This window comes from Parapedobacter brassicae (genome assembly GCF_051400755.1).
Classification (GTDB): Bacteria; Bacteroidota; Bacteroidia; order Sphingobacteriales; family Sphingobacteriaceae; genus Parapedobacter.
The window spans coordinates 654728-770070 of sequence record NZ_JBLFFL010000002.1; the positions used below are offsets into that span (position 1 = coordinate 654728).

Annotated in this window: 104 protein-coding genes and 3 tRNA genes (2 of these 107 running past the window's edge); 56 read left to right on the plus strand and 51 right to left on the minus strand. The window is 51.4% G+C overall.

Going from position 1 to position 115343, the window contains the following annotated elements:
- Window positions 1–79, plus strand: partial view of a YdeI/OmpD-associated family protein gene (locus ACMGDE_RS08210; protein WP_436832294.1) — the 3' portion only. 449 nt of this gene lie to the left of the window's left edge; 79 of the gene's 528 nt are visible here — the last part of the coding sequence; its start codon lies off the left edge, out of view; it ends in the stop codon at window positions 77–79.
- Window positions 72–536, plus strand: coding sequence for a peroxiredoxin (locus tag ACMGDE_RS08215; RefSeq protein WP_436832295.1), 465 nt, complete (start codon window positions 72–74; stop codon window positions 534–536). The genes ACMGDE_RS08210 and ACMGDE_RS08215 overlap by 8 nt, the downstream gene beginning before the upstream one ends.
- Here the strand turns inward: ACMGDE_RS08215 and ACMGDE_RS08220 are convergent.
- The 7 genes from ACMGDE_RS08220 to rsmI form a co-directional block, all read right to left on the minus strand.
- Entirely contained in the window at window positions 533–1150 is a 618-nt protein-coding gene (locus ACMGDE_RS08220) for a hypothetical protein (protein ID WP_436832296.1), read from the minus strand. The two genes, ACMGDE_RS08215 and ACMGDE_RS08220, sit on opposite strands and share 4 nt — an antisense overlap.
- A 53-nt stretch (window positions 1151–1203) precedes the next feature.
- A complete protein-coding gene (locus ACMGDE_RS08225; protein ID WP_436832297.1) occupies window positions 1204–3528 on the minus strand; it encodes a TonB-dependent receptor in 2325 nt (774 codons plus the stop codon).
- Between the two features lie 185 nt (window positions 3529–3713).
- Window positions 3714–4607 carry a site-specific tyrosine recombinase XerD gene (gene xerD, locus ACMGDE_RS08230; protein WP_436832298.1) on the minus strand — a complete coding sequence of 298 codons (894 nt, stop codon included), beginning with the start codon at window positions 4605–4607 and terminating at the stop codon, window positions 3714–3716.
- Between the two features lie 3 nt (window positions 4608–4610).
- Window positions 4611–5201 carry a riboflavin synthase gene (locus ACMGDE_RS08235; protein WP_436832299.1) on the minus strand — a complete coding sequence of 197 codons (591 nt, stop codon included), beginning with the start codon at window positions 5199–5201 and terminating at the stop codon, window positions 4611–4613.
- Window positions 5202–5248: 47 nt separating this feature from the next.
- On the minus strand, window positions 5249–6865 hold the full coding sequence (gene lnt / locus ACMGDE_RS08240) for an apolipoprotein N-acyltransferase (protein ID WP_436832300.1): 1617 nt from the start codon (window positions 6863–6865) through the stop codon (window positions 5249–5251).
- Window positions 6866–6867: 2 nt separating this feature from the next.
- Window positions 6868–7419, minus strand: coding sequence for a PH domain-containing protein (locus tag ACMGDE_RS08245; RefSeq protein ID WP_436832301.1), 552 nt, complete (start codon window positions 7417–7419; stop codon window positions 6868–6870).
- Window positions 7420–7447: 28 nt separating this feature from the next.
- A complete protein-coding gene (gene rsmI / locus ACMGDE_RS08250) occupies window positions 7448–8113 on the minus strand; it encodes a 16S rRNA (cytidine(1402)-2'-O)-methyltransferase (protein ID WP_436832302.1) in 666 nt (221 codons plus the stop codon).
- A 120-nt stretch (window positions 8114–8233) separates the two neighbouring features.
- On the opposite strand from rsmI, the gene serS reads away from it, so the two are divergent.
- The 6 genes from serS to ACMGDE_RS08280 all read left to right on the plus strand — a co-directional run bounded on the left by serS (window position 8234) and on the right by ACMGDE_RS08280 (window position 21057).
- Complete coding sequence (gene serS, locus ACMGDE_RS08255; protein WP_436832303.1) at window positions 8234–9508, plus strand: serine--tRNA ligase; 1275 nt, start codon at window positions 8234–8236, stop codon at window positions 9506–9508.
- A 431-nt stretch (window positions 9509–9939) separates the two neighbouring features.
- Entirely contained in the window at window positions 9940–13083 is a 3144-nt protein-coding gene (locus ACMGDE_RS08260) for a SusC/RagA family TonB-linked outer membrane protein (RefSeq protein ID WP_436832304.1), read from the plus strand.
- A gap of 33 nt (window positions 13084–13116) precedes the next feature.
- Window positions 13117–14685: a SusD/RagB family nutrient-binding outer membrane lipoprotein gene (locus ACMGDE_RS08265; RefSeq protein WP_436832305.1), complete on the plus strand. Its 1569-nt coding sequence runs from the start codon at window positions 13117–13119 to the stop codon at window positions 14683–14685.
- Between the two features lie 10 nt (window positions 14686–14695).
- Entirely contained in the window at window positions 14696–15667 is a 972-nt protein-coding gene (locus ACMGDE_RS08270) for a DUF1735 domain-containing protein (protein ID WP_436832306.1), read from the plus strand.
- A gap of 807 nt (window positions 15668–16474) precedes the next feature.
- Window positions 16475–19552 (plus strand): SusC/RagA family TonB-linked outer membrane protein, encoded by a 3078-nt coding sequence (locus tag ACMGDE_RS08275; protein ID WP_436832307.1) that lies wholly within the window; start codon window positions 16475–16477, stop codon window positions 19550–19552.
- An 11-nt stretch (window positions 19553–19563) separates the two neighbouring features.
- Complete coding sequence (locus ACMGDE_RS08280; protein ID WP_436832308.1) at window positions 19564–21057, plus strand: RagB/SusD family nutrient uptake outer membrane protein; 1494 nt, start codon at window positions 19564–19566, stop codon at window positions 21055–21057.
- Between the two features lie 36 nt (window positions 21058–21093).
- Here the strand turns inward: ACMGDE_RS08280 and ACMGDE_RS08285 are convergent, their stop codons facing one another.
- The 4 genes from ACMGDE_RS08285 to ACMGDE_RS08300 all read right to left on the minus strand — a co-directional run bounded on the left by ACMGDE_RS08285 (window position 21094) and on the right by ACMGDE_RS08300 (window position 25135).
- Window positions 21094–21798, minus strand: coding sequence for a class I SAM-dependent methyltransferase (locus ACMGDE_RS08285; RefSeq protein ID WP_436832309.1), 705 nt, complete (start codon window positions 21796–21798; stop codon window positions 21094–21096).
- A 1-nt stretch (window position 21799) separates the two neighbouring features.
- Window positions 21800–22963 carry a nicotinate phosphoribosyltransferase gene (pncB, locus tag ACMGDE_RS08290; RefSeq protein WP_436832310.1) on the minus strand — a complete coding sequence of 388 codons (1164 nt, stop codon included), beginning with the start codon at window positions 22961–22963 and terminating at the stop codon, window positions 21800–21802.
- A gap of 13 nt (window positions 22964–22976) precedes the next feature.
- A complete protein-coding gene (locus tag ACMGDE_RS08295) occupies window positions 22977–23732 on the minus strand; it encodes an SGNH/GDSL hydrolase family protein (RefSeq protein ID WP_436832311.1) in 756 nt (251 codons plus the stop codon).
- A 92-nt stretch (window positions 23733–23824) separates the two neighbouring features.
- Window positions 23825–25135, minus strand: a complete 1311-nt coding sequence (locus ACMGDE_RS08300) for a DUF6600 domain-containing protein (RefSeq protein WP_436832312.1) — start codon at window positions 25133–25135, stop codon at window positions 23825–23827.
- Between the two features lie 205 nt (window positions 25136–25340).
- Between ACMGDE_RS08300 and ACMGDE_RS08305 the strand changes: the two genes are divergently transcribed.
- Genes ACMGDE_RS08305 through ACMGDE_RS08315 form a run of 3 tightly spaced genes read left to right on the plus strand, consistent with a single transcriptional unit; the run spans window position 25341 to window position 27868 of the window.
- Window positions 25341–26102 (plus strand): MlaE family ABC transporter permease, encoded by a 762-nt coding sequence (locus ACMGDE_RS08305; protein WP_436832313.1) that lies wholly within the window; start codon window positions 25341–25343, stop codon window positions 26100–26102.
- A 2-nt stretch (window positions 26103–26104) separates the two neighbouring features.
- Complete coding sequence (locus ACMGDE_RS08310; protein ID WP_436832314.1) at window positions 26105–26878, plus strand: ABC transporter ATP-binding protein; 774 nt, start codon at window positions 26105–26107, stop codon at window positions 26876–26878.
- A gap of 3 nt (window positions 26879–26881) precedes the next feature.
- Window positions 26882–27868, plus strand: a complete 987-nt coding sequence (locus tag ACMGDE_RS08315) for an MlaD family protein (protein ID WP_436832315.1) — start codon at window positions 26882–26884, stop codon at window positions 27866–27868.
- Here the strand turns inward: ACMGDE_RS08315 and mtaB are convergent.
- From mtaB to ACMGDE_RS08340, 5 genes are all read right to left on the minus strand, one after another.
- Window positions 27846–29165, minus strand: a complete 1320-nt coding sequence (gene mtaB, locus ACMGDE_RS08320) for a tRNA (N(6)-L-threonylcarbamoyladenosine(37)-C(2))-methylthiotransferase MtaB (protein WP_436832316.1) — start codon at window positions 29163–29165, stop codon at window positions 27846–27848. The genes ACMGDE_RS08315 and mtaB overlap by 23 nt on opposite strands.
- A 170-nt stretch (window positions 29166–29335) precedes the next feature.
- Window positions 29336–29410, minus strand: a tRNA-Val gene (locus ACMGDE_RS08325).
- Window positions 29411–29481: 71 nt separating this feature from the next.
- Window positions 29482–32646, minus strand: a complete 3165-nt coding sequence (locus tag ACMGDE_RS08330) for an error-prone DNA polymerase (protein ID WP_436832317.1) — start codon at window positions 32644–32646, stop codon at window positions 29482–29484.
- Complete coding sequence (locus tag ACMGDE_RS08335) at window positions 32630–34132, minus strand: Y-family DNA polymerase (RefSeq protein ID WP_436832318.1); 1503 nt, start codon at window positions 34130–34132, stop codon at window positions 32630–32632. The genes ACMGDE_RS08330 and ACMGDE_RS08335 overlap by 17 nt, the downstream gene beginning before the upstream one ends.
- A 6-nt stretch (window positions 34133–34138) precedes the next feature.
- Window positions 34139–34903, minus strand: a complete 765-nt coding sequence (locus ACMGDE_RS08340) for an ImuA family protein (protein ID WP_436832319.1) — start codon at window positions 34901–34903, stop codon at window positions 34139–34141.
- A 292-nt stretch (window positions 34904–35195) separates the two neighbouring features.
- On the opposite strand from ACMGDE_RS08340, the gene ACMGDE_RS08345 reads away from it, so the two are divergent.
- A complete protein-coding gene (locus tag ACMGDE_RS08345) occupies window positions 35196–36491 on the plus strand; it encodes an alpha/beta fold hydrolase (RefSeq protein WP_436832320.1) in 1296 nt (431 codons plus the stop codon).
- A gap of 27 nt (window positions 36492–36518) precedes the next feature.
- On the opposite strand, the gene ACMGDE_RS08350 is transcribed toward ACMGDE_RS08345, so the two are convergent.
- Entirely contained in the window at window positions 36519–38543 is a 2025-nt protein-coding gene (locus ACMGDE_RS08350; protein ID WP_436832321.1) for a M3 family metallopeptidase, read from the minus strand.
- Window positions 38544–38677: 134 nt separating this feature from the next.
- Between ACMGDE_RS08350 and ACMGDE_RS08355 the strand changes: the two genes are divergently transcribed.
- On the plus strand, window positions 38678–38932 hold the full coding sequence (locus ACMGDE_RS08355) for a DUF6364 family protein (RefSeq protein ID WP_436832322.1): 255 nt from the start codon (window positions 38678–38680) through the stop codon (window positions 38930–38932).
- Entirely contained in the window at window positions 38929–39351 is a 423-nt protein-coding gene (locus ACMGDE_RS08360; protein WP_436832323.1) for a PIN domain-containing protein, read from the plus strand. The genes ACMGDE_RS08355 and ACMGDE_RS08360 overlap by 4 nt, the downstream gene beginning before the upstream one ends.
- Here ACMGDE_RS08360 and hrpB read toward each other — a convergent pair.
- Window positions 39325–41838: an ATP-dependent helicase HrpB gene (gene hrpB / locus ACMGDE_RS08365; RefSeq protein WP_436832324.1), complete on the minus strand. Its 2514-nt coding sequence runs from the start codon at window positions 41836–41838 to the stop codon at window positions 39325–39327. The two genes, ACMGDE_RS08360 and hrpB, sit on opposite strands and share 27 nt — an antisense overlap.
- 57 nt (window positions 41839–41895) lie before the next feature.
- Between hrpB and ACMGDE_RS08370 the strand changes: the two genes are divergently transcribed.
- Window positions 41896–45261, plus strand: coding sequence for a DEAD/DEAH box helicase (locus tag ACMGDE_RS08370; protein WP_436832325.1), 3366 nt, complete (start codon window positions 41896–41898; stop codon window positions 45259–45261).
- Window positions 45262–45279: 18 nt separating this feature from the next.
- Here ACMGDE_RS08370 and ACMGDE_RS08375 read toward each other — a convergent pair whose 3' ends face one another.
- From ACMGDE_RS08375 to ACMGDE_RS08390, 4 genes are all read right to left on the minus strand, one after another.
- Window positions 45280–46506 carry a nucleoside permease gene (locus ACMGDE_RS08375; protein ID WP_436832326.1) on the minus strand — a complete coding sequence of 409 codons (1227 nt, stop codon included), beginning with the start codon at window positions 46504–46506 and terminating at the stop codon, window positions 45280–45282.
- A 14-nt stretch (window positions 46507–46520) separates the two neighbouring features.
- Window positions 46521–47129, minus strand: coding sequence for a bifunctional nuclease family protein (locus tag ACMGDE_RS08380; protein ID WP_436832327.1), 609 nt, complete (start codon window positions 47127–47129; stop codon window positions 46521–46523).
- A 111-nt stretch (window positions 47130–47240) separates the two neighbouring features.
- Entirely contained in the window at window positions 47241–48215 is a 975-nt protein-coding gene (locus ACMGDE_RS08385) for an electron transfer flavoprotein subunit alpha/FixB family protein (protein ID WP_436832328.1), read from the minus strand.
- A 73-nt stretch (window positions 48216–48288) separates the two neighbouring features.
- Entirely contained in the window at window positions 48289–49026 is a 738-nt protein-coding gene (locus ACMGDE_RS08390; RefSeq protein WP_436832329.1) for an electron transfer flavoprotein subunit beta/FixA family protein, read from the minus strand.
- A gap of 135 nt (window positions 49027–49161) precedes the next feature.
- Between ACMGDE_RS08390 and ACMGDE_RS08395 the strand changes: the two genes are divergently transcribed.
- Window positions 49162–49494 (plus strand): tetratricopeptide repeat protein, encoded by a 333-nt coding sequence (locus ACMGDE_RS08395; RefSeq protein ID WP_436832330.1) that lies wholly within the window; start codon window positions 49162–49164, stop codon window positions 49492–49494.
- Here ACMGDE_RS08395 and ACMGDE_RS08400 read toward each other — a convergent pair whose 3' ends face one another.
- Window positions 49495–49692, minus strand: a complete 198-nt coding sequence (locus tag ACMGDE_RS08400) for a hypothetical protein (RefSeq protein WP_436832331.1) — start codon at window positions 49690–49692, stop codon at window positions 49495–49497.
- A 97-nt stretch (window positions 49693–49789) separates the two neighbouring features.
- Window positions 49790–50926 (minus strand): cysteine desulfurase family protein, encoded by a 1137-nt coding sequence (locus ACMGDE_RS08405; protein ID WP_436832332.1) that lies wholly within the window; start codon window positions 50924–50926, stop codon window positions 49790–49792.
- Between the two features lie 151 nt (window positions 50927–51077).
- Here ACMGDE_RS08405 and ACMGDE_RS08410 point away from each other — a divergent pair, with 151 nt between their 5' ends.
- The 5 genes from ACMGDE_RS08410 (at window position 51078) to trxB (ending at window position 54554) form a co-directional block, all read left to right on the plus strand.
- A complete protein-coding gene (locus ACMGDE_RS08410; RefSeq protein ID WP_436832333.1) occupies window positions 51078–51623 on the plus strand; it encodes an RNA polymerase sigma factor in 546 nt (181 codons plus the stop codon).
- Window positions 51624–51722: 99 nt separating this feature from the next.
- Complete coding sequence (locus tag ACMGDE_RS08415) at window positions 51723–52118, plus strand: hypothetical protein (RefSeq protein ID WP_436832334.1); 396 nt, start codon at window positions 51723–51725, stop codon at window positions 52116–52118.
- An 11-nt stretch (window positions 52119–52129) separates the two neighbouring features.
- Window positions 52130–52354, plus strand: coding sequence for a hypothetical protein (locus ACMGDE_RS08420; RefSeq protein ID WP_436832335.1), 225 nt, complete (start codon window positions 52130–52132; stop codon window positions 52352–52354).
- Window positions 52355–52527: 173 nt separating this feature from the next.
- Window positions 52528–53514 carry an exonuclease domain-containing protein gene (locus ACMGDE_RS08425; RefSeq protein ID WP_436832336.1) on the plus strand — a complete coding sequence of 329 codons (987 nt, stop codon included), beginning with the start codon at window positions 52528–52530 and terminating at the stop codon, window positions 53512–53514.
- Window positions 53515–53600: 86 nt separating this feature from the next.
- The gene (trxB, locus tag ACMGDE_RS08430; RefSeq protein WP_436832337.1) at window positions 53601–54554 is read left to right on the plus strand and encodes a thioredoxin-disulfide reductase; all 954 of its coding nucleotides are present in this window, start codon (window positions 53601–53603) and stop codon (window positions 54552–54554) included.
- 14 nt (window positions 54555–54568) lie between these two features.
- Here trxB and ACMGDE_RS08435 read toward each other — a convergent pair whose 3' ends face one another.
- Window positions 54569–55072 (minus strand): rhodanese-like domain-containing protein, encoded by a 504-nt coding sequence (locus ACMGDE_RS08435; RefSeq protein WP_436832338.1) that lies wholly within the window; start codon window positions 55070–55072, stop codon window positions 54569–54571.
- Window positions 55072–56412: an MBL fold metallo-hydrolase gene (locus ACMGDE_RS08440; RefSeq protein WP_436832339.1), complete on the minus strand. Its 1341-nt coding sequence runs from the start codon at window positions 56410–56412 to the stop codon at window positions 55072–55074. Before ACMGDE_RS08440 ends, ACMGDE_RS08435 begins: the two co-directional genes overlap by 1 nt.
- Before the next feature lie 71 nt (window positions 56413–56483).
- On the opposite strand from ACMGDE_RS08440, the gene ACMGDE_RS08445 reads away from it, so the two are divergent.
- Complete coding sequence (locus ACMGDE_RS08445; RefSeq protein ID WP_436832340.1) at window positions 56484–57377, plus strand: hypothetical protein; 894 nt, start codon at window positions 56484–56486, stop codon at window positions 57375–57377.
- A gap of 20 nt (window positions 57378–57397) precedes the next feature.
- Window positions 57398–58213, plus strand: coding sequence for an alpha/beta hydrolase (locus ACMGDE_RS08450; protein ID WP_436832341.1), 816 nt, complete (start codon window positions 57398–57400; stop codon window positions 58211–58213).
- A 186-nt stretch (window positions 58214–58399) separates the two neighbouring features.
- Here ACMGDE_RS08450 and ACMGDE_RS08455 read toward each other — a convergent pair whose 3' ends face one another.
- Window positions 58400–58693 carry a hypothetical protein gene (locus ACMGDE_RS08455; protein ID WP_436832342.1) on the minus strand — a complete coding sequence of 98 codons (294 nt, stop codon included), beginning with the start codon at window positions 58691–58693 and terminating at the stop codon, window positions 58400–58402.
- A 114-nt stretch (window positions 58694–58807) separates the two neighbouring features.
- Here ACMGDE_RS08455 and ACMGDE_RS08460 point away from each other — a divergent pair, with 114 nt between their 5' ends.
- The 11 genes from ACMGDE_RS08460 (at window position 58808) to ACMGDE_RS08510 (ending at window position 70445) form a co-directional block, all read left to right on the plus strand.
- Window positions 58808–59968: a tetratricopeptide repeat protein gene (locus ACMGDE_RS08460; RefSeq protein ID WP_436832343.1), complete on the plus strand. Its 1161-nt coding sequence runs from the start codon at window positions 58808–58810 to the stop codon at window positions 59966–59968.
- A 99-nt stretch (window positions 59969–60067) separates the two neighbouring features.
- Entirely contained in the window at window positions 60068–60508 is a 441-nt protein-coding gene (locus ACMGDE_RS08465; RefSeq protein ID WP_436832344.1) for a (2Fe-2S)-binding protein, read from the plus strand.
- A gap of 17 nt (window positions 60509–60525) precedes the next feature.
- Window positions 60526–62679: a xanthine dehydrogenase family protein molybdopterin-binding subunit gene (locus tag ACMGDE_RS08470; protein WP_436832345.1), complete on the plus strand. Its 2154-nt coding sequence runs from the start codon at window positions 60526–60528 to the stop codon at window positions 62677–62679.
- A 19-nt stretch (window positions 62680–62698) separates the two neighbouring features.
- Window positions 62699–63154: a (2Fe-2S)-binding protein gene (locus ACMGDE_RS08475; protein WP_436832346.1), complete on the plus strand. Its 456-nt coding sequence runs from the start codon at window positions 62699–62701 to the stop codon at window positions 63152–63154.
- A 57-nt stretch (window positions 63155–63211) separates the two neighbouring features.
- Window positions 63212–65344: a xanthine dehydrogenase family protein molybdopterin-binding subunit gene (locus ACMGDE_RS08480; RefSeq protein ID WP_436832347.1), complete on the plus strand. Its 2133-nt coding sequence runs from the start codon at window positions 63212–63214 to the stop codon at window positions 65342–65344.
- Window positions 65341–66498 carry a cysteine desulfurase family protein gene (locus ACMGDE_RS08485; protein ID WP_436832348.1) on the plus strand — a complete coding sequence of 386 codons (1158 nt, stop codon included), beginning with the start codon at window positions 65341–65343 and terminating at the stop codon, window positions 66496–66498. Before ACMGDE_RS08480 ends, ACMGDE_RS08485 begins: the two co-directional genes overlap by 4 nt.
- 12 nt (window positions 66499–66510) lie before the next feature.
- The gene (locus tag ACMGDE_RS08490) at window positions 66511–68250 is read left to right on the plus strand and encodes an XdhC family protein (RefSeq protein WP_436832349.1); all 1740 of its coding nucleotides are present in this window, start codon (window positions 66511–66513) and stop codon (window positions 68248–68250) included.
- A gap of 14 nt (window positions 68251–68264) precedes the next feature.
- Entirely contained in the window at window positions 68265–69248 is a 984-nt protein-coding gene (moaA, locus tag ACMGDE_RS08495; protein WP_436832350.1) for a GTP 3',8-cyclase MoaA, read from the plus strand.
- 20 nt (window positions 69249–69268) lie between these two features.
- Window positions 69269–70009, plus strand: coding sequence for a sulfite exporter TauE/SafE family protein (locus ACMGDE_RS08500; protein WP_436832351.1), 741 nt, complete (start codon window positions 69269–69271; stop codon window positions 70007–70009).
- Window positions 70003–70245, plus strand: a complete 243-nt coding sequence (locus tag ACMGDE_RS08505; protein ID WP_436832352.1) for a MoaD/ThiS family protein — start codon at window positions 70003–70005, stop codon at window positions 70243–70245. Before ACMGDE_RS08500 ends, ACMGDE_RS08505 begins: the two co-directional genes overlap by 7 nt.
- Window positions 70246–70357: 112 nt before the next feature.
- Window positions 70358–70445, plus strand: a tRNA-Ser gene (locus ACMGDE_RS08510).
- Window positions 70446–70837: 392 nt separating this feature from the next.
- Here ACMGDE_RS08510 and ACMGDE_RS08515 read toward each other — a convergent pair.
- Window positions 70838–71539 (minus strand): LytR/AlgR family response regulator transcription factor, encoded by a 702-nt coding sequence (locus ACMGDE_RS08515; protein ID WP_436832353.1) that lies wholly within the window; start codon window positions 71537–71539, stop codon window positions 70838–70840.
- Entirely contained in the window at window positions 71526–72569 is a 1044-nt protein-coding gene (locus tag ACMGDE_RS08520) for a sensor histidine kinase (protein ID WP_436832354.1), read from the minus strand. Before ACMGDE_RS08520 ends, ACMGDE_RS08515 begins: the two co-directional genes overlap by 14 nt.
- Window positions 72570–72761: 192 nt before the next feature.
- Here ACMGDE_RS08520 and ACMGDE_RS08525 point away from each other — a divergent pair, with 192 nt between their 5' ends.
- The 7 genes from ACMGDE_RS08525 (at window position 72762) to ACMGDE_RS08555 (ending at window position 81077) form a co-directional block, all read left to right on the plus strand.
- Complete coding sequence (locus ACMGDE_RS08525) at window positions 72762–74615, plus strand: S41 family peptidase (RefSeq protein ID WP_436832355.1); 1854 nt, start codon at window positions 72762–72764, stop codon at window positions 74613–74615.
- Between the two features lie 55 nt (window positions 74616–74670).
- Window positions 74671–74747 (plus strand) — tRNA-Arg (locus tag ACMGDE_RS08530).
- 94 nt (window positions 74748–74841) lie between these two features.
- Window positions 74842–75849: an NAD(P)H-dependent glycerol-3-phosphate dehydrogenase gene (locus tag ACMGDE_RS08535; RefSeq protein WP_436832356.1), complete on the plus strand. Its 1008-nt coding sequence runs from the start codon at window positions 74842–74844 to the stop codon at window positions 75847–75849.
- Between the two features lie 42 nt (window positions 75850–75891).
- Window positions 75892–77592 carry a gamma-glutamyltransferase gene (gene ggt, locus ACMGDE_RS08540; RefSeq protein WP_436832357.1) on the plus strand — a complete coding sequence of 567 codons (1701 nt, stop codon included), beginning with the start codon at window positions 75892–75894 and terminating at the stop codon, window positions 77590–77592.
- An 18-nt stretch (window positions 77593–77610) separates the two neighbouring features.
- Window positions 77611–78513 (plus strand): oxygen-dependent coproporphyrinogen oxidase, encoded by a 903-nt coding sequence (hemF, locus tag ACMGDE_RS08545; protein WP_436832473.1) that lies wholly within the window; start codon window positions 77611–77613, stop codon window positions 78511–78513.
- 34 nt (window positions 78514–78547) lie between these two features.
- Window positions 78548–79792, plus strand: a complete 1245-nt coding sequence (locus ACMGDE_RS08550; protein WP_436832358.1) for a M16 family metallopeptidase — start codon at window positions 78548–78550, stop codon at window positions 79790–79792.
- The gene (locus ACMGDE_RS08555) at window positions 79785–81077 is read left to right on the plus strand and encodes a M16 family metallopeptidase (RefSeq protein WP_436832359.1); all 1293 of its coding nucleotides are present in this window, start codon (window positions 79785–79787) and stop codon (window positions 81075–81077) included. Before ACMGDE_RS08550 ends, ACMGDE_RS08555 begins: the two co-directional genes overlap by 8 nt.
- Window positions 81078–81089: 12 nt before the next feature.
- Here ACMGDE_RS08555 and ACMGDE_RS08560 read toward each other — a convergent pair whose 3' ends face one another.
- The 4 genes from ACMGDE_RS08560 to ACMGDE_RS08575 form a co-directional block, all read right to left on the minus strand.
- The gene (locus ACMGDE_RS08560) at window positions 81090–82367 is read right to left on the minus strand and encodes an anthranilate synthase component I family protein (protein WP_436832360.1); all 1278 of its coding nucleotides are present in this window, start codon (window positions 82365–82367) and stop codon (window positions 81090–81092) included.
- Between the two features lie 7 nt (window positions 82368–82374).
- Window positions 82375–83649: an adenylosuccinate synthase gene (locus ACMGDE_RS08565; protein ID WP_436832361.1), complete on the minus strand. Its 1275-nt coding sequence runs from the start codon at window positions 83647–83649 to the stop codon at window positions 82375–82377.
- A gap of 103 nt (window positions 83650–83752) precedes the next feature.
- A complete protein-coding gene (locus ACMGDE_RS08570; protein WP_436832474.1) occupies window positions 83753–84259 on the minus strand; it encodes a Fur family transcriptional regulator in 507 nt (168 codons plus the stop codon).
- A 65-nt stretch (window positions 84260–84324) separates the two neighbouring features.
- Window positions 84325–86532: a RelA/SpoT family protein gene (locus tag ACMGDE_RS08575; RefSeq protein WP_436832362.1), complete on the minus strand. Its 2208-nt coding sequence runs from the start codon at window positions 86530–86532 to the stop codon at window positions 84325–84327.
- A gap of 201 nt (window positions 86533–86733) precedes the next feature.
- Here ACMGDE_RS08575 and ACMGDE_RS08580 point away from each other — a divergent pair, with 201 nt between their 5' ends.
- Entirely contained in the window at window positions 86734–87357 is a 624-nt protein-coding gene (locus tag ACMGDE_RS08580) for a DUF4294 domain-containing protein (protein WP_436832363.1), read from the plus strand.
- A 64-nt stretch (window positions 87358–87421) separates the two neighbouring features.
- The gene (gene bshB1, locus ACMGDE_RS08585) at window positions 87422–88144 is read left to right on the plus strand and encodes a bacillithiol biosynthesis deacetylase BshB1 (protein ID WP_436832364.1); all 723 of its coding nucleotides are present in this window, start codon (window positions 87422–87424) and stop codon (window positions 88142–88144) included.
- A gap of 24 nt (window positions 88145–88168) precedes the next feature.
- Here the strand turns inward: bshB1 and ACMGDE_RS08590 are convergent, their stop codons facing one another.
- The 3 genes from ACMGDE_RS08590 to ACMGDE_RS08600 form a co-directional block, all read right to left on the minus strand.
- On the minus strand, window positions 88169–88495 hold the full coding sequence (locus ACMGDE_RS08590) for a HesB/IscA family protein (protein ID WP_436832365.1): 327 nt from the start codon (window positions 88493–88495) through the stop codon (window positions 88169–88171).
- Between the two features lie 98 nt (window positions 88496–88593).
- Entirely contained in the window at window positions 88594–89604 is a 1011-nt protein-coding gene (locus tag ACMGDE_RS08595; protein ID WP_436832475.1) for a cytochrome d ubiquinol oxidase subunit II, read from the minus strand.
- Window positions 89604–90944 (minus strand): cytochrome ubiquinol oxidase subunit I, encoded by a 1341-nt coding sequence (locus ACMGDE_RS08600; RefSeq protein ID WP_436832366.1) that lies wholly within the window; start codon window positions 90942–90944, stop codon window positions 89604–89606. The genes ACMGDE_RS08595 and ACMGDE_RS08600 overlap by 1 nt, the downstream gene beginning before the upstream one ends.
- Window positions 90945–91176: 232 nt before the next feature.
- On the opposite strand from ACMGDE_RS08600, the gene ACMGDE_RS08605 reads away from it, so the two are divergent.
- Both ACMGDE_RS08605 and ACMGDE_RS08610 read left to right on the plus strand, forming a co-directional pair.
- Complete coding sequence (locus ACMGDE_RS08605) at window positions 91177–92457, plus strand: sensor histidine kinase (protein ID WP_436832367.1); 1281 nt, start codon at window positions 91177–91179, stop codon at window positions 92455–92457.
- A gap of 36 nt (window positions 92458–92493) precedes the next feature.
- Window positions 92494–93351, plus strand: coding sequence for an aminotransferase class IV (locus ACMGDE_RS08610; RefSeq protein ID WP_436832368.1), 858 nt, complete (start codon window positions 92494–92496; stop codon window positions 93349–93351).
- Between the two features lie 8 nt (window positions 93352–93359).
- On the opposite strand, the gene ACMGDE_RS08615 is transcribed toward ACMGDE_RS08610, so the two are convergent.
- From ACMGDE_RS08615 to ACMGDE_RS08645, 7 genes are all read right to left on the minus strand, one after another.
- Complete coding sequence (locus ACMGDE_RS08615) at window positions 93360–94496, minus strand: P1 family peptidase (RefSeq protein WP_436832369.1); 1137 nt, start codon at window positions 94494–94496, stop codon at window positions 93360–93362.
- Window positions 94493–95107, minus strand: coding sequence for a thioredoxin family protein (locus ACMGDE_RS08620; RefSeq protein ID WP_436832370.1), 615 nt, complete (start codon window positions 95105–95107; stop codon window positions 94493–94495). The genes ACMGDE_RS08615 and ACMGDE_RS08620 overlap by 4 nt, the downstream gene beginning before the upstream one ends.
- Before the next feature lie 11 nt (window positions 95108–95118).
- The gene (locus ACMGDE_RS08625) at window positions 95119–95607 is read right to left on the minus strand and encodes a TlpA disulfide reductase family protein (RefSeq protein ID WP_436832371.1); all 489 of its coding nucleotides are present in this window, start codon (window positions 95605–95607) and stop codon (window positions 95119–95121) included.
- 56 nt (window positions 95608–95663) lie between these two features.
- The gene (locus ACMGDE_RS08630; protein WP_436832372.1) at window positions 95664–96278 is read right to left on the minus strand and encodes a C40 family peptidase; all 615 of its coding nucleotides are present in this window, start codon (window positions 96276–96278) and stop codon (window positions 95664–95666) included.
- Entirely contained in the window at window positions 96275–97288 is a 1014-nt protein-coding gene (locus ACMGDE_RS08635; protein ID WP_436832373.1) for an isoaspartyl peptidase/L-asparaginase family protein, read from the minus strand. Before ACMGDE_RS08635 ends, ACMGDE_RS08630 begins: the two co-directional genes overlap by 4 nt.
- A gap of 103 nt (window positions 97289–97391) precedes the next feature.
- On the minus strand, window positions 97392–97775 hold the full coding sequence (locus tag ACMGDE_RS08640; RefSeq protein ID WP_436832374.1) for a hypothetical protein: 384 nt from the start codon (window positions 97773–97775) through the stop codon (window positions 97392–97394).
- The gene (locus tag ACMGDE_RS08645) at window positions 97754–98167 is read right to left on the minus strand and encodes a HEPN domain-containing protein (protein WP_436832375.1); all 414 of its coding nucleotides are present in this window, start codon (window positions 98165–98167) and stop codon (window positions 97754–97756) included. The genes ACMGDE_RS08640 and ACMGDE_RS08645 overlap by 22 nt, the downstream gene beginning before the upstream one ends.
- A gap of 340 nt (window positions 98168–98507) precedes the next feature.
- On the opposite strand from ACMGDE_RS08645, the gene yihA reads away from it, so the two are divergent.
- Genes yihA through cmk form a run of 5 tightly spaced genes read left to right on the plus strand, consistent with a single transcriptional unit; the run spans window position 98508 to window position 103458 of the window.
- A complete protein-coding gene (gene yihA, locus ACMGDE_RS08650) occupies window positions 98508–99125 on the plus strand; it encodes a ribosome biogenesis GTP-binding protein YihA/YsxC (protein ID WP_436832376.1) in 618 nt (205 codons plus the stop codon).
- Window positions 99126–99134: 9 nt separating this feature from the next.
- Window positions 99135–99983, plus strand: a complete 849-nt coding sequence (locus tag ACMGDE_RS08655; protein WP_436832377.1) for a UbiA-like polyprenyltransferase — start codon at window positions 99135–99137, stop codon at window positions 99981–99983.
- 49 nt (window positions 99984–100032) lie between these two features.
- A complete protein-coding gene (topA, locus tag ACMGDE_RS08660; protein WP_436832378.1) occupies window positions 100033–102363 on the plus strand; it encodes a type I DNA topoisomerase in 2331 nt (776 codons plus the stop codon).
- Window positions 102364–102372: 9 nt separating this feature from the next.
- Window positions 102373–102786, plus strand: a complete 414-nt coding sequence (locus ACMGDE_RS08665) for a hypothetical protein (RefSeq protein ID WP_436832379.1) — start codon at window positions 102373–102375, stop codon at window positions 102784–102786.
- 3 nt (window positions 102787–102789) lie between these two features.
- Complete coding sequence (cmk, locus tag ACMGDE_RS08670) at window positions 102790–103458, plus strand: (d)CMP kinase (RefSeq protein ID WP_436832380.1); 669 nt, start codon at window positions 102790–102792, stop codon at window positions 103456–103458.
- Between the two features lie 5 nt (window positions 103459–103463).
- On the opposite strand, the gene ACMGDE_RS08675 is transcribed toward cmk, so the two are convergent.
- The 3 genes from ACMGDE_RS08675 to ACMGDE_RS08685 form a co-directional block, all read right to left on the minus strand.
- Window positions 103464–104663: a pyridoxal phosphate-dependent aminotransferase gene (locus ACMGDE_RS08675; RefSeq protein ID WP_436832381.1), complete on the minus strand. Its 1200-nt coding sequence runs from the start codon at window positions 104661–104663 to the stop codon at window positions 103464–103466.
- A gap of 108 nt (window positions 104664–104771) precedes the next feature.
- Window positions 104772–105158 (minus strand): DUF1573 domain-containing protein, encoded by a 387-nt coding sequence (locus ACMGDE_RS08680; RefSeq protein WP_436832382.1) that lies wholly within the window; start codon window positions 105156–105158, stop codon window positions 104772–104774.
- A 92-nt stretch (window positions 105159–105250) separates the two neighbouring features.
- Window positions 105251–105874, minus strand: coding sequence for a 7-carboxy-7-deazaguanine synthase QueE (locus ACMGDE_RS08685; RefSeq protein ID WP_436832383.1), 624 nt, complete (start codon window positions 105872–105874; stop codon window positions 105251–105253).
- A gap of 134 nt (window positions 105875–106008) precedes the next feature.
- Between ACMGDE_RS08685 and ACMGDE_RS08690 the strand changes: the two genes are divergently transcribed.
- From ACMGDE_RS08690 to rplT, 6 genes are all read left to right on the plus strand, one after another.
- Window positions 106009–107262 (plus strand): LVIVD repeat-containing protein, encoded by a 1254-nt coding sequence (locus ACMGDE_RS08690; protein WP_436832384.1) that lies wholly within the window; start codon window positions 106009–106011, stop codon window positions 107260–107262.
- Window positions 107263–107272: 10 nt separating this feature from the next.
- Window positions 107273–107875: a hypothetical protein gene (locus ACMGDE_RS08695; RefSeq protein WP_436832385.1), complete on the plus strand. Its 603-nt coding sequence runs from the start codon at window positions 107273–107275 to the stop codon at window positions 107873–107875.
- A 90-nt stretch (window positions 107876–107965) separates the two neighbouring features.
- Window positions 107966–109891 (plus strand): threonine--tRNA ligase, encoded by a 1926-nt coding sequence (thrS, locus tag ACMGDE_RS08700; protein ID WP_436832386.1) that lies wholly within the window; start codon window positions 107966–107968, stop codon window positions 109889–109891.
- 13 nt (window positions 109892–109904) lie between these two features.
- On the plus strand, window positions 109905–110462 hold the full coding sequence (gene infC, locus ACMGDE_RS08705) for a translation initiation factor IF-3 (protein ID WP_436832387.1): 558 nt from the start codon (window positions 109905–109907) through the stop codon (window positions 110460–110462).
- Window positions 110463–110504: 42 nt separating this feature from the next.
- Window positions 110505–110705, plus strand: a complete 201-nt coding sequence (gene rpmI, locus ACMGDE_RS08710; RefSeq protein ID WP_090629323.1) for a 50S ribosomal protein L35 — start codon at window positions 110505–110507, stop codon at window positions 110703–110705.
- A gap of 106 nt (window positions 110706–110811) precedes the next feature.
- Window positions 110812–111156 carry a 50S ribosomal protein L20 gene (gene rplT, locus ACMGDE_RS08715; RefSeq protein WP_436832388.1) on the plus strand — a complete coding sequence of 115 codons (345 nt, stop codon included), beginning with the start codon at window positions 110812–110814 and terminating at the stop codon, window positions 111154–111156.
- Between the two features lie 64 nt (window positions 111157–111220).
- On the opposite strand, the gene ACMGDE_RS08720 is transcribed toward rplT, so the two are convergent.
- The 5 genes from ACMGDE_RS08720 to ACMGDE_RS08740 all read right to left on the minus strand — a co-directional run.
- The gene (locus ACMGDE_RS08720) at window positions 111221–111658 is read right to left on the minus strand and encodes a GNAT family N-acetyltransferase (RefSeq protein ID WP_436832389.1); all 438 of its coding nucleotides are present in this window, start codon (window positions 111656–111658) and stop codon (window positions 111221–111223) included.
- The gene (gene gap, locus ACMGDE_RS08725) at window positions 111655–112656 is read right to left on the minus strand and encodes a type I glyceraldehyde-3-phosphate dehydrogenase (protein ID WP_436832390.1); all 1002 of its coding nucleotides are present in this window, start codon (window positions 112654–112656) and stop codon (window positions 111655–111657) included. Before gap ends, ACMGDE_RS08720 begins: the two co-directional genes overlap by 4 nt.
- Window positions 112657–112929: 273 nt before the next feature.
- Window positions 112930–113553 (minus strand): peroxiredoxin family protein, encoded by a 624-nt coding sequence (locus ACMGDE_RS08730; RefSeq protein ID WP_436832391.1) that lies wholly within the window; start codon window positions 113551–113553, stop codon window positions 112930–112932.
- A gap of 17 nt (window positions 113554–113570) precedes the next feature.
- A complete protein-coding gene (locus tag ACMGDE_RS08735) occupies window positions 113571–114839 on the minus strand; it encodes an aspartate kinase (protein WP_436832392.1) in 1269 nt (422 codons plus the stop codon).
- A gap of 15 nt (window positions 114840–114854) precedes the next feature.
- Window positions 114855–115343, minus strand: the 3' portion of a protein-coding gene (locus ACMGDE_RS08740; RefSeq protein WP_436832393.1) for a DUF3298 and DUF4163 domain-containing protein. 312 nt of this gene lie beyond the right edge of the window; 489 of the gene's 801 nt are visible here — the last part of the coding sequence; its start codon lies beyond the right edge, outside the window; its stop codon occupies window positions 114855–114857.

Here is a 115343-nt window from a genome sequence, read left to right on the forward strand (position 1 = left end):
GACGGTAGAGGCGATGGCTTTAGGACTGGACTTCGGAGCGATGATCAGGTTGGATAAGGCCAGGAGGCAAGATGCGTGAGTTGTTGAAAATCGGGGATCAGATACCCCACTTTGTCTTGAAAGACCAGCATGGACAGGACGTCGATATCAACGACCAGATCGGCCAGAAAAAATTAGTCATCTACTTTTACCCCAAAGATGAAAGTCCGGGCTGTACCAAGCAAGCCTGTGCCATCCGGGATAGTTTTGCTGCGTATGCCGATGCCGGAGCGATGGTCATCGGCATCAATTCGGGCAGCGTGGAAAGCCACAGGGCATTTGCCGAAAAATACCGGCTGCCCTTCACGCTGCTCAGCGATCCGGGCAATCAGGTACTGAAAGCCTTCGGTGTCAAAAATGTACTTTTCCTCACCGGCCGGGAGACCTTCGTCTTCGGGCTTGATGGACGCTTGGCCTTCAAGTACCGGGCAATGATGAATGCCACGGCACATAATGACCAGGTATTGGCATTTTTGGAAAAGAGGGGTGTCAATTAATGATCGTCATCGTGACCTTCTTCTACGACATGTATTTCGACTTTCAGGTCGAGGTCATTCTCACCGCCAAACTGTGTATAGTCGGGATTGTTCCAATCATCTGCAGTGATTCCGGCCTTCACGCCCTCGTTTAAGTGACGCAGGATGTAGTTGAATACAAACCCGTCACCGGCCGCCAATACGTGTAAATAGCCGGTTACCCCCACCCGGGCGTCATTCGGGTCGGCATAGTCATAATCCAACATCCCCTGAGGCGCACCCAGCAAGAATACTTGGTGGACAGCTGCATCATTCACAAACTCCTGCTGGGCTTCCCTGCCGGCGAAATCGTAGGCCGTAAGCGATAGGCGATATGTTTTTCCAGCGTCCAAATGCAGGTGTGTACCTAGCGGAGGCAATCCTTGTCCGTCAAATTCGACTTCTACGATTTCGGGGTTTTCGAGATCGTCGGCGTGATCACCATGCCATTCGACTTCGGTAAATGTCAGTTTAGCGCTGCCAATTTCTTCTTGGGGGATCTCCGGCTCGGGGTCGTCTTTGCTGCAGGAAGATGCCACAACCAAGAATCCAAGAGACAGGAGTGCGACGGAGAATTTTTTGATTTGCTTGTTCATACGAATTTTGATTTAACTAGTGAAACAGTTTTTTGTTAATGGTATCATCTGGATTAAAATGAATAGGATAGGCGGATACCGACCTCCCTGCCTAAGTTATGTCCGTAGTAGCGGAACGTGTTCATGTATTCCTTATACAGCCGGTTGAATAGGTTGTTGATCGAAACGCCTACATCCAATTGATGGTTGCCCACGGCCAGTTGGCTGCCCGCATGCAGTGCGAACACATGATAAGCAGGTGGAGGCGGTGCGTAGTCCGCGCCCGGCTCATACCGTTTCTGCTCGAGTACCCAGCGGTGCTCGATGGTGACGTATGTGCCATCGGCGATCCTGCTGGTCAACGGCAGCTGCCATCGCAGCCGGTGATTAAACCGATCTGCCGGAATGTAGGGCAGGAACACCTCATTGGTGATGTCGCGCGCACGGATGATCGAAGCGCCGAGCTGATAGTGCAATCCATAAGGCAACTGCCGCTGCAAGGAAAGATCGGCACCCAGGAAGGTGGCGTCGGTCTGCCGATACCGGAATACCGGGAATGTGCCGCGGATGGTCTGTAAGAATTCGCCCGGAGCAGGCTGCGCATAAATGTAATCCTGAATGTACTGCGCATATAGATCCAGATCCACCGAAAGCGGTCCGTTTTGATAAGCGGGACTGACCACCCATTTGTAGCCCCGTTCGCTCGCCAATTGATCGTATCCGATTTCGTAGCGGGCGGCACCATGATGAAGGCCATTGCTATAGAGCTCGCTGGCACTGGGCGCACGCCACGCCAGGCCAATGTTGCTCCGCAGCTGCCAGTGCGGATCGGCGTGCCAGACACCGCCGATCGATCCGCTGATGTTGTGGAAATGGCGCTGACCTCCATATAGCTGCTGATCCCGGTCGAATCCCGCAGCGTCGAACGTCTTAAAATCGTAGCGTATACCCAATTCCCATTCATGGGTGTCTTCAATGAGCCGCTGAATGGCGAAGGCCCCGGCGGTGAAACTGTCATAATTGGGGATGAGCGGTGTATTCAGCGTACCCGGAACGTTATTGTTGACCTGCAGCGTGAGGTTGGTGCCCGCCTGTGTCTTCCATTTGCCATATAGGGGCGTTTGGTAGGTCGCATCGACGGTCTGTGTGGTCAGCACCATGTCGAGCATGGGTAGTGCATCGCGGCCGGCCCGGCGGATGTCATACTCTTGGCGGTGGTTGCGTTGAAGACCGTATTGTATATCCAGGCTCCCCCCGTCGGCATGGTCCTTATGCCATTTCAGCTTACCCAGGTCATGCGTGACCCGCTGGCGCGGCACGGTGATCTCATACGTGAATGGATAGGTTTCAAGGGGCATGCCCGCTGCGATGCGCGCCTGTATATCTGCTATGGTGCCCACATGGGCACTGGTAAAAATACCGAGCGAGGTGTGGAAACGGCTATAGTAAGCCTCAAATGCGGAGTTGGTACGGCCATAACGCAACGCGCCCGACACGTTGTACTCGGCGACTCCGGTATTGCCCATATAGTAGTCGCCCGTACGCACATTGCCACTGCGTTTCGCCGTGCCCTGCAGCCGCCAGGCCAACCCCTTAACGCCTTTGACGCCCGATTGCAGCATGCCCGATAGTACCCCACCTCGACCGTTGGTCTGGTAGATGGTATTCAGCTCGCCGGATAGGTGCGGATCAATAGGTAGGGGAGCAGGCGACGTAATGATGACCCCACCCATGGCATCGGCGCCGTAGCGCACACCTTCGGCGCCCTTGATCAGTTTAAAATCCTTGGCGATAAAGGGATCAATTTCAGGCGCGTGTTCGCTGCCCCACTGTTGTCCCTCTTGCCGGATGCCGTTATTGAGGATGAGGATGCGATTGCTGTGCATGCCATTGATGACCGGCTTGGCAATGGTAGTACCGGTCTGCAACATGCCCACGCCGGGTAAGGCGGTGAAGAGGTCGGCTAGGGTCCGTCCCCGGGCCTCTGCCACCAGCTCGCGCGAGATGGTCCTAACAGGGTTCGCCGTAACGACCGCCTGCTGGTGTCCGACGACATCCACGTCATGCAAAACAATATGCCCATGACGAAGCGCGAGGGTGAGCGTTTCATCTTGATTGGGGGTGAGCTGCACAGTTAAGCTGTCAAAACCGATGCTGCTGGCGGTTATCGTATATCGAGTACCGCTGCAAAGCTGGGAAAGACGGAAATAACCGTGACCGTCGGAAATGAACTGATGCGCACCCGGATGGGCATTGATGGTAACGCCCGCTAGGGGAAGCTGGGTGTCGCTATCGACCACCCTGCCTTTGATGGTATGTGTGCAAGTTGAGGTTTGGGCATAAGCCCACGAAAAGCAGGAGAAAAATAAGAGGAAAGCTAATATATTCAGTATCCGCATCTGTGCTACATTGTCAACGGCTCAAAAATACAACAATGTTGCTTTAATAAACAAATTAAATGCAACAAAATTTCATTAGTGATCCAAGCCATGCTCCTCAACTGGATCCGGCATGCTCCGCTGCCGTCTCCTAGGTTTCGTCCGCATCGGCTTGAATCGGTAGGGTTGAGGGGGATCGTGGTGGGTTATGAGCGGGGGTGGTATTGGGTAATCACACTGCGCAGGTAATCGCGGTCCACATGGGTATAGATCTCGGTGGTTGTTATGCTTTCATGGCCCAGCATTTCCTGCACGGCGCGGAGATCGGCGCCACCTTCTACCAGGTGGCTGGCGAAGGAGTGGCGGAAGGTATGTGGACTGATTTTCTTTTTCAATCCGCTGGTTTTGGCCAGTTCCTTGATGATGAGGAACACCATGACGCGGGTCAATGGCGCGCCCCTACGGTTGAGGAATACGAAATCGGTATTTTCTGCTTTGATTTTCTGATGTACACGTACTTCCGTAAGGTATATGCGGAGGTATTTAGCCGCTTGGCTGCCGATGGGTATGAGCCGCTCTTTGCTTCCTTTGCCCATCACCTTGATAAATTCGACATCGAGGAACAAGTTGGATATCCGGAGCCCCACCAGCTCGCTTACCCGGAGGCCGCAGCCGTAGAGCACTTCCAGCATGGTTTTGTTGCGCATGCCTTCTGGGGTAGAAAGATCGATGGCCGCGATCAGGCGATCGATCTCCATGACATTGAGCACATCGGGGATCTTGCGTCCCAGTCGCGGGGCCTGGATCAAGGCCGTGGGGTTTTCGATCAGCCCATGCTCAAGGCACATGAAGAGGTAAAAGGCCTTGATGCCCGATAGGATACGAGCCTGACTGTAAGCGGACAATCCGAAGCCGTTAATCCAAGCCAGGAAATCCTGTAGATCTTTTGGGGTGACCGTCTCCGGCAGGAGGCCCTGCGGCTCGGCAAACTGCCGGAGCTTGCTCAGGTCATCCAGATAGGCCTCAACCGTATTGATCGACATGGCCCGCTCGAGTTGAAGGTAATGCTTAAAATCGCTGATGCTCGTTTTCCAATCCATTGGTCACCGCCTAAGTGCCATCATCCGGGCTACGTATTTGCCGATGATATCAAACTCAAGATTGGCCGTGTCTCCCGGTTTTACCTGATTGAAATTCGTATATTCATACGTATAGGGAATGATGGCGACAGAAAACCGATCGCGGCGGGAATCCACTACCGTAAGGCTGATGCCGTTGACCGCGATGGAGCCTTTTTCCACGGTGATATTGCCGGATGAGTCATCGTATTGGAAGGTATACAGCCAACTGCCCTGCTGATCATCCACCGCGATGCACTGCGCAGTCTGGTCTACGTGGCCCTGCACCATGTGCCCATCCAGCCGGTCACCTACTTTGGTGCAGCGCTCGAGATTGACCATACTGCCTACCTGCAACTGCCCAAGATTGCTTTTCTGGAGTGTCTCCGCAATGGCTGTGACAGTATGCACCCCGGGCGATAGGCCTACCACCGTGAGGCACACCCCATTATGCGATACACTTTGGTCGATTTTCAACTCATCGGACAGGGATGAGGAAACGGTAATGTGAAGATTGCCCGCCTCTTGCCTGAGATCGGACACAATACCTATGGTTTCGATAATGCCGGTGAACATATGAAATACGCGTTAGCCATTTGAAATACAAAGGTACGAAAAAGCCCCTATTGCTTTTGTTTTCGGAGTGTACCTAGCAGTAACACGCCGAAAACAAGTGCACCAAAACACCCTGCAAAAGCGAGGTAGTCACCCGTCTGCACATAAAACGTAATTTCCTCATTGAGGTTGATGTCTTGTTTAAGGGCAGCGGGCACCCACCATTCGGTCCGCTGCGTCACGTCGCCACGTTGGTTGATGAATGCCGAGATGCCCGTATTGGCGGAACGGGCTACCCAACGTCGTGTTTCGATGGCGCGCAGTTTTGCATAGGCAAGGTGCTGATTCTTGCCAGAAGTGTCGCCCCACCAGCCGTCGTTAGTGACTACGGCAATGAATTGAGCGCCCTGTTTGATGTATTGCGCGACGTAATCGCCCCATATCGACTCGTAGCAGATCACCGGTGCGGCGCCGATGCCGCTCCGCGAATAAAAAACCGAGGGGCTATCCTGTTTGCCATAGCCGCCGGTCGTGCCGCCGAACGCCGCAAAAAGCGGCTTCATGAAGGCCAGCGCACCGCCGAAGGGCGTTTGCTCCACGCCGGGCACCAGCTTGGATTTGTGGTAGTACTGCAGCTTCGCCGAATTTTCAATGAGAACGGCAGCGTTAAAGGCATCATAGTAAACATCATCAAAAGCACGTGCTGTTGGTGTCTCCGGCCCGCTATATATCCGATATCCTTCGATACCTGTGAGGACATTGCCATTCATATAGGTGTTCAGGAATCGCTGGATGCGGAAAAACGTCGGATGCTGAAAGAATCGGTCTTCATCATACCCGCCTTGCCCAGCGATCGCCGTTTCCGGCCAGACGAAAAATTCGGTGTTCGGCTGCGCCACGGATTCCGAAAGCTGGATAAGGTGTTCGATCTGTTCCTCCGGGGGTATGGAGCCGAACTTGCCATAAGGATCGATATTGGGCTGCACCACCACGATGTTGGACGGATTTTCATGTTCCTCATAAGCAAAATAGTGGTACAGCGACCAGGTGGAGGGTATGATAATCAGCGCTGCGAGACCCGCCAACAACTGATACCGATGCCTGAGCGGGAAACCATCCTTGGCCGACAGGACGGCAAGGAATGTCAATATATTAGCCGCCCAGATCCATACCGTGCCCCCGTAGACGCCGGTGTATTCATACCATTGCACCAACTGATGCGTATCGGCAAATCCGTTGCCCAATGTCATCCACGGGAAAGCCAGGTCCCACGTCTGATGCAAATACTCATAGGCGATCCAAAAGCACACCAAGCCCAGTAATGACCATCCGATGGCGTAGCGCTTGCGCAATTGATAATACAGCCGAAAGGCGAATGCCATCAACACCGCCGCCAATCCAAAAGGGATTAAGGCGACAAACATGGCGGCATATACCGGCATGACGGCATTCATGGCATTGAAGACCCAGTAGATCGAGGCCGTATTCCACACCAACCCAGTGAGGCCCCCCAGCAAAAACACCTTGGTGCCCTTTTTCCGGTAGTCCCCGCGCATCAGCGCTTCCAGCGCCAGCAATAGGGGGACAAACGCCACCCAAAGCAAGGGGGCGGTGTAGGGAATAGGAGGCCATGCCAACCATAGGAGGAAAGCGCTCAACAGCGCCAATAAGTAGTTGTTCTTCACGGTCAAAGTTGAGATAAGAGCTCGTTCTTTTTGTTTTCGTACTCCGCTTGGGTGATCAACTGCCGCTCAAACAGGGATTTGAGCTTCTGGAGTTTCAGGGCAAGCTCATCCGCTTCAGGTACCGCCAGCACACCTGACGCGGTTTCCACCTGCGGTTCATTTTCCGATCGCTGCTTTTCCAAGGCTTCGCTGCTCAACTGATAGTATCTGCGCGCCTGGTTTTTAGGTATGTATGCCAATTCCACCGCTTCACCCCTGATGGGTACAACGACCACTTTGGCGCCCAGGAGGCCCTCCTTGAAGGAAATGTCCTCCACAGCGGTCAACGGAAAAATCTCAAAGTCGGTGGCCAGACCCAATTTGGTAGACCTGCAAAAGATGATGCGCTTATCCGTCAACGCGATGCTATCCGGGAACAGCGTTACGGCAGGCTTTTTCTGCACAGCGATGTAGCTGACCTGTTCGCCATCGGCAAGCATGTCCTGCAGCTTCACCAACAGTTTCTCCACCTCACCCGGATCCTGTCCGTCGTTGATATATCGATCGATGTTCATGCAATTTTTTCACGCTAAGATAGCAAGTTTATCCTAAACCCTGTACGCAAACCACAAATTCACCTTTCAGCGTATGCGTCTCAAAATGACCGATCAGTTCACCAAGTGTCCCGCGGACGGTCTCCTCGTAGATCTTGCTGATTTCGCGCGATATGGAAGCCTGCCGCGCTTCTCCGAAGGTATCGACAAACTCCTGCAGCGTCTTGAGCAGCCGGTGGGGCGACTCATAAAAGATCATGGTACGGCTTTCGGCAGTCAGCGCTTTCAGTCGGGTTTGCCGCCCCTTCTTTACCGGCAAAAACCCTTCGAAACAAAAACGGTCGCACGGCAAGCCGGAAGCCACCAGCGCCGGCACAAAGGCGGTCGCACCCGGGAGGCATTGGATCTCCATGCCATGCTTTATGGCTTCACGTACCAAGAGAAAACCCGGATCCGATATTGCAGGCGTACCCGCATCGGAGATCAGTGCAACGGTTTTGCCCTCCTTGAGGAAGCGGATGATCTCACTGATGGCCTTGTGCTCATTGTGCTGATGGTGGGCATATGCCTTTTTATCAATACCGAAGTGCTTGAGTAAGGGCGCACTGGTACGGGTGTCCTCCGCGAGGATGACATCCGCTTCGCTCAGGATGCGGATGGCCCGGAGCGTCATATCTTCCAGGTTGCCTATGGGAGTGGGTACGAGATAGAGCATTTTTGTTATCTTTGCCAGCACAAAATAAGCGAAACCGTCATGATTTTCAAATCACACCGTGAAATAATTAAATCATGACAGCTTCATCGCCGATAAAGAAAAATTTAAGCAGATGAAAATATGTTGCAAATAGGCTATATCCGCGAAAACCGCGAGCAGGTGATCGAACGTCTGGGTGTCCGCAATTTTAAGGCCATCGGGCTGGTGGATGAAGTGATTGCGCTGGACGAGCGGCGCAGACACCTCCAGACGGAAGCTGACTCCCTTGCTGCCGAGGCGAATACAGCCGCCCGGCAGATCGGCGAACTGATGCGCCAGGGCAAGCGCGACGAAGCGGAAGTCCTGAAAGCACAGGCCGGCGGATACAAAGAGCAACAGAAGAAGCTGGCCGATGAGCAGGCCGCCATAGAAACCGACCTGCATGACAAGCTGGTGCTGCTACCCAACCTGCCGCACACTTCCGTACCCAAGGGAGTAGGCGCGGAGGACAACGAGGTGGTACTCGAACACGGCCACCGGCCCGAATTGCCGGACGATGCCTTGCCCCATTGGGAACTGGCAACGAAGTATGATATTATCGACTTCGAGCTGGGGACAAAAGTGACCGGGGCAGGATTTCCGGTATACAAAGGAAAAGGAGCCCGCTTGCAACGCGCCATGATCAATTTTTTCCTTGATCAAGCGGCAACGGCTGGCTATAAGGAAGTGCAGCCACCGATACTGATCAATGAAGCCTCCGGATTCGGCACCGGGCAGCTGCCCGACAAGGAAGGGCAAATGTACCACGTCGGCATCGACAACCTGTATCTTATTCCCACGGCGGAAGTGCCCGTAACCAACCTATACCGCGACACGATCGTCAAAGAAGGCGATTTTCCGATCAAGCTGACAGCTTATACGCCCTGTTTCCGCCGTGAGGCCGGATCCTACGGAGCGCACGTAAGGGGACTGAACCGCCTGCACCAGTTTGATAAGGTAGAAGTCGTGCAGATCGTACATCCCGACTGCTCCTATGCGGTGTTGGAAGAAATGAGCCGATATGTGCAATCACTGCTCCAAGCACTGAACCTCCCTTACCGGGTGCTGCGCCTTTGCGGGGGCGATATGGGTTTTACGTCGGCACTCACCTACGACATGGAAGTGTGGAGCGCGGCCCAGAAGCGCTGGCTGGAAGTATCTTCCGTATCCAATTTCGAAACTTACCAAAGCAACCGGCTAAAAGTGCGATTCAAAGGGGGAGAAAGCGGTAAAACCCAATTGGCCCATACCCTCAACGGCAGTGCATTGGCCCTGCCACGGATATTGGCTTCTATTTTGGAAAATAACCAAACGGATAAAGGGATCAAGATGCCTGATGTGCTGGTGCCTTATGCCGGGTTTGAGTGGATTGATTAATATTCCTTCGAATTTTCGCCGGTTTTTGTGCTGAAACATAAAAAAAATGCCATTTGCTGATGATTTAACGGCAAGTAGCATTTTTTTATCAAAAAATCGTCCAATTATTTGGTGATTTATTAATAATTGCTTTACATTTGACCATCACAAATGAACAAGCCTTGCATAGCCAGCTGGATCCGATAAATAGTGATGGTCGAACGATAATTTAATGTATGCAGCAAAATCTACAAAAACAAGCACACGATTGCCAAACACACATGTTTTAAACAACCTGCCGGAATAAGAGATTTCTATATTAAAAATCTTTCAACCTGCTGATTTCAACTTACTATTTGAACAATATTTTGGAATGCCAACGCATTGCACAATGAAGAAATCCGATATTTCGGATACTGTAATCTTAATTAATTAACCAAAATTTAAAACACATGAAACAAAGAGTACTAAGTTTCGTACTGCTCTGCGTTTTGTCAATTGGCTTAGCCAATGCGCAAACCAGGGTTGTTAGCGGAAAAGTGACGTCCACGGAAGGCGGGGCGCCGTTATCGGGAGTATCGGTTGCGGTTGTTGGCTCTACGATCGCCACCAGCACGGATGACGATGGTAATTACGCCATTACCGTGCCGGCTAATTTCGATGCCCTTCGATTTCAATATCTGGGTTATGAAACTCAAGATCAATCGGTGGCTAACTACGCCCAACGAGGCAACACACTGAATGTTGCACTCGTCCCTACAAGCACCAGTCTAGACGAAGTCGTGGTGACGGGTGCCGGTCTGACGGCCAAACAACGACAGTTAGGGAATGCCTCAACCACGGTTTCCAGCCAACAGATTACTCAAGGCAAGGCCGGAAATGTTGCCGCTAGCCTCTCCGGCCGAGTTCCGGGTTTGCAGGTCAACGCTGTAAGCGGGGGTATCAACCCAAACTACCGCCTAGTCCTGCGCGGCCAGCGTTCCTTGACCGGTAACAATCAAGCGCTCCTTGTGGTAGATAACGTGATCGTGCCGAATTCCTTATTAGGTAATCTCAATCCTGAAGACATCGAAAACATTCAGGTGCTGAATGGTGCCGGTGCAGCTGCCTTATACGGATCGGACGCATCTAACGGCGCCTTGATTGTTACCACCAAAAAAGGAAAGGCCGGTCAGTCTTTTATCAAGCTGTCACATACCTCTACGGTTGAACAGGTAAGCTATTATCCCCAATTGCAGTCAAGATTCGGTTCGGGTACTACTCCTGACAACGTGAAGACTTACACTCCATACGAAAACCAGCAATACGGCCCCGAATTCGATGGCTCTTTGGTTGAGATCGGCAAACCCCTTGAAGACGGTTCCATCCAGACGATTCCTTACTCGCCCACGAATGCGCGCCGGGATTTTTGGGAAACAGGTTTGACAAACCAAACTGATCTGTCGCTTTCGTCCGGTGATGAAAAATCGACTTACTATTTATCCGGACAGTACTATTCCCAGAAGTCTACCGTACCCAATGACAAATACTGGCGGGCGCAGCTTCGGATGAATGGAACCAGGAAGGTTTATGACAACTTTGACGTCGAGTACACTGCCAATTATATCTACAACTGGTATGATCGGACCACGGATCCTGCAGGGATGTACAATAACATCATGATGACACCCGCACATATTCCTTTGACGCAATATAAAGACTGGAAGAACGACCCATATGCCAATCCGAACGGATATTACAACGAATACTATGACAATCCGTATTTTACATTGGATAATTCCCGTACCAGCGAGATTAACGAATATCTGCAGGGTAATGCTCAACTGCGTTGGAAACCCATTGAAGAACTGACCTTTATCTACCGGATTGGCCTAAGTTCGCGTAATTACCGGGACAAATATCGTATGGAGAAATTTATATTGAGCGATTATACCAAGGATATTTCGCCGTCTAAGACTGACATTGCCGGAAACACCGGGGATGCGCAGCGGTGGTATTACCAGTTAAATTCTGATTTCACGGCAGGATACGCCAAAAACTTTACCGAGGATTTCTTATTTGAAGCAACCTTAGGAACCAGCCTCCGTGATAACAATAACAAGTTCGTTGGGGTTAGTGCCAATGGACTAGTAGTCGATGGCCTTTACAACATTTCCAACTCCCAGAACAATCCGGGTGCCGCTGAGCAAAATTACCGGGCCAGGCAACTTGCTGTCTTTGGAGATATTCGCTTGGGCTATAAGAACTACCTGTTTGCTCACTTCACCGGCCGTAATGACTGGCGTTCTATTTTAGCGAAGGAAAACCGTTCGTTTTTCTATCCTTCAGTTGACGTGTCGTTTATCGTGACCGATGCCATCGAATCGTTGAAAAATGTGTCGTGGTTAGAATACCTAAAAATACGTGCGGGTTATGCCTACGTAGGTAACGTGAATCTGGGTAGTACGGAATCCACGATCGGCGCTTACGCATTGGTGCCCACGTTCAGCCAAGGCAATGGTTACCCCTATGGCGGAACTGCTGGTTTCTCGCTTGACGGCGGCTTGGTTTCTCCCGATATCAACCCTGAAATTACGAAAGGCCCTGAGGCAGGTATCGAATTCGATTTGTTCAATGGAGATATTAACGGTGGGTTTACATACTACCGCACCAATACCGTGGACCAAACTATCAGTGTCTCCGTATCTACTTCTTCTGGGTTCAGTGCCTTACGCACCAACGTGGGCGAAGTGCTTAACGAGGGTGTCGAAACCTACCTGCGGGTAACTCCTGTACGTAACATTAATGGATTTACACTGACCGTAGGAGCGAATTACACGCACAATCGCAACGAAGTACTTTCCCTCTCCAACCAATCGGATGTATTGCAGATCGGCTCCAGCGGAACCGCCGCGCTCGTTGTTGCCGAAGTAGGGCAGCCCTTCCCTTTATTGAAGACCACACGCTACAACCGTGACCCGCAAGGCCGTATCATTGTGGATCCGACCAGCGGCTTCCCCTCTACGGATGGCTCCTTCGACATCTTGGGAACCTCCAACCCGCCCCATATCTTGGGTACTGATTTAGAACTCCGGTGGAAAGGCTTACGATTTACTTCCCTGTTTGAGTACCGCACCGGTCATTATTTCTATAATGGGGTGACCACCGCATTTGACTTCTCCGGGGCCGGTATCCGCACTACATGGTTCAATAGGGAGCGTTTCGTGGTTCCGAACTCTTCGTATCTCGATCCTTCTTCAGGCGAATATGTGGCTAACACGAATATTACGACCCGTTCGGGTGGAGCTGATTTCTGGACTGACGGTACACGCAACACGGGTATAGGCGAAAACTACGCACACTCAGCCGCATTTTGGAAATGGCGTGAAGCTACTTTGTCGTATGATTTGCCTGCGCACATCTTCAGAGGCTATGTAAAGGGGGCCACGGTCAGTGTCCAAGGGCGTAACCTATTTATCTGGGTTCCGAAAACCAACCTGTACACCGATCCGGAATATAGCCAAAACGGCTCAGACAGCAACGCCATCGGGATTGCCAATGTGTCGTTGACGCCTCCGGCCCGTTATTTTGGTGGAACGGTTTCATTTACGTTTTAACACTGGTTTGTTTACACTATAGTAAATACTTCAATGAAAAAGATAAGTTTAAAAGTTGCAGCATTGGCCCTGGTTTTACTGGGCACATCCTGCGAGAAATATTTGGATATTAACGAAAATCCAAACTCAGCGACCACGGTGCAGCCCGATTTGGTGCTGCCATCAGCTATCGTTGGTTCAGCATCCCAAGCCGTGGCCTATAATACTTATGGTGGTTCATTAGCAGGCTATATTGCCAATGCCGGTGGATTTTCCGGTTTCGGCGCGTTGTTGAACTACAACTTCACGCCCGGTTTCTTTTCCAATTGGACAGGCACCTATGACAACCTCAACGATTACAAGTATGTGATCGACCAAACCGAGGGTGTCGACGAACAATCATACCTGAATGCCGCTGCAAAGATCATGACAGCTTATATGTATCAGCTGATCGTGGACGCGCATGGGGATGTGCCATATTCGGAAGCCCTGCTTGGAACAGTCAATTTGAGCCCAAAGTATGACAGCGCACCGGATATTTACCAAGGCCTTGTGGCCAAAGTAGACAGTGCCATCGATATCATTGACAATGCTCAATTTCCTTTGTCGTTGAATTCCTCATCGGATCCTCTGTTTGGGGGCGATATGGATCAATGGAAGAAATTGGCCAATACTATCAAGCTCCGTCTGTTGATCCGGATTTCCGGTGTAGCATCTTTGCAGGACTTTGTGAGTGCGCAGTTCGCCTCCATCGATGAGGAGTTGGGATTCCTCGAAGAGGATGCAATCGTAAATCCGGGATATGTAACCGATCGACCGAACCCCACTTGGGCGACTTGGGGATATACGACGACTGGCAATGTAGCTAATGCCTCGCGTGTACCCACATTCTACATATATGGGTATTACGATGGTACCAAATTGAGTGATCCTGGCAGAGGCAGCGTTATCTTCAATGATTTTGGTAATGCCAGCCGGCCTACCCCATTGAATCAGTTAGGAGTGGAGCAGAACAATCCTCCGATTCGATCGGGGTATTCGCCGTGGTATACAGGCGATGCGTCAAGTCTTTCCGATGCGCTGGGAGTTGTGAAAGGCTCTTCGCAAGGGCAGCCGATCTTCCTCGCCGCCGAGTCTTATTTCCTCCAAACAGAGGCTCAGTTGAAGGGGTATATTGATGGCGCTGCTGACGAAAGTTTTGAAGCGGGTATCACTGCGTCTTTTGCATACCTTTATACGACTGTTGACGGTGCGATTGATGCTGACATGGATGTAGAAGGTGATGTGGAAGCTTACTTGGAAGATAACAGTGGTTCCACGCTGGTGAACTTTAATGCTGGCTCTGACGAGCAGAAACTAGAGGCTATTATCACTCAGAAGTACATCGCATTGAACATGATCCATGGGCACGAAGCTTGGAACGAATATCGTAGAACAGGCTATCCGCAAACCAGCCCCAGTGCAGATAGATACCGTAATTTTGCGTCGACGACATCAAATTCGACCCGTCCGGATGAGTTGCCGACGATTCTGTTGTATCCACAGACGGAGTTTGCGTATAATCCTGATAATGTGAGGACGTTGAACCAGTTTAGTGACCTGATTTTTTGGGCAAAACAATAATTAGAGAACAATGAAAAAGATAACAAAATTAATAGCGCTTTTTGTTGCATTCGGCTTGTTGAGTTCATGCCTGAAAGACGATAAATACGCATTGGATCCTTCGGGAGGAAATAACGTAGTTGAGTTTTATAATGTAACTGCGCCTATATCGACCTATAACGACAAATATGTCATTTACATTCCAATGACGTTGGAGGCGGTCGAGGAGGCCGAATTTACGGTTGGGGTAAATTATGCTGGTCCGGAAAATGTGGCTCCGCAAGACATCGTGATCGAGTTGGCTGCTTCACCAGAAACCGTAGAAGATAACAACACGGTGGAGGGTTCATCCTACACCCAACTAGATCCATCTCTTTATGAATTTCCGACCACGGTAACCATTCCGAAGGGAGAAAAGACTGCCCTTTTTCAAGTGAAGGTTAAACCTCTTGAATTCAATGGTGATTTAAATAATGCATTGGGCATAAGAATCACATCTAGTTCTTACGGTGTCATCAGTGGCAACATTGGCGAAGTTATTTTTAGCCTACCGGTAAAGAATATCTATGATGGTGTCTATGCTGTAGAGGAAATCGCTCCAATGTCGGATGTGGTTGCTTCGAATTTAGTGGGCTATTATCCGTTTGATGCTGAGTTGAGGACACTTAATGGAAGCAGCGTGGTAATGTTCGATTACTTGATTGGAAATAATGGTCATTTGATATTCGATAATGTAGCTCAAGGATTGTCCTACTATGGGAATTTTGCGCCTGTGTTTCATTTTGATGAGGAACATAATGTTGTTGATGTCACTAACTATTTCGGTCAAGGGACAAACTCTAGTGCGAGAGCTGCTAGACTTGATCCCACTGGCGTAAATAAATTTACAATCAATGAAGATGGGTCAAGAGTGCTGGAAGTAAACTACGTGATGGTTCAAGGAGGAACAGATCGTACCTTCTACAGCGAGCGGTGGGTATTCACCGGTACACGCGAAGAATAAATGACCCTTTGATAATATACCTGCGGTTTCCCAGAATTGTTCCGCTTGTATCATGTGTTTGTGAACCCAAAACAATTCTATCGCTAAAAAAGGGGCTCCCAGCCCCTTTTTTAGTTAATATACTTGCAAGTTTCTCAGTTTCGGTACGATGGCGAACTCCTTAGCTGCCGAAAACAACGATTGACAACTCTCTAAAGCGTTTGATAAAGAGATTTCGGTTAAAAATATTTTGCACCCTTGTTAATTCCGGATTTTTGCCCTGTTGTTTCAGTTGGAAATTGAAGTATTACCTTCTGTTACGTCAATTTTTGAGGTGATAAAAGTATTTTTAGCACTTTAAATCATATTTTATTGCTGTATTTCAATAAGATTTAGTGTTTTTACAATTTTAATTAAAAATTTAATGAAGTATATCAAGTTAAATGATTAATTGACATAAATACCGATAAAAATATTTGTTTTATATTAATTTTTTATTATATTTGATCTCAATCAGCTGATAATTGTTTACTATAACACACCAAAACACAAAACAAAACACACTTAACTAAGATTACTCAAAAGAACCGCTCAATTATTGTTTTAATAAACACACTACAGTGCTTTATATGAGCATAGGCTTGGCATAAGCCTTGACTGAGTTATGCACCTGTAAACGGTCAGTGCAGTTTACAATACTTTTCAACTTAATTGGTTTCAATGAATGTATTGGAACCAAACGGGGATGTTTTATGCATCACCAAATAAAAAATCCGGAGTCCCGGATCATGCGATCTTACATTTTTATTTAACCAAATTCAAAAACACATGAAACAAAAACTACTTGGGTTTTTCATGTTGGGCGTATTGCTGATCGGATCGGTGTATGCCCAAGACAAGCGAATTAGCGGGACGGTCTCGAGTGCTGAAGGCAGTTTACCGTTAACCGGTGTCAGCGTTCGGGTAGCCGGTTCTTCGACATCCACATCCACAGACGACAGCGGTAGGTATACCATTACCGCAAATACCGGGGACGTGTTGATCTTCACCTACCTTGGTTACGCTGAACAACAAATCACCGTCGGCGAAAATTCACTTGTTGATGTTTTCATGTTGACTGATGCGCAACAATTGGACGAAGTGATCGTGTCCGGTGTGGCGGGGGCTACCGACAAGAGGAAAATGACGGTGTCGGTAACCAAGATTGGAGAAGCGCAGCTTAATGCGGTACCGGCTACTTCGCTTTCTTCTGCCTTGACCGGTAAAGTAGCCGGCTTAAGGACTTCTTCAGTAGGAGGTGCTCCCGGAACACAGGTCGACATCCAGCTCAGAGGAGATAACGTGCTAAATGTCAGCGCATCTCCACTTATCGTGCTCGATGGGATTATCATGCAGGGCAGCCTGGCCGATATCAACGTAGATGATGTGGAGTCCATGGAGGTCATCAGAGGCGCTGCCGCTTCTTCCGCATACGGCTCCCGTGCCGGTAATGGGGTGATCGCCATCACCACGAAAAGAGGGAAAGGGGCATTAGGAACGCCAAAACTGACCATCAGAAACGAAGTAGGTTTACAAAACCTCCAACATTACCTGGAAACGTCAAGTTCCCACATGTATAAGCTCGCAGATGATTGGCAATCCGCCCAGGGGCTGTACACCAAGTATGCTGGTGTTACGTATCCCGCCGATTATGCAGCTGATTATTGGGCCCCAGGTAGCATATCGGGTTCCAGGTCAATCGATGATGACGGATACATGGATAACCCTTTCGGTGTATATCGGTTTGACCCCGCTGATGTTTTCCAGACAGGGCTTTCGTACACGAACTATGTTGGCGTGTCTAACGCATCAGAGAAAAACAACATTTTCTTATCTTTTGAAAACAATAACCAGGCGGGTGTAGTGGCGCAACGTGACGGATACGAACGGCAGAATTTCCGTTTCAATATCGACCAGGAATTGACCCCTTGGTTAAAAGTAAGTGCCTCTAATCTGTTTATTAACCGGAAAGTGCAGCAGCCATCGGGTATTTTCTACAACCTGGCCCGTATGGAGAAAGATATGGATCTGTTCGCAGAAAACCGTGACGGTCAGCCTTACAACATTCGGATAAACCCCTTCAATGGGGAGGTTACCAATCCATTGTATTCGCTTTATATGCAACAGGATAATCGGAATACGCGCAGGTGGTTGGGCAACTACACCGCCAATTTCAAGTTCACCAGTTGGGCAAATCTGGATGTCACGCAGACCGTTGAAATCGAAAATTACCGAAGGGAGCTGATCAACCCGAAGAATACCTTGAATGCTTCTGACGCCTACACCGGTGGTAGCCTAACGCAACAGAGCAGCGAAACCAATACCCAAAATACGCAGGTATCGCTCAACTTAAATGAGCACTTTGGCGATGTCATCCTGACCGGTAAGTTATCCTACTTGTATGAGAACCGCCATTATGAATATACCAATACGAATGCCAATGGTTTTCAAGTTGCAGAAATCGAGAACTTCAACAACTTTTCGGCTATCAATGGTGCAAGCTCTACTAAGGAAAATGAAATCGCGCATAACTATTTTGCCATTTTGGGATTGGATTACAAAGACCGGTATTTATTTGACGGGATGTTTCGTTATGACGGATCTTCGCTGTTCGGTCCCGATGCTCGTTGGAATCCGTACTATAGGTTGTCAGGCGCTTACCGGATTTCGCAGGATGTGACAATTCCGGGCATAGACGAATTGAAAGTAAGGGCCGCTTACGGAACCGCTGGCATACGCCCGGGTTTCTCCTGGCAGTATGAAATATACTCGCTGAACCAAGGGGTTGCTACAAAGGCTCAAACCGGGAATACGTTTTTGAAGCCTTCCCAAACAGCTGAAACCGAATTCGGATTAAATGTGGATTTCCTCCGGAAATTCAGCTTTGAAGGAACGTATGCGCAGTCTGTCACCACCGACCAGTTTATCAACGTGCCGCTTATCGGGTTCCTGAACGGGGGATATACGAATCAGTGGCAAAATGCAGGCACCATCGAATCCAGGACACTGGAACTTTCATTGGCCGCCAATTGGGTACGGAATCCGGATTTTTCCTGGTCGTCAAACATTGTGTTTTCCAAATTGCTGCGCCAACAAATCACTGAACTGCCCATTGCCGACTACTGGCTGAGTGCAGGGAGCGGCGACGTAAACGCATTCCGCGTAGCGGCAGGCGAAACCTATGGTTCCATTTATGGTCGTAAGTTTGTGCGCACCTTGGACGAAATGGCGCGCCAGCTCCCAACAGGGGCAAGTATTTCTGATTATGTGGTGAACAGCGAGGGCTACGTGATTCTTGACGGAACCGAAGGCACATCAGCCGAGCGTCCCATCCTTTACACGGAAAACGGCGCTCCATGGCTGGGCAAAATAGGGGATGGAAACGCCAATTTCAACATGGGCATTGCCAATACCATTGCTTACAAAGGGATTACACTCTACGTGTTGATCGACTGGAAAAGCGGTGGCGATGTATATAACAGCAACGAGCAGCGTTTGACATTTAACAATGTCAGCAAGTTGCAGGACATGGCGGGTGTACCGGAGGGCCAAAAGAAAGTGGCGGCGTATTGGGGTTCCGGCATGTACGATGCCAATAATCCGAACGCCTATTGGGTAGAAGATGCAGGTTATTTGAAATTAAGAGAAGTGGCCATCGGGTATAACCTTCCTTCTAAAGCGCTTACCGGGTTTCTGAACGGTGCCATTAAAGGCGTTTCGCTCAAAGCCGTTGGCAGGAACCTGTTTACCATTACGGATTATTCAGGTTATGACCCGGAAGTGGGTACCGTACGGCAACCGGTAGATGGGATTAATGCAAACCCGATCTATCGCAACGTAGCTTTCTCTTTAGGGTTGAACTTTTAATCGAAAAGAACATGAAAAAGATAAATAAATTTCCCTTAATTGCCTTTGCTGCTACAAGCTTCTTAGTTAGTTGTGAATTCAGCGACCTGGATGTCCCCAATGAAAATACGCCTGACAGACTAAAAGTATTAAACACGCCTGAAGACGTATACACGTTGGCTGGTGGGACGTACAACACCATATTTTATGGAGAGCAAAGCGCCGATGGCGTGAAACCCATGCTGGCCGTGGCAGCCGACAACGTCACCTGCTCATATGGTAATTTCGATATGCGCTGGATGGCCAATGAGCCCCGCGATTTGGCCTGGGATAATTCACCTACCTATGGCACGGAGAGCCAAAATAGGTATACGTATAACCAGTGGTATTCAGCCGTTGGCTCGGCTTCGGATGTGTTGACCATGATCGATCAAGAAGGGATGGAGATTGTGGTAAACGGTGTGGACCGGACGCAGCTTACCCGGGCAATGGCCAAATTCGGGCTGGGGATGGCATACGGAAACCTTGCTTTGCTGTACGACAAAGCCCATGTCGTTGACAATGTAATAACCGCAGAGCCCACGCTCGATTCAGCTGTTCCGTACCAGCAAGTGGCTGCCGCCGCCATCGCTTACCTGGAAGAGGCACTGGCATTGACCGAAGATTCCTATACCCTTCCTGCATCATGGTTTGGCACGGCCGGAGATTGGAGCGGTGCTGATTTCAAAAAGCTCATTAACACATCCATTGCCCGTATCCTGGCCTATCTTCCGAGGAACAAGACAGAGCTCGCCGCAGTGGACTGGGTCCGCGTGAAAACCCTTGCCGATGCGGGCATTACCAGCAGCTGGATGATCGAAGCGGACAACAATATCTGGCAGTTTGAAGGAGATTTCTACACCACTACCACCGGATGGGGAAGGGTCGATATGTATGTGGCACACCTGATGGAACCATCTTTGCCCCAGCATTGGGACGAACGTCCAAACCCTGCACAACCCACAAACCCATTGGATAAGCGCTTAGGGACTGATTTTCAGTATATGCCGTCCAATGACTTTCCTGTCGAACGGGGAACCTATCATTTCAGCTGTTACCGCTTTAGCCGATATGATGATGTGTTTGTCAGCACTACCGGTGGTATTGGACCGAAACCCAACATGCTGCTATCTGAAAATGATTTGCTGAGGGCAGAGGCCAGCGCTTATACCGGAGATCTGGCAGGTGCCGCAGCCATTATCAATGCAGGAACCCGTGTTACCCGTGGCGGCCTCGCGCCCGTAGGGGCTGATCTGGACGATATCATCGATGCCATACACCACGAAAGGCATGTGGAACTCTATGCTACCGGGGGGCAGATACATTTTTATGAAATGCGGAAATTAGACCTTTTGCAAAGGGGTACGCCTTTGCAGCTGCCGATACCTGGCCAGGTTCTCCAGCTTTTTGGATTAACCGAGTACTACACGTTCGGAAGGACGGCCAATGCCGATGGCATCGGCACATCCAACGGCGGCTGGAGATAGTGCCTAAACCGGTAATCTATCGTTAAAAAGGGGCTCTTAGGCCCCTTTTTTGGGCTCCATCCTCACCAGATACTGATCGTATTCATCCTCATAAAGCACCTGTACTACCCATCCCTCGGCCCGGGCCAGCTGGATCAGGGTTTTCTGGTCAATGAATAACCAACTGAACTGCGCTCCATATATTCCCTTGTATTCGTACCGGTATTGGATTTCGCCATAATATCCGCTGGGCTTTTTTACTGTGCTGTCTGCGTAGAGATACGCAATATCCGAGGAGTCGAAGAGCAACTGACCGCCTGTATTGAGCAAGGATCGGCTATGGCGGAACAGGGCTCTTAATCCATCCATCGTGCCTGCGATGCCAATGCCATTCATCATGAATAACAACGTGTCGTACGTTCCTTCCTGGTACTGGAAGAAATCGGCGCAGACAACATGTTGCACGCCGCGCTCGCGCATGACCGCACAGGCCTGGGGTGAATGCTCCAAGGCGGTTACATCCATATGCTGTGCTTGCAGATACAGCGCATGACCGCCAGCCCCGGCACCTACATCCAGTACAGGGCCGTCACATAACGCCAGGGCGATATGCTCCAATTCGGGAAAGTCATTGGGCGCACGGAAAAACTCGTCGACCGGCATTTCCTCGATATCGCCATAACTGGTATGCAACAGGAGCTTGCCACCTGTTCTTCCGTGGAAGTGGTCGTGGAGCGCTTGGCCAAGGACATCGTGTGTCATGCTATGGAATGTGAAGGATCTGTTTGGCAAGTGCGATGGTGGCTTCGTCGCCGGTATGTTTGCCAGGTTCGTCGGAGAGCTTGATGACGGGTGTCCATTGGGCTTCTTCGGGAAAAGCCTCGATCATCTTGATGACGATATTCATGGGCAGCAATCCCACGTCATTGGTGAAGTTGGTACCGATGCCGAAGGACATGCCGATGCGGCCGCGGCAATATTCGGCGATGCGGGCGACTTTCTCATAATTCAGGCCATCGGAGAAAATGATGGTTTTGGATAGGGGGTCGATGCCTTTCTGCTGGTAGTGCCGGATGGTGTTGTCGGCAAACACCAGCGGGTCGCCGCTATCGTGGCGCACGCCATCGAATAATTTGGTGAGTTTCTTATCGAATTGTGTAAAAAAAACATCGGTGGTATACGTGTCGGAAAGGGCAATGCCCAAGTCTCCTCGGTACACATCGGACCAATGCTCCAGCCCCAGGAGGTTGGCCATCTTGAATCCGTATTTGGCGGCATGGAACATGAACCATTCGTGGGCGTGGGTGCCGATGGGTTTGGTTTGGTACCGCATGGCCATGTGCACGTTGCTGGTGCCGATGAATGTGCCTTCGCCGTATTGCCGGAGAGCCTGCACGACCAGCCGGTGTACGGCGTAAGAATGGCGTCTGCGCGTGCCGAATTCGGCAATGGTGATGCCCAGCTGGCGATATTGCTCGATCTTTTGGCGGGCCGTGGCGACGACCTGCTCGTCCGGTTGCCGCTGTTGGCCGGCCAGCTGATAATACAATTCGCATATCAGGGACATAATGGGCACTTCCCACAGGATGGTGCGGTACCAGTATCCTTGTATCGCTACGTGGAGGTCTTCGCCGTGTTGCTGGATATGCACTTCCTCCGGATCGTACCGGTAGCCCTGCAGGAAATCGAAGTAGGTGGGATCGATGTACGGGCAGGTATCGGCGAAATAGTATTTTTCCTGCCGTGTCAATTGCAGCTTGGCCAGGTCATCGATGGCGTTGCGCAGCTCCTCGGCAAATCCTTTCGGAAAGCCATGCCCGCCTCGGTTGATAAACTGGTACTTCGCCTTGGCCTTGGGAAATTGCTTCACCACGGCGTGTTGCATGGTGAATTTGTAGAAGTCGTTGTCCAGTATGGAGTTGATCATCCGCGTCCCATCCCTATTTCACCGTACTTAACCACGCTTCGGCCATCAATTGGGCACCGGCCAGTGTGGTGTGCACACCGTCTCCCGTCCAATATTCAGGCGAGACCTGTTTGGTGGCTTCGTCAAAAACGCGTTGGTAGGGGATGAAGGCGGCCTTGTACGCTGTGGCGATCTCCCGGGCTGCCTGGCGGTATTCATCAAATGCCGGATACCAAGCGTCCGTCACCGCTTTGACGTTGTTGACGGCGAAGGGTTCGCCGATGATGAGTTTTACATTGGGGAGCGCTGCCAACGTGCGGTCGAGCAACTTCCGGTAATCGTCGCGATATACCTGCACGGTGCCCTTGTAGTCGCCGTTGAGCGTATGCCAATAATCGTTGACGCCGATGAGGATACTCAGAATAGTTGGTTTGATGGCCAAGCAGTCCTGATCCCAGCGTTCAGCTAATTGGTGTACCTTGTTGCCGCTGATGCCCTTATTGTAGATGGTGGGCCGTTGGGAAGCATGGGCGTGCAGCAGCCGCGCCGCGGCGAGGAAGGCATATCCATTGCCCAATGCGCGACTATTATTGGGTGTGTTGTTTTCTTTATCGCGGCCTGCATCGGTGATGGAGTCGCCCTGGAACAGGATGACGTCGTTCGGCTGTATCCGGATAGCCGGTGCTGAATGGGTCGAGGCGGTCGCTGCGCTTACGATTTCGGGGAGGCTGATAGCCAATGCTGCTCCCTTGAGGGATGTGCTGATGAATGTTCTTCTGCTTTTATCCATGGTCAATAATGGGTTTGATGATTCAAAGATAGCCATTTAAATGAAAAAAGGAGGTTTCCCTCCTTTCACTACTTAAAAAAACTGATGTATGATTATCCTCTTCCCCGTCCGGAACTTCCCCGCTCGGACGACCTGCTGCGCGTGGCGCTGCTGCTTTTCCGCTCGGAACTCCGGCTTGTGGATACGCTTGGGCGTGATGTGGCGCGCGACGATACGGTGGGCTGACGGCTGGGGGCGCTTTTTTGTGCGCTAGGCGCACTGTTTTGTACCCGTGGTGCACTGCTGCGCATGCGCGGGGCGTTGCCGCCGTTGCTGCGCGTGGTGGCTGACGAGGTTTTTACCGCAGTTGTACTTCGTTCACCCGTTCCCCTTTGGCGGCTGCTCATTTCAGGGCGACTGGCAGTAGGGCGTGCATTGCTGCTTCGCTGGCTACCGGGTGTTGCTACGGCTTTCCGGCTTTCCGATGAGGTGCGTGATGCGCGTGCGCTGCTTCTTTCCGGTGCAGACGAGCTGCGTGGCGCTACTGCTGATCCACGTGTTGCTGAACCCCGTGTTGCCGAAGAACTGCGCGGGGCGGCAGCTTCCGACCGACTGCCGCTGCGTGAGCTGGATGAGCGTACCGCGCTTCGTGCATCTGATACCTGTGCAGGCCTTGCCGATGTACGGCTATTGCGGTCTACTTCCGGACGGTAAAGGCTTACCGAACGGCTGCTTACTGCTGCCCTTCCGGGGCGTGAGGCGTTGTTGATCTGCCTTACGGGAACCTGGCTGCGGGTAACGCGTTCGATCTCGCTGCGCCGCGGACCGCTCACATACGTGCGGTTGTTGTACACGTACGTGTTGTTGATGATCGTGGTGCGATTATAGATGGTCACGCGGTTTCGATACGGTACATAGTAGCTATAGAGCCTTGGACTGCAGATGTAGCGTTGGGGTACGAATATCCAATGGTGATGCGGTATGCCGATGCTGACATTGATGCTCATACGGGGGGCTAATGGTGCCCATCCGTAATAGCCGTCGCCGCTCCTCCAGCTGACCCAAGCGGGTCCCCATTCGTAACCAGGTATCCAGGCCCAGCCGTAGTAGTCCGTATATTCCCAGCGCCCGTAATGGAACGGTGCCCATCCCCATGTGTAGTCTGATACCCATGTGTTGCCGTAGGAGGTCATCACCCAATGTCCATTAGTGGCATAGGGCTGAAAACCCGGTTCGGCGTCTGGCAACCAGATGTACCCGTATTCGGGATCGTCTACCCATTCCCCGTAGGGCGCGAGTTCGTCATAAAATGTTTGAAATGAAACGCTCATGCCGGGCTGAGCCTTCACGGTGTTGGAGGCGGCAATGGCCAAGAAGGCTAATGCAACCAATACTGATCGTCCGGCTTTCGTTAACGTTTTCATGATATGTTGATTTAAATGTACCACACTTTTATTCGTTATCTGGTGGTATGACTGCGCGGATAGACCGATGGTTTAATGGCCGGTGTGGACCCTCTCTAAATTGTTACGGCGGATGTTTGGAGAACATTTTCCCGAAATACGTGTTAACATAAGGATATTAGAGGCATTTTATCTAAGTTTGCAGCCTTAACTGCTCATATTCCTGATGATAAAAAAGATACAACGTACACTGATCGAACTGGCCAATATTCATCGGTTTGTCATGCGTTTCTTCAGGGAGCTATTCCGGCCGCCCTATGAGTTTAAGGAAATCATCCGGCAGTGCTTTGAAGTAGGGTGGAAGTCGCTGCCGCTGATATCGCTTACCGGCTTCATCACGGGCATTGTATTCACCAATCAGTCCCGTCCTTCCTTGGCCGAATTTGGCGCGACCTCGTGGTTGCCGGCGCTGATATCCATCGCGATCATCCGGGCATTGGCACCGCTGGTAACCGCACTGATCGCGTCAGGCAAGGTGGGCTCTCAGATCGGGGCTGAACTGGGCTCGATGAAAGTAACCGAGCAGATCGATGCCATGGAAGTGTCGGGTACGAATCCCTTTAAGTTTTTGGTCGTGAGCCGGGTGTTGGCCACGACGATCAGCATACCTGTTCTTTCCCTATATACGGCTGCCGTTGCGCTGTTGGGTGCTTTCCTGAGCGTCAATCAGGGCGAAAACACGAGCTTTCGCGTATACTTCGATCAGGTATTTGAGGCGGTCACTTATCTGGATGTTTTTTCATTGGTATTGAAGGCGGTGGCATTTGGGTTTACCATCGGCATCGTGGGCTGTTATCAGGGATACCACTCTTCTAAGGGTACCGAGGGTGTGGGCCGGGCAGCCAACTGGGCGGTGGTGATGTCCATGTTCCTGATATTTATTGAAGAGATATTGATTGTGCAAATTATTCAGGCAATGCGGGCTTAACCATGTTGAAGACGGACGGACATATCGATTATAATACCCGGGTGATCAACGTGCTGGAGGTCAGCAAGTCGTTCGGCGATCTGCATGTTTTGCGCGGCGTGGATCTTCATTTGTTCAAGGGTGAAAACCTGGTGGTCCTGGGTCGTTCGGGCACGGGCAAATCGGTGCTGATCAAATTGATATCCGGCTTATTGAAGCCGGATGCGGGTACCATTGAAGTATTGGGTGAGCAGGTGGATGAACTGGGTGAGAAGGAATTGCAGCAGCTTCGGTTGAAAATCGGCTTTTCGTTCCAAAACAGCGCACTGTATGACAGCATGACCGTACGGGCGAACCTGGAGTTTCCGTTGGTCCGGAATAAACGGCACCTTTCGCGTGCGGATATCAATCATGAAGTGGAGGATGTGCTGGATGCTGTGGGCTTGTTGCATACCATCAATCAGATGCCTTCGGAGTTGTCGGGCGGACAGCGGAAGCGGATCGGCATTGCACGTACGTTGATACTCCGCCCTGAAATCATGCTATACGATGAGCCCACGGCGGGTCTTGATCCCATCACGTGCATCGAGATCAATGGGCTGATCAATGAGGTGCAGGAAAAATACAAGACATCGTCGATTATCATCACGCATGACCTGTCATGTGCCAAAAATGTGGGCAACCGTATCGTCATGCTGCTCGAGGGAAGATTCGAACGGCAAGGAAATTTTGACGAGATCTTCGACACGGATGATGAACGGGTGAAGCCGTTTTATGACTATAATTTTATCAAATAAGCTATGAGTGCTACAGAAAATAAACGTTCGGTTATCGTGGGGTTGTTTGTGCTGGTGGGGCTGATCATCTTGGTGGCTGGTATTTTGGTACTTGGCGGACAGCAAAACCGCTTCACGAAAACCATCACCGTGACTACCGTATTCAGTGATGTGAGCGGACTGAAAGCGGGGAATAATGTGTGGTTTTCCGGCGTGAAAATCGGCACCATTAAGGCAATCCGGTTTAAAAACCTCAAGGAGGTAGAGATATCCATGGTGATCGAGGAGGCCTCCCGGCAGTATATCCGCAAGGATGCGATGGCCAAAATAGGTTCCGAAAGTTTCATCGGTAATAAGCTGATCGTCATTGAAGGGGGAAGCAGCGATGTGCCACCCGTTGACGATGGTGATGTGTTGCAGACGGCACCTGCTGGCGGATTGGACGAGATGATGGCTACCTTGCAGGTGAACAATGAAAACCTGGTGGAGATCACCAAGAATTTCGGCGAATTGAGTGCCCGCGTGGCACGCGGCGAAGGTACCGTGGGCGCGTTGCTCACGGATTCGATGATGGCGACGAACATGAAGCTGATGATCGCGAACCTCAACCAGACGACGGCTAATACGGCAAAGGCTTCGCTGGCGCTCAACCAATTGACGACGAAACTCAATCAGGAGGGCACGCTCATCAATGACCTGCTGACCGATACGGTTGTTTATGGCAATTTGCAGTCGGCCGTAGCGCAATTGGAGGGGATCACCCAAACGGCTTCGGCCTTGGTGACCAACCTGAATCAAACGGCCGGCAAATTGGATGATCAGGACAATGCCGTGGGGGTGTTGCTCAACGACGCCGAAGCGGCTGAAAACATCCGGCAGACGTTGTACAACCTGGAGCAAAGCACGCAGAAGTTGGATCAGAACATGGAGGCACTACAGCACAATTTTTTGTTCAGGGGATTTTTCCGGAAACAGGAGCGCGAAGCGGCTAAGGAAGCGAAACAGCAATAGGTTCCGTTATTTCGACGTCTCCGCTGTCAGCGATCTCCAAGAATTTGACAGGGGCTAATTCATTCACCAGTAATGGGTCATAGGGTGTGCGTACTTTGACGTAGTTGCGGCTGAAACCGTGCATGTAGCCATCCTTGATATCGCCCTCGAACAGCACTTCTGCTTCTTTTCCCAATTGGGTTTGGTAAAATGCGCGGCGCTTTTTTTCGGACAGGATGTGCAGCATTTTGCTGCGTTCGCTACGTTGCGCACCGGGGATAGCACCCTCCATCTGCGCAGCGATGGTGTTTTCCCGCTCGGAATAGGTAAACACATGGAGGTAGGAGATATCCAGTGCCTGGAGAAACTGGTAGGTATCCAGGAAGTCTTCCCGTGTTTCGCCCGGAAACCCAACGATGACGTCGACACCAATGCAGCAGTCGGGCATCAGCTCCTTGATCTTCGCCACGCGGCTGGCATACAGCTCTCGCCGGTAACGCCTGCGCATAAGCTTCAATATGTTATTCGAGCCGGATTGCAGGGGGATGTGGAAGTGGGGGACGAAGCGTTTGGATTGCGCCACATATTCGATGATCTCATCGCTGAGCAGGTTGGGCTCGATGGATGATATGCGGAAGCGGTCTATCCCTTCCACCGCATCCAATGCGTTAATGAGGTCGAAGAAACGGTCTTCGCGCTCGCCGTTGCGGAGGCCGAAGTCGCCGATATTGACGCCGGTAAGCACGATTTCCTTGACACCGGAGGCAGCGATTTCTTCCGCTTGCTGCACGATATTGGCGATGGTTCCGCTACGGCTGGCACCCCGTGCCAGCGGAATCGTGCAAAACGTGCATGAATAATCGCATCCATCCTGTACCTTGAGAAAGGTTCGCGTGCGGTCGCCTATGGAAAACGCGGGGACGAACTGGTTGGTTTCTGCAATCGGCGCATTGCGCACGACCGCCTTGGGTTGCTTGGTTAAATCGTCGAGATGCTGCACGATATTGAACTTCTCGGCGGCTCCCAGCACCATGTCTACCCCCGGTATTTCGGTGATCTCGCGCGGTTTCAGTTGGGCATAGCAGCCCACCACCACGATATAAGCGCTTGGCGAATGGCGGAGCGCCTCCTTCACCACCTTGCGGCACTTCCGGTCGGCATGCTCGGTGACCGAACAGGTATTGATCACGTAGATGTCTGCTGTGCTATTGAAAGGAGCGGTCTCGTATCCGGCCTGTTGGAAAATACGGCCAATGGAGGATGTTTCTGAGAAATTCAGTTTACACCCTAACGTATAAAAAGCGACTTTTCTGCCCATTTCGAGGGGCAAAGGTAAGGAAAAACAGTGAATAATCTAGTGCTTTGCTGGTGATTCAGGCGGTTGCAGAGACAACCTAGGAATTGGGAGCAACGCGAACCGATTCCAGTTGTCGAGCAATCGCCTGAATCAATGCCATAAAAAACTCGGCTTGAGCGCCGAGGACCTTGTGGGAAATACAGGGCTCGAACCTGTGACCCCTACCTTGTCGAGGTAGTGCTCTGAACCAACTGAGCTAATTTCCCTGAAATACTCCGCAAAAATAGTTTTTTTTACCGATGATGCAAATCGTTTTTTATGACAATATCCCTCTCCCTCATTTAAAATTCCTTCCCTTATGGAAGACCCCTGTGGTCATATCCTCATCGTTGGCGGTCGCCAGCCCGTGCAGTAATCCAGTGAGATCGAAGCAGCGGCTGACCATCACGTGGATCACTTCACCTTCTACCTGTAAGGTGCCCTCTACCATAAGCAGCTTCGAGCGCAGGATCTCCTTCCGGTACCGGTCAAACAGGTTGCTCCACACCACCAAGTTGGCAAATCCGGTTTCGTCCTCAATGGTGATGAACAAGACCCCTTTTGCAGTGCCCGGCCGTTGCCGTACGGTCACCATCCCACAGACCTTTACGGGCATGCCATTTTTCATGGAGACCAGCTGCCCCGTCGGCACGGCGTGCAGCAGGTCCAGCTTTTCGCGCACCAGGCTGACAGGATGTGCCTTGAGGGAGAGGGCAGTGGTTGCATAGTCCTGCACGACATGCTCCCCCGGTGTCATCAGGGGCAGTCTCATCTGCGGCTCCACAGCGCTTTCGGACGGCTGTCCGTCAAACAGCGCGATGGGACGATCATGCAGGGCGGCGACTTCCCACAGGGCCTGCCGCCGGTCGAGGCCCAGGGAGCGGAAGGCATCGGCATCGGCCAGCCGTTCAAGTGTCGCCTGTTGTACGCCTGCCCGGCATAGCGCGGGGATATCAGCATATGCCGACGACCGCCCGGCCACCAAAGCCTGTATATCTTCCTCGCGTATGCCCTTGACCTGGCGGAAACCCAAGCGCAGTGCCTGATACTTGCCCGCCATTTCTTCCAGCGTGTTGTCCCAGTGGGAATGGTTGATGTCAACGGGTAGTACAGTGACCCCATGCTTGCGGGCATCGATGACGATCTGTGCGGGCTGATAGAATCCCATGGGCTGACTGTTGAGCAGGGCCGCAGCAAAGATATCAGGATGAAAACATTTCAGCCAGCAGGAGATGTATACCAGCAGGGCGAAAGAAGCGGCATGGCTTTCGGGGAATCCATAACTGCCAAATCCTTTCAGTTGGTTGAATACCCGCTGGGCAAATTCAGCGGTATAGCCTTTGGCCACCATGCCGCTCACCATTTTTTCCTGAAAACGGGCTACCTCTCCCTTGGCTTTGAAGGTAGCCATGCTGCGGCGCAGCTCATCGGCCTCGGCGGGGGAGAAGCCCGCCGCCACGATGGCGATTTCCATGGCCTGCTCCTGAAACAAGGGCACACCCAATGTCCGCTCCAAGATGCCCTTGATTTCTTCCGAAGGGTAATCCACGCGTTCCTCGTCGTTGCGGCGGCGCAGGTAGGGATGCACCATATCCCCCTGTATCGGTCCGGGCCGCACAATAGCCACCTCGATCACGAGGTCGTAAAAGTCCTTCGGCCGCAGGCGCGGCAGCATAGACATCTGCGCCCGGCTCTCGATCTGGAACACGCCCAACGTATCGGCATGGCTCACCATCTCGTATACCGCTGGCAGATCCTGGGGAATATTGGCCAGTGTGAGGTCCAGGTTTTTATGTTGTTTTGCCAGGTCAAAGGCCTTGCGGATGCAGGTGAGCATGCCCAACCCCAGCACGTCTACCTTGAGGAATCCCAAGGCTTCCAGGTCATCCTTATTCCACTCCAGGCAGGTACGGTCTTGCATACGGGCCTTGAGGATGGGGCACAGCTCGCGCAGCTGCCCTTGGGTAATGACGAAACCGCCCGTATGCTGGCCCAACTGGCGGGGAAAGCCCACCAGCTGGGCGGTGAGCTCCAGCACCTTCCGCAATTGCGGATCGTTGGGATTGAATCCCTGCTCGGCCAGCCGCTTTTCGTCGATCCCATCGTCCCAGAAGCCACCGATGGCTTTGGATAGACGGCCTACAGCATCCAGTGACAGCCCCATGGCCTTCCCCACATCGCGGATGGCACCCTTCTGCCGTTCCTGCGTCACGGTAGCGACGATGGCCGCACGGTCGCGGGTGTACTTTCCATATATGTATTGGATGACTTCCTCCCGCCGTTCATGCTCAAAGTCAACATCGATGTCGGGCGGCTCGTCACGCGCATCAGACATGAAGCGGGCAAAGAGCAGCTTGACTTTCGTGGGATTGACGGAGGTGATGCCCAGGCAGTAGCAGACCACCGAGTTGGCCGCCGAGCCGCGCCCTTGGCACAGGATATGCCGCTCACGCGCGAAGCGTACATAGTCGTATACGGTGAGGAAATAGGAGGCATAATTTTTCCGTTCGATGAAGGCCAATTCTTGGGTAATGGTTTCTTTGATGGCATCCGGTATGGTGCCATTGAACCGCTCATTGGCCCCTTCCCAAGTACGGAAAACCAGCTCCTCCTGCGGTGTCCGGTCGTCGCTGGTCAGCTCTTCGGGATACACATATTGCAGGCTATCCAATGAAAACTGGCAAGCTTCGGCAATCTCCGCCGTATAGCGGATGGCATCGGGATACGGGCGGAAGAGGCGCTGCATTTCTTCGATGGGTTTCAGGTACCGTTCGGCATGCTGATGGAGCCTGAACCCGGCATGGTGGATGGTGCATTTTTCGCGGATGCAGGTGAGCACATCCTGCAATTCGCGCCTGTCCGGTGCATGGTAATGCACATCATTGGTCGCCACCATGGGCATATCCAGCCGCTCCGCCAATTGGAAAAGACGAAATAATTTTTTACTGTCATCGCCCACATAAGAACGGGTTGCCCCCAGATACAGCGCATGGCCGAACGCCTCACGGTATTCGCCCACCTGTAGCTGGAAAGCCGGATCCAATTCAAACGTGGTAGTCAGCGCTGGCGGGGGCACCACGATGAACTTCATGTCCTTGCTTTTGGAATATACCTCTTCTTTCTTGAGGTAGCACGCTCCCTTTTCTGCGACGAGGTTGCCTGTCGTCAGCAGGGAAGAAAGGCGGCCATAGGCTTCCCTGTCGGTGGGGTAAGCCAGCAAACTCGGACCATCCTGTAGGTCCAGGCGGCAAGCGGGGATCAGGCGTATGCCATGTTTTTTGGCGGCGATATGTGCACGTACGATGCCTGCAACGCTATTGCGGTCGGTGACCGCGATCGCCGGGTAGGCGAGGGCCGCTGCCCGCTCCATTAGCTCCTCGGGGTGGGAGGCTCCGCGGAGGAAACTGAAATTCGTGGTGACCTGCAATTCGGAATAGCTCATCGCATTAAGCAAAAAATCCATGGATAAACCAGCGCTGGGGACTGCCCTCCTGGTAATGCCCCGAGCGGAACAGCCAATAGCGCCGGCCTTGTTCATCCTCTACATGGTAATAATCGCGGTGCTCGCCCTCATCCATCCACCATTCGCGTGCTATCCGCTCCGGGCCATCCGCTTTTTTGACGTGATGCACGGTACTCTTGTAGCGGAATGTCATGGGCGGATAGTCCGGTATGGGTGCCGATACTTCGATAGGCTCCGGTTTGGTTAGCAAACGGATGGGGCGCGGCTTGTCGTGGCGCCACCCGATAGCGGGTTTTTCCCCGATGGCGGATGCCCGTTTGAAGGACCGCTCGGGCCAATGGTGTTCATCGGGCAGGTAGCGGCTCACCGTGCAGGTGTCGACCTTTCCCCTCAGCCTGTCCAGCAATTCAGCTAGGGCCGTGTCCTCCAGTCCGGGGGCATTATTCCACAGCGATTCCTGCACGGAATTGGTATCGGCCACCTTCGTGGCCTGCAAGACAAACAGCTCGATGCCCAGCGCGGGCTCGATCTGCGGTATTTTAAGTTCGAAGAGCCTGCGGATATGGCGGACACTGGCGGTAGCCTGGCTGGTACCGATGGTTACCTGTGCTGTTTTGCCATCGATGCGATATCCCGTCAATACCGCTTCCCGCACCCCCACACCTTCCTTGGAGAGTCGTTTGCACAGCGCCTCCAGCAGCTGCTGGAGGGCTATTTCAATGCCCGTAGCCGTCCGTATGGGGTCCAGACAAGGCAGCCGCTCCTCGTAAGGCATTACGGGCTGCAAGGGGTGGAGGTATTCATCTTCCTGTCCGGCCGCTTGCCGGAGCTTCAGCAGCAACCCCTCCCCAAACCGCCTCCGCAGGACCGAGGGGGGCATCCCTATGAAGCTGCCGATGGTGCGGAGCCCCAGTTTATGCAGCCGCTGCACAGTATCGGGCGGCAGGCGTAGCGCGGCAGGGGGTAGGGGTAGCAACGCATGGAGCTGGGCGCTGCTTTCCAGGATGGGGTCAGCCTTGCCATACCGGGCCATGGCCCAGGCAGCGCCGATGGTGTCGGCGATGGCGGCCCGTATGGTGTACCCCTTGCTGTTGAGCCGTTCGACCATTTCGCGGAAGTATGCCTGTTCGCCTCCCCATAGGTGGGCACAGCCGCTGATATCGAGGATAAGTCCGTCGGATCCAGCGATGGATACGGTGGGCGTATAGCGTATGCACCATAGGCCGAACGCCTTCAGCAGCTTTCCGGCCAACGCCGGTTTATGGTCAAATACCTGTAAGCCGGTAATGAACGCCTTGGCATCGGCCACCACCATTCCCTCGGCGATTCCCTGTGCCTCCGCGATGGGGTTTGCCGCCGTGACGACCATGCGCCCATGCTGGGGAGCGGCGAAGACAAAGGGCCACTCCCGCAAGGCGGGGTGCCGGAGCGTCATCCAGTCCGTCGTCAGGTGGGGGAACCATATCGTCATATAGCGCTTGTTCATCATGATTCACGAGCCTGTTTGGCGATTTTGTTCGGGCAATGCGATGGCTGGGGGTGCGGAGACCACCGGTGTAAACCGCCCGCCAGACCATTCCATTCTCCAGGTTCCCGGATTGCCGTTGCGTACAGTTAGCAGCTGCACTTCCCATTTGGGGAATCCCACGCCGGGCAGGCCCGGCTCCAGCTCACTGGGCAGGGGCTGGATGCGCCAACGGGCGGCGCAGGCCGTGGCGCCCACCTTGCGGGGATTGCTGCGGAGCACGAAGCCGGTGACCTGGGTTTTTTCTACCGCCAATTGGAGGCGCCGGGACTGGACGAAATCCATTTCACGCAATTCGGCAACGACAGCGGCCAGTCCGGTACATTTCAGTGCTTCTTCCAGGGCCCAGCGGATGTCATTTTCCCGCCTCATGGTGATGAAAATGATTCGGTCGGGCGCTACTCCGAAAGTGTTAATCGCCGGAGGAAAGAGGGTAGTGGAGGGGCTGATCCACAGGCAAATCCCACCCGCGCGCATCAGTGTGGACAATAGACCGCCCACGAAGCCGCTGGAAGCCGCGGTTTGCTCGGGAGAAGCCATGATGAATTCATGGACACGCCCGATGGGGAAGACCCCGTTGGGGAAGGCTTCTTCTACGGGTCCCAAGCCAACGCGATCCCCAGGACTTGCTGACGCCCGATAGCCCTGCCAACGCAAAATACGCTTTTGCAATTGGCTGATGATTTCGCTTTTTTTGTTGGATAGGGCAGCCATCTGATCGCTATATTCCATAAACAAAGTTACTACTAATATTTTTAGTATACATGGTTTTTTGAAAAATAATGAGATGACTATAAAATTTAACTTTTCTTAACACATCAGGGGTTTTGGGTAAGCATTTATCGTGTTATCTTTGCAGCGTAAGATTTGTCTTTTCATAATTTAGGTTTATAATTGGTTAGTTTAAAAGCCCTGATTCTCCCCGTTTCAGGGCTTTTTATTTCTTTTTCTTAGGAGAATAGTCACCATGTTAAAGGATGTTAAAGAACTATGTGCCAACCATCCTTTACGTAATTTTGCGACCATGATTCACCGCTATTTAACTATTTTCAGCCTGCTTTCATTTTTTCTACCCGCATGGGCGGATGCCCAAGAAACCGATGATTGGGGAGCGTTTGCCCAGCGTGTTGACGTAACGGCTTACCAGGGCAGGTCATTCCGATTACAGGCAGCCGTGAAGGTTGAATTGATCGACACGACGGCGGAGGCGGAATTATGGGCGCGCGTGGATAAAAAAGATAAGCGCGTAGGTTTTTTTTATAACATGATGGACAAGCCCATCCGTAAGGCAGACTGGCAGGTGTACACCATCGAAGGGCAGATCGACCAGGATGCGGAATCCCTTATGTTCGGTGGATTATATAGCCGGCAGGGGCGGTTTTACTTCGATGACTTCCAGCTTTCTATCGCATCCGAAAGCGGGGAGTTTGAAGCGGTTGCGGTGCCCATGGGCGATTTCGAAGGGGATAGCCTCGCAAAGCATTGGGGTTATTTGCAGCAGCGGGACGGCTTCCGGCTGACCACCACGCCGATGGCACCTTACCGGGGGCAGCAGGCGGCACTGGTAGACGGCTCCGCCTTCCAGAAGGCAGCCGCCCATGGAGACAACGGCCGTGCCGGGAAATTTGCGGATGTGAATGGTGTCAACCTATATTATGAGGAATACGGCCAAGGCGAACCGCTGCTGCTCTTACATGGCAATTCGCAGTCCATTGCGGCCTTTGCTCATCAGCTGCCCGAGTTTTCGAAGGACTACCGGGTGATCGCAGTGGATACCCGCGGACAGGGCAAATCCACCGAAGATGGTCAGCGCTATACCTATGAGCTGTTTGCCAAAGACATGAAGGCGTTGCTGGACAAGCTGGGACTGGACAGCCTGAATGTCGTGGGCTGGAGCGATGGAGGCAATACCGGTCTGATCATGGCCATGAAATACCCGGAGAAAGTGAAGCGACTGGTCACGATGGGCGCCAACGTATACATGGATAACAGTGTAGTAGATCGGCGGGTCGTGAAAGAAATCGAAAAGCGGGTGCAGGATTACCGGGCAGACACGACCCGTAAGGCTCAAAATACCGTCCGCCTGATGCAATTGCTCTTATCGGAGCCCAATCGGGTGTATGATGATTTACGGGTGATCCGGTGTCCGGTGCTGGTCATGGCCGGCGAAAACGACATTATAAAAGCAGCACATACCCGTGGCATCGCCGCCCATATCCCCAACAGCACACTTTACATTGCGCCGGGTGAAGACCATTACTTTCCGATGAACAATCCAGCGGAGTTCAATCGTGTGGTGCGGGAGTTTTTAGCGCGTTGATCCGTTTACCACGGCGATGAAATCCGATTAAGCCACCAGTCCCGCTCGTTTGAGCAGCGCATCGGGCTCCGGCTTGCGGCCCCTGAACCGGATATACAGTTCCATCGGATCCACCGTGCCGCCGCTGGCCAGCAAGGCTTTGAATTTGGCGGCCGTGTCAGGGTTAAATATCCCCGTCTCCTTGAAGTAAGCAAATGCATCGGCATCCAGTACTTCGGCCCACTTGTAGGAATAATACCCCGCAGCGTACCCTCCCGCAAAAATATGAGCAAAAGATGGACTTTGTGCCGTGCCGGGCACATCGGGGTATAGTTGTGTCTCGCGGACGGTCTCTTTTTCAAACTGTTCGATGGGAGTGTCTGCGCTGAGCTTGCCGGTATGGTAGGCCATATCGAGCAGTCCGAAACTAAGCTGGCGCATCGTCTGGTAGCCCTCCATGAAGTTGGCGGCCGCCACGATTTTATCGATCTCTTCCACCGGCAGTGGATCGCCGGTCTGATAGTGTCGGGCGAAGGAACGCAGGAAATCCTTTTCATAGCAGTAATTTTCCATAAACTGCGATGGAAGTTCCACGAAATCCCAGTAAACATTGGTGCCCGAGAGGCTTTCATAGGACGTGTCGGCCAGCATGCCATGCAGGGCATGCCCAAATTCATGGAAGAGCGTAGTCACCTCGTTGAAGGTAAGCAGCGATGGCACCTCGCCCACGGGCCGCGCGAAGTTGCATACGATGGAGATATGGGGGCGCACGTGCTTGCCATCTTCCTTCCACTGGCCGCGATAGGCCGTCATCCAGGCACCCGCCCGTTTGCCTTCCCGGGGATGCCAGTCGGTATACAGCAGCGCTTTATGTTGGCCGTTTTCCAGTACCTCGTAAACCGCAACCTCGGGATGGTATTTAGGAATATCCGTGCGCAGCTCGAAGACGAGCCCGTAGAGTCGGCTGGCGGCATCAAACGCGGCTTCCAGCACCTGAGGCAAGGGGAAATAAGGTTTCAAGGCTTCTTCCGATAAGTTGAACGTAGCCTCCCGTAGTTTTTCGGCATAATAGGCATGATCGTAGGGCATGGTGGGCGAAATGCCGTCGGCTTCAGCCAACGCCTGCAACTTAGCAACCTCCTGCGCAGCATGGGGCTTGGCCCTTTGCAGCAGATCATTGAGGAAGCCGAATACGATGGCCGGAGAGGAGGCCATCCGTTCCTGCAACACAAAGTCAGCATGGGTGCCAACGCCCAGCAGCTTCGCCCGGCGGTCGCGCAGGTCTACGATATCACGTACAATGCCTTCGTTATTGTATTCGTTGGACTTCAGCGCCCGGGTGGCCGAAGCGAGGTACAGCTCCTTGCGCAGCTCCCGGTTGGCTGCGTATTTCATGAATGGTACAAAGCTCGGAAAATGGAGCGTGAATACCCATCCGTCAAGATTCCGTTTTTCCGCATCGGCCTTGGCAGCAGCCAGGATGGAATCGGGCAGTCCCGTCAATTGCTCCCGGTCCTGCACATGAAGCTGGTAAGCGTTCGTCTCCTGGAGCACATTTTGGGAAAATTTCATCGTCAGCGTGGCCAATTGCTTGTCGATCTCACGGAGTTTTTCTTTGTCTTCCGGTGATAGCAATGCACCGTTGCGGACAAAGCCCTTATAGGTCTTGTCCAGTAACCGGCTTTCCTCGTGTGTCAGCGACGATTCGTCTGCCTCGTCATGCACCTGCTTCACCCGTTGGAACAGCCTTTCGTTGAGCATGATGTCGTTGCTGTATTCCGCTAAGATGGGGGACAGTTCCTGTGCGAGCTGCTGGATTTCATCGTTGGTCTCTGCCGAATCAAGGTTGAAAAATGTAGCGGAGGCGATGTTGAGCCGTTTGCCGGCGTATTCCATCGCGGCGATGGTATTGGCAAAATCCACCGGAGCAGGATTGCCGGTAATGGCATCGATTTCCTGTTTGGCTTCCTCGATCAGCTGTAGGATGGCCGGCTTGAAGTGTTCCGGTTTTATCGCTTCAAAAGGTACGCTATCGAATGGGGTGCCAAAAGGCTTCAACAAAGGATTATCCATAATAAATAAAACACTGAGCTGCTAAAATTATGAAAAATCGCTGACATTGACGATTTGGTGAAGGGTTGGTGAGCTATTTTTTGTTTTTACGTATTATTTTTTTAATTTTGTCGTATAAAAAATAGGAGGTAAAAATGGATGCCAAAATTACGCTTTCCTTTGATAAAGATGTTGTCGAGCAAGCCAAGGCTTTTGCCGACGCCCATCATATTAGCCTTTCGCGGCTCACCGAATTTATATATCGCCAGCTTGCTGCGAAGTCATACGGAAGTTTGGAAGAGTTGCCCATTTCCGATTGGGTAAATATGCTGGCGGAGGGGCAGGTGGAATACCAACGTCCGCGCAGCCGCAAATCCCTGAAAAACGAGTACCTCAACACCCGCAAATGAAGGTATTTCTGGACGCCAATGTACTCATCGCTGTGCTGAATAAGGAGTATCCGTTGTTCAGCCATGCGGCGCGGGTATTGAGTTTACAGGATGATCGGCGTTTTACGTTGATGACTTCTCCGTTATGCCTGGCCATTTCTTTTTATTTTGCCGGAAAAAAATCCGGCGCTGCCCATGCGCGCACGAAGATTGCCCTGTTGGCGTCCCGCTTGGGAATCGCAGCCTCCGATGCAGCGACCGTCAGTCAAGCGGTAGCCGATAAGCGTATACATGATTTTGAGGATGGGCTGGAATACTACGCGGCGGTGCAATCCGGTTGTGATATCATCGTTACCGAAGATAAGGGCGACTTCTATTTTTCCGATCTCCCGGTATACAGCTGTGCAGATTTCTTAACGGAGTGTGTCTTTGGGAAGTGACTGTTTCTTAGGTGCGCCACGCACCGCAGTGGCCCTGAGCGGATCCTCCGGCCAAGCGTGCTTGGGATAGCGCCTTTTGAGCTCCTTGCGCACTTCGAAATAGGCCGTCTGCCAGAAGCTGCGGAGGTCTGACGTAACCTGTACGGGTTTGAATCCCGGAGAGAGGAGGTGCAGCACTACGGAGGTCTGCCCATCGTTGATACGTGGCGTATCCATCAGACCGAATACTTCCTGCAGTCGAACGGCCAGTATGGGTGGTTCGCCGAGGGATGAGTACTGGAGCTTGATGAAGGAGCCGCTCGGTACGGTCAGCCCCGTAGGGGCCAACCGGTCCAGCGCCTGTTGTTGCGTGTAATCCAAGCTGTGCCGCAGGATATCCAGGATCGCCAACTTTTTCAGCTCCTCTATCTTGCGGATACCCCGAAGATAGGGGGCAAGCCACTGTTCGGGATGCCGCAGCAGGGTAGGCGTGGACACATCGGGCCATCCTTCCTCGGGCCGCCAATGCCTGAGGCTGAGCACCCGGTTTTGCCACTGTTCCACGGGTCCCGTAAAGTCCAGCAGCTGCTCACCCTCGGAGCGGATGGCTCCACTGATCGCGTTGGTGACGGCTGCCTCATCTGGGGTATTTAGTGAGGTCGATTCGAGTATGATGTTGCCGATGCGGCGGTCGTGCGTAGCCACAATGCCCCCTTTCTTGGTATCCCAGGCAATGCGTTGGGTTTCTTGAACAAATGGAGATAAGTCCGCAGGGTTGACCACCGAGGCCATGAATACCTTTCCCAACCCGTCGCGGGCATCGAGTGAAGCAATGGATAGCCAAGGCTCGTGACCGAGGTCATCGATAGGCGGCACGACAGCGCGTTTGCCATTGGCCAGCTGATAGGTGCCCTTGCCGTCGGTCCTGGCTTTGGCGATGCGCTCCGGATAGGCATGTGCCAGCAATAGACCGGTATCGTAAGGATCGACTAAGCCGTTTTCTTCCATCACACCAAGCAGCCTACGGTAGGAACGGGCGATCTGTTCGATACGATCAAAGCGTTTGCCCTGCTTGCCGTAGGTCCGGTGTTTACGCAAGGCTGTTATACGAAGGTCGATATCGATGCCCGCGTCCCGGCCAAGCGGGTCCCGCTCCTCCAGCAGGGCAGCGATATCCGTGGCGAGGTTGGCCATGCCCAGGCGCGTGCCCTCCAGCAGCATATGGGCGATGCGGGGATGGCAGGGCAGGGCTTGGATGGCCTTGCCGTGAGGCGTGATATGGTGTTTGGACAAGGCCCCCAGCCTGTGCAAGAGTTCCCTGGCCTGGGCCACGGCGGTGGGCGGCGGAATGGTGAGCCAGTCCAGTTGACCAAGGTCATGGATGCCCCACTGCGCGGTGTCGAGCAGCAATGAAGTGAGGTCGGCCTCGAGGATTTCGGGTGTGCGGTAGGGCGCCATCCGCTGTTCGGTGGCCATGGACCACATGCGGTAGCAGGTACCCGGTCCGAGCCTGCCTGCGCGTCCTGCGCGTTGGTCGGCGGCATCGAGGGAAATGCGGACGGTCTTGAGGCGCGACAATCCCGATGATGGATCGTAGGCCTGGGTGCGGGTATAGCCGCAGTCGACTACAACAGAGATGCCCTCAATGGTGAGACTGGTTTCGGCGATGGAAGTAGCCAGCACGATCTTCCGCTGCCCCTGACGATTGGGCTGGATGGCGGCATGCTGCTCGGCGAGCGACAGCTGCCCATACAGCGGGTGAATGGCCACACCCAACGGATCACCCAACAGCAGTTGCTCGCATGTGCGGATTTCGGCCTCGCCGGGGAGGAAGGCTAGGATGTCGCCTTTCTTTTCCCTGCAGGCCCGGGCGATCGTACGGGCACATTGTTCGGGCAACTGGAATAGGTCAGGCGCCTCGGTGTGGATGATGTCAACGGGATACATACGCCCCTGGCTTTCTATCACCGGCGCATGTAAGCGGGCAGCAAGCTGGTTGGTATCCAGCGTCGCCGACATCACCAGCAGCCGGAGGTCGGGGCGCAGCACCTGCTGGCTTTCGCGGCACAGCACCATAGATAGGTCGGTATGGAGCCGCCGCTCGTGAAACTCGTCGAAGATGACCATGCCGACGTCTTCCAGTGCATTGTCTTGGTGGAGCATGCGGGTGAGGATGCCTTCGGTGACCACCTCGATCCGCGTTCGGGAGGAGGTTTGGTTTTCGAACCGCACACGGTAGCCCACGGTTTCGCCTGCTTTTTCGCCCAATAGCGCCGCCATGCGGTGGGCGATGCTGCTCGCGGCTAGTCGGCGCGGCTCGAGCATGACGATTTTCTTGTCCCCCAGCCATGGTTCATCCAAGAGCGCCAGCGGCATAATGGTGCTCTTCCCAGCGCCGGGAGGGGTACTCAGGATGAGCGTGTGGTGTGTGCGCAGGTGCAGCCTTACTTGAGGCATCACCTCAACGATGGGGAGGTTTATGGATGAAAGGTCAACATATGCGGACATCTGCGACCAAAGATAGGAAAAGCCGTGCGTATCGCCTAGAATTGGATATATTTGCGGATGCTTGAATTTGAGGAAGCCCATGTTTTCATGTTTCGCACCACTACGGTGGATCAGCTTTCGGAGACGGCTATCCTATCGGTTGGCAATCAAGGATTTTCGGCAGAGACGAAGGCAATCCTTGCGGTGCGTCACGTGGAGATAGATGTGGACAAGGGCGTGTTTGCCTGCCGATTGACGAACGGTGAAGAAGCCCTGATAGGGGTGGTGCAGGAACATGGGCACGTGACGATATCAAGCGACACACCCGGTCCGCCTGACCGGCTTACTGCGGCAGAGGTGACGGTACTGACCGCCATCTTGAGGAGGGAAGCGCTGGGTATATTTTTCAGGCCTGCCCTGCGGCAACAGAAATTGCGGCAGGCAGCAGTGGCCTATGGGCTGGAACACGAGGCCGACTTGGATCGCTACCTCTCGCCTGTGCTTACCGGCGACCGGCTGATCATCCAACCGCGTTTGCCGGGACTGCTTTCTCTTGCTTCACCCAAACTCCAAGAATTGGGCAAACAGGCCGAACACCACCGGCTGAAACAACCCCTCGGTCTATCGTCTGTAAAAGGGGCAATCGTGGTGATCAGTAGGCATAGGTATTATAAATATTTGGTTGTTGAATTGATTGATGCCGAGCGTACAAAGCTGGATAAGCTAAAGCTCCCATTTACAAAAATAAACCCGCTCGAACGGGTCACATCTGCCGAGGGCATCGAGGAGGCGAGGTTTTATGCCGCCATCGCGAGACTACAACAGGTGGGCGACGGGGGTAGCCGGATCGCGTCCGATCTGGAGGCACTGCGCATCATCCTGAAATACCACGGTAACCACCCCTTTTACTATCACGATGATCACATAGGTGAAAACCTGTCGCCTAAATCTTTGGTGCGAGTGAATGTGGCAGCCGTGCCGAATACCATACGGCTATCCGTCAATGCCGAAGGGGCTTTCTACGCGCTTACGGGGGTTGCTACCCTTGCAGGCAAGCCCTATGCGCTGCATGATCTGGCACTGAAGTTTGGCTATTTCTTCTTGCTGAAGAATGTGCTCTACCTGGTGGACAACCCCGTCCTGTTATCCGTGGTATCACTGCTGAGGGAAAGCGGGGGAAAGCTACTCATCCACGCAAACAAGTTTCGGGATTTCCAGCGGCAGTTGCTGGATAAGCTATCGGACAGTATCCGTATCGAGTTTCCCGACATGAAGCCGGGTACGGCCCTTCAGCTTGCCGAAACAGGCTTTTCAGCTCCTCCCGAACGATTGATTTACCTGTCGGATTTCGGCAGTCATGTGATGATCATCCCGGTGGTCCGCTATGGGGAAGCAGAAGTAGCCATCCGTACGGAAAAGCAGGTGAAGGCCATAGATGAGCGAGGAAATGATTTCATGGTGCCGAGGGATGATGATGTTGAGCAGGCATTCATCGCCCTGCTGATCAAACAGCACCCCCATTTGCCGGAGCAGCTGGATAACCAACTTTACTACTTTTACCTGCACAAGAAGTACTTTCTCGACGAGGAATGGTTTCTTCCGGTGTTTGACAGGTGGCGCGAAGAAGGAATTGAAGTATATGGATTTAATGAGTTAAGTGACAATAAATTAAATTCAAATAGTGTAACGATAGCAATTAACGTAACCAGTGGCTTGAACTGGTTCAACGCCACACATGAGGTGCGCTTCGGAAAAACGAAAGCCTCGCTTAAAAAGATCCAAGCCGCCTTGCGCAATAAAAGCAAGTACGTGGCACTGGATGACGGCACAGTGGGCGTCCTGCCGCAGGAATGGCTCGATAAGTTTGCGGAGTACTTCCAGGCTGGCGAGGTGGTAGATGACGAGACTTTACGGTTTGCCAAAACCAATTTCGAGACGTTGGCAACCCTTTATGATGCGGCGATGCTGGACAAGGCAGTTGCCGATGAGCTGCGCGAATTGCGTGAACGGTTGAATAACTTCGAGTCCATTCAGACCCTGGATACGCCCCGCGGTTTGAATGCAACATTGCGTCCTTATCAGCACCAAGGACTAAATTGGCTTGGTTTCTTGGATGCTTTCAACTTCGGTGGGATACTCGCGGATGAGATGGGATTGGGGAAGACGGTCCAAATCATCGCGTTTATGCTCTCGCAACGCGAAGCTGGTCGTAGGGGAACTGACCTCGTGGTCATGCCTGCCACGTTGATCTTCAATTGGCAGCGCGAACTGGCTACATTGGCACCCTCGCTGACGGTGCTGACGCTGTATGGTACCGGCCGTACGAAATCCGCCGCAACCATCGCGCAGCATGACGTGGTACTGACCTCCTATACGACGTTATTGACAGATATCCGCTTTTTGAAAGATTTTACATTCAATTACGTGTATCTGGATGAGTCGCAGTACATCAAAAATTCCGATTCGCAGCGGTATAAGGCCGTACGCCTCCTGCAAGCGCGCAATCGGATCGCCATCAGCGGTACCCCTTTTGAAAACAGCTCATTCGACCTTTATGGGCAGCTGTCATTTGCCTGTCCGGGGTTGCTTGGCGATAGGCGTTATTTCCGCGACGTGTACGGCCGACCGATTGACCAGTTTAAGCATAAAAAACGCCGGATTGAACTCCAGCAAAAGATTAAGCCATTTATCCTCAGGCGTACCAAGCAGGGGGTGGCCGCGGACCTGCCCGAAAAGGTATCAACGGTGCTGTATTGTGAGATGGGTGAACAGCAGCGGAAGATATATGATGCATATGAGAAGGAATTCCGGGAGTTTATTTCCGCCCTTTCCGGGGAAAAGCTGGACAAGAGTCCCATGCACGTGCTCCGCGGCCTGACCCGCCTCCGTCAAATCTGCAATTCGCCGGCGTTGCTGCCCGATGGGATGCTGAATACCTCGGTGTCCGCTAAAATTGAACTGCTGAAGGAGCAAATACAGGACAAGTCTCCTTATCATAAGGTAGTTGTCTTTTCGCAGTTCGTGTCGATGCTGCACCTGATTGAGGATATGCTTAATAGTATTGGTGTCCGTTATGTAAGCCTTAGCGGTAGCACGCGTGGACGGGAACAGGTCGTAACTGCTTTCCAAGATGATCCGGAAGTGCGGGTATTCCTGGTCAGTCTCAAGGCAGGCGGCACAGGGCTCAACCTGACCGCGGCCGAAGTGGTGTATTTGATAGATCCCTGGTGGAACCCAGCCGTGGAAAACCAGGCGATAGACCGCGTGCACCGCATCGGGCAAGACAAAAAGATCGTGGCCTATCGGTTGGTGACGCCCGATACGGTGGAGGAGAAGGTGTTGCAATTACAGGCAACCAAAAGCGCATTGGCGGACGGGTTGATACGTGGTGATGCCTCGTTTTTCCGGACGCTGGATAGGGAAGCGTTGCTTGGATTGTTGTAACAGGCCGAAAAACAAGCGCTACTTCACCTCAATACGCCTATTCCGAAAAACCAATAGGAAAAGCACGGCCAATGCGAGCGCATAAGCAGCGAAGGTAAACCAAATGCTGGGCCAGTCCCGTACACCGCCGGCGGTAAAGTGATCTACGACCCAACCGCTGCCGTAACCGCCGATGACGGCACCGAAGCCGTTGGTCATGATCATGAACAACCCTTGCGCGCTGGATCGGATTTTCGGTTCCGCCACTTGCTCAACATACAGCGAGCCCGAGATGTTGAAGAAATCAAAGGCCATCCCGTAGATGACCATGGACAATACCAATAGGTACAGCCGGTTATCGGGATTGCCCAAGCCGAACAGCCCGAACCGCAATACCCACGCAAGAATACTGAACAGGATGACGTTGCGTATGCCGAAGCGGGTCAGGAAAAATGGGATCAGGAGGATGAAAAAGGTTTCTGAAATCTGTGAAATGGAAAGCAGCAGGTTGGGATGTTCCACGCCGAAGGAATCGGGATACGTTGCCTTGAAATCGTCCAGAAACGGACCGCCGAATGCGTTGGTGATCTGCAAGGCGGCGCCCAACATGAGCGAAAAGATGAAAAACAGTGCGGTATTCCGGTGTTTGAATAAGACAAAGGCATCCAATCCCAATGACGACACCAGGGATTTTTTGCGGGTCTCATCCAAAAATGGGGGCGATGGCGGCACGGTAAACGCATAGCACCCCAGAAATAGTCCGGCCCCCGCCGCCAAGTAAAGCTGATACGGACTCTTTGTCCAGTCCAGTAAATCCACGATCCACATCGCTGCAATGAACCCCACCGTTCCCCACACCCGGATGGGGGGGAAGGCTTTGACCACGTTGAATCCCCTGCGGGTCAGTACATTATAACATACTGAATTCGAAAGCGCTAGTGTGGGCATGTAAAACAATGAGTTGACCAGCATCAGGCTGTAGAACGTCTGGAAATCGGTCACCCGCGTGGCGGCGATCAACGCGGCGGCGCTGATGAAATGCGCCACGGCATATACCCGCTCGGCATTGATCCAGCGGTCAGCCACGATACCCAGCAGCCCGGGCATAAAGATGGAGGCAATGCCCATCGTGGAGTAGACGGAGCCGATTTGCAGGCCAGAAAAACCCAATTGTCCCCCCATATACCCACCAAGGGAAATGAGCCACGAACCCCACACAAAAAATTGCAGGAAACTCATCACCGTGAGCCGGATTTTTATTGCCATAGCGGCCTCTCCATTTACGAGGATTTTCTTCGGGTTAGTTCATCCCGGATACGTGCGGCCTTTTCATATAATTCATCCGCCAGCGCTTTGGATAAGTTCTCTTGCAGCTGTTCGTCGGTCATGGATGCGAATGATGACGTTTCTTTGGTAGGTATGACCTCGGGGTCGTTGGCGGCTGTCGATTCGATGTTTTCGAGAAATACAAAGTCGTTGCCCTCGATGACGATCCCCGCAGACGCCAAGATAAACTCGTATGTATATACCGATGCCTTGAAACGTACTGCCAAGGCGATGGCATCGGATGTGCGCGCGTCTATTTCGGTTTGTTTTTGGCCGTCGTTGAAGACGATCTTCGCATAAAAGATACCGTCTACGAGGTTATAGATGATCACTTCGTCGATACGGATGTGATAAGTGTCAGCAAATGTCTTAAATAGGTCGTGGGTGAGCGGCCTACTGGGTGTCATCTTTTCGATTTCGATAGCAATGGCCTGTGCTTCGAATCCGCCAATAATGATGGGCAAGCGCCGTCGTCCTGATACCTCTCCCAATACCAGGGCATAAGCTCCCGATTGGGTTTGGCTGTAGGATAAACCGACAATATCTAACTTTATCTTCTTCATACTTCATTCCCTGACGGGAGATACAAAGATGCGAATTGTAATTGAAAAATACGGTTACCTTATTCGCTTTTATAGTATAAAGCTGTCAGTATTTTCTTGAAAAACCATCATTTAGTTGCCTTTGTAGGCCTTGATGGCAGCCGTAAGCTTGGGTACCACATCAAAAGCATCACCTACGATACCATAGTCGGCCACCTTGAAAAAAGGGGCTTCGGGATCTTTGTTGATGACGACGATGGTTTTCGACGCGCTTACGCCAGCCAGGTGTTGGATCGCACCGGAGATGCCGATGGCAATATACAGGTTGGGGCTTACGGCGATGCCCGTTTGGCCCACGTGCTCTGCATGCGGCCGCCATCCGGCGTCAGACACCGGTTTGGAACAGGCCGTCGCAGCGCCCAATACCTCAGCTAACTCCTCAATCATCCCCCAATTTTCGGGCCCTTTGAGGCCACGGCCAGCGGAGACCACAATTTCCGCATCGGGCAGGGTGATCTTGTCGGTGGTGCGAACAATATCTTGGATAACCGTGGTGAGGTCACCCGCACCGATTGCTGGACTGAACGGTTGTACATCAGCGCTACCGCCTATTTCGCGTACTTCAAACGCATTGGGGTTGAGTGCGATGACCTTTTTTGCCGAGGTTAGTTCGGTGACGGCATATGCCTTGCCTGAGAAGGCGGTCTTCTTTACGGTAAGCTTATCTCCATCGATCTGCGGCAATGCGATTGCGCCGTCGGCCAGTCCGGCCCCAAGCTTGGCCGCAACTCGGGGTGCCAGCCCCTTGCCGCTGAAGGAATTGGAGATCACCACGATGGCGGCATCAATTTGGTCGGCTGCGGCCGCAATGACGGAAGCGTATGCCTGATTAATGAACTGGCTAAGTTGCTCAGATGATACATGAAGCACGGTGGATGCACCATAATTGCCTAATGAGTTGAGCTCAGTTTGGTCCACATGACCGATCGATATCGCCGTGAGGGACGTGTCCAACATATCGGCAATGGCTTTGGCGTACGATACGACCTCATGTACGGATTTTTTGAATTTGCCTTCCGTGTGTTCGGTATATACTAAAACTGACATATTTCTTTGTTTACGCTTTTCGCTGTTGCTTTTTGCTCCTTACTCTTTTTTCCTTACTCTTTATTCCTTACTCCTAAATCACTCTAGCCTTGCTGTGCAATAAATCCACGAGCTTCTCCGTGTCGTTTGCGTCGACCAAGGTGACGGCGCCCCGCGGTTCAGGTGTCTCGTACCCGACGATGCGGGACAACACGGGTACGTCTGCCGGTTCCACCACGGTCAATGGTTTGGTGCGGGCACTCATGATGCCGCGCATGTTGGGGATCCGAGGCTCAGCTACTCCCTCCGCTGTACCGGCAATCAAAGGAAGGGGGATAGCGAGTACCTCCTTGCCGCCCTCGATTTCCCGTTCTATGGTCGCGGTACGATCATTGATGTCAATTTTCTTGGTCGTCGATATGGAAGGGATGCCCAACAGTTCGCCGACAAAGGCGGCGACTTGTGAACCGTTGTAATCGATGGATTCCCTGCCGGTGAGGATCAGGTCAAACGACCTGTCTTTTGCATAGTTAGCGATCTGGTTAGCCACAAACCAGGCATCGCGCGGCAATGCGTTGACGCGAACGGCTTCGTCAGCACCCGTCGCCAGGGCTTTACGTATGGTCGGCTCGGTACTGGCTTCGCCGACGTTAATGACCGTCACCGTACCTTTTCCTGCTTCGGCTAAGCCGATGGCTTTGGATAGGGCGATCTCATCGTAAGGATTGACGATGTATTGGAGCCCCGCGGTGTTCAGCACGGTGTTGTCGTTCGAGAAGGTTATTTTTGAGGTGGTGTCCGGGACGTTACTGATGCATACTAGTATGTTCATAACACTGGTTTTTCACAAACATCGACAAACTTTTAGTCTTTTGCAAGTTTGGTGACCGGTGGTTGGTGATCGGTGATTAGTGGTGAGTGATTTGCTGGAAAAATAGTAAGTTTGCTACTTGAAGCGAGGTTAAGCATGAGTGAACGTTTGATGCAACTGATCGATTTTCTGGCGGATAGCCCGAATGACCCTTTTGTGAAATATGCGCTTGCCACGGAGCATTTGAAGCTGGGGAATACGGCCGGCGCACTCCTGTACTACGAGGAGTTGCGGACCAATCATCCGGAGTACGTGGGAACTTATTATCATTTGGGCAAATTGTATGAAGCGCTGGGGCGAACGGAGGAGGCAGCCGTCGTGTATGAACAAGGCATGCACGCCGCGCGGACGAAGCGGGACATGCATGCCTTAGCTGAATTGCAGGCCGCCTACCGGGCGGCGACCGGTATGGATGACGAGGACGAATAACTATACCGTCCCGGGGTTGCTGATATCGGCAGGAGCATCATGCTTTCTCTTATGCTTGCGGTCCGCAAAGCTTTCCCTGTCGATATCAGTAAGCTGCTCCGCATCTGCTACCACATCGTTCTCGTCTTTTCCCTTCTTTTCAAACGGCTTGTTGTTGCGGTTTTCCGTCGGAACACCCACTTGATTTTTTCTATCCATGACTGCACTCCTTTCTTTTATTGTTTATAAGAAAACAGGTGGCTAGCTCCATTGTTTTGATAAACTTGGATTTGTCGCGTTATCAGGGAGTAGGGGATTAGGCCTTTTCCAAGCAGAGCTCACGCAGCTTGGCGACGACGAAGTCAATCTCTTCACGCGTGTTGTTTTTGCAGAATGAAAACCGCACATTAGGCCGCTGAGCATCGGCGTTTATACCCCGTAACACGTGCGACCCGATATCCGATCCCGAGCTGCAGGCGCTGCCGCCGGATGCCGAGATACCCGAGATATCCAGGTTGAACAACATCATATCGGCGATGTCCGTGCATGGAAACGAAGCATTGAGTACGGTATACAAGCTGTTTTGAGGCGTGAGATCACCATTGAAACGAATATCCTGGATGTGTTCCGTCAGTTGGGCAATCATGTAATCCTTCAAACCTTGGATGTAATGCCGATGTTCGGTCATATGCACGTAAGCGATCTCCAGCGCCTTGGCCAAACCCACAATGCCGTATACATTTTCAGTGCCGCCGCGCATGTTGCGTTCTTGGGCACCGCCATGGATAAAGGGTTTGATCTTGGTATTATGGTTGACGTAGAGGAAGCCCACGCCTTTGGGGCCGTGGAATTTGTGAGCCGCGCCGGTCACAAAGTCAATCTGCAACTTGGCTAAGTCATGCACGTAATGTCCCATGGTTTGTACCGTATCCGAATGGAAGATTGCATGGTACTGCTTGCACAGCGCCGATACGTATTCGATATCGGTGAGCGTGCCGATTTCGTTATTGGCGTGCATGAGTGATACAAACGACCGGGGGTTGTCTTTCAACAGCTGTTCGAGCTGTTGAAAGTCGAAATGCCCTTTTTCATCAACATGGAGTAAATTGAGCTGTATCGTGCCGTTTTTTTGCAGCGCCTCCAGCGTGTGCAGCACCGCATGGTGCTCCAGTGGGGAGGTGATTGCATGGGTAATGCCGTTGTCAATGATGCCCCTGACGATGGCCGTGTTATCTGCTTCTGTACCGCCCGAGGTAAAGAAAATCTCCGAAGGCGATGCATTCAGTAACCCTGCCACGGTTTTGCGGGCCTTCTCCACGATGGTCTTTACCTGCCTTCCCTGCGCATGGATGGAAGAAGGGTTGCCATAGTGTTGTTCCATGGTTTCGACCATGGCCTTGATGACCTCGGGGTCAAGCGCCGTGGTGGCCGCATTGTCCAGATATACTTGCATGCTGCAAAGGTAATAAGATTTTAGATTATGAGACCGGCCATCATCCGGTTTACCCCTCAAAAATAAAAAGCAAATTTTTTTGAAATGTTTTTCGGGGTTGTTCGTCTATACCAGTAAGCGGCAAAAGAGCGTGTAAATGATTGTGGCTAACATGACTGACGAAAAGCAAAGCAACATCACGGCAACCATCAGGTCTTATGGAAAGGGGTTGCTTGGCTTTATTCGCAAACAGGTAAATAATGATGCCGACGCGGAAGACATCTTGCAGGATGTGTGGTATCAGTTGACCGCGGTGATCCATACACGGCCGGTGGAACAGGTAGGTGGATGGCTTTACCGGGTGGCAACGAACCGGATCATCGATAGGCGCCGGAAAAAAACGGAAGAGCCCCTGAAATACAAGCTAACCGGGGAAACAGGTTTTGAAATGGAAGCGGCTTCATTGGTAACCGAGGGCGATCCTGAGGCTACCTACCGCGAACGCGTGGTGTGGCAGCAGTTTTATTTGGCACTGGAAGAGTTGCCGCCAGCACAGCGAGACGTGTTCGTGTGGCATGAGTTGGAACGGATACCCTTTGCAGAAATTGCGGCATTCACCGGTGAGCCTGTCAATAAGCTGATCTCGCGAAAACACTATGCCGTGTTGCACCTGCGGAAACGGCTGAAAATATTTTATGATGAATTAATAGACAATTAACTAAGGAATATCGTAACAAAATAATAAACAGATGAAACCGACATGATTAAAATAATCATCAAAGGTTTCATCTGACCATTGAAAATTAAAATTAAACAAATGAAAACATTATTCAGAAGCAGGATGCGGTTTGTATTGATACCCATCATCGGATTGGCCTTTTTGTTTTTAGTGGGATACGCGGTGATGATGCTGTGGAATTATACCCTGCCTGCGTTATTGGGTGTCAGCGCGATAACACTTTGGCAGGCCATGGCCTTATTCTTTTTGTGCAAAATCTTATTCGGCTTCAGCGGGGGCGGTCCGGGCAAGGGGCGCGGTGCATGGAAAAGACGGGCCATGCATCGGAAATTTGATCGGATGAGCGAATCGGACAGGGCGCAGATGAGCGAAGCGGACAAGGCCCAATTCAAGGCGTATATGCGCTCGAGGTGGTGCCATTGGGAAGGGATGGCCGAAGCGCCGGAAAAAAAAGATAGTGCCGAAAATCAATAAACAAAAGCAACATGACCGAGATACTCATCTTCAAAACCGATGTGCACACCACGGAACGTGTGCAGCGGGTAGCGACGGCGTTGGGGACTGTCGATTCCATTAAGCAATGGACGGTTGACCTAGAAGATTGCGACCGCGTGCTCCGCATCGTCGCGCTCAACCTCCACCCACGAAGGGTTGAGCAACTACTGGCGCGGGAAGGCATCACCTGCGAACCGATGGAATATCAATTATAGCCGGCAGCTATGCTGGGATCATCCGCATCGGTAAATAAAAATTATTGTTTACCTTTGCGGAGCAATGGCAATCGAACAACTCGAGAAGGAAGCTGTATCCTTCAACTCAATTTTGGCAACATGAACCCGCGTCTCCGCACTAATTGATTACACACACGAATAACTATTCACAAATGAATCTCAAATTGACACGTCCGTTGGCGTTTTTTGACTTGGAAACCACCGGCGTAAACATATCCGCAGACCGTATCGTAGAGATTTCCATCCTCAGGGTTTCCCCGGATGGCGATGAGGCGGTGAAAACGTTGAAAATCAACCCCGAAATGCCCATACCCTTGGAATCGACCCTTTTTCACGGCATCTATGATAAAGATGTGGAGGGTTCACCTACGTTTAAGGAGGTCGCCCGGGAGCTGTCTGATTTCATTGGGGATGCCGATCTGGCCGGGTACAACTCGAACAAGTTTGATATTCCCATGCTGATGGAGGAGTTTATCCGCGCTGGTGTGGATTTTTCGTTGGAAGGGCGGCATTTTGTGGACGTGCAAAACATCTTCCATCAAATGGAACAGCGTACGCTTAAAGCTGCTTATCGCTTTTATTGCGAAAAGAGCCTGGACAATGCTCACAGTGCTGAAGACGATGTGAAAGCAACCTATGAGGTGCTGAAGTCGCAGCTGGACCGCTATCAAGATGCGGAGTGGGAAGATAAGCTGGGCAATAAATCTATCCCGGTGGTCAATGATGTGGAGGCGCTGCACCGGTTTACCAACTTAAGCCGCCCTGTGGACTTTGCCGGACGGATGGTGTTTGATGATCAGGGCAAGGAAGTGTTCAACTTCGGAAAACATAAGGGACGGCCCGTGGAAGAGGTTTTTGCCGTAGAGCCCAGCTATTATTCGTGGATCATGCAGGGTGATTTCCCGCTGTATACCAAAAAATGCCTGGACAGGATATGGCAACGCTTCCGAATCAAACAAAGAGAAGAACGCGCTGCAGCCAGCATCAAGCAGGAAGCCCCTCAAAAACCGGCAACGGCAAGTACGCAGCCCATTCAGGACAAGCCCGCTGACAGACAGCAACAACAACCCGCGAAACAGAAACCCAAGCCGATCACGGATGACATGCTGAAAAGCTTGCAGGAAAAGTTTGGGAAATAAGGTGCTCCAATACTTACCCGCAACTGACAAAACACTGTTGAATTAGCGAAGGGAAAGCCCTATTTTTGTACGTCAAAAAAGCAACTATGTCACAAGAAACCGAACACGTGAAATGTTTGATCATCGGCTCCGGACCTGCGGGGTATACCGCTGCCATCTATGCTGCCCGGGCCGATCTCAAGCCGGTGTTGTATACGGGTATCGTGCCCGGAGGCCAGCTTACGCAAACCACGGAGGTGGACAATTTCCCGGGCTATCCGGCTGGTGTGCAAGGGCCTCAAATGATGGAGGATTTTAGAAATCAAGCAGCGCGTTTCGGCACAGATATACGCTTTGGTTACATTACGTCTGTAGACTTTTCGGGCGATGTGCACAAGGTGGTTGTGGATGGAGAGAAAACCGTAACCGCTGAAACGGTGATCATCGCTACGGGTGCTACGGCCAAATGGTTGGGACTGGAAAGCGAACAAAAATATAACGGCTTCGGTGTGTCAGCCTGCGCGGTGTGCGACGGTTTCTTTTTCAAGGGGCAGGATGTCGCGATCGTTGGGGCTGGTGATACGGCGGCGGAAGAAGCGACCTATCTGGCCAAGCTGGCCAATAAGGTGCATATGTTGGTGCGCAGGGAAGAATTCCGGGCGTCCAAAGCCATGCAGCATCGGGTGCTGAATACGCCGAACATCGAAATACACTACCACTCAGAAACGAAAGAGATTGTCGGCGATGGACAGAGTGTGACTGGGGTGCTGGTGTATAATAACCAGACACTGGAGGAGACGTTGCTGCCCGTGACCGGATTTTTCGTCGCGATCGGCCATAAGCCCAATACCGAATTATTCCAAGGGATGCTGGATATGGATGCCAACGGCTATCTCATCACCAAGCCGGGCAGCACGCGTACGAATATGGAGGGTGTATTTGCCTGCGGAGACGTGCAGGACCATATCTACCGCCAGGCGGTGACCGCAGCTGGAACGGGGTGCATGGCGGCGTTGGAGGCCGAGCGTTACCTCGCTGCCAAGGAGCACGCTATGGTATAAGCTCGTCAATCCCGTCAATCGTATACTTTAGACCCATTTTCGAGCCATTGCGACCAGTTATTGTCGTACACGTGGATTTCGGTCGTCTGCACGCTGTCGTTGTTGTATACCGGATTCCGCTGGTTGACCCATTCGTATATGCCGCCAAATAAATGGTATACGTGCCGGTAACCGGCTTTCTGGAGTTTCTCGGCGATGCGTTCGCTGCGGCTGCCAATGGCGCAATAGACCACGATGGTATCACGCTTCGGGATATCGTATACCTTGCGCATGTCAAACCAAATATAACCCACGTGCCGCGCATGTTTCAGGTGGCTTACGTCAAATTCATCCTGCTCTCGTGCGTCCAGTATGACTGCGCCTTGCTTCATCAGCGCCGGTAATTCGCTTACCGTAACCGTGGGTACGCTGTGTCGGTAAACACTGTTCAACCGGGCACTGAAATCGGGATTAATCGTTGAATCCTGCTGCTGGTGACCGAGCGTCAAACATGCTTGAATCAATAATAGTTTCCACATCAGCTTGCCGGTACAAAGTCCGAAATATGTGTCCCCATGTCCTGTACAGTCGCATCGGTCAACGCGGCTGCAACGATACTCGCACCGATGGTCGACCGGTATCCCCCGGCACAGTGCACCACAATGGGTTTTTCAGTGGGAAGTTGATGCGCCTTGGCCCGCAGTTCGGGCAGCGGAATGGGAATCGCATGGTCGAAAATAAGCGTCCCGCCCGTTTCCGAAGCATTGCGGATATCAACCACGGTATAGTCCTCAGGGTGTTCTCCGAAGTCCGCAAAATCAAACGGAACCGACACGGATGGACCACCAGCTATGGCCACCAGCGCCTTTACCTGCTGCTCATAGCCAATTTTTGCGGCTTTTCGGATCAGCGTATCCAACTGTCGGCGGTCGGCTGCCGACAAGTAAAATGGCTCACCGGGTTTTACCACCGTGCCCAGCCAGGTTTCAAACCGGAGTCCATCGGGTATATTGATGGCGTCCCGCAAGTGGCCAGCCTTGAATTGGTCCTGCGGCCGTCCGTCTATCACGAGGGTGCCTGCTGCGACCCCCTCTGCGTGGCTAAGCACCGGAATGGCTTCAATGCTCTTGGTGAACGCAGCCGCCCCTTTTTTGTTAAGCGCCACATCGAATTCAAAATAATGGGGGACGAAAGGCTGCTGTTCCAATACCAAGGAGACAAAATCATCTTCGCTCATCGGCTGAAGGGCATAGTTGCCGCTGATTTCCCGTCCTATGGTGCTTTGGAGGTCGCTGCTGATGTTTTTGCCGCAGAGTGAACCCGGTCCATGGGCAGGGTATACCAACACATCGGGGGGGAGGACCATCAGTTTCTCCCGTGTAGAATGGTATAACTGCTTGGCCAACGCTGCTGCCTTCGCCGTGAGGTGCCCCACGTTCTCCCGTAGATCAGGCCGACCCACATCGCCCACGAAAAGAGTGTCGCCGGTAAATACCGCGTGCGGGCGGTTTCGCTCGTCCAACAAGAGGATGCAGATGCTATCGGGCGAATGCCCAGGTGTATTGATGGCCTCCAAGGAAACCGCGCCCAAGGCGATGCGGTCGCCATCATCGAAGGTCTTGTGGGGATATTCAGCTCCCACGAGGTGACTGGTATAAATAGGTGCCCCCGTGAGCTGATGCAACTCCAAATGCGAACTGACAAAATCCGCATGCGGATGCGTTTCGATGATGGCAGAAATCTGAGCCTGCTGTTGAGCGGCAAAGGTGATGTAGGGTTGTGGATCACGCGCCGGATCAATCAATGCCAGTTGTCCTTCACTGACAATGGCGTAAGAAGCTTGCGCTAATCCGTTATCATAAAATTGATGTATATTCATATGTGAGACAACGTTCGCCGCAAAGATACAGAAAATGTTTTGGTGGTAAATTAATCTGTATTTTTGGCGGCATGTGGATCATAAGAAGATTAGCCATACTGGTTGGGTGCTGTTTAGCAATCGCGGGTGTATGGGCACAAGGCACGACGCCGTTCGCCAATGGCGAGGCCCATGGCAAAATAAAAGGCAGTACGATCAATGAGGCTTCGGGGCTGGTGGCCGCCGTGGCGCATCCCCGTCATTTCTGGACACATAACGACAGTGGCGACAAGGCCCGGATATTTCTCATGGATGATTCGGCCAGGCACCAAGCAACGTTTTATCTGCAAGGGATTGAAGCCCGTGACTGGGAGGATATCGGGATGATGGAGCAACAAGGACGGCATTACCTCATTGTCGGCGATATTGGCGACAACCAAAACCGGCGCCCGAATGTACAGGTTCACGTATTTGAAGAACCGCAGATTGACGTACAGGACCCCGCTGGTGTACCGGACATCGATACGATTCCGCGAGAACGGATACGTTCCTATACCATGCGGTATGAAGACGGCCCGCGGGATGCCGAATCCTTGTTTTTCGACCCGGTGGAGAAGCGGCTATACCTCATTAGCAAACGGGACCTGGCCGTAGGGCTGTATGTCGTGGATCTGCCCGCGATGGCTACGGATACCTTGACCCTCCATCGTGTGGCCTCCCTGCCATTTACCTTTATCACGGCAGCCGATATCAGTCCGGACGGGACGGAATTATTGATGAAGAACCTATTGGGCGTGTTTTATTGGAAGCGCAATGCGGGCGAATCGGTATCCGAGATGATGAGCCGGACGCCGATCCGACTGCCTTATGAGCCCGAACCACAGGGGGAAGCCATCGCTTTTTCGCGAGACGGAAGTGGTTATTATACCCTGAGCGAGGCACCCTTTGGTTTGACTGCGGTTTTGTATTTTTACCGGCGATTATAACGTATAACACAACGATTAACATGAAAGTCTATTTAAGCATTGTCTTGTTCATGTTTGCTGTGGCGAACACCGAAGGAGCCGAGGTCGACACCATCTCCGTGGCCAGTGCAGCCATGAATAAGGGCATCAAAACGGTGGTCATCACCCCGGAAGGATACGCAGACAAGGCTGCGGTGCCCGTGGTATACCTCCTTCATGGCCATGGCGGTAATTATGCCGACTGGATCAATGGTGTTCCCGAAATCAAGGTTCTGGCTGACCGATACGGATTGATGATCGTATGTCCAGATGGCGGGCGTAGCAGTTGGTACTGGGATAGTCCCGTCGATCAGTCGTTTCGGTATGAGACCTTTGTGGCCACTGAGTTGGTCGCCTGGGTTGATGAGCAATACAAGACGATCAGCAACCGTAAAGGCAGAGCCATCACCGGCTTAAGCATGGGTGGGCACGGTGCATTGTACCTGGCCATGCGGCATCAGGATGTATTCGGTGCCGCTGGTAGCACGGCCGGTGGGGTAGACATACGCCCTTTTCCGCTGCAATGGAATATGGCCGAGCGGTTGGGAAGTTATGCGGAGCATCCCGAAGATTGGGATGCCCATACCGTCGTTGAACAGCTCCACCGCCTGACGCCCCAGTCATTGGCATTGGTGATCGACTGCGGTGTCGACGATTTCTTCTACGGCGTGAATGAACAACTGCACCGTAAACTGCTGGAGCGCAATATCCCACATACCTACATCACCGGTCCGGGCGCACATAATTGGGATTATTGGAAGCAATCCATCCCTTACCAGTTGCTGTATTTCAGTGTATTTTTCGAAAGCGGAAAATAACGTTATTTTGGTTGATTTTCAGTTGATTGTGATTTATATCTAAAAAAATATGACTTTTTTGAATAAATGGGTTGACATTCTCGACTTATTTTTCCTAATTTTATTGCACAAACTAGCCGGTTATAAACTTAAAGCAAGTCCTGATGCCTAATTCATCAGGACTTCCCTTTTTACGGTGGTCACCTGCTATTTATTACCGCCGAGTTCCTGCTGCTGCCGAAGTTGGTCGACATTGTTTTTAGCCGCAAAATCATCGGTCTTTGCTGCGAATGCAGCCAATAATTCGGTAATAGCTTCTGCATTTTCGGCAGTGCGCTGGTAAATATCCGGCAATATTTCGCTCAGGCGATTGTCGCCTATTTCGATATTATCTACCTCTACCTTGCCGATTTTTTCTAATACTGCCTGCTGGCTCCGTTTTAAATCCTCCAATTCCCGGACGATTTTTTCCATCAGTTCGAATTTCTGCAACTTATCCATGATCAAATTATGTCTGGTGTTAGGTAGGTAAACAATAAAGGCGGCAAAATGTTTTGCAATAAACTAATTGATTAGTTATATTGCGAAAGATTTAGTTGTATAAATTGATGTGTTATGAATAAGGTCTTTTATATTGCGGTGCTGGCCTGCTGTTGGTTATCGATAGTGGTCGGATATGCTCAAAATAGGCAACCGGACAATAACAGGTTGCTTGAGTTTTATCAATCTCAACAGTATCGTGAGGCTGCGGAATATCTCAAACAGTATTACCCTGACACCATTGCCGATCCAACGGTGTTAAGCCGGTTGGGTTATTGTTATCGCATGGCGGGTGATTATGGGCAGGCCACCCGGTATTACCTCCAATTGTATGCATTGGACAGCACGAATACCTCGACATTGTCAAATTTGGCGGCGATCCACATCCGCCGCGGACAATACCTGCCCGCGGCTGGCTATTACCAGCGGATCATCGCGGTAGACAGCGCCCATGTGGCCGCATATGATGCGCTTTCGGGCTTGATGAGAAGGCGTGGTGAGCTGGATTCGGCATATCACTACCTCCGGCGGGCCAATCAAATACAACCTGTGAACAGCGACATTGCGTACGATTTTGCCCAGTTGTGCATGGATCTAGAGCGGCATCCCGAGGCCGACACGGTGTTGCAGCGGGCGCTGCAAGCCGATCCGGAGCACGGTTTGCTGCTGTTGGGGAAAATTAAAGTGGCAGAGAAACTGGAAAATTACCTGGAAGTGGTGAATGTGGGCGAGCGATTGGTGGAGCAGGGTGACGAAAGCCAGCAAGTACTGTCCATATTGGCCAAAGGGTATTTTCATATCGACGATTTCATCGGTTGCCAGCAGACCTATGAACGCCTGCTCGCCATTTATGAGCAGATGGGCGAAATCGATTATTACTATTTAGCGATGGCCTATAAGACCTTGAAGCGGTACAAGGATGGACTGGAATGCATGGATAAGGTGCTGGCACTGGCTATATCACCAAACGCTGCTTTTTATTACGGACGCAAGGCGGATTTGCACGACCTGGCCAACCAACCATCCGCTGCGGCGTCAAGTTACCTGCGTAGTTTTCAGTTTGAAGTGATTCCGTTGCATTATTATAGCCTTGCTGTATTATACGACCGCAAATTGAGCGATACCCGCAATGCCCTGCGCTACTATCGCTTATATCTCAAACAGCAGCTACCTCAGGAGGAACGTGTTTACGTGGATTATGCGCATAAGCGCATAGACGAGATCGCGCCGGAATAGTTCGGTAACAATCAAGTCACTCATTTGCATAGTTTTCCAGTTTCTGTTATATTTGATTGCATCTACCAAAAGGTATGATGTCATGAAAAATGCCTTGTTATGATTCTTCATGTAAATGGCCATGAATATCGCATCGATGTGCCGGACAATGCCAGCCTGCTGGATACGCTCCGGATACAGTTGAAACTCACGGGTGCCAAATACGGATGTGGGGAAGGCGTGTGCGGAGCCTGCCGGGTGCTCATCGATGGTCACGCGGTGCCCTCCTGCATCACACCGGCGGTCAGTGTCCAAAACAAGGAAATCGTAACGATCGAGGGACTGGAGAAAGATGGGCAGCTGCATCCGGTGCAGCAGGCTTTTCTGGATGAAGATGCCTTTCAATGTGCCTATTGTTCCTCAGGCATGATCATATCCGCCGTCGCATTAAAAAACCAAAATCCTAAACCAAACCAACAGGAGATCATCAATGCCATGCAGGTCAATATTTGCCGTTGCTGCGTGTATCCCCGGATCATGAAAGCAATCAGCAACGCATAGCCATAAGAAAAAGCGTCATGGATAAGGTAACCGCAGTGAGTAGCACGTCCGCCCAAGATACCGCCGATATCCTGGAAGCCAACGCTTCAGGACAGACCATTACCAGGCGTAATTTTTTCAGACTATTGGGCGGGGGCATGGCCATTGCCCTTACCCAGTCGTGCGTATATGGTTTAGACGGATCTTCGTCAATTGCAGAAACCTTAGCTGTCGATGAAAACTCGATCGCGGCCTGGATACACATTTCGGAAGATGGTTCGGTCTCGGTCTTTACGGGCAAAGTGGAAGTAGGGCAGAATATCCGCACCTCTTTGGCCCAGGTTGTCGCCGAGGAACTGTCTGTGCCGGTGCAGCGTATCCATATGATCATGGGCGATACCTCGGTAACCCCCTTTGATGCCGGTACGTACGGTAGCCGCACCACCCCCTATATGGGTCCGCAACTGCGCAAGGCAGCGGCTTCCTTGCGGGAAGCGCTGGCGGAGATGGCTGCAAAGGAGTGGCAGGTGCCGGCGGCATCGCTGCAAGCGAAAGCAGGGACGATCGTCCACGGTGCATCCGGACGGATATTGGACTACGGTGCGCTCACGAAGGGAAAGCAGTTGTTGCTCCCCCTGAATGACGACGTAGCGCTTACGCCAGCTTCGGAGTGGACCGTAGCAGGCACGTCGGTGCCCAAGGTTAATGGAAGGGATTTTGTCACCGGAAAGCACCAATATACATCAGACATGGTACTGCCTGGGATGGTGTACGGAAAGACCCTGCGGGCGCCGGCATACGGCGCATCATTTGTCTCAGCAGACACGGAAAACGCAAAGGCCATGCCCGGTGTGGAGGTGGTCGAAGCGGGCGATTTCATCGGTGTGGTAGCCCCCGATCCGCAGACGGCTACCCATGCGCTATCGAAGATGGAGGCACAATGGAAAACCGCTGCCCAACCATCGAAAGCGGAACTCTTTGCCCATTTGAAAGAACACGCACAGCAAGACGGGGACGACAACGGTACGCAGGCCGCAACCCGCGAGGTGTTCGCGCGCGCGCCGGTCCGCCTGGAAAGCCGGATAGAAGTTCAGTACATTGCCCACGTGCCGTTGGAGCCGCGCGCGGCCGTCGCACGGTGGGAAGATGGGCAGCTCACCGTATGGGCGGGTACCCAGCGGCCGTTCGGCGTGCAGGAAGAGCTTGCAGGGGCTTTCGGTATCGCTAAGGAAAACGTGCGCGTGATCATGCCCGATACCGGCTCGGGCTATGGGGGCAAACACAGCGGGGAGGCTGCTGTGGAAGCGGCAAGGTTATCCAAAGCGGTGGGCAAACCTGTGAAAGTGGTGTGGACACGCGAGGAAGAGTTTAAGTGGGCCTATTTCAGGCCTGCAGGCTTGATCGAGGTGGCGGCATCCCTGGACAGCGCCGGTGCCATTGCCTCCTGGGAATTTCATAACTACAATTCAGGCAATGCCGGCATTGAATTGCCCTACCAAGCAGGGGTCAAACATATTCAATTCCATCCTTCGCAGACCCCGTTGAAGCAAGGCTCATACCGGGGCCTGGCGGGTGCAGCCAATGTGTTTGCCATCGAAAGCATGATGGATGACCTGGCCGGGCAACGGCAGCAGGATCCGCTGGAATTCCGCTTAAGCAAGGTAACCGACGAACGACTGAAAGCGGTGCTTGAAGCCGCGGCAGAGCGGTTTGGCTGGAAAGGCACTAAGGCGCCGGGGCATGGCTACGGCATCGCCTGCGGCTTCTTGAAAAACTCCTATATCGCCACCTGTGCAGAAGTGGCTTACGACGAAGCGGCGGAACAACTTCATGTGGTCCGTTTAGTGGCTGCTTATGACTGCGGCGCCATCATCAATCCGGTACATCTTGAAAGTCAGGTGCTGGGTGCCGTGTTGCAGGGGCTCGGCGGTGCGCTGTTTGAAGCCGTCGATTTCAAGGACGGCCGTATCCTGAATGCCTCGCTATCGAGCTATCGGGTACCGCGCTTTACAGACATTCCACCGCTGGACATTGTGCTGCTCGACCGGAAAGACATCCCATCCGCAGGTGCGGGGGAGACACCGATCGTGGGGGTTGCGCCAGCCATCCGCAATGCCATTGCGGATGCAACCGGAATCAAATTGCAAGGCTTGCCGCTGATTCCACAGGGACTTAAACGAACGAATAATTGACTAACTAATCACACATACGATGGCAACATTCCAGCTCAAGGTCAACAACAAAAAGTATGACGTAGACGCAGACCCGCAGATGCCGCTTCTGTGGGTGTTGCGCGATTTTATCGGCCTCACCGGCACGAAATTTGGTTGCGGCATTGCGCAGTGCGGCGCCTGCACGGTCCATGTGGCTGATGCGGCCGTACGGTCGTGTTCCATTCCCGTGGAAAGTGTCGCTGACCAGCCCATTACCACGATTGAGGGGCTCTCTGAAGACGGCGACCATCCCGTACAGCGGGCCTGGGAGACGATCGACGTTCCCCAATGCGGCTACTGCCAAGCCGGACAGATCATGACCGCCGCCGCACTGCTGAAAAAAAATCCAAACCCGACCGATGAGGATATCCTTGAATCGATGACCAACATTTGTCGCTGCGGTACCTATAACCGCATAAAAAAAGCCATCAAGCTGGCTGCGGAAGAGGCGTAGTGCCAACAGGATTGTATCGGTAGGTCAATGAATGAGTAATCTTAACTAGCAAGAACAATGAGTACGCAACAACATACAGTAAGCAGGCGGGACTTTATCCGCATCGGCGCATTCGCGGGAGGGGGCCTTATCCTGGGGTTCAAATTGTTTTCTTCCTGCAGCACGCCGCAGGGAGAGGAAGTGGTGTATGAGCTCAACGCGTTTGTCAAAATCGATACCAATGGGGTGGTCACCCTCATGAATCCGAATCCGGAGATCGGACAAGGGGTGAAGACCGCTTTGCCGATGCTGGTAGCGGAAGAGCTCGATGTGGATTGGAAGGATGTGCGGGTAGAACAAGCGGGGTTGGATACCGTGAAATATACGCGGCAGATCGCGGGTGGAAGCGGTTCGATCCGCGATAGCTGGGAATCGTTTCGCGGCGCGGGGGCTACGGCCCGCCAAATGCTGATCAACGCTGCCGCCGCGGAGTGGGGTGTCGCTGCCGAAACCTGTACCACCGAGAAAGGGCAGGTGATGCATCAGGACTCGGGCAAGAAGGCTGGCTACGGCAAGCTGGTCGAAAAGGCGGCCACCATGGAAGTTCCGCCAGATGTGCCCACCAAGGCCATTGGCTCGTTTGCTATCATCGGCCAGCGGATCCCGAATGTTGACAACCGGGCCATCGTGACCGGACAATATAAATACGGGATTGATACCAAGCGCGAAGGGATGAAGTATGCTACGCTGCTGCGCCCCCCGGCGTTCGGCCAGACGCTGAAATCCTATGATGACACCGAAGCCAAGCAGCAGCCGGGTGTCGAACAGGTGCTGCGCCTTGAAAACAAGATTGCCGTGCTGGGGAGGTCGACCTGGGAGGTGATGCAGGGCGCCAAAAAGATAAAAGCCGAGTGGGAAGACGGTCCGTCCATGGAAAGCACAGCAGATTATCAGCGCAACTTCCGTGAACTGGTGAAGAAACCGCCTACGGGAACGCCCCAGCGCAAGGATGGCAACGTGCAGCAGGCTTTCGGCACCGGCGGGAGCAAGGTTTTCGAGGCTGTGTATGAAGCACCGTTCTTGGCGCATAATACCATGGAGCCGATGAACTTCTTTGCCGATGTACGTGCCGATGGCGTGGAGCTTTACGGGCCGATCCAAACACCCGAGCGTACGCGCACTACCGTAGCCAAATTGCTGGGTATGCCCGAAGAAAAGGTAACCGTAATGATGACCCGCATGGGCGGGGGATTCGGGCGCCGGTTGATGTCGGACTTTGTCGAGGAGGCCGCCCTGGTGTCCAAGGCGGCGGGCGTGCCGGTAAACCTGATCTGGTCGCGCGAAGACGATATGGGCGGCGGATTTTACCGCCCGATGTGTACCTATCGCTATAAGGCAGCGGTGGATGCTGACGGAAAGCTTATTGCCTGGCACCACCAGTCGGTGGGTACCACCGGCAACCCGGCCCGTGCGGGCAGCTTCCCCGCAGGTGCGGTGGCCAACCTGCAAGTGGATGCGGAAGAATATAAAACCCCCGTTACCACTGCTCCGTGGCGTGGACCTATCCACAACTTTATTGCTTTTTCGGAGCAGTCGTTCTTTGATGAAATCGCCCATGGGATCGGTAAAGATCCGGTGGCGTTCCGGCTGGAAGTGCTCGGACAAGCCAAACAACAGCCCGTCGGGGAGTTGGAGTACGATCCGGATCGCTTCGCGGGTGTCATTAAAAAGGCTGCGGAGATGGCTGGATGGGGGGCTTCAAAAGGCGCCAATATCTTTCAGGGAATAGCCGCACAGTATTCGTTCAGTTCCTATGTGGCGCAGGTGGCCGAAGTGGAAAAGCTGGACAGCGGCAAGGTACGTATCCGAAAAATCTATTGCGCCGTGGATTGCGGCATTGTCGTCAACAAAAGCGGCGCTGAAAACGTGGTCGAAGGAGGGATTATCGACGGCATCGGCCATGCCATGTACCCCGAACTGACACTCACCAAGGGTAAGCCGGACCAAGTGAACTTCAACACCTACCGCATGATCCGGATGGCGGACGTGCCTGAAGTCGATATTCAGTTTATCGAGAGCGATATCGACCCGACAGGACTGGGTGAGCCCGGATTGCCACCGGCTGGTCCTGCTGTAGCCAATGCGGTGTTCGCCGCTACGGGTGTGCGCCTGCGGGCGCAGCCGTTTATCAAGAGTGGACTCTTTGCATGACCCGGCAACCGATATACCTGGATTATAACGCGACAACACCATGCGACCCGCGTGTGGTGGAGGCCATGCTGCCCTACTTCACCCAACAGTTCGGTAATGCGGCAAGCGCCGATCATTACTATGGCTGGCAGGCCCGGGAGGCAGTGGATGAAGCGCGCGAACAGGTAGCCAGTCTTATCGGCGCCAGTGCCAGGCAGCTCATCTTTACCTCCGGCGCAACGGAATCGATCAACTTAGCCCTCAAGGGTGTTGCCGAGGCGTTGGCGAAAAGCGGAAACCACATCATCACCTGCAAAACGGAGCATAAGGCGGTACTGGACACCTGTGCTTATTTGGAAACGAAAGGCTACCGGGTGACCTACCTCGACGTCGATGCACAGGGCAAACTTGCCCCCGAAGCGGTGGAGTCGGCCATTGGCAGCCAAACGATCTGCATCGTACTGATGTATGCCAATAATGAAACGGGGGTCATCCATCCCGTCAGGACCATTGGGTCCATCGCCCGGAAGCATGGGGTTCATTTCCTGTGCGATGCCACGCAGGCGGCAGGCAAGATACCGGTGGATGTTGAAGGCGATGCCATCGACTTATTGGCTTTTTCGGCACATAAGCTGTACGGCCCAAAGGGGGTGGGGGGCCTATTTGTTCGCCACGACGGTCCGAAAGCTGATCTGCTGTCGCAGCAGCACGGCGGCAACCAAGAGCGGGGGCTGCGAAGCGGCACGCTGAACACACCCGGCATCGTGGGGTTTGGCAAGGCGGCGGAACTGTGCCGACGGGAACTGGCGACGGAGTCGTCTCGTGTGCGGGGACTACGGGACCGATTGGAGCAGACCCTATTCCAACGTGTGCCCGGCATGGCGATCAACGGTGGAGGCGAGCGGCTGCCGCATGTGAGTAACCTGCTGCTGCCCGATGGCAACGCTGAGCAACTGCTGCTTTCCGTGTCGCCATACCTGGCGTTAAGCAGGGGCAGTGCCTGCGCCGGACTGGTACAGCAACCCTCGCACGTGCTACGGGCCATGGGATTGGATGATCATGAGGCGCACCGTGCAATCCGCATCAGTCTCGGGCGGTTTACCACATCGGATGAGGTAGATGAGGCAGTGGTGCAGCTCGAAAAGGTGATTATGGCATTGGAGGCGATAGGTTAGTGTTTAGTTCGCATGAAAGAAATCAAGCAAATCATTCAGGCATATCAATCGGCCCGCGCGCTGAAAAAGCGGACAGCGCTGGCCACGGTGGTGCATATCGAAGGGTCTTCCTACCGGAGTCCGGGCGCCCGCATGTTGGTCACCGAAGATGGCATGCTCACTGGAGCGATCAGCGGTGGTTGCCTCGAGGGGGATGCGCTGCGTAAGGCCCTGCTGGTGATGAAAGAAGAACGGCCGATGCTGGTCACCTACGATACGGCAGCGGAGGATGGTGCGATATGGGGAGTCGGTCTCGGCTGCAACGGCATCATCCGGGTACTGATTGAACCGATCAGCCCCGAAGCCGAGGAAACTCCCATCTCCCTGCTGGAGCAGGTGGCAGCGAAGCGAAGACCCTCGGTGTTGGTGACATTCTTTACACCGGATGATAAAAAAAACAGCATCCAAGGTACGCATTTTGCGGTTGCCCATGAAGGCGTCTTAGCGGGCGCAGCCCCCTCGTGGGCATCTAAACCGCTCATGGCCGATGTCGGGCAGGCGCTGGCGGGGCAGGGCGCCGCGTTCGTGCAGTACCCGCCGTTGGAGGGAGACACCGCTGCGATAACCGCATTCATAGACTACATCCCCCCTTCTCCGGCACTGGTCGTGGCCGGTGCGGGTAACGACGTGCTGCCGTTGGCAGCACTGGCCGAACTGCTGGGTTGGGACCTCACGCTGATCGATGGCCGGCCTGGTTATGCCAATGCCGCGCGCTTCCCCACGTGTCAGGTCATTGTATCGGATCCCGTGGAAGCCCTGCAGCAGGTAACCATCGATGAGCAGACGGCCATTGTGCTGATGTCACACCATTATGCATATGACAAGGCAATCCTCACCGCCGCCATTGGCAGCCCTGCAAACTACATCGGCATACTCGGACCGGCAAAAAAACGTGAGCGGATGCTGGAAGAACTGACACAGGAGGGCCATGACGCGTTCCCCGCCGGGCAATCGCGCATATACGGTCCGATCGGCCTTGACATCGGTGCGGAAACACCTGAAGAAATCGCATTATCCGTCGTCGCCGAGATCAAGGCGGTATTTGCCGGAAGAAGGGGCGATCACCTGCGCGACCTGTCGGGACCAATACACCAGCGGCAAACACGTATTAGACCTTCCTTGGAGGCCTATGGCATTTTGCTGCTGGCTGCTGGCGAATCGAAACGGCTGGGAACACCCAAGCAACAGTTGCCCTATCGGGGACAGACCCTGCTGCAGCACGCCGTTCAAGCGGCTTTGGGTGTAGGCACGACGGTCACGGTAGTTTTGGGACCCGACGCGGAGGCCATGGCTCAACAGCTCTACGGAATGGGTGTCGATATCGTGGTCAATCCCGATTATCAATCCGGTATGGCTACGTCCATTCGATGCGGCGTGGAGCATGTCCGTGCGCATTACCCGCAGATCGCATATCTGACGATCATGCTGTGCGACCAACCGCACGTTGACACCGACCATCTCCTCGCGTTGATCCGCCGGCAACAATCGACAGGCGCACCGGTAACTGCCAGTTACTATGCCGCACGAAAAGGAGTGCCGGCGCTCTTCCATCGGTCGGTTTTTCCACAGCTACTTGCCCTCCAGGGCGATACGGGCGCCAAACACGTGATCGAAAGCCTGGGAGATGAGGTAGCTACGGTCCATTTTCCACTGGGTGCCACAGACATCGATACCCAAGCGGCGTATCAACAGACATTGAAACGAATTTCGTAAATTTGCGCTGAGTCATGATTTTAGATACCCATCATAGAAGCCATACCTACCTGCGGATTTCGCTCACCGACGTGTGCAACCTCCGGTGCTTTTACTGTATGCCCGACGAGAGCTACGATTTTATGCCCAAGAAGCACCTGATGCAACCTGACGAGATCGAAGCAATTGCCCGGGTATTCGTTGGTCTGGGCACCACCAAGATCCGGCTCACCGGGGGTGAACCGCTGGCCCGCCGGGATTTTGATGATATCGTGCGGCGCCTTTCTGCGCTACCGGTGGAGCTGACATTGACGACCAATGCCACGTTGCTTCACCAGCATCTCGATGCCCTGCAATCGGCCGGGGTGCGTAGCCTCAACATCAGCTTGGATACGCTATCTGAAGAACGGTTTCAGCAGCTCACCCGCAGGGATAAGTTTTTTCGGACCATGGCCAATATCCGGATGGCGATCGACCGCGGATTTCGGGTGAAAATCAACATGGTGGTGATGAACGGGGTAAATGCCGATGAGGTGCTCGACTTTGTGGCGTGGACGGGCACCGATCCCATCGATGTGCGATTCATCGAATTTATGCCGTTTTCCGGCAACCGATGGACAGGCGATCAGGTGTTTTCGAAGCGGGAAATCATGGACCTGGTAGCCGCTCGATATACAGCGGTACCGCTTTCGCAAGATCCGCATGCGACGAGCCAGCCCTATCAGGTGCCGGGGCACCGGGGGACCTTCGCCGTTATCAGCACCATGAGCGCGCCTTTTTGCGCAGGTTGCAACCGTATGCGGCTCACGGCGGATGGCAAGATGAAAAACTGCCTGTTTTCGAAGGACGAAAGTGATCTGCTGTCGGCCCTGCGAAAGGGAGCATCCCTTGAGCACCTGATCCGGGAGAATATCCTGGGAAAAGCAGCGAAGCTTGGCGGTCAGTTTGGCGAAGTGCCTTTTGAAGAATTGGCGGGCGACCAGCTGGTCAATCGGAGCATGATCAGTATCGGAGGATGAATAAATAGGACGAACAAGTAATGGACAACGTGCTTTTTTTTTATCTGCTGCTATTCGGTGTGGCGTTTCTATATTCATCCGTCGGCCACGGCGGTGCCAGCGGTTACTTGGCGCTCATGGCGCTGTTTGGAATCACACCGGATGTGATGAAACCGACAGCACTGCTTCTTAATCTTTTTGTTTCCTTGACCTCGTTTACCTTTTACTACAAGGGGCGCTATTTCAACCGGAAGTTGTTCGTGCCCTTGGCAGTGGCGTCAGTGCCCATGGCGTTTCTTGGAGGAAGCATGGCCATCCACTCGGATCTGTATAAGAAAATGCTGGGCGTATTTTTGCTGATTCCCGTAGTGCGCTTCCTATTTTTCAGTGACATCACCGTTGACCAACAAGCCAACCCCAAAACGGTGTGGCTGCTGCTGATCGGCGGGACCATCGGGTTACTATCAGGCATATTGGGTATCGGTGGCGGTGTTATCCTTTCGCCAGTGCTGCTCTTGCTGGCCTGGACGAACCAGAAGCAGGCGGCAGCCATTAGCGCCTTGTTTATTTTCGTCAATTCACTTTCAGGCCTGATCGGGCAGTTTACCCAGGGCATTCAGTTCAGCACAGACATGGTGGTATATGTTGCAGTGGCTTTCTCCGGCGGGCTATTGGGGTCTTATTTCGGTGCCATACGTTTCCAGCACCGAACCATCAAGCTTTTGTTGGCCGCGGTACTGGCCGTGGCGTCGTTTAAATTATTTTTGCCCAACTTATGGTAGACAGCACGTTATCGATATTGTGTTTCGGGCGGGTGTCGGACCTCATCGGCTCCTCGCGGATTGATATGCCGCTGGTCAATGATACGGACGAACTGCAACAGTGGCTCAATAAGCAATATCCCGCGCTGCGGCAGGCTACGTATGTGATCGCGGTTGACCAAGAAATCATCCGGAAGAATACACTGCTGACCGTACAGCAGGAAATAGCCTTGTTGCCTCCTTTTTCGGGGGGGTAGATTCCGATTGGACTCGATGCCAGTCCAAAGGTTATTCAGCTGAAAATGTACGTATTAGTAAAAAAAGCACAATTCCATTTGCAAAATGTGGTAGAGTTTGTACTTTTGCGGCGGAGAGTTGGCAGAGTGGTCGAATGCGGCGGTCTTGAAAACCGTTGTCTGTTAAAGGACCGGGGGTTCGAATCCCTCACTCTCCGCCAACGCAAATGAATACCCCGACTTGTCGGGGTATTTTGGTTTGTGGTGTTGCCAAACTTATTTCAGCAAAAAAACACAAACAAAAATAACGAGTGAGCAAAGCGAGCGGCATTCATCTGCTTTGAAGCCGTCCTCAACAAGGGCATAAGAACCTGCACAGGGGCCTTTCTTCGGACTTTCTCCTGCCTTTCTTCCCACTTTTACCGTGATTCTAGCGGGGCGTACGCGGGCTGTATGCGAGAAAATCATGCATTCGGAGCGCATACGCCCCGCGTACGGCATGCGAGATGGGAGAACACGTGTAGGAGAAAGTCGGGCATTGGTGTGCTTGGTCTTTAGCGAAGGGTAAGCGGCTATATAGCAGGATAAAGGCGTATAAGGGGCATGGGATGGGTTATAATTTATTTTTATTTAAATAAGCCTTAAGAGTCTCTCTGTAGCTACTACCAACTGGAACTTCTGAATTGTTGATGATTACACATTTTCCATTATACTGACTTATTTTAGCTAATGGAACAACATACGATTTATGAATTCTCATAAATTTATAAGTACTTAATACCGCTTCTATCGATCTTAATGATTTTAGTGCTAAGCAATAATTTTTCCCCGTAATAATTTTAACATAATCTTTTAAACCCTCAATATAATCTATATCCTTTACTAAAATCTTGATAAATTCATCGCCTTCTTTTACGAAAAATGAGGGTTCAAGGATATTTTGACCCTCCATATTTTCAGAACCTTCAAAACGGATAATCGCTTTACAAAAACGTTCAAACGAAATTGGTTTTAAAAGATAATCGACCACCTCTAAATCAAAACTTTCAACGGCATATTGACTATAAGAAGTAGTCATTATAAACTTGGTATTGGCGTTATAAAGTTTTACAAGCTCAATTCCAGAAATTTCGGGCATTGCAATGTCTGTAAAAACAAGGTCTACTTGATAACCTTGTTTTAAAAAATCAAAGGCTTCGACCGAATCTGTAAAGGCTCTAATCACTTCAAAATTTGAGAAACGCTTTAAATGATGCGTTATGACATCTATAGCCAACGATTCATCATCAATTATAATAGCTTTATATAACTTCATTATTTAGTGTAATTTTAAGATGCGTCGTGTAGGTATGTTGTGTATTAGTGATCTTGATACTCGAACTTTTTGGATACAGCAGTTCCAATCGCTTTTTTAGGTTTTCAAGCCCTTTTCCTTCACGGTTATTTTCTTGGAAATGCTGCTTGTTAAAAAGACTGTTTTCTACAGTACATAGAAGTTCTTCATTCCTGATATCTACATTGATCTTTACAAATGCATCTTTGATGTTGGTATAAAACCCATGCTTAAAAGCATTTTCTACAAGCGTTATCAACAGAAACGGTTCGATCCATTTTTCGTCCCTATTAACCTCTTCGACACGAAGTTGGATACGGGCATCTTTACCGAATCTTATTTTTTCAATTGCGATGTATTTTTCAATAAAATCTAATTCTTTATACAGCGGAACTTTTCTAAGATGAGTCTCATCTGTTAAATAACGCATCATACCTGATAATTTCAAAATATAATCCGATGTCTCCGGATCATTTTTTAACGACAAACTATATAAAGAGTTAAACGCATTAAATAAGAAATGGGGATGTAATTGATTTCGTAATAACTGTTCCTTAGCCTGGTTTAATTCGCGTTCCAGCTTTTGATATTGCCCAAAAAACTCAAAGCGATTGATAATATAAACAAATGAATAAAATAAAAATGATTGTCCTAAAAAGCTTGTAAAGTAATCGAATGTTCGTTCAAATGTGATCCCATCAGGTATCCTGTAATCTTTAAATATTTCGTAATATTTAAGTTTCCTGTAATCTTGAAGTATCCTGTAATCTTTAAGGGATGCCAATGCTAGTAGGATGATGACAAAGAAGACGGAAGACCCTATCTTTTTCCAATTGCCATTTAATTTGGGTACAAAATAATATAATAGATAAGCAATTAGGGAGCATACGAAATTCTCCACGGCATCACTTGTCAAAAAGAAAAACCAATCACCTGGGAGGGAAATAAAGGCTCTTCTTAATAAGCTGATGATGATGATAGCAATAAAAACCATATGAAACATGGTCTTCATTGTTCGAATGGTTTTATGTGATGGTTGAAACATAGCTATTCAAAGATGAATGTAAATATATAAAAATGGGATCGTGTTAAGTCGGCTAGCAACGTACGTTCATCTATCCAGACATAGGGTTTGTCTATAACATTTTTGTAAAGGTTCAAATTAAAATATGTTTGACTAGAATTCACGTTAAAAATTTAAAAAATGAGGACGTTTTTTATATTCACTGTTTTGTGTTTTAGCTCACTACTTGCCTTTAGTCAAAAATTGGAACTGGAAAAGGCATCTCCTTTTACAGCCGTAAAATGGGAAAAAGGCCAACCTGTTGTACAAGTTGAAAATGAATGGTATCATCTTGAAAAATTAGATGCTTTTACAACAAAAGAACTTTTGGATTTCTGCAAAGAACGGTTTGGACCTATATGGCAAAAGCGCTTTTCTGAAGATCTTGTGGAAGTCCTACGAGGTATGGGTTATGAACCTACTATAAAAGTGACGTTACAGCTATCCAAAGGGGGCATTTCAAATACCTATACCGGAGCATTTACCTATGAAAATAGAAGAAGCTCGCTGCTTTATAATAGATCCAACGCTGAATCTAAATTTCCCCAAAAAATTTCAACAGCTGATGCGATAGCCGATTTAAGGCAATTTGAAGATATACTGCAGTCAGTTTCTTCCTACAGCCAACTATCAACGTTTGATTACCAGTTGAGGATTAAGGAATTGGCTGATGCTATTGATGATGAGAATACGCAGGTTGATGTCAATAAACTAGCGAACGAGATGGCCAAGATTATGGCAGAAATCGGAGATAGGCATTCGTCCATAAAAAATGAGGCATTCAATGATATTGGTCATAAAACATATGGCTTAAAACTTCCATTCGGTGTGGCAACCTTAAACGGAAAAATCATTGCGCTGAAAAAAGACGAGAAAAGCGAAACGTATAGCTACTATTATCGTTCATATCCCTTTCTTAAAAGCATAGACGGAGTAGCCATAGAGACGCTCATCAACACGTATAATTACCGGGATAAAAAGGCCCCAGCACAAGCAAAACTTTCGCGGGGGAGCAGCACTATTCAAAATTATGGTGCCTTATTGTTTGCAAATGATACAGCATGTCCAGATAGTATAAAGGTCGTTTTTGGTGATGGCAGCGTTGAAAAAACGGAGATCTTTCTATTAACCAAAGAGAACAAGGGATATACTTCAAAATTAAGTGAAGCGTATGCTATTAATACGGATAAGCTAAGCGAAGGTAACTTTAACGGTTTAAGTAAGATAGTCGGAGACAATATTGGGTACATAATCATTCCTCAGATGTACGACTATGACGAGGTAGCGGGGCTGGAAAATTTCATAAAAAATACGCTTCGAAGTTTTTCCAATACGAAAGCATTGATTATTGACATTAGAAACAATCCAGGGGGTAGCAGAGCGATTCTTCAAACCTTTGCGGGTTATATTGTTCAACCGGAACAATCTCCTTGGGTTGCCAATGTTGCGTATTTAAGAACGGACCGACAACTAGTTGGAGACGAGCCATCCATGAGCGGTCGGTACCTTTATAGTTATAACTCCGAGGAATTATCAGACAATGACAGAAAGGCTATTGACCAGTTTAGTGAAGGTTTAAAACTTCAGAAAACAGTGGATGATTCGAAGTTTAGCGGTCCTTTTTATATGGTTTTGCATCATGGCGGGGAATCATATAGGCAACCCGTCTATATGTTAGTGAATGAAGAAAGCTTTAGTGCTGCATCCGTCTTTACCAGCGTATTTAAAGGGTTGCCAAACGTAAAAATAGCTGGAGAAACAACGGATGGTTCAAGTGGTAATTCAAGGATATTGCATTTGAAAAATTCAAATATTCGAATCAGGGTCTCGACTATGCTGTCATTTCAAAGAAATGGAAAGACCTTAGATGGAAATGGAACCATACCGGATATTGTTATTCAAACGGATGAAAAACAGGTTTTGAACGGTTACGACACCCAGCTAACTAAATTGATTAAAATAATTAACCGTAGCCCTGGTCACGACGGATTCTAAACGGGATTAAGTTTTTTATGTTCACAAATTTTTCTAATTTTGCACCGCAATGGGAGCGCCAATAGCTCAGCTGGATAGAGCAACGGTTTTCTAAACCGTCGGTCTCAGGTTCGAATCCTGATTGGCGTACCAACGAGCCTCTTGATGTCCAAATTGAGGGGCTTTTTTGTTCATGTTAGCACAAGTAAATGCTTGCATGCACCGGACAAGATCGATTTGGTTTACGATGGACGTTACGAAGCAAACGGTTGGCGTAGTGGGTAGTGGTAGTTGGGCTACCGCGATGATTAAAATGCTCAATGACAATGCCGCTGATAAGTCTATCTATTGGTGGGTTCGCAACCGGGAAACGGCGGATTATATCCGCACATACAAGCACAATCCCAACTACCTTAGTGCCGTCACGGTAGAGGTTCCAAAACGCAATATCCACGCCGACGTGCGCACGGTGATCGCCAATGCAACCATCGTGGTGCTCAATACACCGGCAGCTTTTTTAAAGGATGCGCTGATGGGGGTGTCGCCCGAGATGCTCCGCGGCAAAATCATCGTATCGGCTATCAAGGGTATTGTTCCGGATGAAAATCAGATCGTGGGCGATTTCCTTCAGGAGCGGTATCGGATACCGACTGCCAATATCGCCGTCATCGGCGGTCCCTGTCATGCCGAAGAGGTATCCCTCGAGAAGCTGTCTTACCTGACGATCGCTTCCCAAAATGTGGCCGTCGCGTCGTTAGTCGCGTCGCTGATCAATACCCGCTATATCAAAACGAATGTTTCGGATGATATTTATGGGACGGAATATGCGGCTGTATTGAAGAATGTTTACGCGATCGCCGGAGGAATGTGCCATGGTATTGGGTTTGGAGATAATTTCCAGGCGGTATTGGTATCCAATGCCATCCGGGAGATGGCTGATTTTGTCAATACTGTCCACCCGATTACGCGGGACATCAAGGAATCCGCATATTTGGGCGATTTGCTGGTGACTGCTTATTCTCAATATAGCCGGAACCGCACCTTTGGCAATATGATCGGCAAGGGATATTCGGTCAAGTCGGCGCAGCTGGAGATGAATATGGTAGCCGAAGGCTATCATGCATCGTATTGTATCCGACAAATTTGTGAAAGGAAGGGTATCGACATGCCGATCTGCAACGCGGTGTATCAGGTGTTGTATCAACACCAATCGCCTATCACGGAAATGAAAATGTTAGCGGATAAGCTAACATAATGATGCAATTAACTTAAATACGAACGCAATAACACACCCTAGATGAAAAGAGGAACCTCGCTCCATTACTTATTATCTTTCTTTCTGACCGTTTCGGCAGTCTCGTGCAGTACGTTTAAGCTGGACAAACAACCGCCTTCGTATCGCAATGGGGTGGTGGTCACCGCACACCCGCAGGCATCGGCTGTCGGGTTGCAAATCCTCAAAGCCGGAGGCAATGCGGTAGATGCCGCGGTGGCTGTGCAGTTTGCCTTGGCGGTTGTGTATCCCAACGCGGGGAATATCGGCGGGGGAGGATTCATGGTGTACCGCGGCGCAGATGGCGACTTCGCCTCATTGGATTTCAGGGAAGCGGCACCCGCTGCAGCGACCAAAGATATGTACCTGGACGAAGAAGGCAACCCCATTACCGACCTCAGCCTTCGTGGGCAATTGGCATCGGGTGTTCCGGGTGCGGTGGATGGTATGGTAAAGGCTCATGAACGGTATGGGAAACTGGAATGGGCAGCACTGGTGCAGCCCGCTGTCCGCTTGGCGCAGCGGGGGTTTCCCCTTACGGCGATGCAAGCGCGGGAACTCAATGGCAGGAAGGAAAGCTTCGAGCACTATAATCCTGAAGGGACGGCTTTTGTGAACGCGGATGGATGGGCGGCGGGGGATACCTTGGTGCAGCCGGAACTGGCACACACGCTCTCGCTGATCGGTAACAAGGGACGCGCGGGTTTCTATGAAGGCGAAACGGCCACCAGGATTGTGGAGGAAATGAAGCGCGGCAATGGGATCATCAGCCATGACGACCTGAAGAATTATGAGGCTAAATGGCGTGAACCCGTTGTATCTACCTATCGCGGGCATCGGGTGGTGTCTATGCCACCGCCATCAAGTGGGGGTATCGCGCTGATTTCCATGCTTAAATCGGTTGAGGCTTATCCGTTATCGGCGTGGGGATTCCAACGCGATTCGACGATGCGGGTGATGATCGAGGCTGAACGCCGGGTGTATGCAGACCGGGCAACGCACCTAGGTGATCCCGATTATTACGAGGTGCCACAGGACATGCTGATTGACTCGGCCTACAATGCTGAGCGTATGCGCAATATGAATTTCACCCATGCATCATTCAGCAGCGACATCCATGCCGGTAGCCCTCCTAAGATCGAACATGAGGAAACCACGCACTTCTCTATTGTAGACCGGGAGGGCAACGCCGTATCGATCACCACCACCATCAATGGTTCTTATGGCTCACAGGTGGTGGTTGCAGGTGCTGGATTTCTGCTGAATAATGAAATGGATGATTTCTCGGTGAAACCGGGTGCGCCGAATATGTACGGCTTGATTGGCGGTGAGGCCAACGCCATTGAACCGGGCAAACGCATGCTCAGCTCGATGACGCCTACGATAGTGGAAAAGGACGGCAAGCTGTTCATGGTAGTCGGCACGCCGGGCGGATCGACCATTATGACTTCGGTATTTCAGACCATCCTCAATGTGGTGGACTTTGGGATGAATATGCAGGAAGCGGTGTCCGCACCGAGGTTTCATCACCAATGGTTGCCAGACGAAGTGGACGCTGAGAAAGAGGCGATCAGTGAACCCGTCCGCCGCCTGCTGTCCGCCACCGGCTACAAGTTGGTCGACCGAAATGGTATCGGTAGGGTGGATGCGATACTGGTGTCTTCCGATGGCCGCCTGCAAGGCGGGGCGGACCCTCGCGGGGACGATGTCGCCATGGGCTATTAATGGCTTTAACGGTATAAGATAATGGATAAGCAGCAGATCGCGGAGCGGTATAAAAGCATACAGGATGAGATATGCCAGGGATTAACGGCATTGGATGGAAAAGCAGCTTTTCAGGAAGAGCAGTGGCAGCGGGACGGCGGCGGCGGCGGCCGGACACGCATCATCCAGGATGGTGCCGTTATCGAGAAGGGTGGCGTCAATTTTTCAGCAGTGCACGGTGTATTGCCCGAGCCGGTAAGAAAGGCATTTAACGTGGATGAAAGCAATTTTTTTGCGACAGGGGTGTCTATCGTCATCCACCCCCATAACCCGTTTGTGCCCATCATCCACATGAACATCCGGTACTTCGAACTCAACGACGAGGTAAAATGGTTTGGCGGTGGAATAGACTTGACCCCTCATTATGTATTGGCTGATGATGCCGCGTATTTTCACGGGCAGCTTAAATCGATCTGTGATCGATATGACTCGGCATTTTATCCTGATTTTAAGGCATTTGCCGATCGGTATTTTTACATTAAGCACCGTCAGGAGACGCGGGGAATAGGGGGAATTTTTTATGACCGGCTCACGCCTGAGAGGACAGTGGCGTCATGGGACGGTATTTTTGATTTTTCCTGCGATCTAGGTCGCGCATTTGTGCCGATCTATACAGAGCTGGTCAGCCGGCACCGGTACCGGGAGTTTACGGAAGCAAATAAGCGATGGCAGCACCTCCGGCGGGGCCGGTATGTCGAATTTAATCTCGTGTACGACGCCGGAACGAAGTTCGGACTGGAGACCAATGGCCGCATTGAGTCGATCTTAATGAGCCTGCCACCCCATGCCGAATGGATATATGACTTCCAGCCCGATCCGGGAAGTGCCGAAGCCCAAACGGTGGCATTGCTCAAGCAAAATATTGATTGGCTGGCGCGCTGATCGCGTCAACAACGACATTATTCACATATCAAGGATGGTAACATTCAATCGGTTTACATTGGCCAACGGTTTGCGGGTGTTGGTGCATGAAGATGCCGCCACGCCCATGGCGGTGGTCAATTTATTATATGATGTGGGCGCTCGGGATGAACACCCCGACCGAACCGGCTTTGCGCATTTATTTGAACACCTCATGTTCGGTGGGTCGGTTAACATTCCAAATTATGATGGTCCATCGCAGGCTGTGGGTGCACAGAATAATGCCTTCACGAGCAATGACATCACCAATTATTACATGACCCTGCCCGCGGCTAATATCGAAACCGCGTTTTGGTTGGAAAGCGATCGCATGCTGGGGCTGGCCTTCAATGAGAAAAGTCTGGAAGTACAGCGCAATGTGGTGTCTGAGGAGTTTAAGCAGCGGTACCTCAATCAGCCTTATGGTGACGCCTGGCTTCGGCTGCGGCCGTTGTCTTACCAGGTGCATCCCTATCGCTGGGCAACCATTGGCAAGGACCTTAGCCATATCGAACAGGCGAAAATGGAAGATGTCAAAGCTTTCTTCGCCAGACACTACGCGCCCAATAATGCCATCTTAGTGGTCGCCGGAAATGTAGAAAGCAATGCAGTGCGGCAGCTAGCCGAAAATTGGTTCGGCCCGATTCCCTCCGGCAGCAGGCATGAACGTCAGCTACCGGCAGAGCCCCAACAGCGGGAAGCTCGTAGGGAGATCGTTCGGGCCGATGTGCCCTTGAATAACCTATACATCGCTTTCCACGGTCCAGCACGTCTGCAAGCAGGATACCATGCAATGGACATGATTTCAGACATGCTTTCGCATGGACAATCTTCCCGATTGTATCGGCGCTTGGTCAAAGAAACCGAACTGTTCAGCGAGATCAATGCGTACCAAACCGGCAGCATGGATACTAACCTGTTCGTGATAGAGGGAAAACCGTCACCCACCGTGCGCATCGATATCGCCGAGGAGGCAATCTGGTCGGAATTGGAAAACTTAAAAGCGGAGCTCGTCGATTCCTATGAACTGAATAAAGTAAAAAATCGGATAGAATCGACGATGGTCTTCGCCGAAATGGCCCTTTTGGAAAAGGCCATGAATCTTGCTTACTTTGAGCTACTTGGGAATGCCGATGACCTGAACACCGAAGTAGACCGCTACTTGGCTGTTTCCGCTGCCGATATCCGGCAACAGGCCCAACAGCTGTTCAGGAAAGAGAATTCTTCAACGCTTATTTACCTTGCTACTTCGCATGCTTGACAGAACGGTGCCCCCTGCTTATCACCCGGTTACGGGTTTTGAATTAATCAAACCGCGACACCTGGCGTTTCCAAATGGCTTGCAAGCCTTTGTGTTTAACGCAGGCGAACAAGACCTCGTACGCATTGAATGGATTGTGGGCAACGTGTTCGATCAGGAAGACCAGGCGTTGTTGAATACCGGTGTCACCGATCTGTTGCTGGAAGGGACATCCACATTCAGCAGTGCGCAAATTGCGGAGCAGATCGACTTCCACGGGGCGTTTTTGGTGCCCGAGTACGGCTATGATCAATCGTCACTTACGCTGTTTTCACTTAACAAGCACTTAAATCAAGTATTGCCCTTGGTGAAGGATGTCCTGACGGATTCCGTTTTTCCCGAAAAGGAGTTGTCTACCTATATTCGCAACAATCAGCAACGGCTACAGGTATCCTTGAAGAAAAATAGTTTTGTCGCCCGCCGGCTGTTCAACAAAACCATATTCGGATCAACGCGCTATGGCTACGTGCCCGAGGTAGCAGACTACGACGGGATCACCAGCGAGGCCCTGCTCTCGCGGTTCCGCCAACAGTATGCGCCGTCAAACTGTACGCTGATCCTCTCCGGAAACGTCACGGAAGAGGTGATCGATTCAGTAGGGCGATTATTTGGCCGCGATTGGCCGGATGGCAACGGTACCGCCCCGGCAGGTGGTGCGCCGCCTATCGCACTAACCGAAGGACTATTGGTCTTGGATGAACGGAAAGACGCCCTGCAATCCGCCATACGGGTGGGATGCCAAAGTATCCAGCGGTCCCACCCCGATTTCCCCGGCTTACAGGTGCTCAACACGTTGTTGGGCGGATACTTCGGATCCCGCCTGATGATGAACATCCGGGAAGACAAGGGTTACACGTACAGCATTAGCTCCGGATTGGCCTCACTGAAGCATAGTGCCTTTTTTACCGTCGCTTCGGAAGTCGGTGTGGACGTAACGCAAGCAACACTAACGGAAATTGAACGGGAAATCCGCCAGCTCAGAAGCGAGTCTGTAGGCCACACCGAATTGACCATGGTCAGGAATTATATGATGGGCTCCATGCTGGGTAGCCTGGAAAGCGTGTTTTCGCACGCCGACAAGTTTAAGAGTGTCTATTTTTCGGGGCTTGGTTTAGATTATTACGACTATTACATCGATGTCGTCAACACCATTACGCCAGAAGAGATCCTCCGGTTGGCCAACACATATCTGGATTATGACAACATGGTAAAAGTGATGGTCGGCAAGTATGCCTCCGGCAGTTAGCCGCGCTTAATATCAGCGGCTTTTGAGTACCTCAAAGAGTGCTTTACCCTTCAATAGGCACTCGTTGTATTCGTTTTCTGGATCGGCGTTGTCGGTGATCGCCCCCCCGGTATGAAAGGAGAGGTAGCCACTTTCGGCATTGTACAGCATGGTCCGGATCACCACGCTGAAATCGTAATTGCCCTGGGGGCTAAAGTACCCCAATGCACCTGAATACACACCTCGACGGCTATTTTCGTACCGGTCAATCAGTTTCATTGCGCTGATTTTGGGGGCGCCGGTCATGGAACCCGGAGGAAACGTGTTCTCGATGGTCTGGGTAGCATTCATTCCCGGGCGTATTTGACAGGTAATGGTTGAAATAAGTTGATGTACTTGCTTGAAGCTATGGATTTGCAGCAGTTCAGCTGCCTTGACGGTTCCGGGCTTTGCGCTGCGGGTAAGGTCGTTTCTAACCAAATCCACGATCATGATGTTCTCACTGATTTCTTTTGGGCTGCCGGCCAGTGCGGTCTTCAGTTGCTCATCTTCTTCGGCGTTTTTGCCTCTGGGCGCGGTGCCTTTTATCGGTTGCGAAAGCAGGGTGTCGCCGTTTTTGGAAAGGAAGCGCTCGGGCGAAGCGGAGATAATGTACTTTTGTCCGAATTTAAAAAAGCAGGAGAAGGGTGTGGGCGATACCTCGTTGAGCCTCCGGTATGCTTCCAACGGGTTGAGTGACACCCGCTCGGCAAAAAACTCCTGGCATAGGTTTACTTCATAGATGTCGCCCTTACGGATGTGGCGCTGCAATTCGGTGAACGCCGAAAAATAAGTCGACCGATTCATCCGGTATTTGAGTTGGCCCTTAAATCCCAATGGTTCTTCGGTTATTGCTGTGGCCTCAATTTGCTTGATGATGGCCTGCGGATTATGGCCTTTGATCTCGGCGTTGTATTGACCGATCAGCAACGTGTATTCCGGTACGAAGAAGTAAGCATCTGGAAATCCGGAAGGATTCGCATGTTGGGTAGACAGCGCTTCGATCTCATTCTTCAAATCATATCCGAGGAATCCCGGAATCCAGGTGTCGGGGTGGTTGTCAATGAATTGCTGGAGCTTTTCGAACGTCCGGCTTCCATCAGATGTAAAGGAGGCGGTTGACCCTACTGCGATGAACACGTCGATATTGCCGTGATTATCCCGATAGCCGTTGGAGTCCAAATAGCATACGTTATCAAACTGGGCCGCCCACCGCAACGCCCGTTGAGTAAAGGTATCATGATCATCAAGATGGCATGCTAACGATACCATGGTTATATCAGCTCAATAACAACGTCTGCGTACGATCCGGACCTACCGAGAGGTATTTGATCGGCACACCGAGATGCTGTTCTAAATAGCGGATGTAATCCTGCAGGGTCTGCGGGATCTGGTCCTGGCTGGTTATGCCACACAAATCGGCATTCCACCCCTTGAGCGTTTCATATACCGGTTCGGGCTTGACGCTTACGATGTCATACGGCATGTAGTCGATCTGTTCCCCGTTTTGAATATAATGGGTGCACACATTGATGGTCTCAAATCCGCTCAATACATCGGCTTTGGTCATGACCAGTTCGGTGACCCCATTAAGCATAATGGCATACTTAAGTGCCGGAAGGTCGATCCATCCGGTACGGCGGGGTCTTCCGGTGGTGGCCCCAAACTCGTGTCCCAGCCGACGGAGCTTCTCGCCGGTTTCGTCTTCCAGCTCGGTCGGGAACGGACCCCCGCCAACGCGGGTACAATAGGCCTTAAAAATGCCGATGACCTGACCGATGTTCGAAGGTGCTACGCCCAGCCCTGTGCAGGCGCCTGCCGTAGTGGTGGTAGACGACGTCACAAACGGATAAGAACCGAAATCAACATCCAGCAACGTGCCCTGTGCACCCTCGGCCAGTATACGCTTTCCGGCCCGCAGGTATTGGTTTACCAAATGTTCGCTATCCACATGAGGGATGGTCTTCATAAACTCAACCGCGTCCATAAATGCTCGTTCGCGATCGCTGAAATCAGGGATCTCACCGTAATGAGCAAGAATGGATTTATGTTTTTCAACCAACCGCTGGTAGCGTTCCATGAAGTCGGGGAGGGTGGTGTCGCCGACCCGAAGGCCGTTCCTCCCGGTTTTGTCCATGTAGGTGGGGCCGATCCCTTTAAGGGTGGAGCCGATCTTGTCCGCACCCATCTTGCTTTCCGAAGCGGCATCCAGCAGTTGGTGGGTAGGCAGGATCAAGTGAGCCTTGCGCGCGATGACCAACTTTCCGACCGATACGGGATCAAACCCGCTTTTCTTGAGCGTGTCCAGCTCCCGTTTGAGAATGATCGGATCGATGACCACTCCATTGCCGATGAGGTTGAGGGTATCTTGGTTGAAAATACCCGAAGGAATGGTGTTCAATACGTATTTTTGATTGTCGAACTCCAGTGTATGCCCCGCATTCGGTCCGCCTTGAAAACGGGCGATTAAATCGTATTTCGGGCAGAGTACATCTACAATTTTGCCTTTCCCTTCGTCGCCCCACTGCAGGCCCAATAGCACATCAACTTGCATAGTTAAAATTAGCGTTGAAAAAATTAAATCATTAAATAGTCAATGAAAGATGGGGCAAATCTAACATTATTTTACATGGAAATAGGGTAGGTGCAAAACAAACTTAGTGCGCTTCTACCAGTTCGCGGTTCTTCAGGGTAGCTATGTCTTGTAGCTCCGCTTTCTTGGCTGAGCAGTCGCTGCACACCCCATATAGGTTTAAGGAATGGTGCTTGATGTCAAATTTGAGCAGCTCGGCCATCATCGATTGTATTTGATGGATACGGGGGTCACAAAACTCGACGACTTTGCCGCATTCGATGCAGATGATGTGGTCATGCTGCTTATAACCGTATGACTTTTCAAACTGCGCCATGTTTTTGCCAAACTGGTGTTTGGTCACCAGATCACACGATACCAGTAACTCCAGGGTGTTGTATACCGTAGCCCTGCTGACCCGGTATTTTTTATTTTTCATGTGGATATAGAGCGATTCCACATCAAAATGGTCATTCCGCGAATAGATCTCTTCGAGAATGGCATAACGCTCTGGCGTCTTGCGCAATCCCTTGTTTTCGAGGTAAGCCTCGAAAATTTTCTTTACTGTTTGGTAATTTTCCGTTTGAGTCATCATCCGAAAGTTAAGCTTACAAAGCTACATAAATATGGTCACAAAAGCAAGTCGGGCCAAACCCCTCAATTGTTTGAGTCAAACCGTGTAATGCCCGTGATGCCCTTGATCTGCTTGAGGTGTTTAATGAGATTTTCCAAATGGGCTACGTCGTTGACGAAGATCATGATCGACCCTTCGAAAATGCCATCGTTGCTGGATATGGTGATCGAGCGTATATTGATCTTGAAATCGTGCGAAATAACCGTCGTGATTTTATTGACAAGGCCCACGTCATCGATGCCGACAATGCGCAACCCCGTCAGGAATGCCAGTTCCTTTTGGGAGGTCCACTTGGCTTTTACGATGCGATACCCATAGTTTGCCATCAGTTTCGCCGCATTGGGGCAATTGGTGCGGTGTATTTTGATCCCGTCATTGACGGTAATGAATCCGAACACATCGTCTCCGGGAATCGGGTTACAGCAGGGGGAGAGCGTATAGTCAATCTTCTGCAAGTCATCACCGATGAGCAGGGTTTCGTAATCCTTTTTGTTGATTTTGTCTACCAGTCCATTGATATGCGAATTGAATTGCTGCCCATTGAATTGTTCGGTGCTTTTTTCGTTTATCGCAAATTCCTTCAGGTTCTTGATATCGATCACCCCTTTGGCTACATTGTAAAAGAGATCCTGCGAGGAGGCATACTTAAAAAATAGCGTTAGTTTATTGATGTTTTCCGTGTTGTAGGTGATCTTGAGCGATTTAAGTTTCCGTTCAAGAATCTCTTTCCCATCCTCTGCTACACGTCTCTTTTCCTCCTTCAGCGCGGACTTAATCTTGGATTTCGCCTTTGCGGTCACCACGAAATTGAGCCAATCTTCTTTAGGCGTCTGCTTGCTGGAGGTAATGATCTCCACCTGGTCGCCATTTTGAAGCTTGTGGCTTAATGGCACCAGTTTATGGTTTACTTTGGCGCCGATGCAGCTGGCACCCAGGTCGGAGTGGATCTCAAAAGCAAAGTCCAATGCCGTCGCATTATGCGGCAATTGAATGAGCGCTCCCTTGGGCGTAAAAATGAAGATCTCGTCCGAAAAGAGATTCATCTTGAAATCATCGAGGAAATCCATGGCATTCGACTCAGGATTGCTCAAAATCTCCCGCACTTTCTGTATCCATTGGTCGAGTCCGCTGTCTGAATTCGACTCTTTATATTTCCAATGCGCAGCAAATCCCTTTTCAGCGATTTCATTCATCCGTACCGAACGTATTTGTACCTCCACCCATTGTCCTTTCGGACCCATCACGGTGGTGTGCAGCGACTCATAGCCGTTGGCCTTGGGCGACGACACCCAGTCGCGCAACCGGTCCGGATTGGGACGGTAGAGGTCCGTCACGATCGAATAGGCTTTCCAGCAGTCGGCTTTTTCGTGTTCCAATGTGGTATCGATGATGATGCGGATGGCAAATAGGTCGTATACCTCTTCAAACGGTATGGATTTTTTGCGCATCTTATTCCATATCGAATGGATGGACTTTGGCCGGCCGAACACATCGGCCCGGATGCCCTGTTCGTGTAAGATTTCCTTGATCGGCTCCACGAAATTATGGACAAAACGCTCCCGTTCGGCCTTTTTTTCGTTGAGTTTACGCGCGATGAATTTGTACGTATCCGGATCGGTGTACTTCATGGAAAGGTCTTCCAGCTCCGACTTAATGGCATATAGACCAAGCCGGTGGGCCAATGGCGCGTATAAGTACGACGTTTCCGAGGCGATTTTGAGCTGCTTATCACGCGGCATAAAATCCATGGTGCGCATGTTGTGCAGGCGATCAGCCAGTTTGATCAGGATGACCCGTACATCATCTGCTAGGGTCAGCAGCATTTTCCGAAAATTTTCGGCCTGTAGGGAACTGTTGGGGTCGAATATGCCGGATATCTTGGTCAACCCATCAATAATCCGCGCAACTTTTTTCCCGAAGTCCCGTTCAATATCTTCCAAGGTGATGTCGGTATCCTCAACGACATCATGCAGCAAGGCACACACGATGGAGGTCGTCCCCAAACCAATTTCTTCCGCGGCGATCTGTGCCACGGCAATCGGATGGTAAATGTAAGGTTCGCCTGATTTGCGGCGCATATCCCTGTGGAGATTCAGCGCCATGTCAAATGCCCTGCGGATCATTTGCTTGTCTCCCCGCTGCATGGTGGGTTTGCAAGCCCTCAGCAGGGCACGGTAGCGTTTACGTATTTCCTTGCTCTCTGCTTCTAAGTCAATTTCTAATTCTTTCATATAGCATTCCCACGATTGTCAGGAATTTCCATCGTCCCACGATCCCATCTGTGGTCGATGGTATTGTTTTTAACCCCTTTGGCGCACTTGTATATCAGCACAAGTTTGTCTAAGTTTGTATATTCATTGCGATCGTTGGACGCCTCGGCGGGTCTAACGTTTAAATGTATAAAAATACGGATAATTATCGATATTCCATCAATGCGCTATGTAAGATTGATGATTTTTTTTGGGGTGATATGTGCTGTGGGTGAAGTTTCGGCGCAGGACACGCTTCCCAACGTTGCTCAGGCTCAACAGCCGCAAGGCCGCTTAGTGCCTACCACGGTGGTAGGGGGCGAATTGCTCCCTTGGATGGTCATCCCGGAGGTGACCGTGACCCGGAAACGCGTGTTTAGATCTCCGGAAGATAAGGCGCGCTACCTTCGGCTGCGGTACAACGTCATGAAAGTGTTGCCGTACGCCAAATATGCGCAGGGCCGCTATCAGCAGCTTTACCGCGACCTCGCGCTTACGGGCAATAAACGTGAGCAGCGTCGATTGGTGAAGGTCTGTGAAAAAGAAATCAAGGACATGTTCAATCGGGAGGTCAAGAAATTGACCGTTTCCCAGGGTGAAATATTGATTAAACTCATCGACCGCCAAACCGGAAATTCCAGCTATGAGGTCGTAAAGGAACTAAGGGGTGGTGTCACCGCATTCTTCTATCAATCCGTCGCCCGCGTATTCGGACACAACCTAAAGGATACCTACAGCCCAGAAGAAGATTTCGAGATCGAAAACATTATCCGCAGTTTGGAGCGGCCTACCTACCGCTATTTTTAACGAAATACACGACATTTTATATCTTTGCGCCGGATTTGTAGCGCACTCGAATATGGATCATGATATGAAGCTGGATTTACTGGTTATAACTGTACACCCTGATGATGCAGAGTTGGGCAGCGGGGGCACGATACTCAAGCACGTGAGGATGGGGCGGAAAGTGGGCGCAGTCGATTTGACACGCGGTGAACTGGGTACACGGGGCACACCCGAAATCCGGGAAGCGGAAGCACGCCGCGCCGCGGAGCTGCTCGGTTTATCGGTGCGGGAAAATCTGGACATGCGCGATGGTTTTTTCCGCAACGATGAAAGTCACCAATTGAAAGTGGTTCAGGTCATCCGTAAATATCGGCCGGACATCGTCATTTCCAATGCATTGTTTGATCGGCATCCCGACCACGGACGGGCAGGCGATCTGATCAATGACGCCGTATTTCTAGCGGGACTGCGCAAGATAGAAACCCAGGAAGCGGGCGAATCCCAAATGCCCCACCGGCCGCGCTTGCTGCTCCAATCCATCCAGGATTATTATATCAAACCGGATATTGTGGTCGATGTGAGTGACCAATGGGATGATAAGATTGAGGCCATAAAGGCATTCCGGTCGCAATTCTATCATGAAGACTACATCGCGGATGAACCGCAGACCTACATCTCAAAGCCCGATTTCCTGCATTACATAGAAGGCCGGGCAAGGGAATACGGCAAACATATCGGCGCCAAATACGGCGAGGGATTTACCTGCCGGAGGCTGCTGGGGGTGGATGATCTATTTGCGCTGAGATAGCTGTTGTCCTTTCACGCAAGTGGATCACACAGCAAAACTTTCTCCGCAAGCGCAGGTACGGGAAGCATTCGGATTATGAAATTCAAATCCTTTTCCATTCAAGCCGTCGGAATAATCCAACTCCGTGCCTGCCAAATACAGGTAAGATTTGATGTCAAGGCAAATTTTAATGCCTTGGTCTTCGAAAAGCTGATCGCCCTTTTTCTCCTCGTTGTCGAAGTCGAGCTTGTAGCTTAATCCTGAACAGCCGCCGCTTTCAACCGCCACCCGCACGAAATAGGTTTGGTCATAGTTTTCCGCGTGCATGATGTCAAGAATACGTTTCTTTGCTTTTTCTGTTATCGTTACCATCGTTTCGCCTTTAGACACTAGATGCTCAATGCTACAAATATCGGGATATTGAATCAATATTACAACCTGCCAACCGTTTATTGGATGTCATATTTGCCTCATGGGTAAGGCGATTGTTTTCCAAACACCCGCATCAGGTAAAACAGAAAAGGTAAGATGAGTGGGCTGCCCAACAGCAGCGCCCATGCAAGTGCGATGATCGTCTTGGTGCTCCCGGCGTGTTCAGTCAATGACAATCCGCTACCGTCCTTAAACAGTATCAACTCCGGGTAGTGTTGGTAAGTAGCCGCCAAGAGGATCATCGAAACCTGAAACCCCGCCAGTAGACGTGCGGTGATCGCGCTCCGCTTGTTGAAGGCTACAAAGGTAAAAACCACGGAAATCGTAGCGGACAGAATAGCGACTTGCCCGATCACATCACCGAATATCCATTCGACCAGGGGGATTCCGGACCCCAGAGCGGAGAGAAAGACCAATGCGCCCGCGCCCACCACGATGTAGATGAACCGTTTGGCAATGCGGATCATCAGCGTCCGGTCGTTTTCGTCTTCCACCGCGCCGATGGCGTAGGTTGCTGCGAGGTATCCGCAGATACTGGTGGTAAAAAGGCCGATCGCGATGCCGAACCAGCTTAACCAACTGCCAATGTAGGCGGTGACAAAATCATGTGCCCCGGTATCGATGGTACGGGCCACCGTGGCAGCGGCAATGATCCCCAGGAAAAATGGGGTAATTACGCTGGACCAGGTAAATATGCGGGTATAGATCTGCTGCCAATCATCCGCCACTGCGTCATAATTGCGGAAAACAAATGCCGTGCCGCGGGCCATAATGCCCATTAGCATCGCCACCAAGGGGATATGCATGTAAATGGACATGGTGGTATAAATGGTTGGAAATCCCACAAATAGGATGACGATGGCGATAATCAACCACATGTGGTTGGCCTCCCAGATCGGCCCGATCGCGTGCGACATGATCTTCCTCACCCGCTGCTTGTGCTTGCGGTCTATGGTCAACTCAACGATGCCTGCACCGAAATCGGCTCCCCCGAGGAGGAGGTATAAGCAGATCGACGCCCAAAGGAATATGATAACAACGTATAGCATCATGACGATGATTTGGGTTGATAATCGGGGTCTGTCGTGTCATACAGTTTTCCCACCATGGTCATCTGCCGGTAGAGCAAGAAGATGACGATCGCCGATAACGAAATGAAAATAGCCGTGAATAAATAAAACGAGTACACCATGCCGGGCATCGGCGTTACGGCGTCGGCTGTGCGCATAACGCCATAGATGATCCAGGGTTGGCGCCCCACCTCCGTAACGATCCAGCCGGCTTCCACCGCGACGTAACCCAAGGGGGTGGCGATGACAAACAGGCGGAGCAGCCAATCACGGTTGAGCCATGTTTTTCGTTTGGCCAGGGCAAATAGGTAGATCACTGCGAGCAGGGCTAACAGTATTCCAATAGCGATCATCACCTGAAAAGCATAGTGTGTGATGGCTACCGGCGGCCAGTTTTCTTTGGGTATATCATTCAATCCGGTGACCGGCTTTTTCAGGTCGCCGTGTGCGAGGAAGCTGAGCAATCCCGGTATCTTGATCCCATGTTTGACTGCTTGTTTTTCTTCATCTGGAATCCCGCCGATCAAGAAAGGCGCTCCCGCCGCCGTTTCGAAATGCGCTTCCATGGCGGCCAACTTGGCCGGTTGCCGCTTGGCCACATCTTTGGCGGAGATATCGCCGCTGATGGGTTGCAGGAGCGCCGCGATACACGCGCAAAGGGCGGCGATCCGAAAAGCGATGGCATGAAATGCCACGTTTTTTCGCCTCAAGATCATCAACGCGTGTATGCCTGCTACGGCAAATCCGGTAGCACTAAAAGCGGCCAATGTCATGTGGAGCGCCTGGGAAAACCAGGCATCGTTAAACATCGCCTGTATGGGGTCTACGTTTAGGTATTGCCCGTTTACAAAATCGAATCCCGCCGGACTATTCATCCAGGCGTTGGCCGCCACGACCAATATCCCGGAGGCCAGACCGCTGAGCCCCACGATTACTCCCGTAACCCAGTGAAACCAAGGCGCTAACCGCTCCCATCCATAAAGAAAAAAACCAAGGGCGATGGCCTCGACAAAAAAGGCGGTGCCTTCCAGTGAAAATGGCATCCCGAAAATGGGACCGGCATGTTCCATGAAGACCGGCCACAATAACCCCAACTCAAACGATAGCATCGTGCCCGATACCGCCCCCGTAGCAAACAGGATGGCCACCCCCTTGCTCCAGGCCTTAGTAAGTCCGCGATAGCGCAGATTTCCGGTCTTTAAGTAAATGAAGTGCGATATGGCCATAAAAAAGGGCATAACCATACCGACACAGGCGAATATGATGTGGAATCCCAAAGACATCGCCATTTGGGATCGCGCGGCGATCAGATTGTCCATAATGGTATTGAATAATGACGGTACATCTAAACAGCCCTAAAGTTACCGGTTTAGTGCCATATACCGAAGGCGGTCAAACCCGATAGCAATAAAATAAACAAAATTCATATTCTTTCTAAATTAAAAAAAATTAATCTAAAAGGAGGGTTGGGGTTGTATACGAAATAAAAATTTTCCTCAATTACTTTTGTATTTTTGTAACATGACCGTTGGACTTCTCCAAAAGATAAAGATGAATGCCAAGAAACGCCTAACTTTTCTAATCGGTACCCAGGTTGGCTTGGATTTGGAAAACAGGCTGTTTAATTCGATCAGCCTGATCGCCATTTTTATTTTGCTATGCAATATCCCATTCAACTATTTTTCCGGTTTGCAGGTTACAGCGCTGATCTTTGGTATCCTCACGGTATTCCTCGGATATATGTACTATTTGGCACGTTTCAAGAATCGGCTCATCGTCTCCGTGACGATTTCGTGTAGCCTTGTGATTATTTTATTCGCCATTAATTATTTCTTCAGCGCGGGGATACGAGGCGCTTCCCTTCTTTCATTTACGTTGGCGTTTATCCTGATCGTTATCGTTTCGCCCAAGAAGCTGTATGGGTTTTGGGTGTCGTTCTGTCTGTTTATTGTCGTCGGCTTGCTCGTGGCCGAATATCATTATCCCAACGCGATCAAGGTGGCTTATGTAGACGAAAAATCATTGTTCATCGACATCGCGTTCACCTACGCCACGGGTATCGCGGTTAGTTTTTTTAGTTTATTTTACCTCAAGGAAGCCTATTATAAGGAAAAACGGTCGGCCGAGAACAGGGCCATTGAACTGGTACGATCGAATGATGAAAAGCTGAAACTCTTTTCCATTATTTCGCATGACTTACAGGCGCCATTGTCGTCCCTCCACAGTTACATCCGTTTGGTGGCAGACGATCGGCTGATGCCTGATGAGCGAAAGCATGTGGAGCGCGGATTAGCGAATGCGCTTCATGTCACCCAGGAGATGTTGTCGAATATGCTGATCTGGTCGCAAGGCCAATTGCGGGGGCTCCGCGTAGAGCTGATGCCACACAATATCAAAAGCGTGTTGTACCCCATTGTCGATATTCAACGGGTTTACGCCGACCAAAAGGGAATTTCGATGGAAACGGATTTCGACGAATCGTTGACTGTGTCGGTCGACCGGGATATGTTGCAGCTGATTATCCGGAATCTCATTAACAATGCCATTAAGTTTACCCCGCCTGGCGGCCATATCCGTGTTTCCGCAAGGGCGGCGGGCACCAATTGTCAGATCGTGGTGGAAGACAATGGCATAGGCATCCCGGAAGCACAGCAAGCTGAACTTTTTTCATTAAAAACACGGTCCACCTATGGTACCAACAACGAACGTGGAATCGGATTAGGACTCTTTTTATGCAGCGAGTACACCCTCGCCCAAAATGGTGTTATTTCGTTTGACAGCGAGCCGGGCAATGGTACCAGATTTCGCTTATTATTGCCATTAGTAAGCTGATGTATTACGTAAAACCAGTATATTGGCCGGTCGAACATGAAAAAGGATTATCCACGCGAAGTGTTCTTGAACGGGCAATGGCTGCCCAGCGAACACGCTACGGTTTCGGTATTTGACAGAGGTTTATTATTGGGAGACGGGATTTATGAAGTGATTCCATTTTACCAAGGAAAGCTCTTTACCATTGATGAGCACATGCGGCGGTTCCAGGATGGACTTGCCAACGTCGGCATTGCTTATGACGTGGATACCCTCAGGATCAGCATAGGCGAGGCGATCGAACGGTCTGGATACCTTACAGGCATCGTTTATATGCAGGTGACCCGTGGCGCGGCGCCGCGTACCCATTATTTTCCGGAAGACACGGCGCCGACCGTATTGCTGTATGCCGCGCCCTTCAATGCAGAGGGGTTCGAACAACGGTTGGTCAACGTGCTCCTCTCGGAAGATTTCCGGTGGCAGCGTTGCGATATCAAGTCCACCTCCTTGATGGCCAATGTTTTGGCAAATAATGCTGCGCATGATCTGGGGCTGGCTGAACACGTCTTTCATCGCGGAGGACACCTTACAGAAGGGTCGCATACGTCCGTCTTCTTGGTGCGCCACGGCATGCTATTCACCCATCCCCGCGGTCCCCATATCTTGCCAGGCATCACACGTGAGGTGGTCATCTCCATCGCGCGTGAAATCGGTATTGAAGCGAAGGAAGAAGCCGTTGCCGTATCGGATTTAAATGGTGTGGAAGAAGCCTTTTTGACGGGTACCACCACGCAGGTCACCGCAATCGGGTCATTTTTCATGAACGCCAAAGAAGTAACGGTAGGAAAAGGGGGTATCGGTCCGGTTACCCGACAGATCCAAACTGCGTTTTCGGAGCGTATCCGCGCATTGTGACGTGCGTGCTACGGTTTGTTAGGAGCGACCACCAGGGGGATCACCTTGTCAAGCGGCAGCACTTCAATTTTCCGGCCTCCTTTTCCGGTGGTGGTTTGTGCCGCAAAGAGGGAATTGATGATGGCCTCTTCGGTCGCTTCGATAGCGGCCATGAATAGGGGAGACATCAAATCGTTAGGCACCAGGGCAACCTCATGAAGGCGTGCATCCGTCCGGAAAGGCACACGGACCTCCGGCGCAGTAGCGAATGCAATAACATAATCACCGCTCCCATTGGACGCAATGCCGCCGGTTTTGGCAAGTCCCATGAACGCACGTTTGGCCAGGCGTTCAAGGTTTCGGCTATCCAACGGTGCATCGGTGGCCACGACCATCATGCATGAACCATCGACATTGTTCAGGAGCTGATCGCTGAAGGCAAATTTCCCCAGGAGTTTGCCCACCTGTACACCGTTGATCTGCAATACGCCGCCGAAATTGCTCTGCACCAAAACACCGACGGTATAGCCTCCCAGATCATCCGGCAACCTGCGAGAGGCTGTACCGATACCTCCCTTGAAACCGAAACATACCGTACCCGTACCCGCCCCTACGCTCCCTTCCAGGGGGTTATCTTCACTTGCATGGCGGATCGCGGCGATGACGTCTGCTTTCGTTACATGGCGACCGCGTATGTCGTTCAAGTACCCGTCGTTGGTCTCACCCACGACCGCATTGACCGATTGGACATCTTCGTTGCCCGGCAGCGCCAATACATGATCAATCACAGCATCCATAGCGGTGGGTACACTCAGCGTGTTGGTCAAGATGATGGGTGTTTCCAAATTGCCAAGCTCCATGATCTGGGTACTTCCGGTGAGTTTGCCGAAACCATTGCCCGTATAGACGGCCGCAGGGACTTTATCCTGGAATACGTTGCCGCCATGGGGGAGGATGGCTGTCACCCCTGTCCTGATGGAGTCGCCCACACGCAACGTGGTATGCCCCACCTTTACGCCAGCCACATCTGTGATGGCATTCGATTGCCCGGTAGGTAAAACACCTATCCGTATCCCTAGGTCCCGCGGTCGCTGCGTTTGCCCCACAGCGGTCGACGCCGATAGGCAGATGAGGAGAAACGACGTGGTGATGATATGCCTTATCACGCGGTTTTCTTCCACTTGATCGAACAGCCAACGGCCTTCGTCATGTTAGGATCCGGTTTATTACCCGCCGTCAATGCGGCGACGGCTTCTTCCACGAATTTTGTTTCCGGATTGCCGCCCCTGCTGTCGTCATCGATCGCGCCGATGTATTGCAACACATTGCCTTCGGCCGTCTTTTGCAGCACAAAGGTATGCGGCGTGTGCGTCGCGGCAAACTGTTTGGTGATGACGTGGTCAGGGTCAAGCAAATAGGGAAAGGTAAATCCTTTTTCGGCCGCCCGTTGCTGCATTTGTTCGTAAGATTCCCGGGGTTCCACGCCAGCATCGTTGGGATTGATGGCAATCACCGGATAACCCTGTGGCTTATATTTTTTGTCTAATGCAATGATACGGTCTTCGTACCCCTTAGCGACCGGACAGGTATTGCACGTGAAGATCAGGATAAATCCTTTCGCGTCCGGGTAATCCGCTAAGGATACCTGATTGCCATCTACATTTTTAAGGCGAAAGTCGTTGACGATGTCGCCGATTTGGTATCCTTCATCGGATACCGGGGTATTGGCCGAAAAGACAACAGCCAATCCCATCAATAAAACGCCGATTGTTTTCATGACTCAATTTTTTAATGGATAATGGACAAATAACTATGCTCGAGTGCTTCATAATCAAACTCCTGCTCCTTGAAGATCCGTATATCTTTTTCCGTATTGACAAATAGGGTGGCCGGTATGGCTCCAGACCATTCGGGACTGATCTGCGGGATGAAAGCTTGTTCATTTTTTTCGTCGAGTAGCAACACTTCGTTTTTCAATCCCTTCGTGCCGACAAAGTGGAGCACGGCATCGTGGTCCTGTTTGGCATCTAAACTAACAAACAAGACGCGCAGCGGTTTTGACTGGTGGTTTCGTTGCAACTGCTCGAAATGAGGCATCTCAGCCACGCAAGGGGCACACCAAGTGGCCCATAGATTGATGATGAAAGTCGTGTCACCACCATTATCCAACCGTTTTTCCAATCCGTCCAATGTGATCAGCGGTATACGCTCTTGTGTCCTCGCACGGCTTATGGAAAGCACGGCAAACGAGAGGGAAACGATCAACAGCCTGTTCATACTAGTAAAATTAACGAAAAATCGACCAAAACAGTCGATTAGTAACGCAATATTTACTAATTTAAGCTTCCGGCCCGTGTAAAATACTTATAATACCACGAATCATGAAGATCACTGATGATCACACCCTTGCTGGTGGACACATGCACGAACTTATTGTTATGCAAATAAATACCGACATGGTCAATATCCCTGCGGCCGAAGGAGAAAAAGACAAGGTCGCCTTCTTCCAATTGCCGTTCGTACTTACGCTTGATGTCATCAGCCATCTCCTTAGATGCGCGCGGGGCTGATTTACCGTAAACGTCGCGCATGACCATGCCTACGAATGCGGAGCAATCCACTCCTCGACGGTCGGTCCCTCCGGTGCGGTGCGGGATGCCCATCCAATCATCGATGTAAGCATATAATGCCGGACTCCGCAGCTCATCGGTGCGGACACCCAGTACCTGTGCGTACCCCTCGAGCAATCCCCGACCAACCGGGCGCACATCTTTGGGAGCAGCGGAGGCGTCCGTGCGAATCGTGGTTCTTGCTTTCTGACCGCGTGCCGGCGTGGCACCACTTGGCGGAAGCGCGTTTTTGCGTGTGAGACAGCCACTGAGGAGCAACGCACAAAGGGATAGGCAGAGCCATATACCTGCCTTGGGATATGTTCGTACTGTGGTCATTTATAGATCGCAATTTCGATTTCACCGGTTTCGGTAATCGTGCCCCGGTACATGCCGGCGGTGTTGAACGGCATGGCCATGTGGCCTGCATTGTCCAAGGCGATCATACCGCCGTCTCCGCCCATTTTTCCAATCTTTTCGATCACCGCCGATGCCGCCTCGGCTACAGGCGTATCGCCGTATTCCATTTGGGCGGCCACATCGTAAGCCGCAATTCCCCGGATGAAAAACTCACCCCATCCTGTGCATGAGATGGCCACGCGCTCGTTGGCATACGTGCCGGCACCGATAATGGGGGCATCGCCCACACGTCCATACTGCTTATTGGTCATGCCGCCGGTAGACGTCCCGGCTGCCAGCTGTCCGTCTTTATCCAATGCTACGGCGCCTACCGTGCCATATTTGTAATCATTGGCCAATGCCATGCTTGAAGACTGCTTGTTTTCATCGTGATCGAGTTGCGTTTTGAGCGAGTCCCTTTTCAATACCCGCTGCAACGCTTCCCACCGATTCTCAGTCCGGAAATAACTTGGGTCGACGATTTCAAGCCCCTTGGAAGCCGCAAATGTTTCAGCCCCCTTTCCGGTAAGCATGACGTGTTCGGATTGCTCCATCACCGCCCGTGCGGCCTTGATTGGATTGCGGATCGTCGTTACCCCGGCAATGGCACCGGCTGCCCGGGTAGGTCCCCACATCACGGCAGCGTCCATTTCATTTTTACCCTCATGCGTAAAGACCGCCCCTTTGCCCGCATTGAATAGCGGGTTGTCTTCCATGATCAGGATCGCGGCCTCCACCGCATCAAGGCTGCTCTTACCCGCCTGCAGCTGGGCATATCCGGCCTGCAAGGCCTGCGTGAGCGCATCGGTGAATGCCTTTTCCGTCTCGGGGGTCATGTTTTCCTTCAAGATCGTGCCGGCCCCTCCGTGGATGACCATGACATAGCGGGTTTGACCGAGCGTAGGGGAGTAGAGGGCTAATATCAGTAGCAACGTAGATAAATACTGCATTTGAGTGATGGTTAACTGTTAAATACGGAGGCCAATTTAAATAAAAAATTTAATTGCAACGGAAACCGCAGGGAAGGTAGCTCCCCTGGTTACACATTTGGGTTTAGGATGCGCGATAAATCACAGCATCGGGAAATCTTTGTCCATTGATGTAGTGTCCAAAAAAGTTAATCCTACCTATTTCATCCCCTGTATGAAGCATCTTTTGGAGGGATTGTGCAAGGTTGTCGCGCACATCGATCACACGAATATCCGCAAGTGAAATTGGAATATTGTTTTCGAGAATAGTCTCTTGAATTCGTTTGTAGTAGGGTCTTGATCCATTGGCTTTAACCCCATCCATGGCGACTAAAAGTGACCAAGCATAATCGTCATCAGACAATTTTGCAAGGAATGCCGTAGGTATGCGAATTCCTTTTTTATCTAATGCGGTAATAAGCTTCCTGCCCGCATCATATAACTCATCTACCAATATTGCTGTACCCATGATAATATTCCTTTGTTTTTACTAAGAATTGCATTTATCAATTCTTCAGCTTGATTTTTATCATACTTTTTGTACCGAGATTGCTCATTCCAGTCTTTTACTATTGTCCAGTTCATGATGAATTCACCATCACTTTTCAATGTCTCATATGATGTGTTTAAATCATCATCAAATTTAATTAATTTTTGCAGATCGTGCGTATATATATCGTTGATGAATTTCTTCTCCGGAATGTTATGTTCACTGATTTGTTTTGCTAAACACGCCTTAACACCACATTCCAACGCATAGCCCGCTAAATAGTATGCCCCACTATAGTGACCGTTAGCTAACAATGTCTTCGCTTCGTCAATACGCAACTTTGCAATCAGCTTAAACTCTTCTCTTTTCATAAGATAGTTAATTTGGCGATCAGGTCTACAGTCAGGGCTTCTTTCTTATAGCTGTAAAGATAAAAATTTTAGTAATTCAAGTCAAGAAAAATACTTGGCTTTTTTTACCGTGCATACCCGTTTGAGCTCGCAGTGGTTCGCAATAGCGAAGGGGTATACTTCGTGTTCCTTGAACAAAGGGATACGGGTAAAGACAACAATGTCGGTCATAACACTGCAAATACACTGATCACACTATTGCGGTAGATCAAAAGAAAACAACTCGACATTATGGGGCCGCACGATTACTCAATCTGCCGTATTTCCACCGGGAAATGACCATTTGTGTTACCTTTGCACCATGGTCATCAAAACGGCGACGTTTATCAGCAGCAATAACCGGGTGGACAAACTGCCAGCCGCTAACTTGCCGGAGTATGCATTTATCGGACGTTCGAATGTCGGTAAATCATCTCTTATCAATGCCCTGACGGGAAATCGCCATTTGGCCAAGACATCGCAGACACCGGGTAAAACCCAGTTGATCAACCACTTTCTGATCAATGATGCCTGGTATCTGGTGGATTTGCCAGGCTATGGGTTTGCAAAGACGTCCAAAAGCAATCGCGCCGCGTGGGAAAAGTTTATTCGCCGCTACCTGTTGATGCGCGAAAACCTGCTATGCGTGTTTGTCCTGATTGACAGCCGCCTTGATCCGCAGCGGCTCGATCTGGATTTCTGCTGTTGGCTCGGCGAAAACAGCATCCCGTTTATGCTGGTTTTCACCAAAGCTGATAAGCAGTCGCAAGCCAAATCGACCGCCAATGTTGAAAAGTTTAAGCGGGCGCTCCAGCAATGGTTTGAGGAGGTGCCTCCGCTTTTTCTTACGTCAGCCGAGACGGGTATGGGTTGCGAACCCCTGTTGACGACCATTGATGACATTAATCAGAACTTTCAGCCTGTTGACGTCGATCGCTAGCTTACGTTTATGAAGAAATATTTTTCGCTTGTCCTGTTTGCACACAGTGTGTTTGCACTGCCCTTTGCCATCATTGGTTTCTTTCTTGCCATTAACACGACCGGTTATCGTTTTGATTGGCTCCAATTGGTGCTGATGCTCGCCTGCATGGTTTTTGCCCGTAATGCAGCGATGGCGTTCAACCGTTACCTGGATCGCGATATCGATGCCGCCAATCCACGCACCGCCATGCGCGACATCCCCGCAGGCCGGGTAAGCGCCGGTCAGGCGCTGGCATTCACGGTTATCAATTGCCTGCTGTTCATCGCAGCTACCTGGTTTATCAACCGGATCTGCTTTTTCTTGTCGCCGGTAGCGCTCGCAGTGGTATTGGGCTACAGTTATATGAAGCGGTTGACGCCGCTTTGTCACCTGGTGCTCGGCTTAGGGTTGGGCTTGGCTCCGCTTGGCGCCTATCTCGTCGTCGCGGGTGCATTTGATATTATCCCTGTTTTCTATTCGCTGGCGGTATTGTTTTGGGTCGGTGGATTTGATATCATTTATGCGTTACAGGACGAGGAATTTGACCGCCAGCATCACCTGAATTCGATTCCCGCTTGGCTGGGCAAACGGAAGGCCCTGCGGGTATCGGAGGTCTTTCATGTCCTTTCGGCTGTATTCGTGATATTGCCCATGTTTTTCATTTCGTTAAGCTGGTTTTATTTTCTTGGTGTGATCTTCTATTGCGGATTGCTCATCTATCAACACCGGATCGTAAGCCCCTCGGATTTAAGCAGAGTAGACCGCGCCTTCATGACCACTAATGGCATTGCCTCCGTGGTGTTCGCCTGTTTTTTCCTGTTGGATATGGTTTTTTGATTTGCCTTTACCTGAATAAATGCCTTTATTTGCAGAAATCCAAAAATCAATGGCGAAAAACTTACTGATTGTAGAGTCACCGGCAAAAGCGAAAACAATAGAAGGATACCTGGGTAAGGATTTTCTGGTCAAATCCAGCTACGGTCATATCCGTGATCTGGTGAAGACGGATGACGCCATCGATACCGCCAATAACTTTGAACAGAAATATGAGGTTCCCGCTGATAAGAAAGCGGTGGTCAGTGAGTTAAAGAAACTCGCCAAAGCAGCCGAAACGGTATGGCTCGCGTCCGACGAGGACCGCGAAGGAGAGGCCATTTCTTGGCATTTATATGAAACCCTTGGTCTGCACAATGACAAGACCAAGCGCATTGTTTTCCACGAAATTACCAAGCCGGCCATCCTCAAGGCCATTGAAACGCCGAGGAGCATTGACTTTAATTTGGTCAACGCCCAACAGGCGCGTCGGGTACTCGACAGGTTGGTCGGGTTTGAACTTTCGCCGGTACTGTGGAAAAAAGTAAAACCGGCCCTTTCGGCAGGCAGGGTGCAGTCTGTCGCCGTTCGTTTGATTGTCGATCGCGAACGGGAGATCAACCGGTTCAACGCCGAGGCGGCATTTAAAATCGTAGCGATTTTTCATACCGATAATCCCAAGGAACTGTTCAAGGCGGAGCTGCCGAAGCGGTTCGCCGCGATCGCCGATGCCGAGCGTTTCCTTGCGGACTGCGCCGATGCCGGTTTCGTGGTCAATAGCTTGGAAACAAAGCCTTCCAAGCGGAATCCGGCAGCACCCTTCACAACATCGACCTTGCAACAGGAGGCCAGTCGTAAGCTTGGCTTCTCCGTGGCCCGTACCATGTCGGTCGCTCAACGGCTTTACGAAGCCGGACGCATCACCTATATGCGTACCGACTCCGTCAACCTTAGCGATACGGCGCTTCAGGGCGCCGAAGAGGAAATCAAGTCGGCATACGGCGGCAACTATCATAAGCGCCGGCAGTACCGTACCAAATCAGCGGGTGCGCAAGAGGCGCACGAAGCCATCAGGCCCACGTACTTCGACCGGCACACGATTGAAGGCGACAATGCTGAGCGACGGCTGTATGAACTGATTTGGAAACGGGCTATCGCCTCACAGATGAGCGAGGCGGAGTTTGAGAAAACCACGGCGAAGATCGGGATTTCAACACGGGATGAAGAATTGGTAGCCAATGGAGAAGTCATGCGTTTCGACGGGTTTCTCAAGGTTTATTTCGAATCGACCGATGAGGATCAGGAGCCCAGCATGGATGAGGATGTGGCCAATGCCTTATTGCCTCCGCTGAAAAAGGATCAACCGGTACGCTTGAAGACGATGACGGCGACTGAGCGTTTCTCGCGCCCGTCCGCCCGGTATACCGAGGCGAGCCTGGTCAAGAAACTGGAGGAGCTGGGCATCGGCCGCCCGTCCACCTATGCACCTACGATCTCCACCATCCAAAACAGGGGTTATGTCGTGAAGGAAGACCGCGACGGCAAGCCAAGGGACTTCCGGGTATTGGAACTGGTGGGGGGTAAGCTGTCGACGTTGACGAAAACCGAGATCACCGGGGCTGAAAAATCCAAGCTATTCCCAACGGATATCGGCGTAGTGGTCAATGACTTTCTCGTGGAGCACTTCAAGGGGATTGTGGATTTTAACTTCACGGCTAAAGTGGAGAAGGAATTTGACGAAATCGCACAGGGTTTGAAGGAATGGACGGATATGCTTCACGGGTTTTACAAGCCGTTTCATATGGAAGTAGAAACCACCATTAAAACGGCTGATCGGGCGACGAATGAGCGGGAGCTCGGTGCCGACCCACAAACAGGCAAACGGGTGAGCGTGCGCATCGGGCGGTTCGGGCCCATGGTGCAAATCGGATCGGCCGACGACGAGGAAAAGCCGCGGTTTGCGAGCTTGCGGCCGGGACAGATGATTGAAACGATCACCTTTGAGGATGCGCTGGAGTTGTTCAAATTGCCTAAAAAGGTCGGTGAATTTGAGGGTAAGGAGATGACCGTGGCGATCGGTAAGTTTGGTCCCTATATCCGCCATGATAATGCGTTTTATTCGCTTCCGAAGGAAGTGGATCCGCACGATGTAACCACGGATTCGGCGATCCAAATTATTCGGGATAAACGTCAAAAGGATATTGAAAAGGTCGTCAAGGTGTTTGACGAAAATCCCGATGCTCGGATCGAGAACGGCCGGTGGGGACCTTTTATTCGGTTTGGCAAGCAGAACATCAAGATACCCAAAGGTACGGAAGCGACTGATGTGACCTATGCCGATGTGCTTAAATGGGCCGAAGCCGGCGAGCAAAAACCGAAGAAGAAAGCGAAGGGACGGAAGTAGGAGGGTGACATGAAAAAAGATCTGCCGGAAAATATTGTCCAGGATATCTCGGTTGCGGCGGTGCTGGAGAGCGACTCGCCTGCGGGACAGGTATGGTATGTGTACCTCATCAATGAAAAGGATGTGCCGGTAAAAAACGTAATGGTGAGCTCAAAAGGATATGGGACCAAGGACGAAAAGGAGGTGAAGACATCCATTTTAAGGCATTTTATCGGTGATATCGATCCGCATGACTATGCAAAGATCGAGGCCATCGACGAGCAGGTGTTCGGACTGACCAATGAATACTGGGTTAGCTATTATATTGACGGCACCATCTATGACAAAAAATACATTTTCCTTCCGGAGAGCATCATTGATGAAAACCTAATGAAAATCCCGGTACTGAATAAACCCGGCGTGTTGATCGGAGGCGTCAGTTGATCGATGGCAAGGACGAACCATATCATCGCCATCGACGGCTACTCTTCTTGCGGCAAAAGTACGCTGGCCAAGGCACTGGCTAAGGCATTGCATTATGTCTATATCGATAGCGGTGCCATGTACCGCGCCGTGACCCTCTACATCATCCGGCATGCCATACCCTTGGAAGATGAGGAGAAAGTAGCCGAAGCGCTCCGCGACATCCATATCGACTTCCATCCCGAAGGGGGCAGCACGCGGATTTTGCTCAATGGAGAAGACGTATCTGAGGAAATCAGGCAAATGTATGTCTCGGATTATGTCAGCGAGGTGAGCGCCATCAAGGCGGTGCGGCAGGCGATGGTTGCCCAGCAGCAGCGAATGGGACAGCGGCGGAACATCGTGATGGATGGGCGGGACATCGGTACGACTGTCTTCCCCGATGCTGATCTGAAGATCTTCATGACGGCAGATCCCAAGGTGCGGGCTGAAAGGCGATACCTCGAACTGAAAAACAAGGGAACGGAAATTACCCTTGAAGAGGTTTTTGAAAACCTGGCGCATCGCGACTACATCGATACGACACGGGAGGAAAGTCCGCTGATACGGGCCGAAGATGCCATCATATTAGACAATACCGACCTTACTGAAGCCGAGCAGCTGCAATTTGTGCTCGACGGACTGCCGCACTGATCGCGCTATTCCGTGTGCCCCGGATATGCGGCCAAGCCTTTTTCGAGGCATATCAATGCCTTTTTCAAGTCGTTGATATTTAATACGTAAGCTAATCTTACTTCATCTTTCCCTGCGCCTGGTGTGCTGTAGAATCCGCTTGCGGGAGCCATCATCACCGTTTGGTTTTCGTAGGCGAAATGCTCCAGCATCCATTGGCAGAAACGATCGGCGTCGTCAATAGGGAGGCGGGCGACCACGTAGAATGCACCGCCCGGATTGGGACAGTAGACGCCGCTGATGTCATTGAGTCCGGCCACTAAGGCATTTCTCCGTGCGGTATATTCCGCTTTGACGGAATCAAAATAGCTTTGCGGCGTATCCACAGCGGCTTCCGCCGCGATTTGGGCCACCGCAGGCGGACTGAGCCGTGCTTGTGCAAATTTGAGTGCCGCGCTCCAGACGTCCTTGTTTTTGGTGATCATACACCCCAAGCGGGCTCCGCATGCGCTGTACCGTTTGGATACGGTATCCAATACGATCACGTGTTGCTCAAGCCCTTCGAGGTGCATGGGTGACACAAATTCGCGGTCATCGTAGCAAAACTCGCGATAAGCCTCATCGGATAACAGAAAGAGGTCGTGCTTGAGGCAAAGATCGCGCAGGGCTTCCAGTTCCTCGCGCGAATACAGGTAACCCGTCGGATTATTCGGATTGCAAATGGCAATGGCTTTCGTTTTTTCGGTGATCAACTCTTCGAATGCCGCAATCGGCGGCAACGCAAATCCGCTGTCCATGTAAGACAGGATGGGCTTAATCGTAATGCCGGCCGAACGGGCAAAGCCGTTGTAATTGGCATAGAACGGTTCGGGGATGATGATTTCCTCTCCCGGATTGATGCAAGCCTGCATCGCGATGGTGATGGCTTCGGAACCGCCATTGGTGACGAGGACATCGGTTGGTGTGATGTTATACCCTAATTGGTTGTAATAACCACTGAGCTTATGGCGATAGGAAGCGGTTCCTTCCGAGGGCGTGTAGGCCCAAACCTTGAAATCAATGTTTTTGATGGCATCCAACATGACTTGAGGAGTCTCGATATCCGGCTGCCCGATATTGAGGTGATAGACGTGTTTACCCTCCTGCTTCGCCTTGTCGGCATAGGGCGTTAGTTTACGGATGGGAGAGGCCGGCATTTCGCGGCCCTTGACGGATATAGAAGGCATAATGCTGCGCTATTTTTGCTGCAAACTTAAGGATAGCTTTTGACTTCACGGCATAAAAAAACCGCTAATCATTTAGCGGTTTCTGGATCTTGATTAAGCGATTGTCAACTAACCGGTTACTTCACCTTTAATGTAAAGCGTCTTTACCGGTGTCTTGGTATTGGAACGCACGGTGAAATTTTTGGTGAAGGGCTGTTTCGCCGCTGCATTGAACGTCACCGATATGGTGCCTTTTTCACCGGGTTTTACCGGAGTCTTGGTAAACTCGGCAACGGAACAACCGCAAGAGGGTTTTACCTCGCTAATGATGATCGGCTCCGTGCCGGCATTTTCAAAGGTAAACACGTGGGTTACCGGCTTGCCCTGCGGAATCTTGCCAAAGTCGTGTGTTTCCTTATCGAATTTAAATTCTGCCTTGCTATTATTTTGCTGACCCAAGGCAGTTGTACAAATAAACGCGACCAACACGGCGCATATCGTAGCAATCTTTTTCATCATGTTTTTCTTTAGTTTTTTGTTTCAGTACTGTTTATCTGCTATACAAACGTACTGTTTTGGAATGATAAGGTCAAATAATGTTCCAAATTTTAGGGGATATTGAGGTATTTATGGGTTTGCAGTGAAATCTCCCATTTCGGGTGCTGCTTTACATATTCCACAATTAGCGGTGTCATCGCTTGGGCATTAGACCATTCTGGCTGCAGGTAAAGCCGGCAATTTTTTGGGGCGAGCGCTGCATGTTGCTCGGCCCAGTCAAAGTCGCTTTTATTGAAGATGATGACTTTCAGTTCGCCTGCGGCAGCAATGACATCGGGCAGCGGCCGCTTGAACTTCTTTGGTGACAGGCATATCCAGTCCCAATGCCCGCTCAATGGATAAGCGCCGGAAGTCTCCATGAAAGTCTTGATCCCCGCCGCTTGCAATCCATGGGTAAGGTAATCGAGGTCATAGAGCAATGGCTCTCCGCCGGTGACTACCACTGTTTTTGAGGGATATTGCTTTGCATGCTCGATGATGGTGTCTGCGTCAGTAAGCGGGTGCAATTCGGCATTCCAGCTTTCTTTGACATCACACCAATGGCATCCCACATCACACCCCCCCAAACGGATAAAATAAGCTGCTTTGCCCGTGTGGTATCCCTCACCTTGGATGGTGTAAAATTCTTCCATCAAAGGAAGTTGTGTGCCGTCTATTGGTACCTGTTGAGCCATGTTATCTTTGCGCGGCAAAGGTACGGAAATTTACGGAAATCAAATTTTTTAACCCGACTGTCGCGTTTTATCGGGTTTCTTCGTCAATATCATAAACTAACTGATATTTTTGTCGGACCTAAAACAAAATACTGATGAATTTCGCGACACGAATGGTTTATCCTTGGGCAAAGTTGCTGTTAATGGCTTGCTTGCCCGCCGTCTTATTTATGGCATGCAGCGATCAGGTGGAAACCACCTATACGTATCGTGCCCAGGTACCGGTGTATATGGAGGTGGAGACGTTCCGCGCGGCGGACATCGGCTTACGTCCACCCAAACCCCTGATGACCACCGGAAAAATCTATGTTTATGGCGATTATCTTTTCATCAACGAGCCGATGAAGGGTATTCACATCATTGACAACCGCAACCCCGCCAACCCAAAAAATCTGAATTTTATCGACATTCCCGGGAATGTGGATATGGCTGTCAATAGCGATATCCTGTATGCGGACAGTTATATTGACTTATTGGCTTTCGATGTCTCGAATCCCCAAAGCATTACGCTGGTTGACCGCGTGGAGGGCGTATTTCCCCACATGTTTGCAAACCTGGAGCAGACGCTTTTCGTGACCTACAAAGATACGGTCATCACCTACACCGATACGCAAAGGCACGAGGGGATGTGGTATACGGACGGGATGGCCCATTTCAACAGCGGCAGTAGTGAGCATGGCGGTGCCAGCTATGGCCAGGGCGGATCCCTTGCCCGGTTTACGCTGGCAAGGGGACATCTATATGCTGTGGACGAAAGTAGTTTGCGGTTATTTGATGTCAAAACAGCCGATAAGCCGCAATTCGTGAGCGACATTCCCCTGGGGTGGGGCATAGAAACGATCTTTCCTTATGACAATAAGCTCTTTATCGGTTCCACTACGGGTATGCATATCTATGACGTCTGCAACCCGGCCAGTCCACAGGAAATGGCCGTATACAGCCACATTACCGCATGCGATCCGGTGGTGGTGAATGACAAGTATGCCTTTGTCACCTTGCGGAGCGGTAACATTTGCCAGCAGGGGGCGGATCTATTGGAGGTCGTCGATATCCAAGATCCGTATCATCCCCAATTGCTGAAGTCTTATCCCATGCAAAATCCGCACGGATTGGGACTCGCAGGCGACAACCTCTACGTTTGTGAGGGCAACAGTGGATTGAAGAGTTTTAAGGTCACCGATGTAATGAACATCAGCAACCACCTAATGGAGCACCTCGAAGACAAAAAAGCCATTGATGTTATCCCGGCACCGAAGTCGCTGGTGGTCACCGGGCCTGAGGGCGTATATCAATACGACTACAGCACCCCCGACAAACTGAAATTACTCAGCCATATCGCTGTTAATTGATGCGTCATTGATGAGCAGATCATTTCAATTGAGTGCTGTAGGAATATTCCTATGGTGTATCGCCGGCGGCTATGCAAAGGGACAGGCGATTCATTTTACAAGCCAAACAGAATTGGGTATGCTGCCGGCTAAACGACCGTTTATGGCCCCCAGCGGGTTTACGGCACAAACATTCAACGGCGTATGGCTCCATGCCTTTGCCGAACTCGGAGCCACCGTTGGTGTAGATGCCTATCCCGACATGACGCTCGTGCCGTTGGCGGTTGGGTGGCGGGGCGTGATGCATGCGGGAGACGTGTCGCCATACCTGGGACTGGATGTAGGGTATGGCTTCACTTGGTTCAAGAAAGAGACCGCTACCCAATGGTATGACGGCGGACTTATGTTCAACCCTGCAATCGGTATCCGGATCAGGTCGAAGGGAAAGGATCGCTTTACCTTGAGCGCCGGTTACAAACGGCAAACCTATTCGGCCTACGAGGGAATCCCAAATGTGGAGGGTTTTACCGCCACGACCCCAGCAGACAGCTCCCTGCCCCCCGGTATGGCTTGGCTGCGCAAGGATACGTACACCCTCCAGCGGATGTCGGTGAGATTGGGGATTGTTTTCTAGATTCCTTTTACTACCTTTGCGACGAAAAATCAATCACATTTGTATTGTGGTTTATTGCATTTTTTTAACGAACACCAATCATAGTTGTAGATGATTAAAATTACCCTACCTGATGGTTCCGTGCGGGAATATGCACGGGGAACCACCGCGATGGAAATCGCACAATCCATTTCAGAAGGCTTGGCCCGCAATGTATTGGCTGCAGCAGTCAACGGCGAGGTGTGGGACGCTTCGCGTCCGATCGAACAAGACGCTGCTGTACAGCTGCTTACGTGGAATGATGCCAAGGGGAAAGCCACCTTTTGGCACTCTTCGGCGCACCTCATGGCCGAGGCATTGGAAGCGCTGTATCCGGGCATCCAGTTCGGCATCGGTCCGGCCATCGAAACCGGCTTCTATTACGATGTGGATTTTGGCGGACAGGAATTTTCTTCGGATGATTTCAAGCAGATCGAAGACAAGATGATCGAGCTTGCCCGCGGCAAATCCGATTATGTGCGCAAGCCGGTGAGCAAGGCTGAAGCTGAAGCCTATTTCACTGAAAAAGGCGATGAGTATAAGCTGGACCTGATCAAGGACCTGCCTGACGGAAGCATTACGTTTTACACGCAGGGCAACTTTACGGACCTCTGTCGCGGTCCGCATATCCCCAACACCGGTTTTATCAAGGCGGTCAAACTGACCAACGTGGCCGGCGCTTATTGGCGGGGTGATGAGACGCGTAAGCAACTTACCCGTATTTACGGGGTGACCTTTCCGAAAGCCGGTGAATTGGCGGATTACCTCCACATGATCGAAGAGGCCAAGAAACGCGATCACCGCAAGCTGGGACGTGAACTGGAACTGTTTGCATTTTCCGAAAAGGTGGGCATGGGGCTTCCGCTGTGGCTGCCCAAGGGCGCGCGGTTGCGGCAAAAACTGATTGATTTTATGCAACGGGAGCAGGTCAAGGCGGGCTACGAGCCGGTAGTGACCCCCCATATCGGACATAAGAGCTTATATGTCACCTCGGGGCATTATGAAAAGTATGGGGCAGATTCGTTTCAGCCCATTCATACGCCCCAAGAAGGGGAGGAGTTTCTGTTGAAACCCATGAACTGTCCGCATCATTGCGAAATTTATAAGACAAAGCCGCGTTCCTATAAAGACTTGCCTATCCGGTTTGCCGAATTCGGTACGGTGTACCGCTATGAGCAGAGCGGCGAATTGCATGGACTTACCCGCGTACGCGGCTTCACGCAGGATGATGCGCACCTCTTCTGCCGCCCAGACCAGGTAAAGGAAGAGTTTAAGAAGGTCATCGATCTGGTGCTCTATGTATTTGGTGCGCTGGGTTTTGATGACTATACTGCGCAGGTGTCGCTGCGCGACCCGGATAACCGGGGGAAATACATCGGCAGCGACGAAAATTGGGACCGTGCGGAGAAGGAGATCATCGAGGCGGCAGCCGAAAAGGGATTGAAGACGGTCGTTGAGTACGGAGAGGCGGCATTCTATGGACCGAAGCTGGATTTCATGGTGAGGGACGCCCTGGGCCGCAAATGGCAGCTGGGGACTATTCAGGTCGACTATAACCTGCCCGAACGCTTTGAACTGGAGTATACCGGTAGCGACAATACGAAGCATAGGCCGGTCATGATCCACCGTGCACCGTTCGGATCGTTGGAACGTTTCGTCGCGGTATTGATCGAGCACTGCGCCGGACAGTTTCCCTTATGGCTCGCTCCGGAGCAGTTCATCATCCTTCCGGTATCCGAAAAATACGAAGAATATGCAAAAAAACTTTTAAAATCGCTCAATAATTCCGATATTCGCGGCTTGATTGACCTTCGAGATGAGAAGGTCGGCCGGAAAATCAGGGATGCAGAATTGAAAAAAATCCCCTACATGCTCATCGTTGGCGAAAAAGAGGCAGAAAACGGTACGGTTTCTGTTCGGAAACACGGCCAGGGAGATCTGGGTACGATGCGTGTAGATACGTTTGGCGAACAGTTAATTAAAGAAATAACCGTTTAATTATTTTAGACATTTGGCATTAAATAGACCAGGATTCAGAGGCCCGAGACCTCCGTTTAGAAAGAAGGAGCCGGAGCACCGTATCAATGAGCACATCAGGGTACCCGAGGTACGATTAGTAGGCGATAATGTGGAGCAGGGGATATACCCCACACGCAAGGCATTGGAGCTTGCTGATGAATTGGAACTGGATTTAGTGGAGATTTCGCCGAATGCTGTCCCTCCGGTTTGCAAGATCACGGATTATAGCAAGTTCATCTACGAACAGAAAAAGAAGCAGAAAGAGATCAAGGCAAACGCCAAGCAAACGGTTATCAAGGAGATCCGCTTCGGACCCAACACGAATGACCATGACTTTGAGTTTAAGCTCAAGCATGCGATCAAGTTTTTGGAATCCGGAGAAAAAGTACGGGCATATGTCCATTTCAAGGGACGGGCCATTGTATACAAGGAGCAGGGTGAGATCCTGTTGCTGCGTTTTGCGCAAGCCCTTGAAGACTACGGTAAAGTGGAACTGCTGCCCAAGTTGGAAGGCAAGCGCATGTTCCTCACGGTAGCACCAAAGAAATAAGGAATAAGTAACTAACAAAATCGATATAAAAATCAGTGAATCATGCCAAAAGTGAAAACCAATTCCAGTGCGAAGAAACGCTTTAAGCTTACTGGAACAGGTAAGATTGCCAGGAAGCATGCTTTCAAAAGTCATATCCTGACCAAGAAAAGCACCAAGCGCAAACGCAATCTGACGCAGACCGGTTTAGTGTCTGAAGCGGATATGGGCAACGTGAAACGTATGCTCGCTATCGGAAAATAACTGAAAAGTTAGAAGTAAAAAGGAAAAAATTAAAAATCAGTAACCAGGTATCGGGTTGTAAGACCGTTGCAAAACACGGCGCCTATTACCAAAAAACAAGAAAATCATGCCACGTTCGGTTAACGCAGTAGCGTCGAGAAGAAGACGCAAGAAGATCCTCAAAATGGCCAAAGGCTATTATGGGGCACGCAGCAAGGTATATACCGTTGCGAAGAATACAGTAGAAAAAGGATTGCAGTACGCTTATCGCGACCGCAAAACCAAAAAAAGGGAATTCAGGGCTTTATGGATACAGCGTATCAACGCCGGTGCCCGTCAATATGGAATTTCATATTCCCAATTGATCGGTAAGCTGAGTGCCAAAAACATCGGATTGAACCGCAAGGTGCTGGCCGATTTGGCCATGAACAATCCGGAGGCATTTAAGGCCGTCGTTGATGCAGTGAAATAACGTCTAACCCATATCGAATTTGTTAGGAAGAAGGGAGACCATAAAACGGTTTCCCTTTTTTCGTTTAGCCCAATCTCCGGAACATCACTTTATGGGGACCAATCCCCGGGATTTCAAACTCCTCGGAAAGAAAGCTAAACCCGAGGTGCAGGTAGAAATCATAGGCGGCCCTGCGGGCATTACACCAAAGGTAGTCGGCCATCAACACCGTGGTCAGGTGGTCAATAGCGGCGTCCAGCAGGAGGCTGCCAATGCCCTTGCCGCGCCAATCCGGATGCGTGGCCATGCCGCGCAAACGGTATCCCAGGCCCTCGTAGCCATCCATGGTCTCAGGCTGACAGGAAAGGACGCATATGATTCCCTGTTGGGAAGAGACATACCCCATATGGAAAGTGTCTGGTGAATCGTCGCCCTGAAAATAACAGCTGTCCGGTGGCGCCCCATCCCGGAGTACCCTACTACGCAAGGGCAGCGTATCTTCGGTGCTGATAAACCTGATCATCGGCGGGCTATTTTCAATAGTAAATCGACTAATCTGTTAGAATAGCCATATTCATTGTCGTACCAGCCGACGACCTTGACCAATCCGCCTACCACTGATGTCAGTTGCGCATCGAAAATACACGAATAGGGACTGTTGATGATGTCGACGGATACGATTGGATCTTCGGTATATTGCAACACCTGTTTCAGCTCATTGGTTGCGGCGCTCCTGAAGGCGGCGTTGATTTCGTCGACGGTCGGCTGTTGACGCAGGGTACAGGTAAAATCCGTTAAGGAGCCATTCAACACCGGTACACGAATGCCAGCACCGCCGAGCTTACCTTCGAGGTGCGGAAATACACTGGTAATGGCTTTTGCCGCTCCCGTGGTGGTGGGGATGATGGACGCGGAGGCGGCACGTGCCCGGCGCAGATCGCGATGCGGCGCATCATGCAGGCTTTGGTCGCCCGTCATGCTGTGCACCGTCGTGATGTAGCCGTCTACAATGCCCCAATGTTCATCCAGCACCTTTACCAAAGGCCCTACATTGTTGGTCGTGCACGACGCATTGGATAAAATCGGCGCATGCAGGTCTACAGCGTCGTCATTGACTCCCAATACGACGGTCGGAATTTCCTTGTCTGATGAAGGCGCCGATAGGATCACCTGCTTCGCCCCGGCGTTGAGGTGTTGGATGGCTTTTTCCCTTGACGTGAATCTACCCGTGGATTCAACGACCACATCGATTCCTTCCGATTGCCAGGGAAGGTTTTCAGGGACGGGTTCCTTAAAGACTTGGATCGCATGGCCGTCTACGATCAACTGATCGGACGTTGCTTCCACCGCTCCTGGATAAGGCCCATGTACCGAGTCATATTTGAAAAGATGAGCCAGCGTAGCCGTGTCGGTCAGGTCATTAATGGCGGTAACCCGTAGACCGGTTTCGTTCCTCAGCAAAATATTTCGGAGTGTATTCCGCCCGATGCGGCCAAATCCGTTGATGGCAATGGTGATCATGATGTCATTAAGCGAACAGCCAAAGTTACATAAATAATGAGGAATCGATCCGAATAAAACAAATCGCGGTTTAGGCGTGTTTTCTGAATATGGGAAAGCACGAAGCATTTGAACCAACGGATTCAAAACAGGATCGCAAAAAGGATAAGCAAGTAGTCAAACGACCTGAAGACACCCGTTATGACCGGGATGAAGCCAACCTTGCCAATCCAGCGGTAAAAAGGAAATACAGTGAGCAGCCTCCTTCAAAGCATAACTCAAAAACGTAGGCGCTTACTTCCGGATAGAGGCAATCACCTTGTCAATATCCCGTTCGCCATCCCAATGGTCTTTCAGCTGACCATTGTTGCCGTAGACGTACACGGCGGGATACTGGGACGGGACATGGAATTTATTGATGAAATCCGCATTGCGGTCATATAACAGTTCGACATTGGGTTTTCCGACCAATGGTTTCGCATGGGTTTCCAGAAAGGCACTCATCAACGCCGGGTCGTTCATAGACACGAAGTAAAAATTAGCATCTTTTACCTCGTCATAATGTTGACCGATGTGCTTCGCCTCTTGCTGGCAATGGCTGCATGTTGGATCAAATAGGATAAACACGATGTTCCCTGTTTTGGCAAGGTCCTGCTTAGTGAACCGGATCCCGCTCCTCAGGATGTAAAAAGTGAAGTCAGGAAGGACCTGGGCGGGTTGTGCCGAAGCAGCCGGTTGGGGAGAAGATGCCTGTACGGCTGTTGCCGTAGCAGCGGCGGTGGGCTGTGCCGGGGTGGCCGCTGCCGCAGTTTCCGATTGGGAGTGCGCCGGTTTTGCGCTGTTTTGGCAGGCATGCAACACCGATAATAATAGCATTGCTCCAGTACAGGCCATCACGATATTCGTTTTCCTTATCATAGCCGCAAAGGTAATGATTATCCGTCCAGTTTCCGAACCAAAAGCTGGCAAGTATAGCTGTCTTTCAGTTCCAAGATGATCGCTTTGCTCACCAATACACGGCTTATGGTCTCTTGATTGTAGTGGCGGATCGTGATGAGCTCCAGTCCGTGCTGATGCTGCACCTCGTAGCGGATTTTTAGATCGAGCAGCAGCGCGTCTACATTTTCGCCCGTGTCGTCTATGCTGACCGAGAAGCTCACTGCACTGTTGTGCATCATGTTGACCTTGATCTTCTGCTTATGAAAACGGCTGAAGATATCGCTCAGGTTGTCTTCGACGATAAACGAAAAATCCTTGGGCCGAATGGAAACCAGCACTTGATTTACCTTGAAGATAAAAGAAGGTACCGGGAGTGCCCCTTTGGTCTCGCGTATCTGGGTGCCTCCGTTTTCGATATCGATGAAAGACTTGACGTAGAGCGATATGTTTTTATTCTGTAGGGGTTTGATGGTTTTGGGATGGATGACCGTAGCACCGTAATACGTCAATTCGATGGCGTCTAAATACGACAATTCGGGGATCAATTCGGTTTCGTCAAACCATTTGGGGTCGGCATTCAATACACCGGGCACATCTTTCCATATGGTCACGCTATCGGCATCCAGGCATGCCGCGAAGATCGCCGCCGAATAATCAGAACCCTCACGTCCCAGTGTGGTTGTAAAATTCTCGGACGTAGCACCGATGAATCCCTGCGTGATGATCAGCTGATCTTCCAACAGGCGTGGAAGTCCGCGTTGAATGCGTTCGGCGGTCGTATCCCAATCCACTTTTCCTTCCCGGTGCGTATTATCGGTAGCAATATAATCCCGGGCATCCACCCATTTAGCGGCCAATCCGATGTGCTGGAGATAATGGCTTACGATCGTCGTGGAAACAAGTTCACCTACCGACACGATTTGGTCATATAGGTAATCAAACGGATCCATAGGCGCTTCCTCCAGTATCCACTCGATTTCCACGAAACGGTTGGAGACTTCATTGTACACCGGGTGGTTGACGTTGTCAAACAACACCCGCATAATATCGTTGTGGTATTGTTTCGCTTGCGCTAATAGGTCCAGCGTGTCATCCTGCTGCTTGAAATAGCTTTGCGTAAGCTGTTCCAGCAGGTTGGTGGTCTTGCCCATGGCCGAGATAACGACCAATAGCTGATTACCCTGATGTTTCGAAAGGATTCGGCCGAGGTTGATCACCCCTTCAGCATCTTTGACAGACGCGCCTCCAAATTTGAATACTTGCATGTTAACGTTTAGGATTTACCTCGGTAATTCGGCGATAATGCGTTTCGCGCGGTCGGTCAATAGCCGATCCACATCCGCATAAGGGATGCGCAGTTCCGTTTCGCCTGCTGCGTAGGGTTTGATCTCATAGATGGAATAGCGGAATACCATACTGTCACGCTCCAGCGCGAAGTTCTGCGGCAAGGTGAACTGACCCTGGTCAAAAAAATACTGGTCTTCAAGCGTCTGGTCGACCCCCAGTTTTTCCTGCTTTCTGAAATAACGTTCTCCAACAGCGGTCAATTCATTTTGGAAGGGTTTAGTCACGATATCATCCAAGGTCAGCGACTTGTGTTCAGTGAGGTCATAATGGGCAAATACGGTCGCGTAGTTGCCGTGCGCGCCGCCGGTATAGGTAGAAACACTGAGCGCTAGCGCTAGGTAGGAGGGACTAATGCGGTATACCTTGGCGTGCGATTCGGACGTCCATACCCTCGGGAAGGGGTCGGACTGCTGGAAGTCGTC

Bases quoted from the DNA above. Each gene is read 5' to 3' on its own strand.
- ACMGDE_RS08215 (WP_436832295.1), top strand. From the start codon at position 72: ATGCGTGAGTTGTTGAAAATCGGGGATCAGATACCCCACTTTGTCTTG.
- ACMGDE_RS08220 (WP_436832296.1), bottom strand. From the start codon at position 1,150: ATGAACAAGCAAATCAAAAAATTCTCCGTCGCACTCCTGTCTCTTGGA.
- ACMGDE_RS08225 (WP_436832297.1), bottom strand. From the start codon at position 3,528: ATGCGGATACTGAATATATTAGCTTTCCTCTTATTTTTCTCCTGCTTT.
- xerD (WP_436832298.1), bottom strand. From the start codon at position 4,607: ATGGATTGGAAAACGAGCATCAGCGATTTTAAGCATTACCTTCAACTC.
- ACMGDE_RS08235 (WP_436832299.1), bottom strand. From the start codon at position 5,201: ATGTTCACCGGCATTATCGAAACCATAGGTATTGTGTCCGATCTCAGG.
- ACMGDE_RS08245 (WP_436832301.1), bottom strand. From the start codon at position 7,419: ATGAACATCGATCGATATATCAACGACGGACAGGATCCGGGTGAGGTG.
- rsmI (WP_436832302.1), bottom strand. From the start codon at position 8,113: ATGCTCTATCTCGTACCCACTCCCATAGGCAACCTGGAAGATATGACG.
- serS (WP_436832303.1), top strand. From the start codon at position 8,234: ATGTTGCAAATAGGCTATATCCGCGAAAACCGCGAGCAGGTGATCGAA.
- ACMGDE_RS08260 (WP_436832304.1), top strand. From the start codon at position 9,940: ATGAAACAAAGAGTACTAAGTTTCGTACTGCTCTGCGTTTTGTCAATT.
- ACMGDE_RS08265 (WP_436832305.1), top strand. From the start codon at position 13,117: ATGAAAAAGATAAGTTTAAAAGTTGCAGCATTGGCCCTGGTTTTACTG.
- ACMGDE_RS08270 (WP_436832306.1), top strand. From the start codon at position 14,696: ATGAAAAAGATAACAAAATTAATAGCGCTTTTTGTTGCATTCGGCTTG.
- ACMGDE_RS08275 (WP_436832307.1), top strand. From the start codon at position 16,475: ATGAAACAAAAACTACTTGGGTTTTTCATGTTGGGCGTATTGCTGATC.
- ACMGDE_RS08280 (WP_436832308.1), top strand. From the start codon at position 19,564: ATGAAAAAGATAAATAAATTTCCCTTAATTGCCTTTGCTGCTACAAGC.
- ACMGDE_RS08285 (WP_436832309.1), bottom strand. From the start codon at position 21,798: ATGACACACGATGTCCTTGGCCAAGCGCTCCACGACCACTTCCACGGA.
- pncB (WP_436832310.1), bottom strand. From the start codon at position 22,963: ATGATCAACTCCATACTGGACAACGACTTCTACAAATTCACCATGCAA.
- ACMGDE_RS08295 (WP_436832311.1), bottom strand. From the start codon at position 23,732: ATGGATAAAAGCAGAAGAACATTCATCAGCACATCCCTCAAGGGAGCA.
- ACMGDE_RS08300 (WP_436832312.1), bottom strand. From the start codon at position 25,135: ATGAAAACGTTAACGAAAGCCGGACGATCAGTATTGGTTGCATTAGCC.
- ACMGDE_RS08305 (WP_436832313.1), top strand. From the start codon at position 25,341: ATGATAAAAAAGATACAACGTACACTGATCGAACTGGCCAATATTCAT.
- ACMGDE_RS08310 (WP_436832314.1), top strand. From the start codon at position 26,105: ATGTTGAAGACGGACGGACATATCGATTATAATACCCGGGTGATCAAC.
- ACMGDE_RS08315 (WP_436832315.1), top strand. From the start codon at position 26,882: ATGAGTGCTACAGAAAATAAACGTTCGGTTATCGTGGGGTTGTTTGTG.
- mtaB (WP_436832316.1), bottom strand. From the start codon at position 29,165: ATGGGCAGAAAAGTCGCTTTTTATACGTTAGGGTGTAAACTGAATTTC.
- ACMGDE_RS08330 (WP_436832317.1), bottom strand. From the start codon at position 32,646: ATGGATTTTTTGCTTAATGCGATGAGCTATTCCGAATTGCAGGTCACC.
- ACMGDE_RS08335 (WP_436832318.1), bottom strand. From the start codon at position 34,132: ATGAACAAGCGCTATATGACGATATGGTTCCCCCACCTGACGACGGAC.
- ACMGDE_RS08340 (WP_436832319.1), bottom strand. From the start codon at position 34,903: ATGGAATATAGCGATCAGATGGCTGCCCTATCCAACAAAAAAAGCGAA.
- ACMGDE_RS08345 (WP_436832320.1), top strand. From the start codon at position 35,196: ATGATTCACCGCTATTTAACTATTTTCAGCCTGCTTTCATTTTTTCTA.
- ACMGDE_RS08350 (WP_436832321.1), bottom strand. From the start codon at position 38,543: ATGGATAATCCTTTGTTGAAGCCTTTTGGCACCCCATTCGATAGCGTA.
- ACMGDE_RS08355 (WP_436832322.1), top strand. From the start codon at position 38,678: ATGGATGCCAAAATTACGCTTTCCTTTGATAAAGATGTTGTCGAGCAA.
- ACMGDE_RS08360 (WP_436832323.1), top strand. From the start codon at position 38,929: ATGAAGGTATTTCTGGACGCCAATGTACTCATCGCTGTGCTGAATAAG.
- hrpB (WP_436832324.1), bottom strand. From the start codon at position 41,838: ATGTCCGCATATGTTGACCTTTCATCCATAAACCTCCCCATCGTTGAG.
- ACMGDE_RS08370 (WP_436832325.1), top strand. From the start codon at position 41,896: ATGCTTGAATTTGAGGAAGCCCATGTTTTCATGTTTCGCACCACTACG.
- ACMGDE_RS08375 (WP_436832326.1), bottom strand. From the start codon at position 46,506: ATGGCAATAAAAATCCGGCTCACGGTGATGAGTTTCCTGCAATTTTTT.
- ACMGDE_RS08380 (WP_436832327.1), bottom strand. From the start codon at position 47,129: ATGAAGAAGATAAAGTTAGATATTGTCGGTTTATCCTACAGCCAAACC.
- ACMGDE_RS08385 (WP_436832328.1), bottom strand. From the start codon at position 48,215: ATGTCAGTTTTAGTATATACCGAACACACGGAAGGCAAATTCAAAAAA.
- ACMGDE_RS08390 (WP_436832329.1), bottom strand. From the start codon at position 49,026: ATGAACATACTAGTATGCATCAGTAACGTCCCGGACACCACCTCAAAA.
- ACMGDE_RS08395 (WP_436832330.1), top strand. From the start codon at position 49,162: ATGAGTGAACGTTTGATGCAACTGATCGATTTTCTGGCGGATAGCCCG.
- ACMGDE_RS08400 (WP_436832331.1), bottom strand. From the start codon at position 49,692: ATGGATAGAAAAAATCAAGTGGGTGTTCCGACGGAAAACCGCAACAAC.
- ACMGDE_RS08405 (WP_436832332.1), bottom strand. From the start codon at position 50,926: ATGCAAGTATATCTGGACAATGCGGCCACCACGGCGCTTGACCCCGAG.
- ACMGDE_RS08410 (WP_436832333.1), top strand. From the start codon at position 51,078: ATGACTGACGAAAAGCAAAGCAACATCACGGCAACCATCAGGTCTTAT.
- ACMGDE_RS08415 (WP_436832334.1), top strand. From the start codon at position 51,723: ATGAAAACATTATTCAGAAGCAGGATGCGGTTTGTATTGATACCCATC.
- ACMGDE_RS08420 (WP_436832335.1), top strand. From the start codon at position 52,130: ATGACCGAGATACTCATCTTCAAAACCGATGTGCACACCACGGAACGT.
- ACMGDE_RS08425 (WP_436832336.1), top strand. From the start codon at position 52,528: ATGAATCTCAAATTGACACGTCCGTTGGCGTTTTTTGACTTGGAAACC.
- trxB (WP_436832337.1), top strand. From the start codon at position 53,601: ATGTCACAAGAAACCGAACACGTGAAATGTTTGATCATCGGCTCCGGA.
- ACMGDE_RS08435 (WP_436832338.1), bottom strand. From the start codon at position 55,072: ATGTGGAAACTATTATTGATTCAAGCATGTTTGACGCTCGGTCACCAG.
- ACMGDE_RS08440 (WP_436832339.1), bottom strand. From the start codon at position 56,412: ATGAATATACATCAATTTTATGATAACGGATTAGCGCAAGCTTCTTAC.
- ACMGDE_RS08445 (WP_436832340.1), top strand. From the start codon at position 56,484: ATGTGGATCATAAGAAGATTAGCCATACTGGTTGGGTGCTGTTTAGCA.
- ACMGDE_RS08450 (WP_436832341.1), top strand. From the start codon at position 57,398: ATGAAAGTCTATTTAAGCATTGTCTTGTTCATGTTTGCTGTGGCGAAC.
- ACMGDE_RS08455 (WP_436832342.1), bottom strand. From the start codon at position 58,693: ATGGATAAGTTGCAGAAATTCGAACTGATGGAAAAAATCGTCCGGGAA.
- ACMGDE_RS08460 (WP_436832343.1), top strand. From the start codon at position 58,808: ATGAATAAGGTCTTTTATATTGCGGTGCTGGCCTGCTGTTGGTTATCG.
- ACMGDE_RS08465 (WP_436832344.1), top strand. From the start codon at position 60,068: ATGATTCTTCATGTAAATGGCCATGAATATCGCATCGATGTGCCGGAC.
- ACMGDE_RS08470 (WP_436832345.1), top strand. From the start codon at position 60,526: ATGGATAAGGTAACCGCAGTGAGTAGCACGTCCGCCCAAGATACCGCC.
- ACMGDE_RS08475 (WP_436832346.1), top strand. From the start codon at position 62,699: ATGGCAACATTCCAGCTCAAGGTCAACAACAAAAAGTATGACGTAGAC.
- ACMGDE_RS08480 (WP_436832347.1), top strand. From the start codon at position 63,212: ATGAGTACGCAACAACATACAGTAAGCAGGCGGGACTTTATCCGCATC.
- ACMGDE_RS08485 (WP_436832348.1), top strand. From the start codon at position 65,341: ATGACCCGGCAACCGATATACCTGGATTATAACGCGACAACACCATGC.
- ACMGDE_RS08490 (WP_436832349.1), top strand. From the start codon at position 66,511: ATGAAAGAAATCAAGCAAATCATTCAGGCATATCAATCGGCCCGCGCG.
- moaA (WP_436832350.1), top strand. From the start codon at position 68,265: ATGATTTTAGATACCCATCATAGAAGCCATACCTACCTGCGGATTTCG.
- ACMGDE_RS08500 (WP_436832351.1), top strand. From the start codon at position 69,269: ATGGACAACGTGCTTTTTTTTTATCTGCTGCTATTCGGTGTGGCGTTT.
- ACMGDE_RS08505 (WP_436832352.1), top strand. From the start codon at position 70,003: ATGGTAGACAGCACGTTATCGATATTGTGTTTCGGGCGGGTGTCGGAC.
- ACMGDE_RS08515 (WP_436832353.1), bottom strand. From the start codon at position 71,539: ATGAAGTTATATAAAGCTATTATAATTGATGATGAATCGTTGGCTATA.
- ACMGDE_RS08520 (WP_436832354.1), bottom strand. From the start codon at position 72,569: ATGAAGACCATGTTTCATATGGTTTTTATTGCTATCATCATCATCAGC.
- ACMGDE_RS08525 (WP_436832355.1), top strand. From the start codon at position 72,762: ATGAGGACGTTTTTTATATTCACTGTTTTGTGTTTTAGCTCACTACTT.
- ACMGDE_RS08535 (WP_436832356.1), top strand. From the start codon at position 74,842: ATGGACGTTACGAAGCAAACGGTTGGCGTAGTGGGTAGTGGTAGTTGG.
- ggt (WP_436832357.1), top strand. From the start codon at position 75,892: ATGAAAAGAGGAACCTCGCTCCATTACTTATTATCTTTCTTTCTGACC.
- ACMGDE_RS08550 (WP_436832358.1), top strand. From the start codon at position 78,548: ATGGTAACATTCAATCGGTTTACATTGGCCAACGGTTTGCGGGTGTTG.
- ACMGDE_RS08555 (WP_436832359.1), top strand. From the start codon at position 79,785: ATGCTTGACAGAACGGTGCCCCCTGCTTATCACCCGGTTACGGGTTTT.
- ACMGDE_RS08560 (WP_436832360.1), bottom strand. From the start codon at position 82,367: ATGGTATCGTTAGCATGCCATCTTGATGATCATGATACCTTTACTCAA.
- ACMGDE_RS08565 (WP_436832361.1), bottom strand. From the start codon at position 83,649: ATGCAAGTTGATGTGCTATTGGGCCTGCAGTGGGGCGACGAAGGGAAA.
- ACMGDE_RS08570 (WP_436832474.1), bottom strand. From the start codon at position 84,259: ATGACTCAAACGGAAAATTACCAAACAGTAAAGAAAATTTTCGAGGCT.
- ACMGDE_RS08575 (WP_436832362.1), bottom strand. From the start codon at position 86,532: ATGAAAGAATTAGAAATTGACTTAGAAGCAGAGAGCAAGGAAATACGT.
- ACMGDE_RS08580 (WP_436832363.1), top strand. From the start codon at position 86,734: ATGCGCTATGTAAGATTGATGATTTTTTTTGGGGTGATATGTGCTGTG.
- bshB1 (WP_436832364.1), top strand. From the start codon at position 87,422: ATGAAGCTGGATTTACTGGTTATAACTGTACACCCTGATGATGCAGAG.
- ACMGDE_RS08590 (WP_436832365.1), bottom strand. From the start codon at position 88,495: ATGGTAACGATAACAGAAAAAGCAAAGAAACGTATTCTTGACATCATG.
- ACMGDE_RS08595 (WP_436832475.1), bottom strand. From the start codon at position 89,604: ATGCTATACGTTGTTATCATATTCCTTTGGGCGTCGATCTGCTTATAC.
- ACMGDE_RS08600 (WP_436832366.1), bottom strand. From the start codon at position 90,944: ATGGACAATCTGATCGCCGCGCGATCCCAAATGGCGATGTCTTTGGGA.
- ACMGDE_RS08605 (WP_436832367.1), top strand. From the start codon at position 91,177: ATGAATGCCAAGAAACGCCTAACTTTTCTAATCGGTACCCAGGTTGGC.
- ACMGDE_RS08610 (WP_436832368.1), top strand. From the start codon at position 92,494: ATGAAAAAGGATTATCCACGCGAAGTGTTCTTGAACGGGCAATGGCTG.
- ACMGDE_RS08620 (WP_436832370.1), bottom strand. From the start codon at position 95,107: ATGAAAACAATCGGCGTTTTATTGATGGGATTGGCTGTTGTCTTTTCG.
- ACMGDE_RS08625 (WP_436832371.1), bottom strand. From the start codon at position 95,607: ATGAACAGGCTGTTGATCGTTTCCCTCTCGTTTGCCGTGCTTTCCATA.
- ACMGDE_RS08630 (WP_436832372.1), bottom strand. From the start codon at position 96,278: ATGACCACAGTACGAACATATCCCAAGGCAGGTATATGGCTCTGCCTA.
- ACMGDE_RS08635 (WP_436832373.1), bottom strand. From the start codon at position 97,288: ATGCAGTATTTATCTACGTTGCTACTGATATTAGCCCTCTACTCCCCT.
- ACMGDE_RS08640 (WP_436832374.1), bottom strand. From the start codon at position 97,775: ATGGGTACAGCAATATTGGTAGATGAGTTATATGATGCGGGCAGGAAG.
- ACMGDE_RS08645 (WP_436832375.1), bottom strand. From the start codon at position 98,167: ATGAAAAGAGAAGAGTTTAAGCTGATTGCAAAGTTGCGTATTGACGAA.
- yihA (WP_436832376.1), top strand. From the start codon at position 98,508: ATGGTCATCAAAACGGCGACGTTTATCAGCAGCAATAACCGGGTGGAC.
- ACMGDE_RS08655 (WP_436832377.1), top strand. From the start codon at position 99,135: ATGAAGAAATATTTTTCGCTTGTCCTGTTTGCACACAGTGTGTTTGCA.
- topA (WP_436832378.1), top strand. From the start codon at position 100,033: ATGGCGAAAAACTTACTGATTGTAGAGTCACCGGCAAAAGCGAAAACA.
- ACMGDE_RS08665 (WP_436832379.1), top strand. From the start codon at position 102,373: ATGAAAAAAGATCTGCCGGAAAATATTGTCCAGGATATCTCGGTTGCG.
- cmk (WP_436832380.1), top strand. From the start codon at position 102,790: ATGGCAAGGACGAACCATATCATCGCCATCGACGGCTACTCTTCTTGC.
- ACMGDE_RS08675 (WP_436832381.1), bottom strand. From the start codon at position 104,663: ATGCCTTCTATATCCGTCAAGGGCCGCGAAATGCCGGCCTCTCCCATC.
- ACMGDE_RS08680 (WP_436832382.1), bottom strand. From the start codon at position 105,158: ATGAAAAAGATTGCTACGATATGCGCCGTGTTGGTCGCGTTTATTTGT.
- ACMGDE_RS08685 (WP_436832383.1), bottom strand. From the start codon at position 105,874: ATGGCTCAACAGGTACCAATAGACGGCACACAACTTCCTTTGATGGAA.
- ACMGDE_RS08690 (WP_436832384.1), top strand. From the start codon at position 106,009: ATGAATTTCGCGACACGAATGGTTTATCCTTGGGCAAAGTTGCTGTTA.
- ACMGDE_RS08695 (WP_436832385.1), top strand. From the start codon at position 107,273: ATGAGCAGATCATTTCAATTGAGTGCTGTAGGAATATTCCTATGGTGT.
- thrS (WP_436832386.1), top strand. From the start codon at position 107,966: ATGATTAAAATTACCCTACCTGATGGTTCCGTGCGGGAATATGCACGG.
- rpmI (WP_090629323.1), top strand. From the start codon at position 110,505: ATGCCAAAAGTGAAAACCAATTCCAGTGCGAAGAAACGCTTTAAGCTT.
- rplT (WP_436832388.1), top strand. From the start codon at position 110,812: ATGCCACGTTCGGTTAACGCAGTAGCGTCGAGAAGAAGACGCAAGAAG.
- ACMGDE_RS08720 (WP_436832389.1), bottom strand. From the start codon at position 111,658: ATGATCAGGTTTATCAGCACCGAAGATACGCTGCCCTTGCGTAGTAGG.
- gap (WP_436832390.1), bottom strand. From the start codon at position 112,656: ATGATCACCATTGCCATCAACGGATTTGGCCGCATCGGGCGGAATACA.
- ACMGDE_RS08730 (WP_436832391.1), bottom strand. From the start codon at position 113,553: ATGATAAGGAAAACGAATATCGTGATGGCCTGTACTGGAGCAATGCTA.
- ACMGDE_RS08735 (WP_436832392.1), bottom strand. From the start codon at position 114,839: ATGCAAGTATTCAAATTTGGAGGCGCGTCTGTCAAAGATGCTGAAGGG.